This is a genomic window from Bacteroides ihuae (assembly GCF_900104585.1).
Lineage (GTDB): Bacteria > Bacteroidota > Bacteroidia > Bacteroidales > Bacteroidaceae > Bacteroides > Bacteroides ihuae.
Map to the genome: position 1 here is coordinate 1 of NZ_FNVX01000003.1, position 115343 is coordinate 115343.

The 115343-nt window shown below is 42.4% G+C and carries 89 protein-coding genes, 2 tRNA genes and 1 rRNA gene (1 of these 92 running past the window's edge); 60 read left to right on the top strand and 32 right to left on the bottom strand.

Annotation, left to right across the window (positions count from 1 at the left end):
• A 5S ribosomal RNA gene (gene rrf, locus BQ5338_RS17240) occupies nt 1-80 on the top strand; the annotation flags it as partial.
• A gap of 66 nt (nt 81-146) precedes the next feature.
• Here the strand turns inward: rrf and BQ5338_RS00400 are convergent.
• The 7 genes from BQ5338_RS00400 to BQ5338_RS00430 form a co-directional block, all read right to left on the bottom strand.
• Nucleotides 147-812 (bottom strand): hypothetical protein, encoded by a 666-nt coding sequence (locus BQ5338_RS00400; protein ID WP_139265138.1) that lies wholly within the window; start codon nt 810-812, stop codon nt 147-149.
• A 91-nt stretch (nt 813-903) separates the two neighbouring features.
• Entirely contained in the window at nt 904-1704 is an 801-nt protein-coding gene (locus tag BQ5338_RS00405; RefSeq protein WP_071144863.1) for an RloB family protein, read from the bottom strand.
• A complete protein-coding gene (locus BQ5338_RS00410; RefSeq protein ID WP_071144864.1) occupies nt 1704-3005 on the bottom strand; it encodes an AAA family ATPase in 1302 nt (433 codons plus the stop codon). The genes BQ5338_RS00405 and BQ5338_RS00410 overlap by 1 nt, the downstream gene beginning before the upstream one ends.
• Before the next feature lie 273 nt (nt 3006-3278).
• Nucleotides 3279-3575, bottom strand: coding sequence for a hypothetical protein (locus BQ5338_RS00415; protein ID WP_205409922.1), 297 nt, complete (start codon nt 3573-3575; stop codon nt 3279-3281).
• The gene (locus tag BQ5338_RS00420; protein ID WP_071144866.1) at nt 3554-4633 is read right to left on the bottom strand and encodes a DUF4917 family protein; all 1080 of its coding nucleotides are present in this window, start codon (nt 4631-4633) and stop codon (nt 3554-3556) included. The genes BQ5338_RS00415 and BQ5338_RS00420 overlap by 22 nt, the downstream gene beginning before the upstream one ends.
• A 45-nt stretch (nt 4634-4678) precedes the next feature.
• A complete protein-coding gene (locus tag BQ5338_RS00425) occupies nt 4679-5428 on the bottom strand; it encodes a DUF6946 family protein (protein WP_071144867.1) in 750 nt (249 codons plus the stop codon).
• Nucleotides 5429-5802: 374 nt separating this feature from the next.
• Entirely contained in the window at nt 5803-6201 is a 399-nt protein-coding gene (locus BQ5338_RS00430) for a hypothetical protein (RefSeq protein ID WP_071144868.1), read from the bottom strand.
• Nucleotides 6202-6465: 264 nt separating this feature from the next.
• Here BQ5338_RS00430 and BQ5338_RS00435 point away from each other — a divergent pair, with 264 nt between their 5' ends.
• From BQ5338_RS00435 to BQ5338_RS16770, 7 genes are all read left to right on the top strand, one after another.
• Nucleotides 6466-6801, top strand: a complete 336-nt coding sequence (locus BQ5338_RS00435) for an SH3 beta-barrel fold-containing protein (protein ID WP_071144869.1) — start codon at nt 6466-6468, stop codon at nt 6799-6801.
• A gap of 342 nt (nt 6802-7143) precedes the next feature.
• Complete coding sequence (locus BQ5338_RS00440; protein ID WP_071144870.1) at nt 7144-7638, top strand: NUMOD4 domain-containing protein; 495 nt, start codon at nt 7144-7146, stop codon at nt 7636-7638.
• A gap of 15 nt (nt 7639-7653) precedes the next feature.
• Nucleotides 7654-8112 carry an N-acetylmuramoyl-L-alanine amidase gene (locus BQ5338_RS00445; RefSeq protein WP_071144871.1) on the top strand — a complete coding sequence of 153 codons (459 nt, stop codon included), beginning with the start codon at nt 7654-7656 and terminating at the stop codon, nt 8110-8112.
• Nucleotides 8112-9029, top strand: coding sequence for a DUF4373 domain-containing protein (locus BQ5338_RS00450; protein WP_071144872.1), 918 nt, complete (start codon nt 8112-8114; stop codon nt 9027-9029). Before BQ5338_RS00445 ends, BQ5338_RS00450 begins: the two co-directional genes overlap by 1 nt.
• Before the next feature lie 46 nt (nt 9030-9075).
• Nucleotides 9076-9306, top strand: coding sequence for a DUF4248 domain-containing protein (locus tag BQ5338_RS00455; protein ID WP_071144873.1), 231 nt, complete (start codon nt 9076-9078; stop codon nt 9304-9306).
• Between the two features lie 604 nt (nt 9307-9910).
• Entirely contained in the window at nt 9911-10429 is a 519-nt protein-coding gene (locus BQ5338_RS00465) for an HU family DNA-binding protein (RefSeq protein ID WP_071144875.1), read from the top strand.
• Between the two features lie 250 nt (nt 10430-10679).
• Nucleotides 10680-10775, top strand: coding sequence for a smalltalk protein (locus BQ5338_RS16770; RefSeq protein WP_159431297.1), 96 nt, complete (start codon nt 10680-10682; stop codon nt 10773-10775).
• A gap of 110 nt (nt 10776-10885) precedes the next feature.
• Here BQ5338_RS16770 and BQ5338_RS00470 read toward each other — a convergent pair whose 3' ends face one another.
• The 4 genes from BQ5338_RS00470 to BQ5338_RS00485 all read right to left on the bottom strand — a co-directional run bounded on the left by BQ5338_RS00470 (nt 10886) and on the right by BQ5338_RS00485 (nt 13576).
• A complete protein-coding gene (locus tag BQ5338_RS00470; RefSeq protein WP_071144876.1) occupies nt 10886-11188 on the bottom strand; it encodes a DUF6506 family protein in 303 nt (100 codons plus the stop codon).
• Between the two features lie 59 nt (nt 11189-11247).
• Nucleotides 11248-11631, bottom strand: coding sequence for a VOC family protein (locus BQ5338_RS00475; protein ID WP_071144877.1), 384 nt, complete (start codon nt 11629-11631; stop codon nt 11248-11250).
• Between the two features lie 291 nt (nt 11632-11922).
• The gene (locus BQ5338_RS00480; RefSeq protein WP_071144956.1) at nt 11923-12405 is read right to left on the bottom strand and encodes a GNAT family N-acetyltransferase; all 483 of its coding nucleotides are present in this window, start codon (nt 12403-12405) and stop codon (nt 11923-11925) included.
• Nucleotides 12395-13576, bottom strand: coding sequence for a DUF3089 domain-containing protein (locus BQ5338_RS00485; RefSeq protein ID WP_071144878.1), 1182 nt, complete (start codon nt 13574-13576; stop codon nt 12395-12397). Before BQ5338_RS00485 ends, BQ5338_RS00480 begins: the two co-directional genes overlap by 11 nt.
• A 154-nt stretch (nt 13577-13730) precedes the next feature.
• On the opposite strand from BQ5338_RS00485, the gene lpdA reads away from it, so the two are divergent.
• From lpdA to BQ5338_RS00515, 6 genes are all read left to right on the top strand, one after another.
• Nucleotides 13731-15080: a dihydrolipoyl dehydrogenase gene (lpdA, locus tag BQ5338_RS00490; RefSeq protein ID WP_071144879.1), complete on the top strand. Its 1350-nt coding sequence runs from the start codon at nt 13731-13733 to the stop codon at nt 15078-15080.
• A 12-nt stretch (nt 15081-15092) separates the two neighbouring features.
• Entirely contained in the window at nt 15093-15866 is a 774-nt protein-coding gene (locus tag BQ5338_RS00495; RefSeq protein WP_071144880.1) for a lipoate--protein ligase family protein, read from the top strand.
• Nucleotides 15867-15872: 6 nt separating this feature from the next.
• Complete coding sequence (locus tag BQ5338_RS00500; protein ID WP_071144881.1) at nt 15873-17261, top strand: dihydrolipoamide acetyltransferase family protein; 1389 nt, start codon at nt 15873-15875, stop codon at nt 17259-17261.
• 20 nt (nt 17262-17281) lie between these two features.
• Nucleotides 17282-19315, top strand: a complete 2034-nt coding sequence (locus tag BQ5338_RS00505; protein WP_071144882.1) for an alpha-ketoacid dehydrogenase subunit alpha/beta — start codon at nt 17282-17284, stop codon at nt 19313-19315.
• 38 nt (nt 19316-19353) lie between these two features.
• A complete protein-coding gene (locus BQ5338_RS00510; RefSeq protein WP_071144883.1) occupies nt 19354-19869 on the top strand; it encodes a flavodoxin in 516 nt (171 codons plus the stop codon).
• Nucleotides 19870-19983: 114 nt separating this feature from the next.
• Nucleotides 19984-21048 carry a winged helix DNA-binding domain-containing protein gene (locus tag BQ5338_RS00515; protein ID WP_071144884.1) on the top strand — a complete coding sequence of 355 codons (1065 nt, stop codon included), beginning with the start codon at nt 19984-19986 and terminating at the stop codon, nt 21046-21048.
• 132 nt (nt 21049-21180) lie between these two features.
• On the opposite strand, the gene BQ5338_RS00520 is transcribed toward BQ5338_RS00515, so the two are convergent.
• From BQ5338_RS00520 to BQ5338_RS00535, 4 genes are all read right to left on the bottom strand, one after another.
• The gene (locus BQ5338_RS00520) at nt 21181-22305 is read right to left on the bottom strand and encodes a lipid II:glycine glycyltransferase FemX (protein ID WP_071144885.1); all 1125 of its coding nucleotides are present in this window, start codon (nt 22303-22305) and stop codon (nt 21181-21183) included.
• A gap of 261 nt (nt 22306-22566) precedes the next feature.
• Complete coding sequence (locus tag BQ5338_RS00525) at nt 22567-22983, bottom strand: protein-export chaperone SecB (RefSeq protein WP_071144886.1); 417 nt, start codon at nt 22981-22983, stop codon at nt 22567-22569.
• Between the two features lie 4 nt (nt 22984-22987).
• On the bottom strand, nt 22988-23374 hold the full coding sequence (locus BQ5338_RS00530; protein ID WP_071144887.1) for a hypothetical protein: 387 nt from the start codon (nt 23372-23374) through the stop codon (nt 22988-22990).
• 5 nt (nt 23375-23379) lie between these two features.
• On the bottom strand, nt 23380-23778 hold the full coding sequence (locus BQ5338_RS00535) for a HEPN domain-containing protein (RefSeq protein ID WP_071144888.1): 399 nt from the start codon (nt 23776-23778) through the stop codon (nt 23380-23382).
• A 340-nt stretch (nt 23779-24118) separates the two neighbouring features.
• On the opposite strand from BQ5338_RS00535, the gene BQ5338_RS00540 reads away from it, so the two are divergent.
• From BQ5338_RS00540 to BQ5338_RS00570, 7 genes are all read left to right on the top strand, one after another.
• Nucleotides 24119-25048, top strand: a complete 930-nt coding sequence (locus BQ5338_RS00540; RefSeq protein WP_071144889.1) for a DMT family transporter — start codon at nt 24119-24121, stop codon at nt 25046-25048.
• Nucleotides 25049-25224: 176 nt separating this feature from the next.
• Nucleotides 25225-25659, top strand: a complete 435-nt coding sequence (locus tag BQ5338_RS00545) for a MarR family winged helix-turn-helix transcriptional regulator (protein ID WP_071144890.1) — start codon at nt 25225-25227, stop codon at nt 25657-25659.
• Between the two features lie 4 nt (nt 25660-25663).
• Nucleotides 25664-28207 carry a cation-translocating P-type ATPase gene (locus BQ5338_RS00550; RefSeq protein ID WP_205409923.1) on the top strand — a complete coding sequence of 848 codons (2544 nt, stop codon included), beginning with the start codon at nt 25664-25666 and terminating at the stop codon, nt 28205-28207.
• 80 nt (nt 28208-28287) lie between these two features.
• Nucleotides 28288-28944 carry a fructose-6-phosphate aldolase gene (fsa, locus tag BQ5338_RS00555; protein ID WP_071144891.1) on the top strand — a complete coding sequence of 219 codons (657 nt, stop codon included), beginning with the start codon at nt 28288-28290 and terminating at the stop codon, nt 28942-28944.
• Nucleotides 28945-29083: 139 nt separating this feature from the next.
• Nucleotides 29084-30028, top strand: coding sequence for a metallophosphoesterase family protein (locus tag BQ5338_RS00560; RefSeq protein WP_071144892.1), 945 nt, complete (start codon nt 29084-29086; stop codon nt 30026-30028).
• Nucleotides 30029-30210: 182 nt separating this feature from the next.
• Entirely contained in the window at nt 30211-32508 is a 2298-nt protein-coding gene (locus BQ5338_RS00565) for a GH92 family glycosyl hydrolase (protein ID WP_071144893.1), read from the top strand.
• Nucleotides 32509-32519: 11 nt separating this feature from the next.
• Complete coding sequence (locus tag BQ5338_RS00570; RefSeq protein ID WP_078063340.1) at nt 32520-34094, top strand: glycoside hydrolase family 28 protein; 1575 nt, start codon at nt 32520-32522, stop codon at nt 34092-34094.
• A gap of 207 nt (nt 34095-34301) precedes the next feature.
• On the opposite strand, the gene BQ5338_RS00575 is transcribed toward BQ5338_RS00570, so the two are convergent.
• The gene (locus tag BQ5338_RS00575) at nt 34302-35327 is read right to left on the bottom strand and encodes an endonuclease/exonuclease/phosphatase family protein (RefSeq protein WP_139265142.1); all 1026 of its coding nucleotides are present in this window, start codon (nt 35325-35327) and stop codon (nt 34302-34304) included.
• A gap of 150 nt (nt 35328-35477) precedes the next feature.
• Nucleotides 35478-36938: an aminoacyl-histidine dipeptidase gene (locus BQ5338_RS00580; RefSeq protein WP_071144896.1), complete on the bottom strand. Its 1461-nt coding sequence runs from the start codon at nt 36936-36938 to the stop codon at nt 35478-35480.
• A 242-nt stretch (nt 36939-37180) separates the two neighbouring features.
• Here BQ5338_RS00580 and BQ5338_RS00585 point away from each other — a divergent pair, with 242 nt between their 5' ends.
• On the top strand, nt 37181-37414 hold the full coding sequence (locus tag BQ5338_RS00585) for a hypothetical protein (protein ID WP_071144897.1): 234 nt from the start codon (nt 37181-37183) through the stop codon (nt 37412-37414).
• Nucleotides 37415-37440: 26 nt separating this feature from the next.
• A complete protein-coding gene (locus tag BQ5338_RS00590; RefSeq protein ID WP_071144898.1) occupies nt 37441-38043 on the top strand; it encodes an OmpH family outer membrane protein in 603 nt (200 codons plus the stop codon).
• A gap of 139 nt (nt 38044-38182) precedes the next feature.
• Here the strand turns inward: BQ5338_RS00590 and BQ5338_RS00595 are convergent, their stop codons facing one another.
• Nucleotides 38183-38524 (bottom strand): hypothetical protein, encoded by a 342-nt coding sequence (locus tag BQ5338_RS00595; RefSeq protein WP_071144899.1) that lies wholly within the window; start codon nt 38522-38524, stop codon nt 38183-38185.
• Entirely contained in the window at nt 38521-38829 is a 309-nt protein-coding gene (locus BQ5338_RS00600; RefSeq protein ID WP_071144900.1) for an FtsB family cell division protein, read from the bottom strand. Before BQ5338_RS00600 ends, BQ5338_RS00595 begins: the two co-directional genes overlap by 4 nt.
• Before the next feature lie 132 nt (nt 38830-38961).
• Here BQ5338_RS00600 and BQ5338_RS00605 point away from each other — a divergent pair, with 132 nt between their 5' ends.
• The 4 genes from BQ5338_RS00605 to BQ5338_RS00620 all read left to right on the top strand — a co-directional run bounded on the left by BQ5338_RS00605 (nt 38962) and on the right by BQ5338_RS00620 (nt 45671).
• On the top strand, nt 38962-40827 hold the full coding sequence (locus BQ5338_RS00605) for a DNA polymerase III subunit gamma/tau (RefSeq protein WP_071144901.1): 1866 nt from the start codon (nt 38962-38964) through the stop codon (nt 40825-40827).
• A gap of 269 nt (nt 40828-41096) precedes the next feature.
• Nucleotides 41097-42353, top strand: a complete 1257-nt coding sequence (locus BQ5338_RS00610) for an MFS transporter (protein ID WP_071144902.1) — start codon at nt 41097-41099, stop codon at nt 42351-42353.
• A gap of 52 nt (nt 42354-42405) precedes the next feature.
• Entirely contained in the window at nt 42406-43404 is a 999-nt protein-coding gene (locus BQ5338_RS00615) for a glycoside hydrolase family 130 protein (protein ID WP_071144903.1), read from the top strand.
• A gap of 23 nt (nt 43405-43427) precedes the next feature.
• Nucleotides 43428-45671 carry a GH92 family glycosyl hydrolase gene (locus BQ5338_RS00620; RefSeq protein ID WP_071144904.1) on the top strand — a complete coding sequence of 748 codons (2244 nt, stop codon included), beginning with the start codon at nt 43428-43430 and terminating at the stop codon, nt 45669-45671.
• A gap of 147 nt (nt 45672-45818) precedes the next feature.
• Here the strand turns inward: BQ5338_RS00620 and BQ5338_RS00625 are convergent, their stop codons facing one another.
• Complete coding sequence (locus tag BQ5338_RS00625; protein ID WP_071144905.1) at nt 45819-46376, bottom strand: RNA polymerase sigma-70 factor; 558 nt, start codon at nt 46374-46376, stop codon at nt 45819-45821.
• A gap of 345 nt (nt 46377-46721) precedes the next feature.
• Between BQ5338_RS00625 and BQ5338_RS00630 the strand changes: the two genes are divergently transcribed.
• The 17 genes from BQ5338_RS00630 (at nt 46722) to BQ5338_RS00710 (ending at nt 74492) form a co-directional block, all read left to right on the top strand.
• A complete protein-coding gene (locus BQ5338_RS00630) occupies nt 46722-47582 on the top strand; it encodes a FecR family protein (protein WP_235816350.1) in 861 nt (286 codons plus the stop codon).
• Nucleotides 47583-47829: 247 nt separating this feature from the next.
• Nucleotides 47830-51129, top strand: a complete 3300-nt coding sequence (locus BQ5338_RS00635; protein ID WP_071144959.1) for a SusC/RagA family TonB-linked outer membrane protein — start codon at nt 47830-47832, stop codon at nt 51127-51129.
• A 22-nt stretch (nt 51130-51151) separates the two neighbouring features.
• Nucleotides 51152-52753 carry a RagB/SusD family nutrient uptake outer membrane protein gene (locus BQ5338_RS00640; protein WP_071144906.1) on the top strand — a complete coding sequence of 534 codons (1602 nt, stop codon included), beginning with the start codon at nt 51152-51154 and terminating at the stop codon, nt 52751-52753.
• A gap of 39 nt (nt 52754-52792) precedes the next feature.
• The gene (locus BQ5338_RS00645) at nt 52793-53734 is read left to right on the top strand and encodes an endo-beta-N-acetylglucosaminidase family protein (protein WP_071144960.1); all 942 of its coding nucleotides are present in this window, start codon (nt 52793-52795) and stop codon (nt 53732-53734) included.
• A gap of 12 nt (nt 53735-53746) precedes the next feature.
• The gene (locus BQ5338_RS00650) at nt 53747-54952 is read left to right on the top strand and encodes a DUF1735 and LamG domain-containing protein (RefSeq protein ID WP_071144907.1); all 1206 of its coding nucleotides are present in this window, start codon (nt 53747-53749) and stop codon (nt 54950-54952) included.
• Nucleotides 54953-54967: 15 nt separating this feature from the next.
• Complete coding sequence (locus BQ5338_RS00655) at nt 54968-56260, top strand: DUF1735 and LamG domain-containing protein (protein WP_071144908.1); 1293 nt, start codon at nt 54968-54970, stop codon at nt 56258-56260.
• Between the two features lie 90 nt (nt 56261-56350).
• Complete coding sequence (locus BQ5338_RS00660; protein WP_071144909.1) at nt 56351-57085, top strand: DUF1573 domain-containing protein; 735 nt, start codon at nt 56351-56353, stop codon at nt 57083-57085.
• A 324-nt stretch (nt 57086-57409) separates the two neighbouring features.
• A complete protein-coding gene (locus tag BQ5338_RS00665) occupies nt 57410-57946 on the top strand; it encodes an RNA polymerase sigma-70 factor (RefSeq protein ID WP_071144910.1) in 537 nt (178 codons plus the stop codon).
• Nucleotides 57947-57986: 40 nt separating this feature from the next.
• The gene (locus BQ5338_RS00670; RefSeq protein ID WP_071144911.1) at nt 57987-58970 is read left to right on the top strand and encodes a FecR family protein; all 984 of its coding nucleotides are present in this window, start codon (nt 57987-57989) and stop codon (nt 58968-58970) included.
• Between the two features lie 171 nt (nt 58971-59141).
• Nucleotides 59142-62435 (top strand): SusC/RagA family TonB-linked outer membrane protein, encoded by a 3294-nt coding sequence (locus tag BQ5338_RS00675; RefSeq protein WP_078063341.1) that lies wholly within the window; start codon nt 59142-59144, stop codon nt 62433-62435.
• Between the two features lie 12 nt (nt 62436-62447).
• Nucleotides 62448-64046 carry a SusD/RagB family nutrient-binding outer membrane lipoprotein gene (locus BQ5338_RS00680; protein ID WP_071144912.1) on the top strand — a complete coding sequence of 533 codons (1599 nt, stop codon included), beginning with the start codon at nt 62448-62450 and terminating at the stop codon, nt 64044-64046.
• Nucleotides 64047-64086: 40 nt separating this feature from the next.
• Entirely contained in the window at nt 64087-65082 is a 996-nt protein-coding gene (locus BQ5338_RS00685) for a glycoside hydrolase family 18 (protein WP_071144913.1), read from the top strand.
• Nucleotides 65083-65101: 19 nt separating this feature from the next.
• Nucleotides 65102-66091 (top strand): BT_3987 domain-containing protein, encoded by a 990-nt coding sequence (locus tag BQ5338_RS00690; RefSeq protein ID WP_071144914.1) that lies wholly within the window; start codon nt 65102-65104, stop codon nt 66089-66091.
• Between the two features lie 12 nt (nt 66092-66103).
• Complete coding sequence (locus tag BQ5338_RS00695; protein ID WP_071144915.1) at nt 66104-67291, top strand: DUF1735 and LamG domain-containing protein; 1188 nt, start codon at nt 66104-66106, stop codon at nt 67289-67291.
• Between the two features lie 201 nt (nt 67292-67492).
• Nucleotides 67493-69838 carry a glycoside hydrolase family 3 N-terminal domain-containing protein gene (locus BQ5338_RS00700; RefSeq protein WP_071144916.1) on the top strand — a complete coding sequence of 782 codons (2346 nt, stop codon included), beginning with the start codon at nt 67493-67495 and terminating at the stop codon, nt 69836-69838.
• Between the two features lie 47 nt (nt 69839-69885).
• Nucleotides 69886-72018: a GH92 family glycosyl hydrolase gene (locus BQ5338_RS00705; RefSeq protein ID WP_071144917.1), complete on the top strand. Its 2133-nt coding sequence runs from the start codon at nt 69886-69888 to the stop codon at nt 72016-72018.
• Nucleotides 72019-72179: 161 nt separating this feature from the next.
• A complete protein-coding gene (locus tag BQ5338_RS00710) occupies nt 72180-74492 on the top strand; it encodes a TonB-dependent receptor (protein WP_071144918.1) in 2313 nt (770 codons plus the stop codon).
• A 28-nt stretch (nt 74493-74520) separates the two neighbouring features.
• Here BQ5338_RS00710 and tsaA read toward each other — a convergent pair whose 3' ends face one another.
• From tsaA to tilS, 8 genes are all read right to left on the bottom strand, one after another.
• Entirely contained in the window at nt 74521-75006 is a 486-nt protein-coding gene (gene tsaA, locus BQ5338_RS00715; RefSeq protein WP_071144919.1) for a tRNA (N6-threonylcarbamoyladenosine(37)-N6)-methyltransferase TrmO, read from the bottom strand.
• A 190-nt stretch (nt 75007-75196) separates the two neighbouring features.
• A tRNA-His gene (locus tag BQ5338_RS00720) sits at nt 75197-75272 on the bottom strand.
• 75 nt (nt 75273-75347) lie between these two features.
• Nucleotides 75348-76466: a CapA family protein gene (locus BQ5338_RS00725; protein WP_071144920.1), complete on the bottom strand. Its 1119-nt coding sequence runs from the start codon at nt 76464-76466 to the stop codon at nt 75348-75350.
• Nucleotides 76467-76586: 120 nt separating this feature from the next.
• Nucleotides 76587-77477 carry a bifunctional methylenetetrahydrofolate dehydrogenase/methenyltetrahydrofolate cyclohydrolase FolD gene (folD, locus tag BQ5338_RS00730; RefSeq protein WP_071144921.1) on the bottom strand — a complete coding sequence of 297 codons (891 nt, stop codon included), beginning with the start codon at nt 77475-77477 and terminating at the stop codon, nt 76587-76589.
• Between the two features lie 20 nt (nt 77478-77497).
• Complete coding sequence (ffh, locus tag BQ5338_RS00735; protein ID WP_071144922.1) at nt 77498-78820, bottom strand: signal recognition particle protein; 1323 nt, start codon at nt 78818-78820, stop codon at nt 77498-77500.
• A 72-nt stretch (nt 78821-78892) separates the two neighbouring features.
• Entirely contained in the window at nt 78893-80215 is a 1323-nt protein-coding gene (locus BQ5338_RS00740) for an MATE family efflux transporter (protein WP_071144923.1), read from the bottom strand.
• A gap of 109 nt (nt 80216-80324) precedes the next feature.
• Nucleotides 80325-82508, bottom strand: a complete 2184-nt coding sequence (gene rho, locus BQ5338_RS00745; RefSeq protein WP_071144924.1) for a transcription termination factor Rho — start codon at nt 82506-82508, stop codon at nt 80325-80327.
• A 327-nt stretch (nt 82509-82835) separates the two neighbouring features.
• Nucleotides 82836-84113, bottom strand: a complete 1278-nt coding sequence (gene tilS / locus BQ5338_RS00750; protein WP_071144925.1) for a tRNA lysidine(34) synthetase TilS — start codon at nt 84111-84113, stop codon at nt 82836-82838.
• A gap of 466 nt (nt 84114-84579) precedes the next feature.
• Here tilS and feoB point away from each other — a divergent pair, with 466 nt between their 5' ends.
• From feoB to BQ5338_RS00775, 5 genes are all read left to right on the top strand, one after another.
• On the top strand, nt 84580-87246 hold the full coding sequence (gene feoB, locus BQ5338_RS00755; protein ID WP_078063342.1) for a ferrous iron transport protein B: 2667 nt from the start codon (nt 84580-84582) through the stop codon (nt 87244-87246).
• Complete coding sequence (locus BQ5338_RS00760) at nt 87243-87455, top strand: hypothetical protein (protein WP_071144926.1); 213 nt, start codon at nt 87243-87245, stop codon at nt 87453-87455. Before feoB ends, BQ5338_RS00760 begins: the two co-directional genes overlap by 4 nt.
• Nucleotides 87456-87504: 49 nt before the next feature.
• Nucleotides 87505-87575: transfer RNA gene (locus BQ5338_RS00765), tRNA-Cys, on the top strand.
• 355 nt (nt 87576-87930) lie between these two features.
• Nucleotides 87931-88422, top strand: a complete 492-nt coding sequence (locus BQ5338_RS00770) for a 3'-5' exonuclease (protein ID WP_071144927.1) — start codon at nt 87931-87933, stop codon at nt 88420-88422.
• A gap of 54 nt (nt 88423-88476) precedes the next feature.
• A complete protein-coding gene (locus BQ5338_RS00775) occupies nt 88477-89106 on the top strand; it encodes a metallophosphatase domain-containing protein (protein WP_071144928.1) in 630 nt (209 codons plus the stop codon).
• Nucleotides 89107-89380: 274 nt separating this feature from the next.
• Here the strand turns inward: BQ5338_RS00775 and BQ5338_RS00780 are convergent, their stop codons facing one another.
• Together BQ5338_RS00780 and BQ5338_RS00785 are read right to left on the bottom strand one after the other, a co-directional pair.
• On the bottom strand, nt 89381-90346 hold the full coding sequence (locus BQ5338_RS00780) for a glycoside hydrolase family 43 protein (protein ID WP_071144962.1): 966 nt from the start codon (nt 90344-90346) through the stop codon (nt 89381-89383).
• A gap of 175 nt (nt 90347-90521) precedes the next feature.
• Nucleotides 90522-94367 (bottom strand): hybrid sensor histidine kinase/response regulator transcription factor, encoded by a 3846-nt coding sequence (locus BQ5338_RS00785; protein WP_071144929.1) that lies wholly within the window; start codon nt 94365-94367, stop codon nt 90522-90524.
• A 533-nt stretch (nt 94368-94900) separates the two neighbouring features.
• Here BQ5338_RS00785 and BQ5338_RS00790 point away from each other — a divergent pair.
• The 11 genes from BQ5338_RS00790 to BQ5338_RS00840 all read left to right on the top strand — a co-directional run bounded on the left by BQ5338_RS00790 (nt 94901) and on the right by BQ5338_RS00840 (nt 112630).
• Nucleotides 94901-98050, top strand: a complete 3150-nt coding sequence (locus BQ5338_RS00790; RefSeq protein ID WP_071144930.1) for a SusC/RagA family TonB-linked outer membrane protein — start codon at nt 94901-94903, stop codon at nt 98048-98050.
• Between the two features lie 42 nt (nt 98051-98092).
• Entirely contained in the window at nt 98093-99769 is a 1677-nt protein-coding gene (locus BQ5338_RS00795; RefSeq protein WP_071144931.1) for a RagB/SusD family nutrient uptake outer membrane protein, read from the top strand.
• A gap of 128 nt (nt 99770-99897) precedes the next feature.
• Nucleotides 99898-101121: an alpha/beta hydrolase-fold protein gene (locus tag BQ5338_RS00800; RefSeq protein ID WP_071144932.1), complete on the top strand. Its 1224-nt coding sequence runs from the start codon at nt 99898-99900 to the stop codon at nt 101119-101121.
• Nucleotides 101122-101142: 21 nt separating this feature from the next.
• On the top strand, nt 101143-102303 hold the full coding sequence (locus tag BQ5338_RS00805) for an alpha/beta hydrolase-fold protein (RefSeq protein ID WP_071144963.1): 1161 nt from the start codon (nt 101143-101145) through the stop codon (nt 102301-102303).
• Nucleotides 102304-102430: 127 nt separating this feature from the next.
• A complete protein-coding gene (locus BQ5338_RS00810) occupies nt 102431-103201 on the top strand; it encodes an acetylxylan esterase (RefSeq protein ID WP_071144933.1) in 771 nt (256 codons plus the stop codon).
• A 2-nt stretch (nt 103202-103203) separates the two neighbouring features.
• Nucleotides 103204-104655 (top strand): family 43 glycosylhydrolase, encoded by a 1452-nt coding sequence (locus BQ5338_RS00815; protein WP_071144934.1) that lies wholly within the window; start codon nt 103204-103206, stop codon nt 104653-104655.
• Nucleotides 104656-104677: 22 nt separating this feature from the next.
• The gene (locus BQ5338_RS00820; protein WP_235816351.1) at nt 104678-105976 is read left to right on the top strand and encodes a family 43 glycosylhydrolase; all 1299 of its coding nucleotides are present in this window, start codon (nt 104678-104680) and stop codon (nt 105974-105976) included.
• Nucleotides 105977-106069: 93 nt separating this feature from the next.
• Complete coding sequence (locus BQ5338_RS00825; RefSeq protein ID WP_071144936.1) at nt 106070-106960, top strand: alpha/beta hydrolase; 891 nt, start codon at nt 106070-106072, stop codon at nt 106958-106960.
• A 25-nt stretch (nt 106961-106985) separates the two neighbouring features.
• Nucleotides 106986-109136 carry a bifunctional endo-1,4-beta-xylanase/feruloyl esterase gene (gene xyn10D/fae1, locus BQ5338_RS00830; protein WP_071144937.1) on the top strand — a complete coding sequence of 717 codons (2151 nt, stop codon included), beginning with the start codon at nt 106986-106988 and terminating at the stop codon, nt 109134-109136.
• Nucleotides 109137-109158: 22 nt separating this feature from the next.
• On the top strand, nt 109159-110040 hold the full coding sequence (locus BQ5338_RS00835) for a hypothetical protein (RefSeq protein ID WP_071144938.1): 882 nt from the start codon (nt 109159-109161) through the stop codon (nt 110038-110040).
• A 46-nt stretch (nt 110041-110086) separates the two neighbouring features.
• Nucleotides 110087-112630: a glycoside hydrolase family 9 protein gene (locus BQ5338_RS00840; protein ID WP_071144939.1), complete on the top strand. Its 2544-nt coding sequence runs from the start codon at nt 110087-110089 to the stop codon at nt 112628-112630.
• 119 nt (nt 112631-112749) lie between these two features.
• Here the strand turns inward: BQ5338_RS00840 and BQ5338_RS00845 are convergent, their stop codons facing one another.
• Together BQ5338_RS00845 and BQ5338_RS00850 are read right to left on the bottom strand one after the other, a co-directional pair.
• Nucleotides 112750-114042 (bottom strand): TolC family protein, encoded by a 1293-nt coding sequence (locus BQ5338_RS00845; protein ID WP_078063344.1) that lies wholly within the window; start codon nt 114040-114042, stop codon nt 112750-112752.
• A gap of 2 nt (nt 114043-114044) precedes the next feature.
• Nucleotides 114045-115343, bottom strand: partial view of an efflux RND transporter permease subunit gene (locus BQ5338_RS00850; protein ID WP_071144941.1) — the final stretch only. The gene runs 1746 nt beyond the window's last position; only the last 1299 of its 3045 coding nucleotides appear in the window; its start codon lies beyond the right edge, outside the window; the stop codon is at nt 114045-114047.

Consider the following 115343-nt stretch of genomic DNA (forward strand, 5'->3'; position numbering starts at 1 on the left):
TTCCCATTCCGAACAGAGAAGTTAAGCCTGATCACGCCGATGGTACTGCGTAACAGTGGGAGAGTAGGTAGTCGCCGTTTTGAAGAAGTCCCCCGTAGATAGAAATATTTACGGGGGATTTTGTGTTATAGCTATGGCCCGTTCCCTTATTCACCGTCTTTTAATGTTATTTCAGTCATTAGCCATTTCCCATTCTCTTTCTCAACTTTAACAATCGGATAAATGTAGTTCCAGCGAGTTCTCTTGTTCTCATAATCAGTGTAGAATTGCAAAGTAGTAAACCAGGCATTTCCTTTCTTTGTCATCTCAATGATCTCAACACCATCATAAGGTTCTTGACTCCTAATCCAATAATAGGATAAAAATTCGGAGCAGAAATCAATGTATCTAAAAGCGTTTGTTGTACTTTCATAATCTTCCCAATCAACATTCTCCATATGTATGATACAACATTTAGCGATTTCCACTTCCCTGTCCATGAATTTCCTTGAGATCGTTTTGAGTTTCCTTAATTGCTTGAAATAAGGTTCAAAGTTAGCTTTGCATTTTCCGTTTTCTCCCTTCACAAAAAAATATCTGTAGGCCGTCGTGTCGTCTGTTGCTGTTATGCGTTTTAGATACCAGTCGTAAAATGACGTGGAAACTTTTTTGATTATTTCTTTTTCTTCCTCTTTGTTCTTTTTCTGATTCAAGGAAGTTTTGTCACTTTTGAGCATGTTCCCAGCTGTCAGCTCTTGTGCTTTGGGCTTGCTGATGCCTAGAAAGAACAACATCCCGGCAATGAGTATTAGTAAGGGGAGCTTTTTCATCATTTGTTTTTTCCACATTGAAAAGCTTAGTGTTTTATTCTTTTTAGTCAAGAATCTGTCCAAATATAATGATCTTTTTTGAGATTATACAGGATTATTTCTGACTTTTTTCTCGAAAATCAGCTTCAATTCTGGCGTTTTCGTCTATCATGTTTGTCAGTTCAGGTTCAATCAGCGGCAGCAAGTCTTCCGCTAATAAATACATGTTAGTTGAAAACAAGATCGGTATTCTGTTCTCATCTTCCTTGTAGTTTTTCTTGGCATTCTCAATATTACGGTAAATGCTTAAAATGGCTTTTGCGGGTTTTATTCCACCAGGAATTGCACTGGGCAGCCAACTTTTAAATTTACTACTAATCTTTAGTGGATCTGGTGGCAATGGGAAATCCGGAATCGTATCACAATAAGCATAATATAGCCAAATCTCAAAGCACGGGTTGCTGATAATCAGTTGAAAACCTTCACTCTCACATTTAGGCTTAATTCGAAGGAGCTCATTCATAAAATGATCTACGTCCGATATCAGATATATTTTGTCTGCTTCAGCATCCTTATTCTGACTCGTGGCATAACGTGTCTTCTTATACTCGGCCAATTCAAGCATTCCGTCCGGAGATAGTTTTAATGGATCAGCAATAAATTCCAACTTAATGCGCCATCGCTTATCTTTCACAGATATGATCTTGAAATAATCTTTTTCACGTACCTCGCCACCAGATATGAGGATGAAAAAGGCCCTAGGTGGTTCTTCTATATCGGCTTTCTGATAAGTAGACATCTGAATGTCGCTAACAGTTGCGCCTTGAACTTCAACTTCAACGGTTTTCTTTTTAGGTTGATGTAAAGGTTCTTTTTCAGGATTCCCCTTGCTATATGTTCGTTTCACCTCTTCCATCACGACTCGAAATCACCTAGTTGCGGCACAGCGCCGTAACGCCCGTCTAAATATCCGTTTTCGAGATTAATGGTATTGTGTATCTTAAAGTTATTAATGGAATACATTTTTGAATTGCCATTTTCCTTCTCAGTCAGCCATATTTCGTCAGGACGAAGCAGCTCCTGCTGATTTATCAATCGTGTAGTATGAGTTGTAAAAATTAGTTGCCCCTTCGATTGTTTAGCCCCGTAAAACTGTAGTAATGAAAACATCAAATTAGGATGGATGCTGTTGTCTATTTCATCAATAAAGACGACCTTTTGCTTATTGATAGCTTCATATATTGCCGGTATTAATGTCAATAATCGAACAGTGCCATCTGACTGTGTCGTGATTTTCATCTCTTTCTTAAACCCCGACTGCCCCATCTGTTCAAACAAAAGTTCATGTACCGTTTTCACGCCTTTTTTCAATGACACCGAAAATATATTCCGATTATTTTCGATCCTAGAAATACCCGTGTTAGGTTTTAATGGATCATTCTCCATCATCTGTTGCAAGCCTTTGGCATTTTTATGACATGTAACCCATTGATCAAAAGGTGTATCAGCTATCTTCACAGTCTTAATACCCATCCCGATATTCTCAAAAATCTCATTCGTCAGATTCAATAATGCAGTCTGCTTAGACATCAAATCGATTAATGCCGGCACAGTGCTATTTATCGTGACTATCTCTAATTCCTTTTCAAACCATTCAAAAGCTAGCTTAACTTCTTCACTAGTAAGAACCGGGAACTTTTGGTTTAATGGAAGTAGCGATGAATGAGGGTTCATTGTCAATAACTGTTTAGCAGAACTCTCATTACCCAGATAGTCGGATGTAATCCCAGCTCCATTTCGCTTAAACAGCAATTTGTCGGGCGTTTTTCCTAATCCCGATAAATATAGCGATTCTTGAATATTTTTTTTGTCGATTTGCAGATTGTAGACAAAGTACTTTTCCTTGATGAAAAATTCCACATCAAAATTTATCTTCGATTGTTTTACAGTCGTTAGCTGGAAAATATATTCATCTAAATCCAGATCCTTTAAGAAATCCTCGTCAGTTACAAATGATTTAATAAAGCTGATTGCTTTGATGAAGTTCGATTTTCCCGAACCATTAGCCCCATAAATAGCAGCTTGCTTTAACAAAGGAACCGTCATCTCTCCATAGATGTGATTGGGGAAAGAAGCCCTTTTTGGATTAGGAAACATGTCGAATACCGTTTCTTCAAAAAATGACAGGAAGTTCCTGATTTTTAATCGTAGCAGCATGATCTTCAGATTTATAGTTATAGGGCAAAGGTATCACTTTTTTCTAATCCGTGAAATATTCACGGATGTATTTTGCGGATTTAAACTTTATTCGCAGTGGGGAGTATAGAGGGGGGGTGTTGATAGCTTCTTGGGAGTATTTGGGGAGCGCTATCTTCAATTTATTTAATGCAAGTGTGCAAATACTTATAAATGAGTGATTTATATTTGTTTTTTTTTTAATCAAGGAGATGTTTGCACTAGGCTTACGGGTTAAACCACTTGCATTTTTTCTCACACACAAAATAATTTCGAAGGTTTGAAACTTCCATCCTCTTGCTTTACTCCAAATTTCTCTAATGTATTGTTCTTGGGAGTAGCAGTAAAAGCCAGATAAGAAGCATTCCCTCTCATTTTGCGCGAACGCATTACTTCCAGTATCGTATCCTGTGGATCGGGGTATTCATCTTCTCCTCCGTTATTTCCCATTGCACGGTTCATATTATCCGCTGCCGATCCACTTTGGCTACTGTGAGCCTCGTCTATAATCACAGCAAAACGTTTGTCGCTCAAATCGGCGATTCCATCCAAATATTAGCTGTCCGAGAATTATACACGTTTACTTTGCATTTAAACTTACCTTCGATGCTCTTTATATATTCTAAATCAGTTTCAGAATAAACTCCGATGTAAATGCTAAAGAGTTTTTCTCCAGATTGTGCTCCATGCTTTGCTGCTTTGTTGATAGCATCAATAATGTGATGATCGTATTCTCCAAAATTAAATCCAAAACTGACTAGAGAGCCAGTTATCTTACTTAACTGTTCGTAACAGTATGTAAGATAACTATTGTGCATAATATGATTCAATTTTTCTTCGCCATTACCCGAGGTTACAAATATTGGATAATCCTGTTTTTGCATTCTATCTTTAATGTTGTCCAATAAATAGTTTCTGTTTTTATACACTTCTTTTTCGATGGTTGTGCCAGTATCGAAGAATGGTAGAGTCCCATGTAAATAGTGTATGTTTTGTTCTTCTTTATTTTTCCCCCAATATAGCTCAGACCATTCTTCTTCTTTCCCATATTTTACTTCATCCGGATTTAATAATTCTCGACCAAAGCCGTCGATAGCGATAGTTGAATCATTTCTCATTAAAATCCAATAGAGTAACAGATCATAGTTCGTTGAGAATATTTCACCATGTTTGTCTATATATCGTTTTATAAATGAAAAGCAACTCATACTTTTTTCTTCATTAACCTCAAATACATGTTCAGGGTGCAATTCGCTTACTGCCTGAATCAGGCTGCTTTGCAAACGCTCCTTGGCTGCACTTAAATCAGCTACTAATTGGCTATCAGTATTGAATATCTTTGCTATTTCAATGAAATTTTCGAGTTGACGCATGACCAGCTCGAAATTTTTATTATTAATCACTTTAAACAACTTGCTGAGTACTTCATCATCTAGCTGCTCTATAAAGTCATATAAAGCATTGTATGAAAATATGTTAGGATCATAAGCTATGCTAAACCCATTACCCATGATAAGATGCATCGGTGTTTTTCTCTTTGCTAACTTATCTATCACCGATTGATACGATAACAAATCCTGAAACTTTAAATCTGCTGGAATATTACTCATAATCTCGACGTTTTATTTATTATTTACTTTTTTCCTACAACCCCTTTACAGTATTCCTTTTTCGTCAATAGTCATGTAAATTGAATACATTTCTTTATCCTCAATTTTCAGTTTGTGAAATTCAATATCTGAATTGCTTTGAATTTTCTCTGATTCAGCGCAGTTGATGAACTTATGGTAATCTTCAAGGTTTTTTTTCCCTTTATTCTCGTTGTATCGATTTGTCTTAAAGACGATAATGAGTAGAATAGAAATATCCGCTTTTTCTTTATTTTTCGCTGCACTTAATACTCCAGCTGTAGTGTAGAGTAATTGATATCTTAAGTCAAAATGTTGAGGTGGTGATGCTTTGAAAATTCTTTGTAAGAGACCCTCGATTCGTTTGGGTACATTTGTGTTTTTTCCCTCAGATTCACGCTTTTTAGCTGCACGGTATGAGTCTGAGACCTTTCCACCGAATGGCTCATCTACTTTAGCTTCAACCCCGACAAAGATTGTTTTTTTTGAATCAGTGATTCCCCAAATACCCAAGTCATGGACTCGTCCACGGCCATAATCGTCAAATCTTGTTTCTAATTCAGCTGTAGCAGTCTCAAATGTTACATTCTCATTAATCAATTCTGATACAACCTTTTTAATCATTGTTTCGCCATTTAGCTCCATCATGAAATTTGCCAGTTCGCATGCGCTACGACCATCTTGCCACTGCTTTTGCTTATTGGGAGATTGAAGAAAAAGTGCTTCCCAGTCGCTGAGATTGTTAATCTGACCTCCTTTTGAATTTTTGTAATTCATATTTTTGTATTTAAAGTTACACTCTTCTATTAATGAATATGAGCATGTTATCATCCAATGCGAACCTCTAATTTTCTTCTCCCACCTAGAAGAAACCACTCATAAATTCCTCCTAGATTATTTTGTTGTAAAATCCGCCCAAATATAATACTATTTTTTAAATTGACAATATAAGTCATTTTTTAATTTAAAATATATTTAATACGTTTATTTCTAGGTTATATTTGTATTATGATGTTGCTGTTTTTGAAGTTTATATGTCCTGATAATCGCTAGTGCTGTTGTTAAATCCACCCACCTCACACACCAAAATAAAGAGAGGAGCTCCCCTTGTACGGAAAGCCCCTCTCTTCACTTCACACATCACGCAACTGTCACCTGTGCAGTGCGTGGAAATTGATTTTACATATCTCCAATGCCTCTTCGTATATCTCTCGATATTCTTCCTCAATCTCACTGCGGGCGCAATTTTCGTCCTTTAGCTGCCTGAGCACATCTTCGGGAATGTAATCCGTTTTGTACAACTTTCTGAATGCGTCGCCGTATTTCTCTTTGATGCCTTCGAAGCTGCAATAGTAGTAGAAGATGTTGTGCATGGGGTGCCATGTGATGCTTTCATTCCCTTCTATGCGGCTCACGGTGCGTTGATCGATGCTGCTGTGTTTGCTTACCTCTGATTGGGTGATGTTGTACTGTTCTAGGTCGTTGATGCGGATGCAACGAAGTAGATTTGCCGACTGTTCTTTGAACAGATTTAAGTCTTGTTTTTTCATTTGAATTTTAAATGTTGTTTGTTAAACGGCGGCAAAATTAACTAAAATATATTTATAATTCTACTTATCGGTGAATAAAATTATAATATTTATTCTAGGCAATGATGACTAAAATAAATATACAATGCGTTTTAGGAAAATAAGTCTTAATCGTTCGTAATAAAAGTTTTATATTTGCATTGTCATAAGTCATTTGTTGATAATTATACTGGATTTTACAAAGTAATAATAATTGATAATTAGATAACAATATTTTTTGAAGTTATGGAAGATAGAAGAATTGAACGCAGGAGGTTGATGTATCGGGCGGCGGCCATCCAACAGGAGAATGGGTTTTCGAAAAGTGCGGCGCTACTGATGGCGCATGGCATTGAACGCCTTATCGAGGGGATGCATCGGGGTGAGGTGGCTTTTAGTTATACCAAAGAGGATGGGTCGGTGCGCAGGGCGAGGGGCACGTTGGCCGATTATGAGTATTGCTTCAAGCGACCTTATGTGCCACGACCTGAAAATACTTTTGTTGTGTATTTTGATCTCGATAAGCAGGCATGGCGAACGTTCAGGGCGGCCAACTTCCTGAAGATTGAGGCGGATGAGTGAGGAGGCGTTTGCCCTGAACATCTGTCGCCGCTATCGGGTGGACACGCTGCGTGAGGCGATCGACTTTCTGAATGAGGAGGTGGATTTTCTTACTACGCTGGCCGATAAGTTGGAGCCTCTGCCTGCGGAGGGTTCGGCCTACGTGGATGAGGAGGAACGGGAGCGGGAAAGGGAGCAACATTGTCTCGCTTTAGGCATAAATCGATGGGGGTGAGGGGCGTGGGCGCTGTATGAACTGCGTGCTGAACGTGCACGGCGTCGATGGGTTTCGTGCACGAAAAGTACGGTAAACGTGTACGTTTATACTTATTAACAGAATGGAAAACTAGAAAGTGATAAAGGATGGAAAATTGGAGATTTGTGGAAGGAAACGAAGATTATATGGTGTCCGATCAGGGACGGGTGTTGAGCTTAAAGTGTAATGAAACGCGAACCATGAAGGTTAGGATAAAAAATAATGGATACGGGAGTATTATGCTCTGTACAAAAGGGTTGTTTCTCAATTACGCCGTGCATCGGTTGGTGGCGAAGAGTTTTCTGCCGAATCCGACGAACTTGCCGGAGGTGAATCATCTGGATGGCAATAAGTTGAACAATCGTGTGGAGAATTTGGAGTGGTGCGATCATTATGACAACATGCAACATGCCTTGCTGCATGGCCTGTTCAACTCCAAACGGAAGCCTTGCGGGGTGGTGGGCGAGCGGGGAGAGGTGATTCGCCGCTATCGGTCGATGGCGCAACTTTGCAAGGCCGAGGGGTTCGATCGCGGCAAGTTGGGCACACAGTTTCGCACACCTGAGGTGGTTAAAAATCAGTATAATGTAGTATTATTATAATAGTAATAAAAAAGTATGAAAGACAGTATTATCATTCACTGTTCGGCCACTCGCGAGGGGCAGAACGTCACAGCGGCCGACATTGATCGCTGGCATCGTCAACGGGGTTTTTGGAGTATCGGTTATCATTACGTTATCCGCTTGGATGGCACCATAGAAGCGGGACGGGAGGTGTCGGCCGACGGGGCGCACTGCATGGGCTGGAACGAGCGTTCGGTGGGTATTTGCTATGTTGGCGGACTCGATGCGCAGGGCAAACCGAAGGATACTCGTACGGTGGCGCAGCGGACTTCCTTGAAGCGCTTGGTGGAGGCTTTGCGGATGGTTTTGCCGAGCATCGAGCAGGTGCTGGGGCATCGCGATACCAGTCCCGACCTCGACGGCAACGGCATCATCACGCCCAACGAGTATCTGAAGGCCTGTCCCTGCTTCGATGTTTTGTCCGAATTTGGTACTAGAAAGGAGGCGAAATAATGGCACGACCTTTAAAGAGCGGTCTCGACTATTTTCCGCTGGATGTAGACTTCCTGCACGACCGTAAGGTGCGCCGCATCGTGCGCCAAAACGGTTCGGCGGGAATCTCCGCTATCATCGCCCTCTTCTGCGAAATCTATCGCGGCAAAGGCTACTATGTGGCGTGGGACGAGGATTTGTGCTTCGACATCTGCGATCAGACGGAGTGCGGGGCCGATGAGGTGAAAAACATCTTGCAGAGCTGTATCGAGGCTCACCTGTTCGACCCCGATTTGTACGCATTGCATACCATTCTCACCTCCTCCGCCTTGCAGCAGCGTTACCTCAAAATCAATCAAGATTGCAAGCGCAAACGCACCATCGACCCCATCTACTGCCTCATTGCCGGCGATGAACCGCAGGCGGGTGGCGCCGATCTGCCCAAACCTGAAGTCGGGGAGGTTTCTTCCGAAGTAACGGTGGTCAAGGCCGAGGTTTATTCGGATAAAATGCCACAAAACAAACAAGAGAAAACGAAAGTACAGCAGAGTAAAACAGATGAAAACAGACCACAGCAAAGCGCCCCTCGCCCCATCGGCAAAGGCGGGGAGGGAGCGGCTTCGCCTGTAGTTAAGAGTCCGTCTTTAGTTCAATCGATTGATAACCAAGAGAATATAGAGATTAAACCGATCTTGAAGTTAAACCTCGATGCGGTGAATGTGAAGAATGAAAAAACGGTAGAAGCCATCAGCGCCCTCAGTCAGCGACCCGAGTTAGGCGGTCCGGGCGGCGTGTTGTGGAAAGTGCTCGGCGCCCAATACCGTCCGCTGCTCGTTCGAAAAGACAATCCGGGCGACTACATCCTCTGGGTGCTCAACAACCCCAAGCTGTTTGAAGAAACCTATAACAATTATTTACATAAAAAGCTGCGTGGGTGATCGCTCGCTTGCCCGTGTCAATAAATATATTTAGAAATCAACAACGATGGAAAACAACGATTTGATGCTACTCTACACCACTCTCACCAAAACCGAATTGGCGCAAATGTATCTGCCCGAGGCGACGGCTGCCGTGGCTCGTCGCAAACTCAATGAATGGATCCTCCGCAACCAATCTCTTACGGCGGCATTGCTGCAAACGGGATACGGCCACAGCACCCGCATGCTTACTCCCGCACAGGTGCGACTCATCATTCTGCATCTCGGAGAGCCTTGAAAAAAGGAGAGCATTTGTTGCAAGATTTGATACTACAAACGGGAGTAAAATCATCGCATCTTTTTATGGAAAAGTTCGGTATTTGAATAAAAAAAAGTTTTATCTTTGTATGTGTTTAATTGAAAATAGTTTGATGAAATACATAAAGATTATATACATTCCGATTTTTATAATATCATTAGTCATTCTGATGCTATCTTATTATTTTGATAAGGCGAAATTAGCGAATAATGTGGTATTATTTATAGTCTTAATTAGCTCTTCCTTTTTAGGTAGTTTCTATAGCCAATTAAAAATGAAAGAAGAGAGAAAACTCTTTCTCATGAAGCAAATGTTGCCGTTATTGATTCTTTCCTTGGCAGCTATAATTATTAGATATTTTGCTGATTATTTGTTTGTTAGCTGTATTCTGGCGTTTATATTGGGACTTTATACTTTATTGAAACTAATTAAAGTTTAAATGATTCTTCCCTCTTTCTCCCCCAAACATGCAACTACTTACCGTTTCTAACCATTTCGCCATCCGCCGCCTGGTTACTGCCCTACATTTGCATTCGTAATCGATTACGAAGAACAAAAGTTAGTAACAAAAATCAAAACAACTATGCCTTTATTTTACAAACCATTGCAGAGCAATGTTGCCTCCAAGGATGGCAAAAAGAAGTGGCATCCACGTTTGGTGAAGGTGGGCAAGATGATCGACACGCAGAAGATTGCCGAACTCATTGCCGACAAAGCTTCCCTCACGGCTGGTGATGTGCACAATGTGATCCGAAATCTGATGAGCGTGATGCGCGAGCAGTTGCTCAACAGCCGTACCGTGAAGCTCGACGGCCTTGGATCGTTCACCATGATGGCCAATGCCAGCGGCAAAGGCGTGCTCAACGCCGATGATGTTTCGCCTACCCAGATTGTCAACCTACGTGTACAGTTTACGCCAACCGGCATACGTGGAATAGGTGCGGGCGGAACCACTAGGGCCATGTATACCGGCGTTGAGTACCAGCGTTGGACAGGCACTGCCGATGCTGAGACTGGAGGCGATAGCGGCGGAACGACAACTGATCCGGCCAAGCCTAGGGATCCAACCTCTCCTTCCAAGCCTAAGGATCCCCTGGCGTAAGCTTTCGGCAGCCGACTTTGTCACATCGTTTAATCATTCATAGAAGGGGCAGACTTAACCTCATTGGTGGCGCAGGATGCCACATAAGTCCCGAGTCTTTTACTCGTACAAGCCTGTTTTACCCCTTACAAGTTGAAAAACCTTCTGTGACAAGTCGGGTGCCCACCTTTACTTCAAAGGGCACTCACACAATCGGCGGTGAGAGCAAAAAGTCAAAAAAAGTAATCAGAATTTCTAAAACCCTACAACAATGAAAAAGTCAACTTGGGATCTGATCCTGAAAATTATTATCGCCGTGGTTGGTGCCATTGGCGGAGCGTTGGGCGCACAAGCCATGACGCTGTAAGCGCCCTTCCACAATGAACAATCCCCGATTACGATCTTTGGCAACCTGTTACCAAGAATCTGTAGTCGGGGATTTTTACTAATAAAAGAGTGGATCGGCTATCGCTTATCTCAAAACATGCTGTCCCCACTTTTGTGTCCAAACGCAGGATGCAGATCGAAGCGAACAACACCCACCAGCGCCTTATCACCCACGCACTTAGCGATGCGGGCAGTTCCCTCGTTACCAAATCCGGCACATAGTTCAAAGGCAGTAATACCTTCCGAAACTAATTCCAAAACAATTTTCTCAGCTTCGTCATAATCCACCACGCCCACTACAGTTAGCTGAATCACAGGAGAATCAATCACTGCACGATGAACTTTTGGATCGTTCTTTGGCGCAATGTAAATAAATGCGGCTTTTGTTACCATCGTTTTTCTTGTTTTAGTTGAATTTATAGAAGTAACAAAGGTAGCGTTTTTTGCAGAGATTAGTCCTCGCTAATGGTTAAGATATATCCATTATTATCAAAAAGGGCAAATTCCTCTGCGCCGTAAAAGGTTTGATGTATTTCCACTGCGAGATACTCCGTATCTTTTACCTTCTCATAGAGTTCTTTCATACCTTTCATCTTCACATAGAACGTGAGAGCAGCTACTGCGGCACGATCTGCCAGTTGAGAATATTCTTTCTTCAAACTGTGCATTTCTTGAAACATAATCGTCACATTGCCCTGAGCAACCATGGCCCATTCTAACTCTCCTGTTTCAGGATTACTCATGGCCAGCGTAAAACCGAGCACCTCGGTATAAAACTTTACGGTTTCATTTACATTTTCAACCCCAATATTGGGTGACAGCGTTTGATATTCCATCTTGTTTTAGTTTAATATTAATTCATCAACAATCCTCTCGATGATCCAATAAGTATCGATAAGGTATTGCAAGCGCAGGTTAGGGGGACATTCGTTGTACATAAATCAAAGGATGAATCTATCGTGGGATAGAATAGAGGGTCGCATACAGCGTACAGTTATCTATTTAGTGTTCATTATTTGGTCATGTTCACAAATAGTGAACGCACAAATATAATGAACGCTTTTCTTCCGGACAAACAATTTTGTATTTTTATGCTAAGCCCGAGTTCTAAATGAACAAGGATCGATCTATGATTGATTCGTCAGCACAATAGAAGTTTCCACTTGTCTTTCCGGAACATTCCAATATTTTTTCAGCAACACATTCTTCTCCTTCTCTGAAGTCAGCCGGAAGCCATTTTTTCGATAAAAGTCGATGGCCCACGTTGCAGCTTTCCACGTGCCGATGAGGATTGGCTTCTTCTGATTCTCAATAAGAAAGCGAAGTAGTTGTGTGCCAATGCCCCCTTTTCTACATTTTGTGCGGACGTAAGCGTGGCGAATAAGTTTAACATCCTGCACGTTCTGAATGCCCATAACGCCGAGTATCCGGTCATCTTCCTCATAGCAATAGAAGTCAACTCCCTGACCAATCTCATGCAACAGCTCACTCATGGGCATGTATGGCTCCTTCCAGCGGTCGGCCGGAATTTGATTCTTATAAGCGATGGATGCGTCGTTGATGATTTCACAAATCACATCAGTTTCCGATTCTAAACATTTACGTATCATTTTCATTTTTCTTGTTGAGTGGAGAATCTGTAAATTGTGGCATAAAGATACTGCTTTTTTTATTATACGCATCCACTCGTAAACGCACATTCTCACGAATATCCATCCAAAACAGATTATAATCGAAGGAATGCAGATTCCTCATCTGTTTGGTCACTTTGGACGAAAAGTCCGACAAAGAAACCCATAACACTTTTGAGGTCGGTTCAATTCTTGCGCTGACCTCCTGCGGCAATAGTTTGTTGAGACTCAGCAACATACCTGCATTTTGCTCCTTGGCAACCGCTTCGGTTGATGCAGTCCAGGTAAGCGGATTGACACAAAGTGAATCACCCTTTTCTACCTTCACCGATTGTGGCAACTCGCCTTCGAGGTAGCTACGCCAGCCAACAAAACAACCCAAGGCATCGGGGGCCTCGCCCAGCGGAAGGTACTTGAAGGTATCCACAGGCAGTTGATGACCTACCAGATAAGCACAAACCAATTGTTGCTGTAGCGGTTTGCCGTCAAAATAATCGTGCAGCAAACGAATGGCGTGCAAAGTGCCCTGACTGTGTGCGGCAATGAGTATTGGTCGTCCCTGATTATGGTGCGTGAGGTAATACTCGAAAGCCTCTTTTATATCACTATAAGCCAAGTCGAGGGCTCGCTGCGTGGCATCCGACGTTCGGGCAAAGAAACCTTTAATGTGAACCTGCCTATAGCGCGGGGCAAACACACGGCAAGCGGCGTTAAAAGCTGTGGCCTGATTGAGAACGGCTCGCATATCGGTCAAATGATTTAGCGCCGTGTCGTTCAGGTCGGCGTTCCACGGAATATTTTTCATCGATTCAATGAGCTCCCGCTTATCGCTTATGTCACTTAAGATGGTCAGCGGATTGAGTCCGCTCAAGAAAGTTGTGGGATGAAGATAGAACACGTCGGCCGTTTGGTTCTTTATTTCTCCTTTAAGAAAAGAAGGAATACTGTCCGCCGCATTTTGTTTGTCGGGAGAGGCCGCCCAATAAAACGGGTTGCTATAATCCGGTTCCGGCCCCGTGTTGGGAGCTGCTTCTTGATCGAGCATTCGCCCCACGTAATTTTGAATAAATCGTCCTTTCGGGCCATCTGCCGACTCATTTGCCGCACCGGCAAGCATTAATGTGGTGATTGTAGCTCCTCTATTGTTCATCGGTTTTTCCTTTTTTTTGGTTATTCTATGCAAAGATATAATTTAGAATAAAACAAAATAAGCTCTAACTTGTTGAATATTACAGTGCGTTCTTTATTTAATGTGTGCGAGCACGAAGTTTAATTCTTACTTTAAATAATATATAATAAGCGTTATGAAATATGATATTGGAATTATAGGAGGAGGCCCAGCGGGATATAATGCGGGTGAGAAAGCTGCAGCAAGCGGCCTGAAGACGGTTCTTTTCGAGAAGAGTGAAGTTGGAGGCGTTTGCTTGAACGAGGGTTGCATACCTTCTAAAACATTACTTTATTCAGCTAAATTATTAGATAATGCCAAAAGTTCTGCAAAATACGGAATTTTGGTAGAAGGTTCTCCTTCGTTTGATTTGGACAAGATCATTGCTCGCAAGAACAAGACGGTGAAGAAATTGACCATGGGGGTTAAGATGAAACTGACTTCCGCGGGCGCTACTGTTGTACAAGGCGAAGCGGCTATCGCGGGCGAAGAGGGCGGAGAGATTCTGCTGACTTGCAACGGCGAACAGTATGAGGTGAAATATCTGCTGCTTTGTGCCGGCTCGGAAACGGTTATCCCGCCTATCAAGGGGTTGTCAGACGTAGATTTCTGGACTTCGAAAGAGGCATTGGATAATAAAACGGTGCCTAAATCGCTTGCCATTATTGGTGGCGGAGTGATCGGGATGGAATTTGCTTCGTTCTTCAACAGCATTGGCGTAAAAGTGAGCGTTATAGAGATGATGCCGGAGATATTGGGTGTGATGGACAATGAGTCGTCGGCCATGCTTCGGGCGGAATATGCCAAAAAGGGAATCTCTTTTTATCTTGGAGCGAAAGTTATCGAGGTAAATTCGCATCAGGTGATCATTGAAAAAGGGGGCAAGACCCAAGAAATTGAGGCTGAAAAGATATTGGTTAGCGTAGGCCGTAAAGCGGTTCTCAACACGATCGGTGCGGATAAGCTGAACTTGGAGCTTCAGGGCCGCGGTGTGAAGGTGAACGAATATATGCAAACTTCGCACCCGAACGTGTATGCGGCGGGAGATATCACCGGATATTCTATGCTTGCTCACACAGCTATTCGTGAGGCAGATGTGGCGATTAACCACATTGTAGGCGTAGACGACCGAATGAGTTATGATGCCATTCCGGGTGTTGTTTATACGAATCCGGAAATGGCTGGAGTTGGAAAGACTGAAGAGGAGGTGAAAGCTTCCGGAATAAAATATAGTGTGCTGAAACTACCGATGGCTTACGCCGGGCGCTTCGTAGCCGAAAACGAGACGGGCAATGGATATTGCAAACTGATCGTTGATGAAGCGGAAAGCATCATTGGATGTCACATGGTAGGCAATCCTGCTTCGGAACTGATCGTTTCGGTGGGTATCGCTATTGAGCAAAAGTTCACAGTGGAAGATTTTAAGCGGATCATTTTCCCGCATCCAACTGTGGGCGAAATTATACATGAAAGTTTATCTATTTGATGAAGTCGCCTTATGATTTGTATTAATAGCCCGATTACTGATCCATACTTTAACTTGGCAGCGGAAGAATATCTGCTGAAAAACTTCACTGAGGATGTCTTCATGGTGTGGCAAAGTGAGCCCTCTGTGATTATCGGAAGACATCAGGATGTGCAAGCCGAGGTGAATCTTGCTTTGGCAAGGGAGCATGAGATCAAGATCGCCCGACGCAGTTCGGGAGGTGGGGCTGTGTATGATGATTTGGGCAATGTCAATCTTACTTTTATCGAAAATAGCAAGAATCCTGATTTCGGCAAATTCTCAACCCTGATGATCGACTTTTTAAAAACATTAGGATTGAACGCCGAGGTCGACGCACGTAGAGGATTGACTGTAAAGGGGTTAAAAATCTCAGGCAGCGCACAATCTATCTTTGGCGGCAGAATCTTGTTTCATGCTTCACTCTTGTTTTCAACGAATCTGTCGATGCTTACTTCCGTCCTTGAGGGTGACTTGAGTGCGTTGGAGCAACTGCCCGACACGAAGAGAAGAAGCTATGTGAAATCTGTCAAAAGTAAGGTGACTAATATTGTTCAACATCTGGATCAGCCGATGCAAATGAACGAATTCAAAGAACTGATAATAAAAGAGATGATGGCTCAAGAGGGGCCTATTACTATATACACTTTCAGTGAGCAGGACAAGATGAAGATTGCTTTGCTGAGGGATGAAAAATACAAAACTCCAAGTTGGAATTTAGGGCTAAATCGCTTGGGTAATTCTTATTCAGTCAATTTAAAAACTTAAAAACGTATGTCAAAGTTCGATATTAAAATGCCTAAGTTAGGCGAAAGCATCACCGAAGGAACCATTATCGCATGGTTGGTCAAAGCAGGCGATGTAATTGAGGAGGACCAAATTTTATTTGAGGTAACTACCGCAAAGGTAAATGCTGAGATTCCCTCTCCTGTTGAAGGAAAGATTCTCGAAATTCTATTTCAGGAAGGCGATACGGTTCCTGTAGGAGTTACAGTGGCAACTGTTGAGATAGAAGATGACGGAGCGGAAGAAGCTACCGAAAAAACGGAAACTGAAAAAGCAGTTCAACCGGAAACCCCACAAACAACTGCACCACAGCCCGAAGTTGTTACAACACAGCAAGAAGCACCGGCACCGGTTTCAAGCAAACCGGCAGCAGTGAAGGAAGAAGGCAGATGGTATTCGCCGGTTGTACTTCAATTGGCCAATCAGGCACAAATCTCCAGCGCTGAGTTGGATGCCTTGCAAGGAACCGGTTATCTTGGCAGACCAACCAAGAAAGATATTCAAAAATACATCGAACAGAAGAAGAGTGGCGTTGCTCCTGCAGCGGCTAGTGCGCAACCTGCGGCAGCCAAACCAGCAAGTGCTGTTGCTGTTCAACCAAATCCTGCCGAACCGACAAAAGCTCCTGCAGTTCCTGCAGCTCCTGCAGCTCCTGCAGCTCCTGTTGCTCAAAAAGCGGGCGAAGATCAAGTTATTGATATGGATCCGGTTAGACGCATCATTGCCGACCACATGGTGATGTCGAAGAATACTTCTCCACATGTTACAACCATCATCGAGGTAGACGTAACCAAGCTTGTAAACTGGCGCAAGCGTGTGAAAGATGAATTCCGTAAACAAGAGGGCATCAACATTACTTATATGCCTGCTATTGTTGAGGCTGTATCAAAGGCGTTGATCGAATTCCCTTATGTAAACGCTTCTGTGGATGGTTACAAGATGATCCTGAAAAAGCATATCAATATCGGTATGGCTGTTGCGCTGGACGACGGCAACTTGGTTGTTCCCGTAATTCACGATGCTGACAGATTGAACACTAAGGGATTGGCTCTGGCTATCGACTCACTGGCCAACACGGCTCGTGCCAACAGACTGAAAGTTAGTGATGTGCAGAATGGTACGTTTACTATCACCAACTTTGGTACCTTTAAGAATATAATTGGTACACCGATTATCAATCAACCTCAAGTAGCTATTCTGGGCGTGGGATTCATTGAGAAAAAACCTGCTGTTGTTTCAACTCCGGATGGCGACGTAATTGCAATCAGACACAAAATGTATCTGTCTCTGTCTTACGATCATCGCATTATCGATGGCACATTGGGTGGCAAATTCTTACTCAGCGTGGCCGAGTATCTGGAAAAGTGGGATAAATAATACTTATAAAATTATAAAGCATGAAAACATTTGATATTAATAATACCAATAAAGAGACACTGAAAAAATGGTACCACCTGCTAACTCTCGGACGAGCGATGGACGAGAAGGCACCGATGTATCAGCTTCAATCTCTTGGTTGGTCTTATCACGCTCCGTATGCGGGACACGACGGCATACAGTTGGCCATTGGGCAAGTTTTCACGGTCGGTGAAGATTTCCTGTTCCCTTATTATCGTGATATGTTGACGGTGCTGTCGGCAGGGATGACACCCGAGGAGTTGATTCTTAACGGTATCTCTAAAGCTACCGACCTTACCAGCGGAGGCCGCCACATGTCAAACCATTTCTCTAAACACGAATGGCACATCGAGAATATCTCTTCAGCTGTAGGTACGCAAGATTTGCATGCAGCCGGAGTGGCGCGAGCCATGAAATACTATAAGCATAAAGGAGTAGCTATCACCTGTCAGGGTGAGGCTACCACCTCAGAGGGCTATGTGTACGAGGCTATCAACGGCGCATGTACAGAGAAACTGCCGGTGATTTTTGTTATCCAGGACAATGGATATGGTATCTCTGTTCCTAAGAAAGATCAAACAGCCAACCGCAAGGTAGCTCAAAACTTTTCAGGATTCAAAAACCTGAAGATTATTTATTGCAACGGTAAAGATGTGTTCGATTCTATGAACGCTATGACCGCTGCTCGTGAGTATGCCATTGAAACAGGTTGCCCCGTCATCGTTCACGCTAACTGTGTGCGCATCGGTTCGCACTCTAACTCCGACAACCATTTCTTGTATCGTGATGAATATGAGTTGGCCTATGTGAAAGCGGCAGATCCTTTGAAGAAATTCCGCCGTATGTTGCTTCAATACAAACGCTTCACCGAGGAAGAGTTGACCCAGATTGAGGCCGCTGTGAAGAAAGAGCTGAGCGTGGCAAATAAGAAAGCCATCGCTGCGCCCGATCCTGATCCGAAGACGATCTTCGATTATGTTTTACCCGAACCGTACCAACCAAAAGTTTACGTGGATGGAACACACAATGAACAGGGTGAGAAGAAAAACCTTGTGACAGCGCTCAACGAAACGTTGAAGAGCGAGTTCCGCCATAATCCGGACACATTCCTTTGGGGCCAAGATGTGGCCAATAAAGATAAGGGTGGTGTGTTCAATGTAACGAAGGGAATGCAGCAAGAATTCGGTATCGAGCGAGTATTTAACGCTCCAATTGCCGAAGACTATATTGTGGGATCGGCCAACGGAATGAGCCGCTTCGATCCGAAGATTCATTTAGTGATTGAAGGTGCCGAGTTTGCCGACTACTTCTGGCCAGCGATTGAGCAATACGTGGAATGCACGCACGAATATTGGAGAAGTAATGGTAAATTTACTCCGAACATTACCTTGCGTCTCTCTTCCGGTGGATATATCGGTGGTGGATTATACCACTCACAAAACTTAGAAGGCGCATTGTCTACCTTGCCCGGAGCCCGAATTGTTTATCCTTCGTTTGCCGATGATGCCGCAGGTTTGCTGAGAACGGCTATTCGCTCCAAAGGATTTACGCTATTTTTGGAACCGAAAGCGATGTACAACGCTGTGGAAGCAGCAACTGTTATCCCTGATGATTTTGAAGTTCCATTCGGAAAGGCTCGAATTCGCAAAGCGGGTGATGATCTCACGATTGTGACTTACGGAAACACCACGCATCTCTGCTTGCAGGCTGCCAATCGCTTGGCCGACGAGAACGGAGGAAATGTGGAAGTGATCGATATTCGTTCAATTATTCCACTTGACAAGGAAACCATTTTTGCATCTGTGAAGAAGACCAGCAAAGTGCTGATTGTGCATGAAGATAAAGTCTTCTCGGGCTTTGGTGCCGAGATAGCTGCCATAATAGGTACAGAATTGTTCCAATACTTGGACGCTCCTGTGCAACGTGTAGGTTCTACCTTTACTCCTGTAGGTTTCCATCCTGTGCTCGAACAGGCGATTCTTCCTAACGAAGAACGCATCTATCAAGCAGCGAAGGAGCTTTTGGCATATTGATTCAAGTAGAATATTAACTTTACGAAAAAGATACATAAATGAAAAAGATCGGACTATTTTACGGAGCAAACACCGTGAAAACAGCAGCAATCGCAAAAAAAATACAAGAGGTGTTTGGCGATTCAAAAACGGACCTTGTCCCAGTGGAACATGCATGGGAAAAGGAATTTGAGCAATATGATCATCTGATCGTTGGTACGGCTACCTGGTTTGATGGTGAGTTACCGACTTATTGGGATGAGATGATTCCTGAATTGAAATCGCTCAACCTGAAAGGTAAAAAGGTTGCTATCTTTGGTCTGGGAGATCAAGTAAACTATCCGGATAATTTTGTAGATGGTATTGCTCTGTTGGCCGAAGCCTTTGAATTTGCAGGAGCCAGCATCGTTGGACTAACGTCTCCCGAAGGTTATACTTTCGCTCAATCTCGCGCATTGAAAGAAGGAACCTTGTTAGGACTGGCTATCGATGATGATACTCAACCCGACAAAACGGATGAAAGGATCAAAAACTGGGTGTCCCAGTTGAAGAAAGAAGGTTTTTCTGCCAAGTAAGACTCTCTATATGTGAAATACTCTAACTCAGAAGGCTATCCATACTTTGTGGATAGCCTTTTTTTTGTATTTTTGTATCTTGCGCATTCTTAACTAAAATCCCTCTAACCAGATATGCAAAAGATTAAAGATATTCGACTTTCAAGTCAGCAGCTTCATCACTCAGAATTTGTTAACCCGAAAGAGTTGGTTGCTTGGATGGGTGCCATGCAAGCGCAAGATTATAATATGGTTAAATGGGCGGTTGGCATCAGACTAAAGTCGGGAACAGAGCAACTTGTTGATGAGGCTCTCGATCGAGGCGACATTCTGCGCACACACGTGATGCGCCCCACCTGGCATTTGGTGGCTGCCGAAGATATTAGATGGATGCTGCGATTGTCGGCGCAACGGATCAAGTCATCTTCTGCTTCGAGAGATCGGGATTTGGAAATAAGCGAAAGTTTGTATTCCAAATGCAACGGTTTGCTGGAGAAAATGTTAGCAGGGAATCATTTTATGACGCGAGAGGAGGTAGGATTAGAACTGAACAAGGCAGGTATAGTTGTAAATACTTCTCGAATGATTCATTTTATGATGCGCGCGGAGATTGAAGGCATCGTTTGCAGCGGCCCCGTCAGAGGTAAGAAGCTGACTTACGCCCTGATTGAGGAACGAGTTTCTCCGGTAAAAGAGCTGAATAAAGAAGAATCGTTGGTCAAACTCGCATTGAATTATTTCAGAAGCCACTCTCCTGCAAGTCTGCAAGATTTTATCTGGTGGTCCGGGTTGTCTGTGGCAGACGCAAAGCAGGCAGTGGGTCTCATTGATTCAGAACTGATTTCCGATAAGTTTGCTTCTCACAACCTGTTTGTTCATCAATTATATGCCAACGAATTAAAGCCCGATAACGTGCTGCATTTTCTGCCTGCGTTTGACGAATATGTGATCAGCTATAAAGACAGAACCACAATCTTAGCATTAGAGCATCACCTCAAAGCTTTCACTAAAAATGGAACCTTCTATCCAAACATCATGTGTAATGGTGAGATAGTGGGTGTGTGGAAAAAGTTAGTCTCCAAAGCAGGAATCAGTTTTGAAACGACATTTTTTGAGCAAAACTTCAACATCGACAAGGAGGCATTGCTCAAAGCGGAGAATGCTTATCGGAGATTTTTGGGAGGAGCGGCACCCAAATAAGTCGCCCAGATCACTAAATATTGCCCGTGCATGGAAGCGTTATGTTTCGTGCACGATTACGAAATCTTTCGTGCACGGCCTCGAGCTTTTTCGTGCACGTTTATCAAATGACTGTAAAAGTCAAGATAGGGATTATCTGACTTGGTAATATCCCTGCGCATTGATTTCGCTTAGTTGTAGGTACCGGTAGTTCTCTTCATCCAGAAGATAATCCCAGCACCCCATATAATGCAATAACTCACCTCCGAAACCGGTCTTGAATTGGTATAATCCATACATTGGGTGTGAACGGTCTGGTCCCGGAGATACACCAAACATGTCGTATTCGGTACATCCATTCTTCTTAGCCAATTTTATGGCTTCCCATTGCAAAGCATAAGTAGGCATATAATTTCTTTTGTGCGAGGACGACGCCCCGTACAAGTATGTAGCTCTGTGTTCCGAAATAGCTAAGAATATTGCAGCGAGGGGCTCTCCTTCGGCTTCTGCAATTAATAGTTCTATTTGTGTGGAGGATGCTGTATCGCTTGCTTTGGCAGCCAATACCGATGAAAAGTATTCGATGTCGTTTACAAATAATCCGTTACGCATAGCAGTCTCCCTGTAAAGCGCATACCATACGCTTAACTGCTCCATTCCGGCCCTTCTCACTGTTACCCCTTTACGCATGGCTAATTTTATATTATAGCGGGTTTTAGGTTTCATCCGCATTAATATCTTTTCTTCGGAGGGAAGCAGATCGAGGAAGATTGTCGTTGAGGGTAATATGTCGGAATTGCATTTGCGCAAGTTCCATTCCGAAGTATTGTAATTCATTTGTAGTTCCTGGAACTTCTTCTCCGGTGGTCCTTTCCAAATGCCTTTATCATTAAAGAAATCTTCATCGCACCAGTGTGATTGCCAACTTAAATCGTAGCGGATAGCGATACAGTCCTTGGGGAGATACGGACGTATAGTCTCGGAAATCTCTTCGAGAAAGCATCCCTGATTTTCTTCCGACGGTTCTATCTCGGGACCATAAGGCACATAAGCTATGCTGTATTGTCTATTCAGCGGCTTGTGCAATATTAGAAAATCAGCGCAGGTGCAGGAATAGCCTCCTACGTCTGTGTAAATATCGCGGTTTCTTACTTTGAAATCGAAAGCTCTGGTCTCCACTCCCAGATGCGATTTTGCTTCTGACCAGAAGGCTGTCTGTTGTACTATCGGACTGTCATAAATCTCTTTTGTGTCCTTCTCACAAATATCAATATACATAATCGTTGCTTAAAAAAGTTGCAAAGATAGATATTTATGAGAAGAATATGAAATATTTATGGGAAGTTTTTGCTTGTCGTATGGCTCTTGTTCTTAAAATTGAGGCTATATGATAATATAGAGGAAACAAGAATTCCCTGTTTCTAAAATAGAGTTTTGATACATCCTTTTTTTTGTATAATAATTCAATCACAAAATAAATCCCTGAATTTATTAGTTGAAATTCAGGGATGCCGTTTATGTTTTGATTGAATAGATAATCTAATCTTTAACGATGATTTTTGTTGCAAGAGTTTCTCCAATATTTTGGAGATTCAATGTTGGCAAAAGAATTGGTGATACTCCAGAGAGCGAGCTCAACATTGAAATATAGGCACGTATGTACGGAAAAACAATGGCTGGCGCATTAAGAGTAAAGAATTTGCCCAATTGGTTTGGTTCAAGATCTTTTTCAAAACTAAATTGGCTATCAGTGATCATGTGAAGGCTGATAGAGTTTGATTCGTTCTTAATTTCAATATCTAGTGTTAATGTAAATAGCTCTTTTTCTTTTACCCCACTTGGAGTTATGTTTATATTCAAGCTTTCATTAGCACTGATAGAACCATTAAAATTGAAATCAGAATGTTTAACTATGTAGCCGTTAAAGCGGAATTTTGATGCTTCTGTATTATTCATTTTTTTATGCTGCTAAAGCGTAATTGTTTTCTCCTGCATAGATGTGTTCGGATGCCAAGCTGAAATTGAATTCGAACTTAGACATTTGTGCGGGTTGTATTATTTCATTAATTTCCTCATACCCAATGCTAAAAGCAGGAATTGAAACATGATTCAGTGAATCTTTTGTAACGAAAAGCAGATAATATCCCTGATGTTCATTTTCAAATTTGTCCCAAAAATCAGATTCAAGAGAAATATAATCGTTGTTTGCTGTAAACTCTTCTTGTGGGTGTACTTCGATAATATAAGTGTGATTTATTGAATCATACTCACACTTGAATTTCATCAAAGAAAACTTATTATGAATGCTTTGAAGAAAATCTTTAATGCTTTCTATTCTTTTATCCATTATATTTATACTGATTGTATGACTAATTGTAATTCTTTTGCCAGATTAATCGATTTGCGGCTTGTGTCTGACGAAATGCGGATATCTTTGTAGTCTGAATCTTCTCTGGTTAGCTTTAAATCTCTGATCTTGCGTCTAAAGTCATTGCCGTCATTGGTACCTCTCTTGTTGTTAACCATCAACTTCATTTTTTCGATTAAGTATTGATGTGTATTGCCTCTGTAGGAGCTACTGGCTTCTATAGCCTGTTGTTCTAAGCTGATGCCGTTTTTGCATAGTGTATGCTTTATTAGTTGTAAGCATGCATAGTATGCCGGATGGCAAACACTATCATAATGGTTTTCTTTATACAACAATTCCGCTGCGCTAATGTTTAAGTTTGATTTATCGGATAAAGCGGACATGTATGTTGTGCTATTGATTATTTTTTTAATCCACAAAAGTAGTTATTATTGTTGTATTTGCAATAACGATGCAAGTGTTTTCTTCCTTTTTTTCATTCATCGGCCTGCAACCAAATAAGTCGCCTTGATCACTAAATATTGCTCGTGTATGAAAGCGTTATGTTGCCTGAACGTTTATCAAATGACTTGTTTTTCACTGTTTTTCGACGATGTATTATCCCTTTTTAGGCATTGTCGATTGCTCCTTAGTGAGCGATTGCGCCAAAGGTTCGATAGATGACGTTTGGATAAAGATTGTTCGTCTGTTTTTTTTTGTAACTTTGCGCCAAAATAGAACAAAATGCAATATTTTGGCGAGGTACTCTCAATCGGTGTAGCTGTTTCGTGGACAGCAACTGCTCTTTTTTCCGAAGTAGCGAGCAAACGACTTGGCTCATTGCAACTAAATGTGATTCGCATGTCGCTCTCCATACTCATGCTGGGCGCCACTTTATGGTGGTTTACCGGAGTTCCTTACCCCACTTATGCCGATGGAGCAACTTGGTTCTGGCTCTCGCTTTCTGGCTTTGTTGGTTATGTTTTGGGCGATTATTGCCTTTTCAATTCCTATATTTTAATTGGTTCCCGTTTCGGCCAACTGTTTATGACGCTGGCCCCCATTTCTGCGGCTATCTCCGGCTGGGTAATATTGGGAGAGAAACTCTCCTTGCAAACAGTGGTAGGGATGCTTATCACGCTCGCAGGAATTGGCTTGTCCGTGTTGAGTAGAGGAACCACTCATCGAATCGGTCTCAAGCTGCCATTGAAAGGCGTGTTGTTTGGTGTTGGAGCCGGTGTTGGGCAAGGCATCGGACTGGTGTTGAGCAAGGTCGGGATGAACTATTATGAGATCTCTATTCCGGCAAACATGACGAATGTTTCCGATTTGTTGCCTTTTGCTTCCACCTTTATTCGTGCCATTACAGGCGGACTTGGCTTCTTGGCTGTGATGTGGCTTCGCAATCAATTTCACACAATGCCCGTGGCCGTTCGTGATGGAAAAGGGATGAAAGCTGCTTTGGGCGCTACCATCTTCGGTCCCTTTATTGGCGTTTCAGTTTCGTTGATGGCTGTGCAATACACTGAGGCTGGCATCGCTTCTACCTTGATGGCGCTTACTCCCATATTTATTCTATGGCCCTCTCACTTTATCTTTAAGCAGAAGATTACTGCAAGAGAGGTGATCGGAGCAATTATCAGTGTGATTGGCGTATCGCTGTTCTTTATCTAAATCAGTATCCATCGCCTTTTTTGAATCATAAAATCTGTGATCCTATGGTTCGCTGCTTTTTAGCGGAATTGTTATTTTCTACTGAATGTGGTGAAAGAAAATATTTTTCTTTCATTTGTTTTGTTAGTTAGGGCTAACTAACTATATTTGTGCCATATTTCTAATGAAGATGTTATATGAACAATAAAATTAAAGACGATATTGCTCGTTTCTCCAGACTCATTTCCGAAGCCGAAGAGGAGGCAAAGGATCATTGTGATATTAAGGATTTGACTTCAACCCAAATCAATTACCTGGAAACGATTCAGGAGTTAGATAATCCAAGTATTACTGAGCTATCTGCTGCTTTGGGACTGAAAAAGCCTTCTGTGACGATTGTTATCGACCGTCTCATCACGAAGGGGTGCGTTTACAAAGTACATTCGGATGCTGATAGACGAAGTTCACACTTGCATCTGACTGACGTGGGAAAACAAATCAATAAGCGACATGATTATGCACATGACTCTTTAGTGGAATTGGTTGCTCGAAAACTCAACAAGGACGAGCTGGATACTTTTGCTACGTTATTGAATAAAATTATAGCTTCTTCAAAAAGAATAAAAGACTGACCGTATGAAAAAAATGACAAATGACTCGGACTTTTCGGGTCTTACCTCTGAGGAGGTAGCGGATAGAATTGCCAAAAATGGATATAATGAATTACAAGGAAGTAGCTCACGGAACTTCTGGATGATTATATTCGGGGTGATAAAAGAACCGATGTTTTTGTTGCTGGTGGCTTGCGGCACGCTCTATATGATTCTTGGAGATATTGAAGAGGGAATTATGCTTTTGGGGTTTGTCTTCGTGGTGATGGGCATTGAGTTCAATCAGGAACGGAAAAGTGAAAAGGCTTTGGACGCTCTGAAAGACTTGGCTAGTCCGCGTGCTCTGGTCATTCGCGAAAAGATAGAGAAGCGTATTCCCGGTCGTGAGGTGGTTTGCGATGATCTCTTAGTTTTACAAGAAGGAGATAGAATACCGGCCGATGCAACTGTAATAAAAAGCGTTAGTCTGCTGGTCGACGAGTCTTTGCTGACAGGCGAATCTGTGCCGGTGCGCAAACACGATTGGGCGGGAGAGGATGAAGATATTCAACCCGGAGGTGATGATCAACCCTTCGTTTATTCCGGTTCGATGGTTGTGCAGGGTAATGGCATCGCCAGAGTGTCTCACACAGGGATGGACACGCAAATAGGGAAAATCGGCAAAGCTATCAAAGAGGTGAAAGAGTCTCCAACCAAACTAAAGGTAGAGATAGAAACGTTGGTCAAACGCCTTACGATAACAGGGGTTGGATTGTGTTTATTGGTCATAGCCATTTATACAATCACACGAGGAGAATTGTTAAAAGGTTTCTTGGCCGGTATTACGTTGGCCATGGCCATGTTGCCGGAAGAATTTCCTGTTGTGTTGACTATCTTTATGGCCGTTGGAGCGTGGCGAATTTCAAAGAAACACGTGCTAACCCGTAAACCTTCTGCTATTGAAACATTGGGCTCTGCAACGGTGCTTTGTACCGATAAAACGGGAACGTTGACCGAAAACAAAATGAAGGTTGCCAAGATATATAATAAGGAGAATTTTTGGGTTTCTAAAGACGCAAATGAGTTTCCCGAACAGTATCACAATATCATCGAATACGGGATACTTTCGAGTCAGACAAATCCGTTTGATCCAATGGAAAAGGCGATTGGCGGCATTGGCGAACTGTTCTTGAAAGGCACTGAGCACTTGCATCACGACTGGGAAATGGTGAAGGAATATTCGCTTTCCAGAGAGTTGCTTGCCATGTCGAGAGTGTTTCGCAACAAAGAAACCAACGAGCTGCTTATCGCTGCTAAAGGTGCGCCCGAAGCTATCTTTGATCTTTGTCACCTTGACACCGAAATGCAAGCAAAATATGCTACTGCCGTTCAGGCGATGGCATCGGAGGGCTTACGTGTATTGGGCGTTTCCAAATCGAGTATCTCTGAAGACCGATTGCCTGATGCGCAACATGACTTTGACTTTGAGTTTGTGGGACTTATCGGACTTTCTGACCCGATACGTAAAGAGGTGCCAACTGCCGTTAAAGAGTGTCATAAGGCGGGAATCAGAGTAATAATGATTACAGGTGACTATCCTGTTACGGCTCAAAACATCGCTCGTGAAATCGGTTTGCAGAACTATCAGCAATGCATTACAGGTAGCGAACTTGCTGCTATGGATGAAAAGGAACTGAGTGAGAAGATTAAAACGGTTAATGTGTTTGCCCGAGTGATTCCCGAACAGAAACTAAAGATCGTCAATGCGCTGAAGCATAATAATGAGGTGGTGGCTATGACGGGCGACGGAGTCAATGACGCTCCAGCCCTAAAAGCAGCCAACATAGGCATAGCAATGGGCGAAAAGGGAACAGATGTGGCGAGAGAATCTTCGGCACTTGTGTTGATGGATGATAATTTCGGCTCTATTGTTGGAGCCATTAAGATGGGGCGTCGGATATTCGACAATCTTCAAAAGGCGTTGGGTTATATCTTTGCAATCCATGTTCCGATTGCGGGACTCTCCCTGATCCCTGTTTTCTTTGCAGACCTGCCTTTGATTTTATGGCCGGTTCACGTGGTCTTTATGGAACTGATCATCGATCCCGCTTGTTCCATCATATTCGAGGCTGAGAGAGCCGAGAAGAATGTAATGTCTCGACCTCCACGAAAAGTGGATGAACCTTTTTTCGGTCCTAGTAAAATCTTGTTGAGTTGTTTTCAGGGCATATGGGTGTTGATCGCTACATTAGCAATGTATTTTGTTACCTTAGAGCTCGGTTACACTATTGGAGAAGTGAGAGCGATGACTTTTACAGCACTGATAGTGGCCAATATCTTAACGATACTGACAAATCGCTCTTGGAGCGAATCCATTTTCACGATTATTCGTACCCCCAATCCAACGGTCAAATGGGTCGCAGGATCAGCCGCTCTATTCATTTTATTGATTTTGAATATACCCTTTTTGCAACGGCTTTTTCAATTTTCACCACTTACCATTTGGGAGGTGCTAGTTGCCTTGCTTGTGGGCATCAGCACAATAACTTGGTTTGAGCTTTATAAGTTTTTCAAACTAAGAAAACTCTAACGCTGTTCATTATGAACAAGTTGGCCCATCAGTATGTTACATGATATAAATTTAGTATTTACTTAAAAAAATAATATATCATGAAGTTTTTTATTGATACTGCCAATTTAGACCAGATACGTGAAGCTCATGATCTGGGTGTTTTGGACGGGGTTACGACAAACCCTTCATTAATGGCCAAAGAAGGCATCAAAGGTACTGAAAACCAACGTGCTCATTACGTAGAAATATGTAACATTGTGCAGGCTGATGTGAGTGCCGAAGTGATTGCAACCGATTATGAGGGAATGATTCGTGAAGGAAGTGAGCTCGCAGCTCTGAATCCTCACATTGTAGTGAAAATACCTTGCATCGCTGAGGGTATTAAGGCGATTAAATACTTTTCGGACAAAGGAATCCGTACCAATTGTACATTAATCTTCTCTGTTGGTCAGGCACTGCTTGCTGCCAAAGCCGGAGCTACTTATGTGTCTCCTTTTGTGGGCCGACTGGATGATATTGGAGAAGATGGCGTTGTGCTTGTGGGACAAATTGTGGAAATGTTCCGCTATTATGGTTACCAGACACAAGTGCTTGCTGCCTCTATCCGAAATACGAAGCACATCCTAGCGTGTGTGGAAGTAGGTGCCGATGTGGCTACTTGTCCGCTGAGCGCCATTAAAGGTTTGTTGAATCACCCACTAACAACTTCAGGATTGAAAACCTTTTTAGAAGATTATCATAAAGTGAACGGTTAATTTTCAGCATTATTTCTTGCTAGAAAAACGTGTTTCTTTAAAGAAAATATAAGTTAAATAGGAAAACCGGCGTTATTTTTTTAACCGTCGGTTTTTTATAATTCTAGATCTTTTCCTCTTCTTTTAAGTAATGATAGTTATGAAAAAACTTTTTCTTGCTTTATTTGTAGCAATAGCTGTTTCGGCTACTGCCGGTAAACCGGTGTTGAAATTCACCAATGAAAGCTTTAAAATAGTGCAGTTTACTGATGTTCATTGGAACACAGCTGATAAAAATAAACTGAAGAACGACAGCACATTAGCGGTAATCCGTGCCGTGCTGGATGCTGAGAAACCTGATTTGGTCATCTTTACGGGAGATGTGGTCGTTTCCAAAGGCGTCCTTCAGGGCTGGGATGATCTGCTTGTTCCGATAGAAGAACGAAAGTTGCCGTTTGCTGTGACGTTTGGTAATCACGATACGGAGACTGATTTGCCGAAAGAACAAATCTTGCAGCATTTAATGAAGAACCCTTATAACCTAACCACGGATGCAGGAAAGGGTGTTGATGGAGTAGGAAATTGTGTGTTGCCCATACTCGATTCTACCGGCAAAGCGCCTGCATGGGATCTGTTTCTTTTAGACTCTCATGCTTATACTAATGACTCCACGGTGGGTTATTATGACTGGGTGAAGAGAAGTCAGATAGACTGGTATGTTGATCAAAGCAACAAAATAAAAGCGAAAGCGGGTAAGGTTGTTCCTGCATTGGCTTTTTTCCATATCCCTGTACCCGAGTATGAATATGTGCGTTTGCTGCCGACAACACCGGGCAACAAAACAGAGAAAGTATGTTCTCCATTGCTAAATAGTGGATTGTTCTTTGCTTTCGTTCAGCAGAAAGATGTGAAAGCTACTTTTGCGGGACATGATCATAATAATGATTTTGTTGCCACGCTAGCAGGAATCCGTCTGTGTTATGGTCGCAAAACGGGCTTTGCCTCTTATGGCTCATTGGAGCGTGGCGGGCGAGTGATTGTGATAAAGCAAGATGGAGAAATGGACACGTATGTTCGTACTGCTACAGGCGTATATTTGCCATAAGAGAAGTACGCTTCTACAAGAATCTCAGATTAAACGATAGGTAAAGGGGAAAGTTTCGACTTTCCCCTTTTTTGCGTGTACTGTTCAAAATTACACTAACTATTGTTGTTTTTCTACCACCAAATAGCCCCGTTTTCCTATCTTTGCCTTGTTTGAATCTAGTACTTTAAAATTAGAATGAAATGAAACGCAACAATACTCTCTACCTTGCCATTTGCTTCTTGTTGATATGCTCGGGTAGTCAGGCAAAAGGAGATCTGACCCATCGTGTTGATACTCGGGTAGGGACAGCGGCAAGTACCACGAAAACTGCCGGCAAATTCGGGAAGAGTTCCGAAGAATATGGTCAAACATTGCCTGCTGTATTAGCTCCAAATGGCATGAATTTCTGGACGCCGCAAACGCAAGATACGGAGAGAAAGTGTGTGGCACCCTACTATTACAAAGATACACTGATTCAAGGTTTTCGAAATTCACATTGGATTGTGGGTGGTTGCACGCAGGATTATGGCTCCATGACACTGATGACTACGACAGGAAACTTGAAATGCCTTCCTCAGGAAAGAGGAGATACTTTTTCTCACGATGAAGAAATAGCCACTCCTTCTTACTATGCTGTTCGCCTCAAAAACTATGCGGTGAAAGCTGAAATGACAGGGACGTCTCGCTCTGCTATCTTTCGTTTTACATATAGCAAAGGAGGCGATGCTTATCTCATTGTGAATCCGAATAGTGATGAAGGCGAAGGATACATTGAGATTGATGCGGAGAGAAAAGAGATCAGAGGGTATAATCCTGTTCATCGCATCTATCAGGGATGGGGCGAGCCTGCGGGATTTAGCGGTTATTTTGTTGTGCGGTTTACCAAAGAAATAGCTTCTTATGGGGTTTATCAAGGCAATGAAGTTTTTGAAGGACGAAAATCAATAGGTAAAAAGATAAACATAGGCGCTTATATTCACTTCAAGGTTGGTAAGGGTGAAGAGATAGTAGCGAAGTCTGCTTCTTCTTTTGCGAGCCTTGAGGGAGCCAAACAAAACTTGGAAGCGGAAATTCCTGATTGGAATTTTGACCGGGTGAAGAAAGAACTTACCGGTGTCTGGGAGAAAAGATTCTCGACTGTGGAAGTTGAGACGCCAGACGAAGCAAAGAAAGACCAATTTTATGGGGCGCTATATCGCTCTTCATTTTTGCCAAGAACGATGAATGATGTTGATGGTTCGTATCCTTCTTTTGCTAAAGGAACGCCCATACGCAAGACCTTGAAGGGAAATTATTACGATGATTTCAGCATGTGGGACACTTATCGGGCTTTGCATCCTTTACTGAATATACTCTATCCTCAGCAGGCCTCGCAGATGATGCAATCATTGGTCAATAAGTACGAGCAAGGAGGTTGGTTGCCCATTTTTCCTTGTTGGAATAGTTATACTGCTGCCATGATTGGCGACCATTGTATTTCTGTTTTGGGCGATGCTTATATAAAAGGTATTGGTGGCTTTGATATAGAAAAGGCTTACGAAGGGATGAGGAAAAATGCGTTTGAATCTCCAACCGATCCGGATGATTACAAAAATGGGATGGGCAGACGTGCGCTTGCCTCGTATCTGAAATATGGATACATTCCTTTGGAAGATTCTGTGCCTGATGCTTTTCATACCAAAGAGCAGGTTTCGCGAACGCTAGAATATGCTTATGATGATTATGTGTTGGCTCAGGTAGCTCAGAAACTTGGTAAGACAAGCGATTATGAAGTATTGATGCGTCGCGCACACAATTATGCGAATGTGATAGATCCGTCAACCGGATATGCGCAGGGACGATATGCCGACGGACGGTTTCTGAAAGCGAATAATGCTTTTCAGTTTGCTTCGTTTATCACCGAGGGCGCTCCTTGCCACTATACGTGGTACGCTCCTCAAGATATATCTGGATTGGCAAAGTGCATGGGTGGTAGAGATCCGTTTTCTTCTAAACTCGATTCAATGTTTACCGAGGGGCGTTATTGGCATGGAAACGAACCTTGTCACCAAGTGGCTTATCTCTTTAATTATGTGGGTCAGCCTTGGAAAACACAACAATATGTTCGCCACATCATGCTGAGTGAGTATCAAAACACTCCGGGTGGTTTATCGGGCAATGATGATGCCGGACAGATGTCAGCCTGGTACGTGTTTGCCGCAATGGGCTTTTATCCTGTTTGTCCCGGTACGTCGGATTATTTGTTGGCCAGTCCCATTTTTAAGCGCTTGACTTTGCACTTGGAAAATGGAAAGACTTTCACTTTAAAAGCGCAGAATGCCTCCGAAGAAAATATCTATATACAGTCGGTTACCAAAAATGGTCAGTCCTATGAGAAGAACTACATTTCTCATTCAGATATATTGTCGGGTTCTTCGTTTGAATTCATCATGGGCAAGGAACCTAACACGCAATGGGGGACGGCCTTGAATGCCTGTCCTTCTTCTATTACTAAGTAATAATAAGATCTATGAAGAAGTTTTTGATATGCTTGGCTTTATGCTCGGTTACTCTTTCTGTTTTAGCGAAAAGTTACAATGTAATGGATTACGGGGCAGTCGGCGACACGACTGTTTTGTCGTCGAAAGCCATGCAAATGGCCATTGATGAATGTTCGGCCAACGGGGGCGGAACTGTGTATGTGCCAGCAGGTAATTATTTGTGTGCCACAATAGCTCTCAAAAGTAATGTTGATTTTCACTTAGCGGGCGGAGCAACAATCTATGCAAGCAGAAAAAGTAGCGATTATAAAGATACTCGTATAAGAGTAGGAGCGACTGATGCTAGTTTGGTGGAAGTGCTACTTGCCGCTTTTGGCGTTGAAAATATATCTGTTTCCGGAACAGGAACGCTCAATGGGCAAGCGGTGAGAGAGCAGTTCAGGAGAGAACCTCAACAAGGCATCAATACTGACTTTGTGACAGGCAGAGAGATCGCTAATGCAGCTAAGTATGGAGTCGATTATCAGACGAAATATCGAAAAGTGCCACCTTGCCCGGGAGTGATTAACTTCACGAATTGCACAAATGTGCATATTGACAATATTCAGGTGATTGAGTCTTCTTTCTGGTCCGTGCACCTTCAGTGGTGCGACAGGGTGTTTGTGCGAGGTGTTTATATATACTCTAATCCGGGTAATGGGTTGAATGCCGATGGATTGGATATTGATGGATGTCGCAATGTCTTGATCTCCGATTGTGTCATTAACACGGGCGACGATGGGCTTTGCTTGAAAACAACTCGTCAGGGAGGCGAAAGCAGGCCTTGTGAATTTGTGACTGTGACCAATTGCGTATTGACTTCCTCGTCTGCTGCCCTAAAATTGGGGACGGAATCTTTCTCGGCTTTCAGAAACATCACTGTGAGCAATTGTGTGATTAATGATGCGAATAGAGGGATTAATATGATTATCCGTGATGGCGGAGAGGTGAGTGATATTCTCTTTTCTAATCTGATAATCAATACAGTACGCAAAGCTACTTTTTGGTGGGGCAATGGTGATGCAATCTGGATCACTGTGCAGGAAAGAGAAAAAGGGCATTCGGCAGGTGGAGTGAAGAATGTTTCCTTTCAAAATATCATTGCTCACTCTCAGAGTGGCATCCGTTTGGAAGGATTTGATAGTACGATAGAGAACGTTCGCTTTGCGAATGTGCAACTCTTTATGCAGCACGAAGATGCGGTTGATAAACGATCGAAGCATGGATTTGAATTTATGAATGTAGAGAAGTTACAGCTCACAGACTGCGAAGTGATCTGGGATAAGGAACATCCCGAACAAGTGTGGCGAAGTGCTTTCTATTTTGATAAAGTAAAAGATGTCCGATTGAATGGATTGAGGCTGAACCAATCTCCTGGACTACTCTATCCGGCCGTCGACATGAAGCATGTAACAGATGCGATGATTGAGAATTGCAGACTTTCGCCGGGAATGAAACAAGCTTTGTCGGTAGATAAAGCAACATGTAAAGGAATTGAACAAATTAATAATCGTTTCTCTCTTGTTTTGAAAGCTTCCAAAAGCTCTGCAAAGGCAAAAAAATAGGCTTTTGGTAATCGTGCACGTTTCATCTCTTGAACGTGCACGTTTACCGTGCGAAACGTGCACGTTCTATTTGCACGTTGTGCACGATCCATTTGGGCTTGAAAAATGGATATCAGAAGTCTTGTAGGGGCTATTCTAATATGCTCTTAAATATGGACAAATAGCCTTTTTATTCTTCGCTTTAGTATAGGACGGGTTGCGTTCATTCTATTTGGAAGCACCGACAGAGAAATCCACGTAGACGGGTAGATGATCGCTAAAACCACCTTGATACCTTATTCCATTATACGTTCTGAAAGGTTGTTCTCCGCCATATTTCTCATCCTCTATGAGTAGAAAAGGAAGTCGGGCCACATGCGCTTTTGTTTCGTTCGTATAAAAACGACTATCTGGAGACAGCAGCGTGCCCGAAACAATGAGCTGATCGAGTAAATTCCATTCTCCCTTATATTTATACGAACCAAAGTTACGATCTTTAGCTTTGCTGGCCAATAAGTTATATAAATGATGAGGCTCAGGATGATTAGGAGGAGCAACCGCTTCGAGCACTTCGGATATTGATTTGTTTTCCGGGTAATCATTGAAGTCTCCCATTATGATGATTTTAGGCTGAGTGCGAACAAGGAACAGACTGTCAACAGCAGCTTTTATTCTTTCAGCTACACAGACACGATTTGGTTCAGACGCTTTCTGTCCACCTAAGCGAGATGGGAGATGCACCACAAAAACGTCCAAAGTATCGCCGTTGATGATCCGTCCGGTGACATGAAGAATATCCCGCGTGGGATACGAATGTTTGCCGGGAAGAGAAATGTGAAGTGGCTCCCAATCTAATAATTTGAAACTCCCGCGTTGATAGAGAAGCGCTACATCAATGCCCCGCCTATCCGGTGAGTTTGTCATTACGTATTGGTAATTCTCTTTTTTTAGAGGAGAATATAAGGTGATGTCACGCAATACACTATCATTCTCAACCTCACACATACCAATAAGTAACGGATGAGCCCATTCGCCAATCGCAGTGATGGTACGCGCTACATTGGCCAATTTCTTTTTATATCGTCCGTAGTTCCAAGCACGCATAGAGGTTGGGAGAAATTCCTTGTCATTCTTTAATGTATCATGTTTGCAGTCGAAGAGATTCTCTACATTCCAGAACATCAGACGAAAAGACGTCCTTTCTTGCGCTTTCAGGTTCGTTGCAATGAGCAGAAGAAAGATGGAAAAGAGCAGAGTTTGTTTTTGTAAAAAAGTCATTTGATGAGTGTGGTAATTAGTTAGTCCGTGAGTCTAGAATGAAAACGGCAAAGAATAAGGGTTATCTAGAAAACCGCAGTTTCTTTGATAACCCTTATTTATTCATATAATCGTGTTGTCGATTAATTACTTTTTCTCAGGAATGTTAGCCAATACATCAACCAAATGTTTCCAGAATTTGTCGACGGAAGGAATATGCATTCTCTCATCGGGAGAATGAACACCGGTGAGCGTAGGTCCGAATGAGATCATATCCAATGCAGGATATTTGTCGAGGAACAAGCCGCATTCCAGGCCAGCATGTATTGCTTTCACTTTAGCTTCAACTCCAAACAAACGTTTATAAGAAGCAGCTGTAACTTCTAATATTTCAGAATGTGGGTTTGGTTTCCATCCCGGATACCCCTCACCAAATGAAACACTAGCTCCTCCAAGTTCAAAAGCAGCACGCACAGTGTTGGCCATGTCGTTACGGGCAGAAAGAATAGAGCTACGTTGACTTGTTGCTATCTTTATCACATTTCCTTCTTGCATCTTTACTGAAGCTAGGTTGGTTGAAGTCTCTACCAATCCGGGGATGTCCTGACTCATAGCGAATACTCCGTGGGGAGTGGCGTATAGTGTCTTCAACAAACGGGCAGTGGTGTCTTGATCAATCGCTGTTTTACGGGGAGTCTCTGATTGTAAAACTAACTTCAAGTTGGGCTCAGTGACAGATAATTCATTCTCTAAATCGGCAGAGAATATATTAAGATCTATTCTAACCAACTCCTTTGCATCATGAGGCACAGCGCAGATGGCGTATGCTTCACGAGGAATAGCATTGTGCAGATTGCCTCCATTTATTTCGCTGAGATATAAATCGTATTTTTGAGCCGTTTGGCTGAGGAATCTATTTAGGATTTTATTGGCATTACCTCTTCCGAGATGAATATCACCTCCTGAGTGTCCGCCCTTTAATCCTTTTACTTCTACTTTAAAGAAGAAATAGTTTTCGGGTACAGTTACTTCTTTGTAGTGAAATTCACCAATTGAACCTATGCCACCGGCGCAACCAATAAAAAGTTCCCCTTCATCTTCAGAGTCAAGATTAAGCAATATTTCTCCGCTTAGAAATCCTTCTTTCAGGGCAAATGCACCAGTCAGCCCTGTTTCTTCATCTACAGTAAACAAACATTCAATCGGACCGTGCTCGATATCGTTAGCAGCTAGAATAGCTAGTTCGGTAGCAACTCCGATTCCATTGTCAGCGCCAAGAGTTGTACCTTTCGCCTTCAACCATTCGCCGTCAATTTCCGTTTCAATAGGATCCGTAAGGAAGTCATGTGTTACATCGTTATTTTTCTCGCACACCATATCTACATGCGATTGCAGCACTACAGTCTTTAAATGTTCTTTACCTTTAGTTGCAGGTTTCTTTATTAATATGTTGCCACACTCATCTTTGAGTATTTCCAGTTTATGCTCTTTTGCGAATGCCTCTAGAAAAGCGATAATTTTTTCTTCTTTTTTAGAAGGACGAGGCACTTTACATATTTCATCGAAATAATGAAAAACAGCAGTTGGTTTTAATTCAGATAATTCCATGTTTCTTGTTTTAGGAGTTCATAATTGAGGTTAAAATATAGTTATTCTTTTTTTGCTTGCTTATTCTCATTACTTAAAGGGAATTTTGTGGCAAAAGTTCGGTTTCTTGTATATTTTAACCGTTTATTGCTAAATATGGTTAAATAGGCTCTTAGATGATAAATCATTTTCTTTTTTTTATCCAAAAAAAGAAGGCATAGTCCATACAAAACTCTATATTTGCATTCACAAAATTAGTAGAAATGCTCAATACAATACTGATAACTCTGTTAATAGTTGCTATTTCTCTCGGATTATTAGGCTTAAAAGTCTTTTTTGTGAGAGGAGGTAAGTTCCCTAACGGTCACGTAAGTGGAAATCCGATTTTTAAAGAAAGAGGAATTAGTTGCGCCCAATCTCAAGATAGGGAAGCACGAAATAAACCTCGGTTTTCTTTTCGTGACGTTGAGCAAACCTTAAATGATAGTATGAATTAATTATTAAAAACTATATTTTATAAGTTATGAAGAGAACAAACCACTTCGTCAGCGGAATTGCGGCTATTGCAGTCATCTTTTTATTTGCACAATGTTCAGGTAAGACAGAGAAAAAGGCACCAGAAGCTTCCGTTGGAACAATAGGCACATCGAACATGAAAATAGCTTATGTTGAAATCGATACTTTGCTTACTCAATATAATTTCTGGAATGATCTTAATGAAGCAATGATGAAGAAAGAGGAGAACATACGTGCTACTCTGAATCAGAAAGCTCGCGAACTCGATGCTGAGGCTCAGGACTTTCAACGTAAATTGCAGAATAATGCTTTCGTAAGCCGCGACAGAGCAGAGCAGGAACATGCTCGCATAAGCAAAAAACAACAAGATTTGCAAGAGTTGCAAACTCGATTGTCAAATGAGTTGGCTGCCGAAAATCAAAAGAATAGTTTGCAACTTCGTGATTCAATCAACTCTTTCTTGAAGATATATAATAAGACTAAAGGTTATAGCATGATCATCAGCAATACAGGTTTTGATAATCTTCTTTATGCTGATAGTGCTTACAATATTACAAAAGAAATTGTAGAAGGATTGAACGTAAGATATACTTCTGCTTCAAAGAAATAATGATTAGTGTTCTAATTAGAACAAAAAAGTAGCAGTAAGGTGGTTTCCTTGCTGCTACTTTTTTTATGGGGTAAGGCATTCTGTGTTGAATGCTTTCACTGATGAATAAGAGAGTCTTTGATCTAAATGACAGAAGCCTTTAATTCTTATCTCTTTCTTCCAGTTGTGGAATACGAAAAGCGGTATAAAGCTCCAGTACTGCTGCAATGCTAAGACAAGCGATCCATTCATTGCCGTGAGTGGTAAACATGAAAGCTCCTGTCATAACGAGTAGGAGAGCTCCCAGTATCTGTTGCCTTCTGAGGCGTTTGATGTTTTTGTTTGTTCCTTCATACGGAGTGTTTATTTGTGCCATGGCAACAAAGCCCGCACCGATGGTATAAATGTAAGGAGCCAGAGGCCATTTGGAAATAAATAAAACAGCTCCTGCTAGTAGTAGCAAGGCTCCTACAGCGAAAAGCACGGGGATTAGTTTCTTCATTTTTTGTCTTCTTCTTCAAATACGTAAATATCTTCGTTTGGTTTCTTCATCAAGTACTTTTCACGAGCTACCTGTTCAATAGCTTCCGGATTGGTGGTCAGTTCATTCAAGCGCTTGGTGTTTTCCTCATATTCCGAATGATATTTGTCGATATCTTCTTGTAAGCGGTTGATTTCTCGTGCATAACCTATTCGGCGTACCAGACTGTTCTCATCAAGAAAACCGATAATGACAGCAAATACGAGCGTGGTTATAACGTATTTATGCCTTCGTATGAAATTCCAGATTGATATTAATTTGTCCATGGTTGTTTATGACGAGTTACGGATAAAACACACAATTGATTATGCAAAGATAAAACTTCTAACTTAAAACTTATCTCATAAGACTTTTTTTTGTGTACATTTGCAGAAACAGAAAACAGAGAATTCCGGATTATGGAGAACTATATCGTATCGGCCCGTAAATATCGTCCGTCTACGTTCGAATCTGTAGTAGGGCAGGAAGCTCTTACTACTACTCTTAAAAATGCCATTACTACTCAGAAACTGGCTCATGCTTATTTGTTTTGTGGACCTCGTGGAGTGGGCAAAACGACTTGTGCACGTATCTTTGCCAAGACAATCAACTGTATGCATCTTTCTGCCGATGGAGAGGCTTGTAATGAATGTGAATCGTGTGTGGCGTTCAACGAACAACGATCTTATAATATACATGAGCTAGATGCTGCATCCAACAACTCTGTGGATGACATCCGTCAGTTGGTGGAACAAGTACGCATCCCGCCTCAGATAGGTCAGTATAAAGTTTATATTATAGACGAGGTACACATGTTGTCTACTTCGGCTTTCAATGCTTTTCTTAAAACATTGGAAGAACCTCCTCATCATGCTATTTTTATTTTGGCTACGACGGAAAAGCATAAAATACTGCCTACAATCTTATCGCGTTGTCAGATTTATGATTTCAGTCGCATTACGGTAGAAGATACCGTGAATCATCTGAATTATGTGGCCTCGAAAGAAGAAATAAAAGTTGAGCAGGAAGCATTAAATGTGATCGCTTTGAAATCTGATGGAGGAATGCGAGACGCTCTTTCCATCTTCGATCAGGTCGTTAGCTTCACAGGAGGGAATATTACGTATCAGAGTGTGATTGAAAACCTCAATGTGCTGGACTATGAATATTACTTTCGGTTAACAGACAGCTTTCTGGAGAATAAAGTGACGGATGCTCTGCTTTTGTTTAATGATATATTAAATAAAGGCTTTGACGGCAATCATTTTATCACCGGATTATCTTCGCATTTTCGTGATTTGTTGGTTAGCAAAGATGTTTCTACACTTTCGTTGCTCGAAGTTGGTTCCAGCATTCGCCAACGCTATCAGGTGCAATCGCAAAAATGCGAGTTGCCTTTCTTATATCGTGCAATGAAACTTTGCAATGATTGCGACATGAGCTATCGTGTAAGTAAGAACAAACGATTGCTAGTGGAACTGACACTGATTCAGGTGGCGCAACTCACCGAAGGTGATGATGATGAAGCTCATGGGCGTGGCCCTAAACAAATTTTAAAACCAGTCTTTCATTCGCCTTCGGGAGCTCAGCAACCTAAGGTGGTAAACAATACAACAACTGCAACTTCTCATGCTGTAATTCCTCATGCTGTAATTCCTCAAGCTGCAACTCAACAGGTTACAACTCAACAGGCTGTTACTCCTCAAGTTGTTCAGCCGTCTTCTTCTTTGGGAGCGACTTCACCTACTGCCATGCCACAGGCAATTCTCAGGGCACAATCAAAGCCGGAAAAGAAAGTTCCTTTGATGAAGAGTTCCAGCATCGGGCTTTCTATCAAGCAATTAAAAAATGGAGATCAGGAGAGAAAAACGGCATCAACTGCGCAAGCAATGCATTCGCAACAAACGGCAACTCAAGAAGATCAGCTTTTCAACGAAAATGATCTGAACTATTATTGGAGAGAATATGCCAGTCAGCTTCCGCTAGAACAAAGAGCTGTGGCTATGCGAATGCAGAATATCAAAGTGGTGAAATTGGATGATGTGGCTTGTGGAATAGTCGTTGACAATGAGTTAACGGCGAAAGATTTTACGACTGCTTTGCCTGAAATTCAATCTTATCTTCGCAATCGGCTTAAAAATAGTAAACTAACGATAACTGTTCGTATTAGCGAAGCGAACGAAATAATACGTCCTTTCGGCAAAGTAGAGAAGTTCCAAATGATGGCTCAAAAGAATCATGATTTGATGACTCTGAAAGAAGAATTTGGACTGGAATTTTATTGAGATCCTTACTCGAACGAGATACAAAAGTTTTCTCTTGGTTATGAAAGAGTGACGATGAATTGTCTTATCATATTTGGATATTTCTTGCTATATAACGTGAACGATCAGTTTTATTCTGATCATTCACGTTTTTTATGATATATATATGAGTAGTTACGGGCTTTCGGTTGTAGTATATAATAAATAAAAGCACAATCTTAGCGATCGTTCATCAAAAGTGTATCTAGCTAGATGGCTCGGAATTAACCAAACAATATTATGATCAAAAGATGAAAAAGACGAATCCTGTCTCTTGGGTACCTACTGTCTATTTTGCCATGGGGCTTCCTTATGTTGTGTTATCAATGGTATCGGTTTTAATGTTCTCGGATATGGAAGTATCTGATGCTCAAATAGCATTTTGGACTTCCTTAATTATGCTTCCGTGGACCTTGAAACCTCTTTGGAGCCCTTTTCTGGAGATGTTTAAGACGAAGAAGCACTTTGTGGTGATTACTCAGATAGTGACCGGCGTGGGATTTGCTTTGGTTGCACTTTCGTTGCCTTTACCCAGTTTCTTTTGCTATGCGATTGCGTTGATGGGAGTGATTGCATTTAGTGGAGCCACACATGACATTGCAGGAGATGGTGTCTATCTTTCTGAGTTGAATCCCGTTCAACAAGCAAAATACATCGGCTGGCAAGGGGCTTTCTATAATCTGGCTAAAATATTGGCCAATGGAGGATTGGTTTATTTAGCTGGTTCACTGAAAGAAACATTTGGAATCGTACATTCATGGATGATCATTATGGGTATTTGCGCCATTATCATGATATGTGTCAGCTTCTACCATATGAAAATGTTACCTTCGGGAGGTGCGGCAGCTAGTGAGATACGCACAGTAAATGATAGCTTGAATAAATTGTGGGAAGTTATTCGCTCCTTTTTTGCAAAAAAACATATTGTCTGGTATATTGTCTTTATTATACTTTATCGTTTTGCCGAAGGATATGCCATGAAGATTGTTCCTTTGTTCCTCAAAGCTCCCGTAGGAAATGGAGGATTGGGATTGGCTGTAAAGGATATTGGCTTGATTTATGGAACGTTTGGGGCTGCTGCCTTTATTTTGGGTTCCATTTTGGCTGGTTATTATATTTCTGCTAGAGGACTGAAAAAGGTTCTATTTTCTCTCTGCTGTGCCTTTAATATTCCTTTTTTAGTATATTTCCTCTTGGCTTTTTATCAACCTTCGGGGCTTGGGGTCGTTGCAACGGCTATCATCTTTGAATATCTGGGTTATGGCTTTGGCTTTGCAGGGCTCATCTTGTTCATGATGCAGCAAGTTGCTCCCGGTAAACATCAAATGGCTCACTATGCTTTTGCCACGGGTATTATGAATTTAGGTGTGATGATTCCGGGTATGATGAGTGGTTATCTGAGTGATTGGTTGGGTTATGAACACTTCTTTATTTGGGTGTTGATTGCTACTATTCCTGCTTTTATTGTAACTTGGCTAGTGCCGTTTACCTATAGTGATAGTAAATAAAATAATAATAATGAAGCGTCCGATGCTTCCTTTATAAACTTTAAGTAAGAGTATGAAAGAAATTAAGATTGCAGGTGTAGCCCTGCCGGATATGCCGTGGGAAGAACGTCCGGACGGCTGTAAAGATGTTGTATGGCGTTGTTCAGCCAACCCCATTATACCTCGTAATTTGCTTCCTACGTCAAACAGTATTTTCAATAGTGCCGTGGTAACCTTTAACGAAGGGTATGCCGGTGTATTTCGTTGTGATGATACGAATCGCAGAATGCGTCTGCATGTAGGTTTTAGTAAAGACGCCATTCATTGGCATATCAATGAAGAACCTTTGACTTTTGAGTGTGAGGACGAAGAGATCGGAGCATGGGTGTATGGATATGACCCTCGGGTTTGTTTCATCGATGACCGCTATTATGTTACTTGGTGCAACTGCTATCATGGCCCAACAATAGGGGTAGCTTACACCTTTGACTTTGAAACTTTCTACCAGTTGGAGAATGCATTTATTCCTTTTAATCGAAATGGAGTCATGTTCCCAAGGAAGATCAACGGAAACTTTGCTATGCTAAGTCGCCCGAGCGATAATGGACATACTCCCTTTGGAGATATTTTTTATAGTGAATCTCCCGATCTAGACTTCTGGGGACATCATAGACATGTTATGTCGCCGTCGAAATTTGAAGTTAGCGCTTGGCAATGTACCAAGATTGGTGCCGGCCCTATCCCGATAGAAACATCCGAAGGATGGTTGTTGATCTATCACGGCGTGTTGGCTTCTTGTAACGGATTTGTATATAGCTTTGGTTCGGCACTACTCGACTTAGACCAACCATGGAAGGTGAAATATCGCTCGGGTCCTTACCTGCTTTCTCCGCAAAAAGAGTACGAATGTATGGGTGATGTACCCAATGTGTGCTTCCCGTGTGCTGCACTTCATGATGCGGATACTGGACGCATTGCCATCTATTATGGGTGCGCCGATACGGTAACCGGATTGGCTTTCGGTTATATACCGGAAATCATTGAGTTTACCAAGCGTACAAGTATTATTTAATTCTCATTTTCGGCTGAATAATCATGAAACGATTTTTATTAACTAACACACTGACCATCTTCTTTCTCCTTTCTTATGGAAGGGGAGGAGATGGTCTCCCCCTTCTTAATTACGTTAACCCCTTTATTGGTACGACTAATTTCGGTACGACTAACCCCGGAGCCGTTTGTCCCGGTGGAATGATGTCGGTAGTACCATTTAATGTGATGGGTTCAGCTGATAATAAATATGATAAAGATGCTCGATGGTGGTCCACGGCTTACGAATATAGTAATTGCTACTTTACCGGATTTTCGCATGTAAATCTTAGTGGAGTAGGTTGTCCGGAGTTAGGATCGCTTTTGTTGATGGCCACTACCGGAGAACTGAATGTAGATTATAAAACGTATGGTAGTCGTTATCGTGACGAGCAGGCATCACCCGGATACTATACGAACTATCTGACAAAGTATAATGTAAAGTCAGAAGTCTCGGCTACTCCACGTACAGGAATTACTCGCTTTACCTTTCCCAAGGGACAAAGTCACATTTTGCTCAACTTAGGCGAAGGCCTTACCAACGAAAGTGGAGCATTTATGCGTCGGGTAGGAGAGAATGAAGTGGAAGGGATGAAACTTCTGGGTACATTCTGCTACAATCCGCAAGCTGTGTTTCCTATCTACTTTGTGATGAAGGTGAATAAGAAACCTCAGAGTAGTGGATACTGGAAGAAACAGCGAGCCATGACGGGTGTGGAAGCTGAGTGGGATAAAGATAGTGGAAAGAACAAACTCTATACGAACTATAAAAAAGAAATAGCCGGCGATGATATTGGGGTTTATTTTTCTTTCGACACCGAAGACGCGGAACAAGTGGAAGTGCAGATGGGTGTTTCGTTTGTTAGCATAGAGAATGCCCGACTGAATCTGGAAAAAGAACAACCGACTGCCGACTTTGAAGCTGTTCATAAGGCGGCTTGTCAACTATGGAACAATGACCTCTCGCGTATACGTGTGGAGGGAGGTACAGAAGAACAGAAAACAGTATTTTATACAGCTCTTTACCATTTACTGATCCATCCCAATGTTTTGCAAGATGTAAATGGAGAATATCCGGCTATGGAAAGTGAGAAGATACTGACCACAAAAGGCAATCGCTATACTGTTTTCTCTTTGTGGGATACGTATCGGAATGTACATCAACTACTTACTTTAGCTTATCCGGAGCGTCAGATGGATATGGTACGTAGCATGGTTGATATGTATCGTGAACACGGTTGGTTGCCTAAATGGGAACTTTATGGTCGGGAAACACTGACGATGGAAGGAGATCCCAGTATTCCCGTAATTGTAGATTCTTGGATGAAAGGCTTGAGAGATTTCGATGTAGAACTGGCTTATGAAGCGATGCGCAAATCAGCTACCTTGCCGGGAGACAAGAACCTGATGCGTCCCGATAATGATGACTATCTGGCTTTGGGCTTTGTACCACTCCGTGAACAATACGACAATTCTGTCTCTCACGCTTTAGAGTACTACATTGCCGACTATGCGCTCTCTCGCTTTGCCGCTGCTTTAGGCAAGAAAGAAGATGCAGAGCGTTTTTACAAACAGTCGATGAGGTATAAACAGTATTATAACAAGAAATATGGCACTCTTTGCCCATTGTTACCTAATGGTCAATTTTATGCCCCTTTTAATCCGCGACAAGGAGAGAACTTTGAGCCAAGTCCCGGTTTTCATGAAGGGAATGCATGGAACTATACCTTTTATGTGCCGCACGACGTGAAAGGCTTAGCCACATTAATGGGTGGAAAGAAAGCTTTCGTAGAGAAGCTTCAACGAGTTTTTGACGAAGGACTTTATGATCCGGCCAATGAGCCTGATATTGCTTACCCCTATCTTTTCAGTTACTTCAAAGGAGAAGAATGGCGTACGCAGAAAGAAGTGAAACGTTTATTGAATAAGTACTTTACAGCCAAACCCGACGGTATACCCGGTAATGACGATGCTGGAACAATGTCTGCTTGGGTGGTATTCAGCATGATGGGACTTTATCCCGATTGTCCGGGAGTGCCCGAATATACGCTCACTACACCTGTCTTTGATAAGGTAACAATAGCGCTTAATCCTAAATGGTATAAGCAATCGCAACTAGTCATTGAGGTGAAACGTAAGAATTCGAATGAGCTATACACTCATAAAGTACTTTTGGGAGGTAAACCAATTAATGGCTTTCGCATTTCACATGATGAGCTATTGCGTGGAGGCACACTTTCTTTTGAATAATGCACTTTATTTGTTTCTTAGTGATAAAACCAAAGTTTCCTCGTATCGAAAGTACTGGTTTAGCACGTTGAAACCAATCGTTTCAACGTGCTAAACTATTAGTTTTACACCATGGAAAACTAATGAAACTAGTACTTTGAAAGACAGTTATTTGTGAACCAAAAGAAGGATTAGAAGAGGTAGATAATCTTTTAATTCATTGCGGAGAAGTTCCACTGCTTTTTGCTTGTAGCGATCTATGGATTTAATACTCAAATTCATTTCTTCGGCTATCTCAGCGTGTGTTTTTCCTTCAAAGAAGCTTTTTACAAATACCGTTCTATAGCTATCCGGCAGTTTTTTTAGTGTCTCATTCAATAGTTCATATAATTCTTCCAGAGTGTAAACACTTTCAGGTGATGTTGCATAGAGTGGTGCGCGTGTGTTGCACATTACTGCATAATCGATTTCATAGTTTTGGTGCTTTAGGTAGTTGAGGCAACCATTGCGAACACACATCTTTAGAAATGCAATCGTCGTTTCTGATTTAAGTTCGAGTTCGTTGCGTTTGCTCCATAAAGAGGCAAATACGTCCGAGACAATATCTTCCCGGATGTATGAATCATCTATATACCTCTTTGCAAATAGGCAGAAAGGGGCGTAATAGTCTTCGTATAGCTTTTGAAAAAGCTGGTCCTTGGCATTTTCATGGAAGGGAATTTTCATAGAGTTTTCTGGTTCTAGGCAATGTTAGATAGTGCAAATATAGGTTATTAAATTAAATATAGGCAAGCTACTAATCTTTTTTAGTTAAACTGAAAAAAAACTGTTTTTCACTGTCCTTTTCTTATCTTATCAGTTGTATTATATTCGTAATTACAATTTAATAAGAATGTCTTGAAGAAAATTATAGACTATATGGACCCCGAAAAGCTACTCCGTTATTGCGAAGGGAAGTGCACGCCCGATGAACAAATAGAAATTGAACAAGCTGCAGAAAGCTCGGCGGAATTACGTGAAATTATACGTGATTTGCAGCTTTCTTTGGCTCTGCAGAAGGACATAAAGGAGATGGAAGCGATTGACACGCGAACCGCTTTTTTGCGAACAAAGCATAAGATAAAAAAAGAACAGACGATGCAAGTGCGTAGCCAACTGATGCGATATGCTGCTATGCTTACAATACCACTTCTTGTTACTTCTCTCTTATTTGGCTATTTGTATTTTAGCGACTCTTCTGCTGATGAAATGCAGTATGCTGAAGTGAACACGGCTTCGGGTGCTATTATTCGCTACGAGTTACCCGATAAATCTATTGTATGGTTAAACTCGGGTAGTAAACTGCGTTATCCTATCAAATTTAAAGGAGATAAACGTCAGGTGGAACTAGAAGGAGAAGGATACTTTGAAGTGAAGGCGGATAAAGAACATCCTTTCTATGTCAATACATCTACCGGACTGAATGTCTATGTATATGGTACTCATTTTAATGTCAGTGCATATAGCGATGATGATTATGTAGAAGCAGTACTTGCAGAAGGGAGGGTGAATGTCATCGTTCCCGGCAACCAAAGTGAAATCAAATTGGACCCGGGTCAGGGATTGTTATACAATGAATCCACACAGCAGACTAGCAAATCAGAAATTGATATATATGAGAAAACGGCTTGGAAAGATGGCAAACTTATCTTTAGGAATACTTCCTTGGAAGATGTTTTGAAAAAACTTTCCCGTCATTTCAATGTTGACATTCAATTGCATAATCTATCTGGAAAGAAATATAAATACCGTGCTACATTTACCCGAGAAAATCTAAACCAAATTCTTGATTACCTGAGTAAATCAGCCTCTTTGAAATGGAAGTCAGAAGAACCTGTTCAACAGAAAGACGAAACGTTTACACAAAAGAAGATAATAGTAACCTTATATTGATAATCTAAAAAAATGTGATGCCTATGAAATAGAATTAAGTAAAAAAATAAATGGAAGAAAGCTGCCTCACAGCCCTCTTCCACAGTATTGAGACCTCCGGCTAGAGTCTTGAAATTCGTCCGGACGTCATCGTTCAGTTTATTATTAATAATAACAAACTTCAGTTAACCGCAAAGTTATGAAAAAAAATCATTTAATTATTGCATTAAAGCCTAAATGCACTTTAAATCTAAAACTTCCTTTAGTTATGAAGATTAGTTTAGTTTTACTGTTTTTTGTGGTCCTACAACTCCATGCCACAACTGGTTTTGCCCAAAGAACAAGAGGACCCATTAGTAAATCTAATTCCTCTATAGAACAAGTTTTGAATTTAATTGAACAAACTTCTGATTATGTGTTTTTGTATAATGATAAAACAATAAATACAAATAGAATTGTTTCCGTTAATAACAAGAGTGGAAAAATTCCCGAAATACTCGATGAGATATTTCATGGAACGAATATTACCTACACCATTGTAGATAAACAAATTATTCTTTCAACAAACAAAGTGAATGCCGTTGCACAACAGAATGACTTCATTGTTAGAGGAGTAGTGAAAGATGCAAATGGCGAAGCCTTGATTGGTGTTAATATCAAAGTCAAAGGTTCTACTACCGGTACTATAACCGATATCGATGGGAACTTCTCGCTGCAAGCGAAAAAGGGAGCTGTCTTTATTGTCTCGTATACAGGATATACATCAAAGAACATCACTATAGCCGATGCCCGATTATTGAACATCGTTCTTGAAGAAGATCGCATTCAATTGGGTGAAATTGTAGTTACTGCTCTGGGTATTAAGAAAGAGGCAAAATCTCTATCTTACAATGTGCAACAGGTGAGTAGTGACGAAATTACGCGCATAGCAGATGCTAACTTTGTTAATAACTTGAATGGAAAGGTGGCGGGTGTTACCATTAATGCATCTTCATCCGGTGTGGGTGGTTCTTCTCGTGTAGTGATGCGCGGCACCAAGTCTATTAATGGCAATAATAATGCTCTTTATGTAGTAGACGGAATCCCCATGATCGAGATGAATAGAGCTTCGACTCAACCTACTGATTCTTATGAGGGAGCGGGCCAATCGGGTGATCCTATTTCCGGATTGAATCCGGATGATATAGAAAGCATTTCTGTTCTCAGCGGACCCTCTGCTGCTGCTTTGTATGGTAGTGCCGCTGCCAATGGAGTGGTGATGATTACTACTAAGAAAGGGAAGGAAGGACGTACCTTAGTTACTATTTCTAATAACACAACTTTTTCTGCTCCTCTTGTATTACCGAAATTCCAAAACACGTATGGTCCGACTGAGGTAGGTAGCTACTATAGTTGGGGTAGTAAGTTAAATACACCTAGTAATTATGATCCGAAAGATTTCTTTCAGACAGGTTTGAATGTTACTAATACAGCTAGTCTCTCAACGGGTACAGATAAAAATCAGACTTATGTGTCTTTAGGTACTACCAATGCCAACGGAATTATTCATAATAACAACTATGAACGATACAATGCAACAGTTCGCAATGTTGCGAAGATGCTAAAAGATAAACTGACTCTTGATCTTAGTTTTATGCTTAGTTCTGTTAAAGAACAGAATATGACATCACAGGGGTTGTACTTTAATCCGCTGGTTTCGCTTTATCTGTTTCCGGCCGGTGATGATTTTTCTAAAGTTCAGGCTTATCAACGATATGATGCCGGACGTAATTTAATGACTCAGTATTGGCCTTACAGCACAAGTTTGGCTATGCAAAATCCTTATTGGATAACAGAACATATTAATATGCCTAATCATAAAAACCGTTACATGGCTACGGCATCGGTGAAGTATGATTTTGCTAAATGGATTAATTTGAGTGCGCGTGCTAAGATGGACCGCAACAATGAGCGTCGTGAACGCATGTATGATGCCGGAACAAATACATTGTTTGCATCCAAGTATGGCTACTATTCAAAGAGCAATATTGAAAATCAGCAAGTATACGGTGAATTGTTGTTGAATATCAATAAGTACTTTGTTGACAATACCCTCAATGTGACAGCTAATGTGGGAGCAAACTTTGAAAATAATGATTATCAATCTGATTACTTTGGAGGGAAATTAAAGTCAGTAGCCAATCTCTTCACTTTTGGGAATGTAGATCCATCTGAGAAAAATCTGGCTAACCAGTATGCATATCACTTAAAGAAACGTGCGGTATTTGCCAGTGCACAGGTAGGCTATAAATCTAGGGTTTATTTAGATGTGACTGCCCGTAATGATTGGTCATCTACATTTAAAGGAACGAATACCAATTCATTCTTCTATCCTTCTATCGGCCTTTCGGGAATTATAACTGATCTTTTTCATTGTAGTACAGATGTAATGCCTTATATGAAAGTGCGTGTATCGTATTCAGAAGTAGGTAACTCTCCCGAAATGTTCCTCGCTGTTCCTACTTATGCACTGGTCGACGGTGTTCCGGTTACTCAATCTCGTCGTCCTAATCCAAACCTGAAGCCTGAACGTACTAAATCATGGGAAGTAGGTGCTAATTTTGTTTTCTTTAAAAATAGATTGAAGCTGGATGCATCACTATATAGTTCACGGACCTATAACCAATTTTTCGAACGTACGCTTTCTTCTACTACCGGATATAAATCTGAAGTTGTTAATGGAGGTCGTGTAGATAATAAGGGTCTTGAGTTGTCTTTGCGCTATGAGGATCACTGGGGAAACTTTGGTTGGAATTCTTATCTGACTTATTCTTTAAATAAAAATAAGGTGGTAGAACTGCTGCGAGATTATAAGGATCCTTATACACATGAGCTTACTACATTAGATAAAATAGACATGGGAGGAACAAGCATGTACAAGATGATGTTGTTTGAGGGAGGCTCTATTGGCGATATTTACGTCAATACTCTTCGTACCGATGAACACGGAGCTATTTACGTTCACCCTTCTGATCAGCAGGTTGTAACTCAGCCCGATGTTTTTGTAAAAGCCGGCAACAGTGCTCCTAAGTATAACCTTGGTTGGGGCAACACTTTTACTTATAAAAATATTTCATTGGGGTGCTTGTTTACGACCCGTGTAGGTGGTATAGTGGTATCTCAGACACAAGCTACAATGGATGCTTTCGGATCGTCAAAGGCTACTGCCGATGCTCGCGATAATGGAGGAGCTATTGTCAATGGTCGTCCCATCGGAGCAGAAGACTACTACAACAAGATTGGAAGTGTTGGTAGTCAAGGGGGAATTGGATCTATGTACACCTATAGTGCAACCAATGTCCGCTTGGCTGAGTTGTCGTTGGGCTATGAAGTACCGATCACTCAGTATGTGAATTGGATGAAAGGATTGAACGTATCATTTATAGGAAAGAATCTCTTCTTCCTTTATAGAAAGGCTCCGTTTGATCCGGAACTGACTGCAAGTACCGGCACTTACTTTCAAGGCATTGATATGTTTATGTCGCCAAGCTTGCGTAACCTGGGATTTTCTGTGAAAGTTAAATTCTAATCAACCTTAAAATTTAGAAGATATGATATTGAACAAAATATTATCATGGAACAAGCTTTCTGTTATTGGAATGTCTTTGATTCTATTAAATAACACTTCGTGCATTGACTATGCGGATAACGTAAATCCGAATGAAGTCACCGAGGAAATGATGGCGGCGGATAACCTGAAGACAGGGGCCTTTTTCTCACAGATGTTGCGCAGGGTTGTTATCATTAGTGATGGTGGCACACTGGATTCTGACTATCAGATTGCTCAGAATCTGTCGCATGATCTTTTTTCCGGTTATATTGCTGCTACACTGGGTTCTACCAATCACAATGGACAGTATAACTTTCAGGAGCAGTGGGTAAATGCTACTTTTGATTACGCTTATACCGGGATTATGGCTCCTTGGCAGAATATTCATAAAATAGCGACTGAACAGAAATTATCGGAAATTGATGCGTTGGCCACGGTAGTAAAGGTGGAAGGCATGCACCGTATTGCTGATAGCTTCGGTCCGATACCTTATGTGAATTTTGGCTCTTCCAGTCTATACGATCCGATGGATCAGGTTTATAGCAAATTCTTTGAAGAGCTGGATAATGCCATTGAAGTTTTAGGTAACTATGTGAATGGCAATAAAGAGGCGAAATTAATGAGCGATTATGATTACGTATATGGTGGTGATGTAAAAAAGTGGGTGAAATTTGCTAATACGCTACGTTTACGCCTTGCTATTCGCATTGCTTACGCCAATTCTTCGCTAGCTAAGCAAGAAGCTGAAAAATCAACACAAAATGTGTTTGGTTTTATTGAGAGCAAAGCTGATCGTGCTGAGCTTTCACATAATTCATTGAGCTATCATCATCCGTTACAAGAAATTGCTTATAATTTTAACTCAGGTGATTGTCGTCCTGGTGCTTCAATCGTTACTTATATGGGTGGTTTGAATGATCCGCGTATTAGTCGCTATTTTACTAAGGCTACGGCTGATGGTAAATATCATGGTGTACGTATTGGCATCACGACAAGCAATATGAGTAACTACCAAGGTGCTAAAATCTCGAATTTGAACATGGATCGTGCTTCTACTCCTGTAGTGTGGATGACGGCTGCAGAATCATTCTTCCTACGTGCTGAAGGTGCATTACGTGGTTGGAATATGGGAACAGGTACGGCCAAATCATTCTATGAGCAAGGTGTACGTGTGTCATTCGAAGAAAATACTGCTGGTAGTGCCGATACTTATTTGGCTGATGCTACCTCAACTCCAAGCTCTTTCACAGATAATGTTGGTAGTGATAATTATACTTTTAGTAGTAAAGTGACTCCAGCATGGAGCGATAATGCAAACTTTGAAGGACAGCTGGAGCGTATTATTACACAGAAATGGATTGCAATGTACCCTGACGGCCCCGAAGGATGGAGCGAATATCGTCGTACAGGATATCCCGAATTAATTCCTGTTGTGAAAAACAGCAGTAACGGTACCGTAGATGCTCAATTGCAAGTTCGTCGTTTGCCTTATACACGTGACGAAAAGATCAATAATGCTATTGGAGTTGCCAGTGGTATTGCTGCTCTAGGTGGTCAAGATAATGGTGGAACAAAACTATGGTGGGATAAGAAATCTCGATAATATTGGAATGAACATTGTTTAATGTTAAAGATAAATACAATGAAAATAGATATAACAAGCTTGCTGACTTTCTGTATCGGGACATTTCTTCTTTATAGCTGCGATACAGATGTTGAGCCGTTACAAATTCAGAAATTGAATACTTATGATGAGCAATACTTTCAGAATGTGCGTGACTATAAGAAGAGCAATCATGAGATAAGCTATGCTTATTATGAAGGTTGGTCACCGATAGAAGGTGTCACCGGGTATAAAAATCCGGCATCGTGGGGTGAACGTATGGTAGGATTGCCTGACAGTATTGATATCGTTAATCTTTGGATGGGCATACCTACGGCAGAGACTCATCCTATAGCATACAATGACATGAAGTATTGTCAAGAAAAACTAGGAACGCGTTTTGTCATGCATGCCGATGCTTCTAATTATAGACATAAGTTTACGGTTGACGGTGTTGATTACGATCTTAGCCAGAATAAGGATGATGCAGCGATGGCTGCTTATGCAAAGTGGATTGTAAACCAAGTATTGGAACCGGGACTTGATGGTGTGGATGTAGACTGGGAAGGCTGGAGTGGTTCTGACTTAGTAAGACTGGTTAAAGAACTGGCTAAGTATTTCGGTCCTGAAGGTGAACAACCTGACAAATTGCTGATAGTAGATTATTTTAGAGGGGCACCTCCAACAGATATTATACCCTATTGTGATTATATCGTTGAACAAGCTTATAGTAATCAGGTTGGCTTTTTAACCGAGCCTACTGGCTTTCCTTCAGAGAAAATGATCTATTGTGAAACATTCGGTGTCTTTTATGCCGATGGAGGTAGGCTGCTGGATTATGCAAGATGGGAACCCGCCAAAGGTGACAAAGGTGGTTGTGGAGTCTTCTTTTTAGGGAGAAACTATTATTCTGCATCTGGTATACCTTATAATGAATTCCGAAAGGCTATTCAAATAATGAATCCTGCAATAAATAATTAAATAAGAATCATAATGAAAACAGATATATTTAAATATTCTTTATTGGGAGTGGTGTTAGGACTATCGATTATGAGTTGTACTGAAGGTGATAAATTTGACTATGGGAAAACAGTCGTACTTATCACTGGGACAGAAACGACACCTGTAACAAAGTTTGTAGTGGAGGATACCCCCTCTACTTATGCTGTGACAGCTTCTGCAACTAATATAGTGGATAAAGATGTGAAAGTGACATTTGCCATTGATAATTCACAGGTGGAAGCTTATAATAAAGAACATGGGACGAATTATTTTGCGCTTCCTGATGGAGCAGTTACATTAGACGATGCTAATGCGACGATTCAAGCAGGTAAGTCATTTTCAACCCCGACTACCGTAAAAGTGGTTTCTACCGAGAATTTTGCAGAAGGCCGTGTTTATGTTGTTCCGGTTACTATTGCGCAAGTGGATGGTCTTGATGTACTACAATCCTCAAAGACTATCTTCTTGCAGATTTCACGAGTAATTCATTTTACTTCATTAAATATCAGCAATACGAATTTATATAGCAACTTCATTTTTGCTGATGATAAAAAGCAAGAATTATCCAACTTTACTTATGAGATTAAATTCTATTCTGATGATTGGCATATTATTGCCCGTTTGTGTAGTTTTACCTCTAAGGATGAACAACGTTCCAGTATGCTTCGGTTTGGTGAAAACGGGCAAGCTGTAAATGCTTTGCAGTGGGTGAGCCCAACTGGTAGTATTGTGTCGAGTACCCTCTTTAGTACGGGGCGTTGGTATACTGTTTCTTTAACTTATGATGGCAGTAAATTGACAATGTACGTTAATGGCGTAAAAGATGCAGAAGGCGCTGGAGATGGAAAACCTGTAGACTTTCAACGCTTTGAATTGGGCATGTCTTGGACCGGCTATCGTAGTTCTCAGTACTTCCATGGCCGAATTTCAGAAGTTCGAGTGTGGAGCCGCGCCTTGAATCCAGCTGAAATGCAAATGGGGCTTTGTGGGGTTGATCCGCAATCAGAAGGTTTGGTTGCTTACTGGAAAATGAATGAAGGTGAAGGGCATATATTCAAGGATGCAACGGGACATGGCTACGATATGGATTGGACAAACACTGCTCGCGAAATTAGTGAGGGGAAAGGGTTAGTCTATAAATTGGATTATAGCTCGGCAATAGGATGGGATAGTGATGACAAGAATAAATGCAATTAATAAGAGGACGTTATTATGAAAACATATCTATATAAATATTTCTGCGTAAGCTTTATGATGATTGCTACTTTATCACTACAATCTTGCAGTGACAAAGAGAGCTATGACGTTACAGGAAATTCTGCTAATAAAATATATGTTAATACGGGGAAATGGGTCGCAACGAATGCTCCTAAAAGTCTCTATTCTTTTAAAGTGATTCAGACTGAAACGGGTGCCGTTGGTGATGTCCATCTCCAATATCCTGTCCGCTCAACAAGGCCAATGAGTAGTTCCGTGACGGTTAAATCGGAGGTTGATAATTCTTTGATTGCAGCTTTTAATGAGAAATATAAAACGAATTATGTCGCATTTCCTGATGGTGTTTTTGACATGAGCAAAGCGCTAGCGAATATTGTTCAAGGGGATTATATATCAAAAGATTCTATCGAAGTTTCTATTGATCCTTCTAAGCTTTCTTTGCTTACTGAGAAGGCTTATTTAGCTCCTATCAGATTGACCTCTGTTTCCGGCAAAGGTGCAGAAGTAAGTTCCGATTATGCCAATACTACTGTTTATCTTGTGGTTAATATAAAATCTACAGCGGGTTTTTTTACTGCATTAAATATGAATAACCCTGATTTATATAGTAATTATATTGCTCCGGATAACTTAGCTGTTAATTTGGCAAATTACACATACGAAATTAAATGTTATATAAATGCTTGGCATAATACTCCTGAAAAAATCAGTCGTTTGTGCAGTTTTACTTCCAAAAATGAATCAAACTCAAATATGCTTCGTTTTGGTGAGGGGGATGCGGATATAAACTCCTTGCAATGGGCTAAACCTGGGGGCAATATTTTTTCTAATACTCGATTTGATACAGGCAAGTGGTACACCATCTCTTTGACATACGATGGAAGTAAGTTTGTGATGTATGTCAATGGAGATAAAGATGTTGAATCTAATGGAACAGCTAATTGTACTTTTCAACGTTTTGAGTTGGGCATGTCTTGGGAAAATTATCCCTCTAAGCAATACTTTAATGGACGTGTGGCAGAAGTACGTGTCTGGAATCGTGCTTTGACTACCAGTGAGTTAAAACTCGGACTTTGTAGTGTTGATCCTAAGTCTAACGGGTTAGTTGCTTACTGGAAATTGAATGACGGTCAAGGGCATGTATTTAAAGATGCTACTGGTCATGGCTATGATATGGATTGGTCAAAAACATGGAGAGATAATACAGGAGATGGTACACTTAATCAATTTGACAAGAGTACTGCTGTAAATTGGATTACTGATGACAAAAATAAATGTGAGGAGTAATATCATACTTGCTAATTGAATTAGATATTTTTGAGAGGTGATTTTCGTAATTGTAAGTCGCCTCTCTTTCCTGACAATAATTAATATAGCATGAAAAGTTTTACTGTACTATTTGTTTTAGTAGCCGTTTTGGGTAGTCAGCTCTATTCGCAAACTGTTTCTAAAGTTATTTCTTTTGAAGAAAGAGTCTTTGACTTTGGACAAATTAAGGAAAAGGATGGGAAAGTATCTCATACTTTTGTGTTTCGGAATGAAGGTAAGATGCCCATTGCTATAAATGGCGTAACTAGCGGTTGCGGTTGTACAACTTCTAGCTACTCTAAAGAACCTCTTAGAACAGGAAGTAAAGGGAAGGTGACGATTACATTCAATCCTCTTTATCGTCCCGGATTTTTCTCCAAAGAGATCGTCGTTTTGAGTAATGACGGTAAAAACTTTAATCGAATATGGGTGAAAGGTCGAGTTGTTCCGTATGCACATCCTGTGGAGGAAGATTACCCTTATGAATTTGGTGATGGATTGCACCTAAATCTGAAAGTATTAGTTTTTGGTACGCTTGTTTCCGGAAAGACTAATCAAATAGAGTTACGCTATGCCAATGACACTAATAAACCAATGTCGCTAAACTTTATTGTTGCTGGTAGTGACAAAAACTTAAAATTCTCGAATCCTAAAAAAATACTTCCTAAGCAGCGGGGCAAGATGATTTTTAGTTATACAATGCCCAAGAATATTCATGGCGAAAAGGCCATAAATATTTATCCTGTTGTAAATGGGAAGAAACTCTCCAACTGGCTTCAAGCAAAGATTATGGGCGTTTATTAGCTGTTTTCCAGATATTGGATAGGTATTAGAAAGATGTTTATACTTTATCTTTTTTCATATTCTGTCTCGCATGAGACTGGATGAGAAACTTTCTCAACTACTCTGTCTGTTATAGGCTATAAGATATTGCTAAACAGTTTGGCCGATATGTGAAACTTTATATGTTATAATGATATTTCGGCTTCTACTTTGAGGGTATTATTTGCTAATTTCATTCTTTTTACGTTTTTAGTTGCTTATCTCTCTAAAACAGTCTATTTTTGACTACAGATAAAAACGAAATGATTAGGCTGAATAATTTAAGCTTAATTGGAAAGATCTTAAATGACTAATACAGAGGAACGAAAACACCAGTTTGAACAATTCTTCATCATTACCTTCCCTAAAGTGAAGGCCTTTGCCTGGAAGATATTGAAATCAGAAGATGACGCTGAAGATATTGCCCAAGACATTTTTGTGAAGCTATGGGATAATCCTGAGCTTTGGGAAGATTGTGATACATGGAACAGTTATATCTATACCATGGTGCGTAATCATGTTTTCAATTTTCTGAAGCATAAATCAATTGAATGCGCTTATAGGGAGCAATTGGTGCAAGATGATATTCCTTTATATCAAACAGATATTCACGACGAACTCTATGCTAAGGAAATAGAACTTCTGATAAAGCTAACAATAGACAAGATGCCTATACAAAGAAAGACTTGTTTCCTTATGAGTCGTAAGCAGGGAATGAGCAATGCCGAGATTGCAGAAAGACAGAAACTCTCTATCCGTACAGTGGAGCGCCATATTTATCTGGCATTGATGGACTTAAAGAAAACTATTTTATTTTTTTTCTTATATCTATTGAGTAGTTGACTTTTTATAACTGTCTATACAGTATAAAGGCAATTATAAGATGAAAGATTACATCTCCAAGATTATACGTATTTTCACAGACTTCGACCAGAAGCCAGAGATAACCAAAGAGGTGCATCAATGGTTGTTAGATTCCGAACACGCTGATGAGAAAGAAACCGCATTGAAATCATTGTGGGAGAGAACTGAGCAAATGCCCGATGCAAGTACATGGGATTCTCTTGCTGCTGTCTATAAAAAGATGGAAATCGACAAGAAGACCTCTTTCCGCTATCTTCGCCTCTGGCGCTATGCTGCGGCAGCTGTGATCTTGTTGGCTGTTTCGGTTTCTGGTACTTTCTTCCTCACAAAGAACAGATACTCAGAAGTAGCTATGGTGCAACAATTTACACCAGATGGCAACATGAAAACGGTTGAACTGCCTGACGGTAGTTTTGTGCAGACTAACTCTGGTACATTGTTGCTTTATCCGAAAGCTTTCAAAGGAGATACTCGTACTGTTTATTTAATAGGCGAGGCCAATTTCAAAGTGAAGAAGAACCCTGATAAACCTTTTATTGTAAAATCGACAACAATGTCTGTTACTGCATTGGGTACGGAGTTTAATGTAGCTGCTTATCCCGAAAGTAATGAGATTGTGGCTACGTTAATCCATGGGAAAGTATTCGTGGATTGCGGAGAGGGTAAAAGGAATTATATATTATCTCCCGGTCAGGAAGTTACATTCTCGAGAAATACAGGAATGAGCTTTATGAAGAATGCAAACCTTGCTGATGTGACTGCTTGGCAAAAAGGGGAGTTTGTATTTAGAGGCGTTACAATCAAAGGAATTCTATCTACACTAGAACGCCGTTTTAATATGACAATTCAATGTAACGTTAGTTTCTTTAATAATGATAAATATAATTTCCGCTTCCGTAAGAATGCTGATATAACTGAAATATTGGAAGTGATGAAAGAAGTAGTAGGAGGATTTAAATATAAAATAGACGGAAACGTTTGCTATCTGAAGAGTGCTAAATAATTAACAATAAAGATATTAACCTTAAAAACATACGCCATTATGTAAAAAAGTATCCGGAAAAAGGAGGACGCCTGATTCCGGATATGAAATAATCTCTTAGCATTAAAGCATACTGCTTAATTTCTTTGAAGAATAATATTATGAGTTTAACACTAAAAGCGCTACTAAGATATGAATTTATATCGATTAAAAGCTAAATGTATAACATTTTTTTGTTGTTTGCTATTTGTGCAAACACTCCTCTTCGCACAGGAAAATATCAAAATTACGATTGTAAAATCGGATATTTCTTTACGTGAAGCATTGGTCGAGGTAGAAAGACAATCAAATATGTCTGTTGCCTACAACGAGTCTCAACTAAATACGACCAAACGTATCTCTTTGGATATTAAGAGTCAAACTATTGGACAAGCTTTAAATTTTATACTGAAAGGGACAGGTTTCAGTTATAAATTAAGTAATGGCTATATAATGATTTTTGCTGATAAAAAAGAACGCGTCATTCCTAAAAAGATAGAAGGAAAAGTCGTCGATATTAACGGAGAGCCATTGATTGGGGTGAACGTTAAGATAAAGAATGACCCTTCGGGTACTATTACCGATATTGACGGTAACTTTATACTTCAAGCCAGTAAAGGAGATGTTCTTGATTTTTCTTATGTGGGTTATGTCTCACAGAGCGTGAAAATTGTACTTGACTCCAGTTTGTCTGTTGTAATGAAAGAAGATACAAAAGTACTTAGCGAGGTTGTTGTAACTGCGTTAGGTATTAAGAAAGAGGCGAAGGCTTTATCTTATAATGTACAACAGGTTTCTGCTAAAGAAATAGTTGGTGTTAAAGATGCTAACTTTATGAATAGTCTGGCAGGAAAAGTAGCCGGTGTAAACATCAATGCCAGCTCGTCTGGCATCGGTGGTGGAGTCAAGGTTGTGATGCGTGGAGCAAAGTCTATCTCCGGAAATAACAACGCGTTGTATGTCATCGATGGTATTCCGATGCCTTCACTCGAAACGACTCAGCCTTCGGATTACTACACAGGTATGGGGCAAAGCGGTGACGGTGCTTCCATGATTAATCCCGAAGATATCGAGACAATGTCGGTGCTAAGTGGTGCTGCTGCTTCTGCACTCTATGGTAGCGAGGCTGCTAACGGTGTTGTTATGATTACCACAAAAAAAGGCTCAGTCAACAAATTGAACGTGAGCTACTCCAACAACACCTCTTTCTTTGAGCCTTTTGTTACACCGGAGTTCCAAAACACTTATGGTGCCAGTAGCGGCTCATTACAGAGTTGGGGACAGAAACTGGCTCAACCCAGTAGCTACGATCCTATGGACTTCTATCAAACAGGCTTGAATGAGACAAACTCACTGAGCATTAGCAATGGGACAGAGAAAAACCAAACCTTCCTATCTTTGGCAGCTACCAATGCAGAAGGCATTGTAGAAAACAATACGCTCGACAGATACAACTTTAGCATTCGCAACACGACTGATTTGTTGCAAGATAAGCTGCATTTGGATCTGAGCGCTAGTTATATGAATGTTCGCGAGCAAAATATGATTTCTCAAGGACAGTATTTTAACCCTATCGTTTCTACTTACCTGATGTCGCCCAGTTATAGCTTGGATACCTATAAATTGTTTGAAATGTACGACGAAAGCCGAGGTTTTAAGACTCAATATTGGCCTTGGGGAAATATGGGTATCGGTATGCAAAACCCCTATTGGATTACCAATCGCGATAATTTTATTAATCATAAGAACCGTTTCTTGATTAGTGGAGGTTTGAGTTATAATATAGCCAAAGGCATCACATTGGGCGGACGTGCTAAGATGGATTATACTTCTGCTATCTCCGAGAAAAAATATTCAGCTTCTACCGATGCTATCTTTGCACAAAAATATGGAGCATATTATAAAAACAATGAATCAACGCGTCAAATTTATGGCGATATGATGTTGAATATCGATAAGTATTTTGGTGATATCTCATTGGCTGCTAACGTTGGTACTAGCATTAAAGACATTAATTATAATTACTATAGTATAGGCGGCGATTTAAACTCAGTAGCCAATAGTTTTACGCTAAAAAATCTCAATCAAAAAAATGCAAAGTTCGACCAAAACGATTATCACGACCAAACCCAATCACTTTTTGCTACCGCACAGGTGGGATGGCAAAGTAAACTCTACCTTGATTTAACGGGACGAATTGATTGGGCATCGAGTTTAGCTTGGACAGAAAAGAATAATTTGCCTTATGGTTCGGTAGGTCTTTCGGCTATTTTAACCGATCTATTTCCTATCAAGAGTAATGTACTTTCATTCTTGAAGGTTCGTGGTTCTTATAGTGAGGTCGGTAACGCTCCAACGCACTACATTGCTTATCAGACTTATCCTTATGAATCTGGTACGCCTACCTCTACAACTACTTATCCCAATAATGACATTTTGCCCGAACGAACTCACTCATGGGAAGTTGGTTTGCAATCTAATTTCTGGGGTGAGAAGTTAGCGCTTAATGTTTCTTTATATAAAACTTCTACGTTTAACCAGTTGTTCAACCCTTCACTCTCTGCATCTTCGGGTTACACTTCTATTTATATTAATGGTGGTCAGATAGATAATAAAGGTATTGAAGTCAGTTTGTCATTAAATCAACCTCTTGGTAAAGTACAATGGAATTCTTCCTTTACTTATAGTTTGAACCGTAATAAGGTTAAGAAGTTGCTTAAGTCTACTGAACTTTCACCGGGTCTTACAGTTGAACAAGATATACTCGATTTGGGCGGTATCGGCAACGTTATTTCCCGCTTAACCGTAGATGGTTCAATTGGAGACCTCTATGTTACAGCACTGAAGACTGATGAACATGGATACATCGATGTGGACTATGTGAATAACACCGTATCGGTTGATAACAACGCAGGCGAACGTGGTGATGGTTGGGTATATGCCGGAAACTCTCAGGCAAAATACACCATGGGGTGGCGTAACTCTTTCAGCTGGAAAGGTTTTTCTCTTGGTTTTTTGATCAACGCCCGCGTGGGAGGTGTCGGAGTGTCAATGACACAAGCCTTGATGGATGCTTACGGCACATCTAAGGCATCAGCCGATGCTCGTGATGCTGGTGGTGTGATGATTAACGGTTATTTGGTTCCTGCTGCTCAAAAATATTACCAGGCGGTAGGTACGGGTGCAAGTTCTATGTATGTGTATAGCGCTACTAACATCCGTCTGGCAGAACTTACATTGGGTTATGATTTACCCGTGACTAAATGGGTTCCTTGGATTCAGGGCATGAACGTGGCCTTTACCGGACGCAATCTCTTTATGCTCTACTGTAAGGCTCCTTTCGATCCTGAATTGACGGCCAGCACTGGCACTCACTTCAGTGGAATGGACTACTTCATGTTGCCGAGCTTGCGTAACATTGGATTCTCTGTAAAACTTAACTTCTAAAGTACCATTAAGATGAAACAGATTTTGAAATATAGAAATATGATAAGCGGTGCGTTTCTGTTGGGAAGCTTAGTCTTCACCTCTTGCACTGATCAATTTAAAAAATGGAACGTCAATCCAAATGAAGTAACGCCCGAACAAATGGCTCAGGATAACCTAAACACGGGTGCCTTTTTTACTCAGATGGAAAAAGGTGTATTTATTGTAGGCGAAGATTTGGGAGGCGAATATCAGATCACAGAGATGCTAACGGGAGACATTTTTGCCAGTTATATTGCCAACATCAATACCTATAGTTATACCAGTGTTCACAACGATCAATATAGACTTTATCAAAATTGGTATAACGCTCCTTTCTCCGATGCTTATATGTATATTATGCAGCCGTGGAAATCTATTGCGGATGTTACCGACAAAGATTCTCCCGCCAGAGCTATGGCAACCATTATTAAGGTGTTGGGCATGAGTCGCATCACTGATATGTATGGACCTATTCCATATAGCAAGTTCGGTACATCTACCAAAGTTCCTTACGATAGCCAACAAGATGTATACTCTACATTTTTTGAAGAACTGGATCAAGCTATCAATGCGTTGACTACATATAGCAACAACAATACGGCGAAGTATATGGAAGATTACGACTATATCTACAGTGGTAATACCACCAAGTGGATTAAGTTTGCCAATACCCTTCGCTTACGTCTGGCTATGCGTATTTCTTTTGTTGATAAAACAAAAGCACAAACAGAAGCTGTTGCAGCCATCAATCATAGCTATGGTTTGATGACTTCTACTGATGACTCAGCTATTTTACATCAAACGTCATCGTTTACCTTCACCAATCCAATTTGGGAAGTGAGTGAAAGTTTCCAAGATATGCGGATGGGTGCCACGATGGATTGCTATCTGAATGGGTATAATGACCCACGTATCTCTCGCTACTTCCGTACGGCTACTGATGGTGCTTACCACGGTGTACGTAATGGTATGTCAGGTATAAACAAAGATAGTTATTCAGCAGCTGCTTCGGGTATCAATGTTGCTTCTGACGACGGAATGCAATGGATGACAGCTTCCGAAGCTTACTTCCTTTTGGCTGAAGCGTCGTTGCGAATGGGGCTTGGAAATGGATCTGCTCAAGATTACTATGAACAAGGCATTCGCACTTCTTTTGCTCAATGGGGTGCTTCGGGTTCTGATGCTTACATCGCTAATAGCCAAAGTTTGCCACTTCCCTCTTATCAAGATCCTACAACGTCTTATGGTGGAGGTTCAACTTCTGCCAGTGACCTTTCTCAGTTGTCTCCCGCTTGGGATAATACCGTTGGAGATGAAGTTAAACTAGAGCGTATCATGGTTCAGAAGTGGATCTCTCTTTTTCCTGATGGTCAAGAAGCGTGGAGCGAAATGCGTAGAACTGGTTATCCTGGATTTATTAAAATTTACACTTACAACGGCGTCACCGAAGTTGCCAACGGCAAACTGATTAGCCGGCTCAAGTTCCCCACAACAGAGTATTCAAACAACACGGAGAATGTAAATGCAGCCGTATCTCTCTTGAGAGGTAATGACATCGCCGGAACGAAACTTTGGTGGGACGTGAGATAAACAGTAAGCTTAGTAATAAATATAAGAAATTAATCTGATTATGAAAACAATCAAATATCTATTGGCACTTGTAGCAATGGGCTCACTGATGTATGCATGTGATACAGACATCAAAACGAATGAAATTCAGGAACCCTATACCTACAGTGACTTATATTATCAAAATTTGCGCGATTACAAAGCCAGCGACCACTCCATTTCTTTCGGATGGTTTGCTCAATATGGAGGACAAAACTCTTTGGGAGTGCGCTTCATGGGTTTGCCCGATAGTCTCGATATCTGTTCTATGTGGGGCGGTATTCCTGCCCAAGAAAACACAGACATTTGGGAAGAAATTCGATTTGTTCAGAAGGTGAAAGGCACTAAAATGTTTGCAGTAGCCATCACACGTATTGATGCAGAGACAGACGAAAAAGATTTCAAAATTGCTTATAATGAGGCTCTTCAAATGTCGGCAGGTGAAGAGAAGGATGCGGCGATTAATAAAGCCATTGAGATGTATGCCGAATACTTCTTGGACCAAGTTTTTGAGAATGATCTTGATGGTTTTGATGCCGACTACGAACCCGAAGGCGACTTCTTGTCTGGTGATCACTTTCTCCACTTTATGAATTATTTAGCTAAGTACATGGGGCCTAACCCTAATATTACAAAGGAAGAACGTTTGGCTCTCATTCAAGAACGATACGGTAAGGACGTGACTGATACCGACAAGATGCTTTGTGTGGATGCTACAGGCGATCCTACATCTTCGTTGATTGATATATGCAACTACTACATTGCGCAAGCTTATGGTGGTGGCACATCTACAGGTTGGCCTATCGAAAAGGTAGTTTTCTGTTGCAACATGGGTGATAACTGGCAAGGTAAAATGTCGGAGATGTATGCGCAAGCACGCTATCAACCTGCTACAGGAAGAAAAGGTGGCTTTGGTGCCTTTTTTATTCATCGCGACTATAATGTGCACGAGAATAATCCTCGTCCATACGGACGTTTTCGCGAGTGTATACAGATTCAAAATCCGGCAATTTATTAATAATGTAATATGACGTTTTATGAAGATACTATATAAAAAGAAATTGTACTGTGTAGGGCTGTTGGTTCTGTTGATGAATTTTGCGTCCTGTGAAAATAATGAGAAATATGATTTTGAAGGAGATTCGATGAACCGGATATTCTTGAGAAATACAGAAAATAGTTTTAAAGTGGTGCATACTGCTATTGGAAGTATCAGTAAGGTAAATTATAAAGCCCCTGTTTTTTCTGCACAAAAAGCGAATGCAGCTGTTAAAGCAACAGTAGCGGTTGATAATTCGTATATAGATAAATACAATGCAGTAAATGGGACAAATTATAGTGCTATTCCTGTAGATGCTATTGATTTGGGTAATGAGTTATTGACTATTCCGGAAAATGGGATGATATCTTCAGATTCTTTGAATGTTAAACTGAAGGATAGCTATCTGGATAAACTAACGGAGACTGCTTATGTTATTCCATTGAGGATCTCTGAGGTAGTTGGTGGAAATGCTGCTGCCAGTACTAATATGAATGTAGCTTATATTGTTGTTACTACAGAAACAAACAATATTAACGACTCGGCAACAGAAGGGGATATTCGTGGCTCATTGGTCAGTGAACGTTCTGCGTGGTCAGCGATTTCTACTCCAGCAAATTCAACTACAGCCCGATTGTTTGATGGAGTTAATACCACTAATTTTAGTCTCAGTTCTTATACAACGAGTAATGCGGATCTCTCTCTTGTGATAGACATGGCTCAGACGTATCAAGTAGCTGGACTGTATTTAAATTACCGTGGAAATGCCGCTTCATCGTATATGTCTGGTGTATCAGTTTATGTAAGTAAAGATAATGTGACGTGGAAGGAAGTAGGTAAACTAACGGCAACAAAGGTGTATACTGTATTCTATGGTTCTTATGAGGGACGTTATATTAAGCTTGTAAAAAAAGCACAACCTTATTATAGTTCATACTATTATACTACCATGTATTTAAGTGAGTTTAATATTTATGCAGAACAATAATTTTAAAACGTTATGAAAAAATATACATTATTATCTTTATTAGCTTTGTTGCTTTGCATGGCAGGCTGCAAAAAAGGAGCTGATTATGGCGATGCAATATATGTAACTGGTACATTATCGTCAAAAAATATTCGTTTCCTTGTTGACGGTCAGTCAAGCGTCGGCCTTACGGTGTCCTCCACTACTAAAGCCGAAACAGACATTACGGTTAAAATGAAACCAGCTCCTGAGTTGCTCGATGAATTTAATGCTTCTACCGGACGCAATTGTCAATTGCCTCCCAATGGAAGCTATTCGCTGGATGGATCGGAGGTTGTGATTAAGGCAGGCAAAGCCATATCGACGCAACTTGAAGTTCAGGCAGATTCCAAAGAATTGCAGGAAGGTATTTCCTACTGTGTGCCTGTGTCCATCACTTCTGTTGAAGGGGGGGGGCTCAATGTGCTTGAGACTTCACGTACCGCTTACCTGATGTTGACTAAAGTTATTAAAATTAAGGCTGCTAACTTGGCTCGCTCCGGCTGTTTCGACATACCTGGCTTTGGTGGCGACAATAGCCCCGTAAAGGCACTTGGTCAAATGACACTGGAGATGAAAGTACTCCCTGTCTCTTTTAGTGGTATCAGTTCATTGTGTGGCTGTGAGGAGAACTTCCTTTTCCGTTTTGGCGACGGTGCAGGTAATCCTGCCAACAAACTGCAATTATCGAAGGGCTCTATCGGTACAGCTGCTCATCCCGATCAAAAAGACCACTATGAGTCTTGGGTAGACAAGGAATTCGAAACCGGACATTGGTTGCACTTTGCTGCCGTATACGACGGTCGCTATCTGCACCTTTACCTCAATGGAGAGCAAATTCACTTTGTGGAAACGAATAACGGTGGTACTATTAATCTGAGTATGGCTTACGATGGTCACTCTTGGGACGATACCTTCGCTATCGGTCGTTCAGTCGGTCATCAACGCTTCTTCGATGGTTATATCAGCGAATGCCGTGTATGGAACGTTGCTCGTACCCCTGCTGAACTTCAAGATGGTGTCTGCTACGTAGACCCTACTAGCAAAGGCCTTGTGGCTTATTGGCGCTTCGACGGAGAAACGCAGGAAGATGGTAGTGTGCTTGATATGACCGGGCACGGATACAATGCTGTTCCTTATGGTACTATAAAGTGGGTAGACAACCAGAAATGTCCGTTTTAGACATTTAGATTTAGTTCCCATGTTTGTAGTGTGAATTAGCTTTTTAAACGCATAAGCCAAGAGCTTTATTATATTTGTGGCAGTAAAGCTCAAATATTTATCAAACTCGAAAGCTTATGCGTTTACAACGTAATGAATTAAATATTGAAGGTGAAAATATAGATGTTGACGTGCTTTTGTAATAAAATTTAGACAGGCTCTATGTATAACAGAAAAATTGTATTGAGCGAGCTTGCATTCTTTTTTTGCTCATTATATCTTTCGGCACAACAGGCTTTTCCTTATAGGAATCCTAATTTATCCGTAGAGATTCGCACAGAGGATCTGCTCAGTCGCATGACTTTGGAAGAGAAAGTGGGACAACTATTATGCCCCTTGGGATGGGAGATGTATGATTTAAAAGGAAACCAGGTAAAGGTCTCTGAACGATTTAAATCTTTAGTAAAGGAAAAACATGCGGGTATGCTTTGGGGCGTTTATAGAGCGGATCCGTGGACAAAGAAAACGTTAGAAAACGGACTGAGACCTGAATTTGCTGCTAAGGCTGGCAACGCTTTACAGAAGTATGTGATTGAAAATACACCTTTGGGTATTCCTCTGTTTTTAGCAGAAGAGGCGCCTCATGGTCATATGGCTATTGGCGCTACTGTTTTTCCAACCGGTGTAGGTATGGCTGCTACTTGGAGCCCTTCTTTATTAGAAGAAGAGGGGAGAGCTATTGGTCAGGAGATACGTTTGCAAGGAGGACATATCAGTTACGGGCCGGTAATCGATTTGGCTCGTGATCCACGATGGTCTCGGGTGGAGGAAACCTTCGGTGAAGACCCTGTTTTGTCAGGCTCTTTGGCTGCTGCTATGGTGAAGGGTCTTGGTGGCGGAAAGCTGAATCAAGCATATGCGACTGTCGCTACATTAAAACATTTTATTGCTTATGGGATACCAGAGGGTGGACAAAATGGCAATCCGTCTTTTGTTGGAAGAAGGGATTTGCTGACTGATTTTTTACCACCTTTTCGTAAAGCAATACAAGCAGGCGCATTGTCTGTGATGACGTCATACAATTCAATGGACGGGATTCCTACAACAGCTAACCATTATCTATTGACACAATTGCTACATAACGAATGGAACTTCCGTGGTTTCTCTATTTCTGATCTTTACAGTATTGAAGGTCTTCATGCTCAGCACTTTGTTGCTTCTTCAAATGCTGAAGCGGCTGCCATGGCACTTACCGCTGGTCTTGATGCGGATTTGGGAGGGGATGCTTTTGCTACTTTAACTCAGCAGGTGCGTGAAAAGAAGATCGATGAAGCCTTGATTGATACGGCTGTTTGTCGGGTTCTGCGTTTGAAATTTGAGATGGGATTGTTTGAACATCCGTATGTAGATCCTCAGAAAGCGAAGAAGGAAGTGCGTTCTGCTGAGCATATTCAGCTGGCACGTAATTGTGCCCGGCAGTTGATTACTTTATTGAAAAATGAAAGAGAGACTTTGCCACTTTCGAAACAAATTACTAAAGTGGCCGTCGTAGGACCTAATGCCGATAATCTATACAATATGCTTGGTGATTATACGGCCCCTCAAGAAGAGAGTAATGTGGTTACGGTTTTGGAAGGGATTAAAAAGAAAATTGGCGCTTCACATGTTGAATACGTTAAGGGGTGTGCTATTCGTGATACGGCTAATTGTGATTTGGAGAAAGCTGTTGATGCCGCTCGTCGTGCTGATGTGGTTATTGCTGTAGTCGGTGGTTCCAGTGCCCGTGATTTTAAAACAAGCTATAAAGAGACCGGAGCTGCAATTACAACTTCTAATGCGGTGAGTGACATGGAGTGCGGAGAGGGATTTGATAGAGGGTCTTTGGGACTTATGGGCAAGCAAATGGATTTGCTCAAAGCGCTCAAAGCCACGGGGAAACCGTTGATTGTGATTTATATTGAAGGACGTCCGCTGGATAAAAACTGGGCGGCCGATCACGCGGATGCTTTACTGACTGCCTGGTATCCCGGACAAGAAGGAGGCGATGCGATTGCAGATGTTTTGTTTGGCGATTATAACCCTGCCGGCCGCTTACCGGTTTCAGTGCCAAGAAACGTTGGACAACTTCCTGTTTATTACAATAAAAAAAATCCGGCTAGCCATGATTATGTTGAAATGTCTTCCGCGCCACTTTATCCTTTTGGATATGGGCTAAGCTTTTCTACTTTTGAGTACTCGAACTTGAAAATATCACAAAAGGCTTCTTCTTGTTTCGAAGTGTCTTTTGATATCAAGAATACAGGGAAATACGACGGTGATGAAGTTGCTCAACTCTATCTTCGGGATGAAGTTGCATCGGTAGTGCAACCGATGAAGCAACTCAAACACTATCGACGCCTCTTTATAAAAAAAGGAGAAGTAAAACGCGTTTGTTTTCTGCTTACGGAGGAAGATTTCTCCTTGATAAATATAGAAATGAAACGGGTAGTAGAATCTGGCGACTTTCAACTCCAGATAGGAACTTCCTCGAATGATATACGATTAACTGATAAAATAGAAATCAAGTGAATAAGTTTAAATTTGTACAACTAGCCGGGATATTGTTCTGGGGCTTTATGGGTTGTGGGCAACAGGCATTTGCGGCAAAAAGCAAGAATCCCGTTCAGTATGTTGATCCGAGAATCGGTTCCGGCGGACACGGACATGTGTTTGTGGGAGCGAATGTCCCCTTTGGCTTTGTTCAGTTGGGCCCAACAGAACCCGTCAGGGGCTGGGACTGGTGCTCCGGTTACCATTATAGTGATTCTGTTTTGGTTGGTTTCAGCCACTCGCATCTCAGTGGAACAGGTATAGGCGACTTGGGCGATATCACCTTCTTTCCTACCCAAGACCAAAGTCGTGTTTCCTATTTTAATCATGATCATGAAAAAGTATCGCCGGGATATTATTCGGTTCGTTTATCCCCATCTAATATAAATGTGGAACTCACTGCTACAGCACGAACAGGATTTCATCGATATACCTTTCCTTCAAAAGGAGAGGCGATGGTGGTAGTCGATTTGCAAAAAGGAATTGGTTGGGATCAATGGACCGATAGTCGTTTGGTGCAAGAAAACGATAGTTCGATTTCCGGATATCGTATCTCAACCGGGTGGGCAAAGAATCAACAGGTCTACTTTGCAGCCGTCTTTTCTAAACCGATTCGTCACTTTACAGCTATTAATGATTCTGTTGGTATCTTCTCTTTTATAACGAATGGAGAAAATGATCCACTTTATATTAAGGTTGGTCTTTCTGCTGTTAGTGTAGAGAATGCAAAATTGAACTTGAAAGCTGAGGTTGGCTCACGTCATTTTAATGCAGTGGCCGATAAAGCGAAATCTCTCTGGAACAAAGAGTTGGAGAAGATACAAGTTTCTATGGATAATGATGTTGATAAAAGAATCTTTTATACCGCTTTCTATCATACGATGATTGCTCCATCTGTTTTTTGTGATGTGAATGGAGACTATCGGGGTAGTGATGGAAAGATCTACAGAAAAGCTGATTTTGTGAATTATACCACTTTCTCATTATGGGATACTTATCGGGCTGCACATCCTCTGGCCACGCTGGTCCACCCGGAACGTATGAGAGATTATGCTCAAACGTTACTGGCTATTTTTAGGCAGCAAGGAAAGTTGCCCGTGTGGCATTTGATGGGCAATGAGACGGATTGCATGGTGGGTAATCCCGGCATTCCCGTATTGGCTGATTTGTTATTGAAAGGATTTGTAGCAGATAAAGAAGTGGCCTTTGAGGCTATGAAAACCTCAGCTATGCTTGATGAACGTTCGATGAATTTGCTGAAAGCATATGGTTATATTCCTTATGATAAAGAGCCGACAAACGAAACGACTGCCAAAGGGCTTGAATATGCTTTGGCGGATGGTTGCATAGCACAGGTTGCTCAACAACTGGGTAAGAAGGATGACTATACATATTTTCATCGTAGGAGTCAGTCTTATCAATTTTATTGGGATAAGAGCACACACTTTATGCGTGGCTTTTCATCCACCGGAAGTTTTAGCGAACCGTTCGATCCATTTCTGACCACTCCTGGTAAAGGTGATTATACAGAAGGCAATGCTTGGCAGTATGTATGGCTTGTACCGCATGATGTACATGGATTAATCAATTTGTTTGGAAGTGATGAGGTTTTTACCTCGAAATTAGACTCATTGTTTGAAGTGAAAGGCGATTTAGGAAAAGATGCTGCACCTGACATCTCGGGTTTAATAGGGCAGTATGCGCATGGCAACGAGCCAAGTCACCACATTCTTTATTTATACAACTATGTAGGGAAGCCATACAAGTCAGCTCCGAGATTGCGCGAGGTGATGCACACTTTATATCATGATGCTCCGGATGGTTTGTGCGGTAATGAAGATGTTGGCCAAATGTCTGCATGGTATGTTCTGTCTGCACTCGGTATATATCAGGTGAACCCTGCCGGAGGCGTTTATATCTTTGGTACTCCGATCGTTAATGAAGCTGAATTAGCTGTGGGAGCGAATAAGATTTTTAAGATTATCGCCCATAATAACAGCAAAGAAAACAGGTATATTCAGTCTGTAAGGCTCAATCATAAACCTTACACTAAATCTTATATTCATTATAAAGATATTGTAGCGGGTGGTGTGCTTGAGTTTGAAATGGGAAGTCAACCCTCTTCAAGCTTTGGAGTGGATCCAAGGGATAGGCCGTAAGGTTTTTACTATAATTTTTTCGATTACCCGATGACATTTTCATATTTGATGTTACAAATCTTTAATTTTTATGCAACCTTTTTCATTCCTATCTCGTCTAAATAAATGTAGCGCGCACAAATAGGAATAAAACGTAGTATTAATAAGAATAGTCTTATTACATGAAAAAGGTATTTAGCATAGTGATTGCATTAATAGTTTGCCAAACATTGTTTGCTCAATCGTTGCAATTAAAAGGATTAGTGATGTCATCGGGCAAGAGACCGGTGGAATTTGCGAATGTGATTCTTAGTAAAAGTGATTCTGTTTTTGTGACTGGTGGCACAACAGACGCGAGAGGTAAATTTAGTATGAATAATCTTCAGAAGGGAGGTTACCATTTACAAATCTCCTGTTTAGGGTATCAAACAAAAACGCTTAATATCAATGACTTCACAAAGAGTGTGGATCTTGGGAGTATAGAGATGGATACTGCGGCAGTGGCTTTGGGTGAAGTCGTTGTTACGGCTGCCAACGTTATAAATAAGGTCGATCGTAAAGTAATACTTCCAAATGCTTCTCAAATGAGGTCATCTACAAACGGCTTTGACCTTTTGCAGCGATTGAACTTAAGCCGCATAAATATCGATCTCTTGAAGAATACGGTCTCTGCTGCCGGTGGTGGAGAAGTACAGCTAAGAATTAACGGTATAAGATCAAGTGTCCAGGAGATAAAGTCTATTCGTCCTGAAGATATTATTCGCATAGAGCATCATGAAGAGCCGGGAGCTCGCTATGAAAATGCGGAAGCGGTTATAGACTATATTACTCGAAGGCGAACTACGGGTGGGTTTATCTCTATGAACTTAAGTAATTCTTTGCAAATGCCGTTTGGGGATAATAGTTTTAATGCCAAAGTAAATTATAATAAATCGGAATTTGGAATTTTCTATAATGGTAGCTATAGAAAGGTTAGTGAGATGTGGAGGAATAATTCAGAGACTTATAGTTTTTCGGACGGGAGGATTTTGACGCGTGCTGAAGAAGGAAAACCTGACAAATGGTGGATGAACTGGCATTACATGCACCTGAATTATAGTTATCAGGAACCGGATAAATGGTTTTTCAATGCCACTGTGCGAACAACTATCAATGATGTGCCGAAAACGAATTATAGTAGCTTGCTTTACTCGTTGGATAATCCACAACAGCGCCTTGATATGAGTGATTATTCATCTTCAAAAATGCATATTCCTTCTGTAGATCTTTATTTCCAAAGCAATCTGAAAAACCAACAGTTCCTGATGTTTAATGTGGTTGGAACGTATATTGATACCGAAACCAAGAGGTTATATAAAGAGGTTCGTGGAGAGGAAAATCTCACTGAGTTATTAAATAATGTGGATGGCAGTAAATACTCCTTGATTGGTGAAGGTATTTATGAGAAAGGATTTACGGCCGGACGTTTGAGTGTGGGATTGAAACACACTCAAAGTTTCACTGATAATACTTACACCGGTACTAGCATTGCAGAAACGAGTATGAAGCAGGCAGAGACTTACTTATATGCTGAGTTTCAGGGTAAAGTGAAGAAGTTTAGTTATTCAGTAGGAATGGGCGGAAGTCGTTCGTGGCTCAAAGAGGAAGAGGAAGGATATCAAAACTATACTTTTCGTCCAACGATTAGTTTGAAATATAAAATCACAGAGAGCTCTTCTCTTCGCTATCACGCTGATATGTATAGTTCTGCCCCGTCTTTATCCGACTTAGGGGATGTAGAGCAAATGATTGATTCGCTGCAAGTAAGAAGAGGGAATAAAGCTCTTAAACCAGAAATGAGATATACTCACTCTCTGAATTACGATATTAAGAAAGGCATTTTTAGCGGTAGTATGTATATTGGCCATAAGTATTATAGTAAACCGATCATGGAAAGAACGTTGATTGAGAACGATCTGTTTGTTCGCACCATGGAGAATCAGAAGAGTTGGCAGAAACTAACCACGGAGGCCGAATTATCTGTTCGTCCATTTAAAGACTATCTGACACTGAAGTTTGTGACTGGAATAAATTACTTCGAAAGTAAAGGTCTTGATTATCACCACACCTACACCGATTGGTATTATCGCGGTAGCCTGAATGCCACGTATAAGCAATGGTCCCTTTTCTTTGATATTAAAAAAGGTAGCAATGATTTTGATGGAGAGACCTTAAGCTACAATGAGAACTTTCATGCTGTGGGAATAATGTATAAACATAAAAACCTGAGCTTGGGTGCTAATACTCTAAATCCATTTACAAGGGTTTGGAAAGGTGGAAGCAATAATCTTAATGCTTTGGCTTCTTCTCAAAAACGGATCTATATTGGAGGACTCTCAAACACGGTAGTATTCAAAGTTTCTTATAACTTTAATTTTGGTCGTAAATTGCAATCTGTAGAGAAGAGATTGAATAACGAAGATAAAGATTCGGGGGTTTTGAACGGTGGTAAATAGGGGTTAGTAATACGTACGTTCCAACGACTTAGATAAAGCGGTCGTCGGAACGTAGTTGTGTAATATCTACAGGATCAACATCAGCTAACCAGCCAATTTTTACATCAGTTTTATTATCGTATTTGGGATAGAAAGGTTTAATATCTATCACTGGGGTGCCATCTAGCATATCAGCTTGCTCAAAATAGAGAATGTTCTTCTCTATTTTTTTTAGCGGAACAATGGAAAAGCCTATTTTGTTGGGACGTTTGGGTGCCCGGGTCGCAAATACTCCGTGGGGTTTTGTGTCCATAAATGGAACGAGTTGGAGCACATACCCTTGTACTTTGTGAAACTGATAGATTAAGATGATGTGCGAAAAGCCTTCCAGATCTTTAAGTCCTTCTACATATTTCTCATCAACCACTACTGTCCCTTCAAAGCCGATAGCGCCTGTAGGTTGCACAGGCATTCCTTCTATATTGATATGTGGAGAGTGTATTACTCCGATAGGTTCTAATATTATTGGTTCCATGTTTCTTCTATTTTTAGAAATCTAGAAAGCAAAAACCAGACCACGCTTTTATGTGGTTGATAATCAGATAATTATGAACTTATGGTAGGCTGTTTTCTTCAATTATGTAGATGCGGGCAGGAGGAATATACAAAAATGTAGGGTAAATAAAAAAAGCCTCAGATTTTATCTGAAGCTTTTTCAATATGGGGGGTGGAAGACGGGGCTCGAACCCGCGACCTTCGGAACCACAATCCAACACTCTAACCAGCTGAGCTACGTCCACCATATTGCATTTCTCTAATGCGGTGCAAAGATAGATAATATCTTTGATTCTGCAAGTATAATCTTTTGTTTTTTAACTAAAAAGTATACTCATTTATCTCATGGTTATACTTTTTGAAGAGGGCTCGAGATGCTTCCTTGAAGATTTTCAGGCGATTACGTGCTGCAGGGGGAAGTGAATCGTTTGAAATGTTTACAGGCACAAGCATGTGATTTTTCTTTCCTGTCAAAGCAGGGCGGGCAACCCACACCAAACTATAACCGCAATGGCTCACATAAGTAGTACTATCTTTGGTCAATTCTAGTTTGAAAAGTAAGCCGCCATCAGTGTTGGGGGCAGACATGTGTGAAATAAAGTTTCCCAGAGAATAGACTATGGCATGTTTATTACCGCTCACGCTGTCTGTTCGCAATTCCATCGGTTGCACCACGTGAGGATGAGAGCCGATGATGTGGGTCACACCTTGCGATAGCAACCAGTTGGTCAAAGAGATTTGTTCTTTGTTGGGAAGTCGCTTATATTCTTCCCCCCAATGCATACATGCGATGATGGCATCGGGGTTGAGTGCCTGAGCTGCTTTTATATCATTGCTCATGATGTTTTTATCGATGTAGTTCACTACGTTGGGTGAGCTTACAGTGATGCCATTTGTTCCGTATGTATAGTTTAGTATAACGATGCGGAACCCTTTTACTTCTATTAGTAAGGGATAGCGTAATTCTCTGGTTTCCTGATTTATATAAGTTCCGGCATGAGGAATATGCAAAGAATTGAGCATAGAGATCGTACGCTCTAATCCAACTTTTCTGCGGTCGAGACAATGATTGTTGGCAGTAAGCAGAATGTCAAATCCTGCATTTTTAATGGCTGACAGGTATTCGTCGGGTGCACTAAATTGTGGATAACCTTTGTATGGTTTACCACCCAGTGTAACTTCCAGATTGCCTATCGCCACATCTGCTTTACTAATTTCTTCTTTTACGAATTTGAAGCACGTAGTATAATCGTATCCGGAAGCAGTGCGGGCAGCATCTATCTGGCCTTGATGCTGCATCAGGTCGCCGGCAAACAGTAGTGTTATTTTTTGGGGAACGATACTATCGGACTCTGTGGAAATACTTGCTTTTTCCTGAGACGCCGAACTACAGGAGAATGAAAGCAGCAGAATAAGAAGAGGGAAGGAGAAAACTCTCATTATAGTGTTGGGTATTGGTGATAGTTTTAAAGCAAGTATAGCCAAGAGAGTTAGAAAATATGAGCGATACTTTATTCGGGCACCATTAGCACCGAGATAACATATCGCTCATTTTGTGTTTTATTTATAGATTGCCTTTTTTCCGGCAAGCAAGGTATTCTTCATTAGCGAGACAATGGTCATTGGTCCCACGCCACCCGGTACAGGAGTGATGAATGAACATTTGGGTGCTACTTCGTCAAACTTCACGTCACCCGTTAGTTTGAAGCCAGATTTAGTTTTATCTGATGGTACCCGAGTTGTCCCCACGTCAATTACCACAGCACCTTCTTTCACCATATCGGCAGTAAGGAAATTGGGTTGTCCTAAAGCGGCAATAATGATATCGGCTTCCTTACATTCTTTTATTAAATCGTTTGAACGGCTGTGGCAAACGGTTACAGTGGCATCACCCGGATAGGCTTTTTGCATCATTAAGGCGGCCATAGGCTTGCCTACAATATTGCTGCGGCCCAGTACCACACATTTTTTGCCGGATGTTTTTATCTCATAACGTTTTAATAATTCCAGTATCCCGTTGGGTGTTGCTGAAACATAGCAAGGCAAACCAATCGACATTCTTCCCACATTGATGGGATGAAATCCATCTACATCTTTGCGGTAATCGATTGTTTCAATTACTTTTTGTTCAGAGATATGCTTAGGAAGTGGTAGTTGAACAATGAAGCCATCCACATCGTCGTCGGCGTTCAACTCGCACACTTTCGCCAGCAATTCTTCTTCAGTAAGATCACTCTCATAGCGGAAGAGCGAAGATTTAAACCCACATGCTTCGCAAGCTTTTACTTTTGCTGCTACATAAGTTTCGCTTCCACCGTCATGTCCGATAAGTATTGCTGCCAGATGAGGCTGTTTTCCTCCTTTGGCCACAATTTCGGCTACTTCGGCAGCTATCTCTAGCTTTACTTGCTCGGAGATTGCTTTCCCATCAATTAATTTATAATCTGCCATATCTTGAGTTATTCTATTCGTTACCGTTTCATTTTCGGCATTACTTTGCCCATTTTGCTACCGGTCACCATCTTCATCATTTTGCGTGTTTCCTCAAATTGCTTCAGCAGACGGTTTACCTCTTGAATCGTAGTGCCACTTCCTTTCGCTACTCGCGTGCGGCGTGAGCCATTGAGCAGAGCAGGGTTTGAGCGTTCTTTCGGCGTCATAGAATGAATAATGGCCTCTATACTTTTGAAAGCATTGTCATCAATATCAATATCTTTAATCGCTTTACCTACGCCCGGAATCATTGATGCTAAATCTTTCAGATTACCCATCTTCTTTATTTGTGCAATTTGGCTCAGGAAGTCGTTAAAGTCAAATTGGTTTTTAGCAATTTTCTTCTCTATCCTTTTAGCTTCTTCTTCGTCAAATTGTTCTTGAGCACGTTCTACAAGTGAAACGATATCACCCATACCAAGAATACGGTCGGCCATACGAGCGGGGTGAAATTGATCAACTGCATCCAGTTTTTCCCCGGTTCCTACAAATTTGATAGGCTTGTTAACTATCGAGCGTATAGATAGCGCAGCACCACCACGGGTATCACCATCAAGCTTGGTTAGTACAACTCCATCAAAATCCAGACGATCGTTGAATTCTTTAGCTGTGTTTACAGCATCTTGTCCCGTCATTGAGTCGACAACAAACAGAATTTCGTTTGGATTGATCGCAGCTTTGATGGCTGTAATCTCGTTCATCATCTGTTCGTCTACAGCCAAGCGACCAGCTGTATCGACAATAACCAAATCATAACCTTTTGCTTTTGCCTCTTTTATTGCATTTTGAGCAATTGATACAGGATCTTTGCTATCTATTTCCGAATAAATAGGCACACCTATTTGTTCGGCAAGAACACGTAACTGTTCGATGGCTGCAGGACGATATACATCACAAGCAACAAGCAAAGGATTCTTTCCCTTTTTGCTTTTGAGCATTCGCGCCAACTTGCCCGAGAATGTAGTTTTACCCGAACCTTGCAATCCCGCCATCAAGATTACGGCTGGCTGTCCTTTCGTGTCTATCTCGACTGTTTCTCCTCCCATTAATTGAGCAAGCTCGTCGTGCACGATTTTCACCATCAACTGACTGGGCTTTACGGCAGTAAGCACGTTTTGCCCTAATGCTTTTTCCTTAACCGTATCGGTGAACGTTTTGGCAACTTTATAGTTAACATCGGCATCAAGCAGCGCTTTGCGCACATCTTTCAATGTCTCGGCAACATTGATCTCAGTGATTTTGCCTTCACCTTTCAGAATCTTAAACGACCTCTCGAGTCTTTCGCTTAAATTATCGAACATATATTAATCACAAATTACAAATTATCTATTCTTCGTTTCTTAAGGATGCAAATGTACGAAAATTCCATTTATTTATATCCTTTTATTCTGCCATTTTGCCTTTTTAAAGTAGATATAGCTTGCCACAAGCAGCAGGGAATAATATAGAATCTCTGTAGTAAAGCAAATATCTACCGGAGCGCGTAGCCATACACCGACAATAAAAACATACATCATGTAGAAGCAAAGGGTCATCGTTTCGATCATAAGTGCAGAGCGGGTGTTGCCCGTACCGGATATTCCGCTGAATAGGATATTTGCTACAGAAGCGATGAGCATGGCGATCCCGACAACATAAACAGCCGTTACCGATTCGGCGATCAAAGCTGCCTCATTTGTATAGATTGAAAGTATTGTTTTTGGAAAAATCGAGATAATAACGACGAGTGCCAGCATGATGAAAAAAGAGAGACGGGCGATCTTCTTTATTAGTGGTATAACGTGTTGGATGTCGTTTGAACCAATGGCGTTACTTACAAGGCTATTGGCTGCTGTCGATAATGAACTAACCGAAATCATCATGACAATATAAATGCTTCGCACAATGTTGGCTATGGCGAGTTCACGCTGTCCTAATCGTTCTACGGCAGCAAAAAAAGCAAACCATGTAGCCATAGATAAAAAGTACTGGAGCATCGTGAAGCACGAAATGTTCAGAATTCGCATCAGTAATTTGGGCTTGAATGAGCGGAAGCGATTCAAACCGTATTTCTTGAAATCAACTGTAATATAGGTATAGATGAAAAAAAAGATAATAGAAGATGCTTCTGCAATGACAGAGGCAATCGCTGCACCTTTTATTCCCATTTCGGGAAATCCGAATTTTCCGAATATGAGAATATAGTCGAGTACCACATTCGTTAGCGCCATTACTATCGCATTAATCGTTAACACTTTTGTACGGGTAGTACCGATATAAAAGGCACGAAACATCACATTCAGAAATGCAAAAAAGAATCCGAAAACTCTCCAATGAATAAACTCCATTGTGGCATCGTATATCGTTTCGGATGATACCAACAGTCTCATGATGTTTCCTCCGAAAAGCCGGGTGAAAGTAAAAAGAAGTACTGCCATAACCATCAGGAACATGACGCCCTGAATCATGACCGGCCCTACTTCCGCATATTGTTTTTCTCCGTTGCGACGGGCAATCATAATTTGAGAACCAGTACTAAAACCGAAAGCGACGGTGAAGATGCAGATATAAAATAAGCCTCCCATAGCAGAGGCTCCTAAAGCTACCTCGCTGACACGTCCCAGAAAGGCTGTATCAGTAACGTTGATTATATTTTGTGCAAGAAGACTTAGCAAGATCGGGAAACTAACGCTCCAGATCTGTTTGTTGGTGTACATAAATACTTAAGTTTGCTGTTTCAAAGATACTGTTTTTATTCAAAAAATAAAGGAGCGAAAATGATCTATCATCTCCGCTCCTTTATTTGCTTTTGTGTTATTTCTGCTGTTAGCTGTTCATGCTCATCAGAAATTCATCGTTGTCTTTCGTTTTTTCTAAGCGGTCTTTAACGAAATCCATTGCTTCAATCGGGTTCATATCCGATAGATATTTGCGTAGAATCCACATGCGGTCAAGTGTTTGCTTGTCTAGAAGCAGATCGTCGCGACGAGTGCTCGAAGCAACAATATTCACAGCCGGGAAGATTCGTTTGTTAGACAAGTTACGATCGAGCTGAAGCTCCATGTTTCCTGTTCCCTTGAATTCTTCGAAAATAACCTCATCCATTTTAGAACCGGTATCGATAAGTGCGGTAGCCAAAATAGTTAGTGAACCTCCGTTTTCAATATTACGGGCAGCTCCGAAGAAGCGTTTAGGTTTGTGCAATGCATTTGCATCTACACCACCCGAGAGTACTTTGCCTGAAGCAGGAGAAACAGTATTATATGCTCGAGCCAAGCGAGTGATAGAGTCGAGGAAGATCACTACATCGTGTCCACATTCTACCATTCTTTTTGCTTTTTCCAACACAATGCCTGCTATTTTTACGTGGCGTTCTGCTGGTTCGTCAAAGGTCGATGCAATAACTTCGGCATTTACGCTACGAGCCATATCGGTAACTTCCTCAGGACGCTCATCTATCAGCAACATAATCATGTATACTTCCGGGTGGTTAGCAGCTATAGCGTTTGCAATTTCTTTTAGCAAAATAGTTTTACCAGTTTTGGGTTGAGCTACGATCAATCCACGTTGTCCCTTACCGATCGGGGAAAATAAATCGACTACACGGGCAGACATAGAATCTGAGTATCCTCCTCGGCAGAGTTTGAATTTCTCGTCGGGGAAAAGAGGCGTGAGGTGTTCGAATGGAACGCGGTCGCGTACAAAAGTAGCGTCACGGCCATTGATCTTTGAGACTTTAACCAGAGGGAAATATTTTTCTCCTTCTTTCGGAGGACGAATAGCTCCTTCAACCACATCACCGGTTTTTAATCCAAATAGTTTGATTTGTGATTGAGAAACGTAGATATCATCAGGAGATGAAAGGTAATTATAATCTGATGAACGTAAGAATCCGTATCCATCTTGCATAATCTCCAAGACGCCTGTGCCAATCAGAATATCTTCAAATTCGTAAGCTTTTTCACGTTCAATAACTTTGCGTTCGGGACGTTCAGGAGCCGTTGTTGCTTCTGTCTGTGTCGGCTTTTGAATAACTGGACGTTGTTGGTTATTGTTTTGCTGATTGTTATTGTTGTCGCGCGGACGGATGATACGCTTGGCTTGTGCTTGTTGCTCTTGAGCTGCTGCAGCTTCAACTTTGGTTGCTTCAAATTTGCCAAGTAGCTCAGTAGGTAACTCCATCTTTTCAGAAGGTAGTTCTTCGATTGGAACAAAGTCGTCGTCAGCATCTGATGATAGTATCGGACTTTCTTCTTCTTTCTCCGGTTGAACAACAGGTCTTACCACCTTAATAGGCTTGCTTAGTGCTTGTTCCACTTGTGGCGCTTGTTCTTCTTGCGATGCTGCTTGTTGCACCTTTGCTACAACTTGTGGTGCTTCTTGTTGTACTTTAGCAGTTGCTTGTGGCGACGCTTGCTGCGCCTTTACCACGGGTGCTACTTGTTGTACTTTTACTGGTACTTGCGGTGCTTGTGGCTCTTTTGCTGCTACAGGAGCTTCAATAGCTGCTTCTGCTTTCACCGTCTCTTTATTTTCACTTTTAGCTTTCTTTGGGCGACCTTTGCGTTGCTTCGGGTCAGCTTGTTCGCTTTTAGCTTTAGCGGTATCTTCAGTAGGTTTTGCGGAGGGAGCAATAACAGGTTTGGGTCTGTCTGTAGTTTCATCTTTTGCTGCAATGGCAGCAGGCTTTGGAGCAGCAGGTTGTTGCTTAGTCACCGGAGTGTTTTTTTCTGTTCGGCTTATTTCGCCATTCTTAGACGCAGAGAAAACTTTATCGGCTCCTTCTTTCTTTACATTAACGCGAGAGCGTTTCTTATTGTCGTCTTTGCGATCCTCTTTTATTTTGTCGGCGGCTACTTTCTTGGTAGCACCCACAATGGCTTGTTCATCGAGGATCTTGTAGACTAATTCTTCTTTTTTAAGTGAGTCTGTTTTTTTGATGCCCAATTCTTGGGCAATAGTTTGTAGTTCCGACAAATTTTTGTCGTTCAATTGAATGATGTTATACATACGTATAGGTAAATTATTATAATGTTTCTCTTTTCGCTGACATGCAGATAGCATAGCTACGACTATCAATCAGTCCAGAGCGATGCGGGCATAAGCGTTATTGTGAATTTGGGATAATTACTTGTTGAATCAGAATCTTAAGTCTTTATTTCCTTTGTGAGGGGTTCACTGAGGATTTGGACGAGGCAAAGGTAATAAATTATTTTATATAAATAAATAAATTTGCGTTTTTTGTTTGTAAAACCTCTTTTTTGACGAAATAAAGCATTTTTTAGACCATTTTCTTAATTTTAATGAGGTGTGTATGACAGAATATAATCGCTCTAATTAGTTGAAGGTGACTATAATAATCCGCTTTGTAGCATCGTCTATTCTAAATCGATTATCCGTTCGCTCTCCGATGAGCCATGCTATTTTTTCATCACTGCAAAGCACCCATTGTTGCTCTTTTACAGCGATAGACAATTTTCTGTCAGTCAGGTAGTTACTAACTAGTTTCTTTCCCTCCATGCCGAAAGGTACAAAAGTATCGCCTTGTCTCCATTTCCTTATGCTCAAAGGTCGTTTTAATTTATCAGCGTCGAAGCATGCAATTCCTCTTTCGTGAGGTATGACAAAGTCGGGCGTATATTCTTTTTCCTCAAAGGTGAGGGTAGGGGGAGTTGCTTTATCTTGATTCGCTGTTGACTCAATCAATAATAGTTCTCTATCCTTTATTACCCGCCATTCATTACTAATAAAAAGCTTGCCTGCTTGTCCGCTTAGCGATTGAAACACATCCTCCACTTGGGCTGAGTTGAACCCCAATGGAGTTAGGATTTCATATAATAAAGTCTGAGGAGATGCCTCATTCAGTAGGCTATTTATTAAGATGCCTTCTTCAGTTAACACTCTCTTTTTTCCTTCATCAATGCCTTTGGCGTAAATCTTGGCAACTTCGTTTAGGTAATTACTTGTTCGAGCGAGGCTTTCCTTTATCGAAGGATTAATGCCTTGCATCAACGGTATCAGGTTCAAACGTATTTTGTTGCGAGTATATTCATCTTGCAGATTGGTACTGTCTGTTACATAAGCCTGTTCGATCTGCTTCAGATAAGTAATGATCTCACTGCGGTTGACACACAGCAATGGACGTACGATGTTGCCGTTTTTAGGGCGAATACCCAGTAATCCGTTGATTCCGGTACCCCTAATTAGATTTAGTAGCATGGTTTCCACGCTGTCGTCTTGATGATGGGCAACAGCGATCACGCTGCAATTGCTTTGTTCTCTCACTTCACTAAACCAATTGTATCGAAGCTCACGTGCAGCCATTTCTATAGAGATATGCTTTTCTACTGCATAAGCTTGCGTGTTGAAGTGAGTGATATGTAGTTTCACCGCTAGTGACTGGCAGAGATTCCGAACAAATGTTTCGTCTCGATTGGATTCCTCGCCACGAAGTCTGAAGTTGCAATGAGCCGCTTCGCAAGTATAACCAAGTGATAGTAGGATGCGTAGAAGTGCCACAGAATCGGCTCCACCACTCAGCGCTACCAAAACTTTCTCTTCTTGCGAGAAAAGTTTTTCTTTATTTATATACTGTGCTACTTGCTGCTGCATCATGTTGCAAAGATAACTTTTTTAGCTCTAATCATGTAGTCTGTCAGGTGAAAAACCGTTTCTTCATTTTCTAGGGCTTATTAAAAGATATTTGTCTGCGCCTATCTCTATCCTTTGAAGTAGGTAGTATACTTAATTATTCTTCCTAATTAGTTAATCATAACATCCCCATGTTCTATACTATAACATCCCCATGTTTTTGTTTTGTACATGGGGATGTTTCATACAACAACATGGGGATGTTGCGATGCATAATATCATAATATCAGCACAGAGAACTAACCTTTCAGAGAGAATGAAAACGAGAGGAAGCCATTCTTTTCTTTTGAAAAGATGATTTGGACATCCCCATAAGTAGGTATAATAACTTCTGACAGTTGCATTCTATTTAAAAACAATCTAAATAGCTTGTTTGGCGTCAAGTTATCATTTATCTTTGTAGCAACAAAAAGTTTCAAAGGAAGTAGATATGCGTTTATCCGAACTCAATACAGGAGAAAAGGGAGTTATCGTAAAGGTACTGGGACACGGTGGATTCCGCAGACGTATCGTGGAGATGGGCTTTATCAAAGGAAAAACAGTGGAGGTTATGCTCAATGCTCCGCTTAACGATCCAATAAAATACAAGATATTAGGTTATGAAGTTTCCCTTCGCAGGCAGGAAGCCGGTATGGTGCAGGTCATTAGTGAAGAAGAGGCGAAAGAATATTGCCATCATCCCAGGCACAGGCATCTTCAACATCGACATCGGATATTAGAAACATTTACTAATAAAGAGACGTGGGAGCATCGGGCTAGAATTGTTGCATTGCTCAGTGAGGAAGATGCTGAAGAAATGAATTCCCGACGTGGACGTTTTCGTGGGGGAAGGATGAGAGAACTCATTGCTCATGATTCTTCAGAATGCTTAGATGCTGATTCAGACAAAAGCTATTGCCGAAAAGAAGAGAAACTGAAGAAGATCGCTCTTGGTAAGCGAAGAACCATCAATGTGGCGCTGGTAGGCAATCCTAATTGCGGAAAGACTTCATTGTTCAATCTTGCTTCCGGGGCTCACGAACATGTGGGTAACTATAGTGGAGTAACGGTCGATGCTAAAGAAGGATACTTTGACTTTGAAGGATATCATTTTAAAATTGTTGATCTGCCGGGGACTTACTCTCTTTCAGCTTATACCCCCGAAGAACTATATGTGAGGCGCCATATCGTAGATGAGACGCCCGATGTTATTATTAATGTGGTAGATTCATCCAACTTGGAACGTAATCTTTACCTCACCACTCAACTGATCGATATGAATGTGCGTATGGTTATTGCGCTCAACATGTACGATGAACTTGAAGCGAGTGGAAATACACTCAACCATCATTTACTCAGCAAGCTGTTTGGCGTACCAATGGTGCCTACTGTGTGCAAAAAGCAGAAAGGTATTGATCGACTGTTTCATATCATTATTAATATATATGAGGGAGCTGATTTTCTGGACAAAAAGGGGTACATCGATCCTGAAATTGCGAAAGAATTGCAAGACTGGCACCGGACGCATGTGGATGAGCAACATCACGAAGAACATCTGGAAGATTTTGCTCGTCAACAAAAGCCGGCCCAAAGTGTTTTCAGACATATACACATCAATCATGGACCCGATTTGGAGAAAGCCATCGATTATGTAAAAGAAGAAATCTCAACGAATGAATCCATTCGCCATAAATATTCCACTCGTTTCCTTTCTATCAAATTATTGGAGAACGATCCTGAAATAGAAGAACTGGTTCGGGCATTACCCAATGGAGAAGAGATTATTCGCAAGCGCGATAAAGCAACCCGACGTATATCCGAAGTGATGAACGAAGATTGCGAGGCAGCTATCACCGATGCTAAATATGGCTTTATCAGTGGAGCGTTGAAAGAAACCTTTATTGATAATCATCAAGAACAACAGCAAGTGACGAAAGCACTTGATTCCATCGTGACGCATCGCTTCTGGGGCTTTCCTCTCTTCTTCCTTTTTATGTATCTAATGTTCGAAGGGACATTCGTTCTTGGAGATTATCCGATGCAAGGCATTGAATGGCTTGTAGAGTCTTTGGGCAATCTGATACGAAACAATATGGGCGCAGGTCCTTTCAAAGATATGCTTGTGGATGGCGTTATTGGTGGGGTAGGCGGCGTTATCGTTTTCTTGCCTAACATACTTATCTTGTACTTTTTCATTTCTCTTATGGAAGATTCGGGTTACATGGCCCGAGCAGCCTTTATTATGGATAAGATAATGCACAAGATGGGGTTACACGGAAAATCGTTCATACCTCTTATTATGGGTTTCGGTTGCAACGTTCCCGCCATTATGGCCTCCCGCACCATCGAGAATCATAAAAGTAGGTTGATCACCATGCTGGTCAATCCGTTGATGTCGTGCAGTGCCCGCTTACCCATCTATCTGCTACTTGTTGGTGCTTTCTTTCCTCATAATGCAGGGTTGGTACTCTTCACCATTTATGGCGTGGGCATTTTTCTGGCAGTCATCCTAGCCCGCCTGTTCAGCAGGTTTTTGGTAAAAGGCAACGATACCCCCTTTGTGATGGAATTGCCACCCTACCGCATGCCTACCATGAAATCCATCTTTCGCCATACTTGGGAGAAAGGTGCTCAATACCTTAAAAAGATGGGAGGTGTCATCATGATTGCCTCTATCTTTATCTGGTTTTTAGGCTATTATCCTGATCATGACGCCTATAATACAGTGGCCGAGCAGCAAGAAAACTCCTACATCGGTCAGATAGGAAAAGTAGTAGAACCCGCATTAGCTCCATTAGGATTCGATTGGAAATTGAGCATTGGAATTTTCTCCGGCATGGGAGCAAAAGAACTGGTTGTTAGTACGCTTGGCGTGCTCTATACGAATGATGCCAATGTAGATAATGTTAGTTTGGCTCAACGCATTCCCATCACCCCATTGGTAGCATTCTGCTATATGCTCTTTGTACTTCTTTATTTCCCTTGCATAGCCACACTTGTAGCTATTAAGCAAGAATCGGGAAGTTGGAAATGGGCTGCATTTGCCGCTCTATATACCACTTCATTAGCATGGGTGGTATCATTTACTGTTTATCAAATAGGAAGTTTACTGTTATGAATTGGCAAGATTGGGTCGTTATCATATTAGTGGTTCTTTGTTTTGGAGAGATTTCTCGTCGCATTTATCTTTTTTTTCGTCGTTCTCAGAGCAATGACAACCCCTGTGCAAATTGCACAAGTGGCTGTGACTTAAAAGATTTGGCGGAAAAGAATAAGAAAAGTGGCAAGGGAAACGCCACCAAACCTAAGAAAAATTGCTGCGGATAGTTTGGTAGTTTCGAAAAATGTACTACCTTTGCAACCGCATTCGAGAAATGGTTCCTTGACCGAGTGGCTAGGTAGCGGTCTGCAAAACCGTGTACGGCGGTTCGAATCCGCCAGGAACCTCAAAAGACAGTAAAAGCTTCGTTCAGAAATGGACGGAGCTTTTGTTATTTATTGATACTCAATTACTTACACACTTTGACTATTCCGATAAATTCTGTGCAATGTATACCGATGTGTATCCCTTGTATTCAAAATAGTTTGTATCTTTTAATGAAGATAACTTCATCTTTCTCATTTTTTAATTAGATTTGTACGGTGTAAGGATGTTGGAAGAAGATAGACAAGCCATCGACATGATAAACGCAGTCGGAGATGCCGAAAACTGTAACAGAGTAAATCTTGTTTGAAATTTAATCTACTAAAGGAAAGCTACTCCAGCATTGTAGCTTTAGTTGAGGCTAATAGAATATTATATATGAATAATTTTGCTGCAATAGACTTTGAGACTGCAAATGCTAAAAGAAGTAGCATTTGCAGTCTTGGACTTGTTATAGTAGAAAATAACATGATTGTAGATCGTATCTATAGTTTAATAAAGCCAACGCCCAATTATTACAACTATTGGACTACTAATATTCATGGCATAACTTATTACGATACAATAAAAGCTCCTATGTTTTTCGATGTATGGCATGATGTATTGGCAAAAACCAAAGATCTACCTTTTGTAGCGCACAACAGTCCTTTTGATTCAGGTTGCTTAAAAGCAATATATGAATCATTTAATATTGATTATCCTAACTTTGAATTTTATTGCACATTACGTGCATCCAGACAAAAGTTGCCTAATCTTGAAAACCACCAGCTACACACTGTGGCTGAGTATTTTGGTTATAATTTAGACAATCATCACCATGCATTAGCGGATGCCGAAGCGTGCGCAGTTATCGCAACCCATTTATTGTAGATTATGGTAAAAGAAGAACCAACTATTTTGCAAATTTAAATCTATTATCTAGCAATGAAAATACTATTTATTTCTGATACTCACGGTCAACATCGAAAATTAAGAAATCTACCTGAAGCAGATATGTTGATTCATGGCGGAGATGTGTCGAAAAGAGGTGAAGATCACGAAATAGAAGATTTTATCAGGTGGTTTTCGCAACTAGACTTCCAGTATAAAATATTCATAGCTGGCAACCATGACTTTTATTTTGAAGATGAAACAGTAAATAGGATACAGAAGATGCTACCTCAAAACACTTATTACCTTTGTGATACAGGGGTGATAATAGAAGGGCTTAACTTTTGGGGATCTCCTATTAGTCCTACATTCTTTAATTGGGCCTTTAATCGAGATAGAGGTAAAGAAATTGCTAAGTATTGGAATAAGATTCCTGAGAATACCGACATTCTTATTACGCATGGTCCACCTTTTGGTGTTCTCGATCTAACACAGTCAGGCTTACATGTAGGCTGTGAAGATTTACTCAAAAAAGTAAAGTCAATTAAGCTTCAATATCATCTATTTGGTCATATTCATGAAGCTTATGGGGTATATGAAAGTGCTCAAACTACTTTTATTAATGGAAGTATACTGGATGAAAACTATGTAATAACTAATCAGCCAATAGTTTTTAATTTGTAAGTCTTCCTTTCTTCGCAGAAGTATTTGACTATCATGGTTTAAAACCTACTAGGAATCTCAAAGAAAGCTCCGAAATAACTTATAACAAGTTGTTTCGGAGCTTTCTTATTTTAAGAGTCGTAATGACCCGCACAATTCAAGGTGGCTTTGCAGCCGTCCGTGCCTTTAAATTACATGATTATTCCATTACCTATAACAACTTTCCCCGGTTTGTATGGAAACGAGGCGAATTTTGACTGGAACGGGGATAAAGACGGATTATTGTTGTCTATGGTTATCGGGATGTTGATACACCTTGTTGTGTTTGTTCTACACGTTGCATGGTTCCATCAGAGTTGTAGTGAAGTTCATCCACGCAGACACTGCGGCGACCGATAGCTCCTTTGTGACCATCAAGGGTCAGCGTGGCGTTGTGATAGAACAAATACCATTTCCCCTTAAATTCGACGATGCCCGGATGAATAGTGAAACTGTTCTCGGCCGTGCCCGTCAGTTCGCCCTTCGGTGTCCAAGGACCTTCCATGGAGGGGGCTGTGGCGTAAGCAATGTTCTCTTTGCCTTTTCCGAACGAGGCATAAGTCAGATAATAGGTACCGTCACGTTTGGACAACCACGGACCTTCCACGTAGCGGGGCATATCGATCACCTGTATTTCGCCATCCAACTCTATCATGTTGGGTTTCAACTTGGCGAGGAAACATGTCCCGTTTCCCCAGCACAGCCATGCTTGACCGTTGTCGTCAATTAAGGCGGTGGGGTCGATATCGTTCCACCATCCACGTGGACCGTTGTCGGTCATGTCGTCCGATACCAGCGGCTTACCAAGCGGGTCTGTAAATGGTCCGGTGGGGCTGTCACTAACTGCTACGCCCACTACTCGGCTGTTGTAAGGTTCGCCTGCCAGAGCCGTGACATAGTAGTAAAATTTGCCATCTTTTTCCACTACTTGGGCGGCCCATGACTCACCCACGCCCCATTTGAAGTCCGTCGGTTTCAATACCGATCCGTGATCTGTCCATGTTTGCATATCTTTGGTGGAATAACACAACCATTCTGTGATGTTGAACTCTTTCCCTCCTCCGGCGGTGTCTTGTCCCTCATAGTATTCGTCACGTCCTACGTAGAGATAGAGCGTACCGTCGTATACCAAAGGGGCGGGGTCGGCGGTGAACTTGTCTTTAACGAGTGGGTTGCCGGTGTTTCTGAATGTCGGAAGTTTCGATTTCTGGGCGCAAATCATCAGTGTTGCGGTCAACAGTATCGTGAGGAATGCAATCTTTTTCATATTTGTTTCTATTTAATAATGACAGCGAAGATACACCATAGCACTACCATTCATTTCCACGAATAGATAATTGATTTACGCTTTTAGATAAAGCGCGCGTTTTTTCCGTCAATAAACTATTATTTGATAGTCAGGACATGAAACTAGTGGGTGATTTACCAAAATGTTTTTTAAAGCTGGTACTGAAATAACCGATAGTGGAGAATCCGCACTGACAGGCTATCTCGCCGATGCTGTATCGGTTTTCCTTAATGAGTTTCATGGCGTGTTCCATGCGTATGTCGCGTATAAAGTCTACAACTGACATGCCGGTCAGCGCTTTCATCTTCTTGAACAGCAGTGATGTGCTGACACCCATTTCTTTAGCAAAGTTGTCCTTGCCAAAATCCGCATCGTCCAAATGTCGTACAACCACTTCCAATGCTTGCTTCACAAAAGTGTCGTTCAGTATATTGACCGGTTTTTCGGTTTCGTTTTTTACATCGATTACAGAGCCGGATGCGATGAATTTCGCGCTAATAACGCGGCGGTTGCGTATGATGGAAGTGATACGTTGTGTCAGCATTTTCATATTGAACGGTTTGATCACATAATCGTCTGCTCCCAGTCCTAGAGCGCGTAATTCGGCCGTCTTCTCGGAAAGGGCAGTAAGCAGGATGACAGGGATATGTGATGTTTCAAAAGTCGACTTCACTAGGCGACACAGCTCGAAGCCGTCCATGCGAGGCATCATGATGTCGGACACAATCAGGTCGGGGATTTCCTGCTGGATATATTCCCATGCTTCAACTCCGTCGGCGGCGGTGGCTACCTGGAAGCGTTTGCCCAACGGACGGATCATGAAATGACGCAAGTCGTCATTGTCTTCCACAATCAGAATACGCATATCCCTGGTTGCGTCGTTGCCGGATGAATCGTCCTGTGACGGGTCATTTATAGGTTTTGCGGTATCTTTCCGTATCTCGCTTTTGCGGAGGGGTACGACGATTTCGAATGTTGAGCCTCTCTCTTCTTCACTTTCCACGCCGATTTTACCACCGTGCAGTTCTACCAGTGTTTTTGCCATGGATAGTCCGATACCGGAGCCTGCAATTTTCGCGTTGACGGCATTTTCGCTACGGTAGAACTCGTGGAACAGATTGCCTTGCGCCTTAGGGCTGATGCCAATGCCGTAATCTGTAACACTTAGTCGCCACTCGTTTTCATTTCCCTCAAAACGTACTTCTACGGTAGAGTGTTCGTGCGAATACTTGACAGCATTGGAGAGCAGATTGTCTATCACCCGTTCCATCATATCGATATCCATAGCCGTGAGGCAGGTGTCCATATTATAATGATAATTGATCTGTATGTGTTTTGTTGCCGCTATCGACTCGAACATGCTAACGCGACAGCCCGCAAGAGCCACGGCATCAGTCATGACCGGATGAAACGGTTCTTTGCCCATATCCACTTTCTGGAAGTCGAGCAGTTGAGTGGCTACTGATGTTAGTCGTCGAGTCTGCTCTGCCGCCAGATGGAGATACTCTCTGTCGTGTTTGGAGAGGCTGTTAACCTGGTTTAATTCTTCAATGGGTGCCTTGATGAGCGTGAGCGCCGTACGCAAATCGTGTGCGATATTGGTAAAGAAGCGCAGCTTGTCTTCGGCATGCCGCTGGTTGAGGCGGTTGATATAGAACTGGAACAGGAAGTAAGCTAAGCAGCCGACGAACAGGACGCAAGCCAGCCTGAACCACCATGTATCCCAAAAGGACGGAGTGATGTGGATGGTCAGCGAGCGTTCGGCAATGAGTTCGTGATTGTATAGCCGGATAACTAGCCGGTAGGTGCCCGGATTAAGGTTAGTATAATTAATGAACCTCTGGTCGGTCAGAGTGTTCCAGTCATCGTCGACTCCCTCCATCTTCCAAGAGAAGCGTGCCGTGCGCGAATCGTCTCCCAGGGGCAAGATGTTGAGCGTCACATTGTTCTGCTGATGGTGAAGCGTGATGTCGCTGACGCTGTCCAACGGAATTTCGGGCAAGAGGTCGGGATACTGGCGAATGGAGCGCCCCGACAGGAGTATATCCTGTATATAAATGTGGCTTGTCGATTTATGTCGGTATAGGTACTTTGGGTCTTGCATAATTACGCCGTCGGACGTCCCCCACGCGAACATACCGTTGTGCAGGCGGAAGCAGGCGTCCGAACTATAAGAAACGGTGGATATGTTCATCGGAGAAGGGTAGGTAGTAATTGTCTTGTCAATGGTGTTGAAGCGACAAAGCCCACTCTCCGTTCCTAACCAGAGATATCCGTCGGCATAGAGGAGGCTGTTCACATAGTTGGATATGAGACCGTGGCGCGTATCGTATTTCTTTATGGTATGTGTGCGGATGTTGTAGCTGAAGAGGCCTCCACCGCTGCTGCCCGCCCATATCTTGTCCTGCACCACGGCAATGTCCTGTATCATGTTGTCGGTCAGTAGCGTGGTCAGCTGCTTTGTTACTTTGTCGAGCGTGAGCAATCCGTACTTGCAGGCCAGTACTATCATGCGGTCGCCCCATTCGGCCATGGCATATACCGATTCCTTCGGGTAGATTTCGAACTTCTGGGTACGGTGGTTATACTTCATGATTTCTCCGCTTATCCCCGCAAGCCACATGTCGCCCTCACTGTCTTTCAGAATGTCGAAAACGAAGCCTGCCTTGGCAAGGATGCCCGTCGGTCGCGTGTGGTGGGCGATGATTCGTAAGCGTTTGCTGTCGATGACATATACGCCGTGCGCATAAGTACCCGCCCAGATGTTTCCGTCAGCATCTTCGCAGAGTGACAGGACGATGTAGGTTTCCTCATCCCTTTCCTCGAAATAATTGACCCACTTGTCGGTGCGTGGATTCCAACAACTCAGGCCACTGTTGGTTCCTGCCCAAAGTTGCCCATGGCTGTCTTCAATCAGGGCGTGGATGTGGTTGTTGAGTAGGGAATTGGGGTTGTTGACGCTGTGGCGCAGCTGAACTACCGTGGGTGATGAGAGGTCTGCCACCGACGTGCCGCCGGTGACGGAGCATACCCAGATTCGTCCGGGGGGCTCATAATAAATGTCGTAAACGCCATTTCCGCATATAGAGAACTGATTGTCCACATCCTCTTGGTATGTTGAAATTTTTCGGCTTCCGTCATGCGAGAGTACCCACACGCCGCGCCCGTCGATGCCGCACCAAAGGGTGGAATCTCGCACTAGCTCGATGTCCTTGATGCATTGCTGCGGGAAGTCCGGCACAGTGGCTGCATGAAGCTCCCGTGTGGTGCAGTCAAGGTAGTAAAGCCCGCTGGAAGATGTGCCTATCCACAGTCGGTTCATTATCCTGTCTAGTAGGAGTGATGACGGTTGTATGTCCATTTTTCCACTCCAGCACTCCACATGATGCTGTTTTGTATCAACTAAAAAAATTCCTCCGGGACCGGCGGCAATCAGGTGGTGAGCGTCGTAGCGGGTCGTATGGTAGGCACCACCAGCGGTTTGAGCTATGAGGGTGCAACGATTATCTTTATAATAATACAGTCCCAGAGAGGAGGCTATCCATAAGCCTCCGTCGGGATCCACCTCCAAGTCGAAGAGCCAAAGGTTGGCGGTGTTCATCTGCCGGGAGAAGTTGAAGAAGCGTTCGAAGCTGTCCTGTCGGGGATTGTACCAGAATATCTCGCCCTGGTTGGTGAAAGCCAGCAAACGCTTTTCCTGCCAGGTCACTTCGACGGAGACCACGGCCATCGATTCGTAAGGCAGCTGATACACTCGGCAGTCACTGTCTGTCAACCTCATGATGCCCGTCTTGGAGGCAATCCAGATGAACCCGTCAGCATCCTTGCATATTGAGGTCGTCTCGCGGTTGGCGATTCCATAGGTATCATTGATGTTATAGAAGTTTAAGTAGCCGACGCAATAGCCCGCGCACGGCAGAAGCAGAAAGGCGAAGAAGAGAAAAAATGACTTCATATACGGTGTTTTTTCAATGAATAGATTTAGAAAGCTTCCAAAAATAATAATAAAAAATCGACTTTACTGCCAATTCGGGATGCTATTTTTTTCGTCGGGTCTGATTGTTAGCATCGTTTTTCCTTAGATGTTTTCTTTTACCAACTCCCGACGAACTACGCTCATCAGAGTTTTCTAATTTTAGACATTTTTTTTCTACTATTAGATATGGAGAGAAATATATCTAATAGTAGAAAAAAAATATTCATTTTTAAACTCTACCATTCTCCTTTGCCGTTACATTTACTACCAGTGAAATTGTTAACTTTTAAATTAATCACAAGAATGAAAAAAGTAATTTGTATCCTGACGATGCTCTTCGTGTGCATTTGGGTGTCGGTCCAACAGTGTATCATCTCTGGTGCGGTAACAGATACAAATATGGTGTGCTCACTAACCTCCACGGGAAGTTCACACTGACGGTTGATCGAAATCTACTATTCAAGTATCTTATTTAGAGAGAAAATGCGATTATTAATTCTTAAACTAATTGTATGAAAAATGTAATTGAGAAATTTCAAAAGATTCCTTGCTTATTTATGCTTATGCTTTTTACATGTATCTCAGCATCGGCACAATTTCAAGTCAAAGGTACAATCGTCTCAGCTAAAGATTCTGAGCCGATGATTGGTGTGGCTATTCTAGAGAATGGAACAAACAATGGTACTATCACCGATCTCACTGGTAATTATTCGATTCAAGTACGGAACAGTAATTCAACTATTACTCTGTCTTTTGTGGGTTTCAAGCCTCAGACTATTCAAATCAATGGTCGTAACGTTATCAACATCCAGATGGAAGAAGATTCAAAACTTCTCGACGAAGTGGTGGTAGTAGGTTATGGCGTTCAGAAGAAGAGTGACCTTACAGGTGCTATTGCCTCGGTCAATGGAGACGACATCAAGAACCTTTCAACAGTAGATGCCGGTGCTGCCCTTCAGGGTAAGGCTGCCGGTATTCAGGTCTTGAACACATCTGGTGCTCCCGGTTCAGGTGCTTCAATTCGTATTCGTGGTTATTCATCAAATTCAGACAAACTTGGTCCTCTATTAATTGTCGATGGTCTAAAAGTGGACAATATCCAGTATCTTGACCCTTCAATGATTGAGTCTATGGAGGTTCTTAAGGATGCGGCTTCGGCTGCAATTTATGGCGCTCAGGCCGGTAATGGTGTTGTTCTCATTACAACAAAGACCGGTAATAGTTCGAATGGCCGTCCGAAAATAACGTATTCTTTCAAGGCGATCAACCAGAAACTTGGCAAGACACCTGAGCTTTTTGGTGCAAAAGACTGGATCAAATATAAGGAATTGTCCGGTTACGACATGAAGACTCTTTGCGAGAGCAATGGCGTTGATTACGACAACCCTAAAGAGACAGACTGGGTAAAGGAGGTATTTGGCGATAGCTGGGCAACTCAGCATTCTGTTACATTCCAGGATGGTAATGACAAAGGCCATTTCTTCACTTCTGTAAACTACATTGACAACGATGGTATCGTGCGTGGCAAGAAAGATACTTATACCCGTCTTACCGGTCAACTCAACGCAGACTATCAACTTTATAAATGGATTAAGGTTGGTACGAACACCTCTATCGAGAAGTGGGCTACTCGCAACATCACCCATCAGAGCGCTTATGGTTCTATGATGGCACCTACTCTTTTGCTTGACCCTCTGACTCCTGTATATTGGGATAGCGTTGATGACTTCACTACAGACATGAAGGAACAATATGCAAAGAATCCTGAAACCATCCTCGTCGCTCCAAATGGTAAGTACTATGCTACTTCAAAGTTCCAGATGGATGACAATGGTAATCCTATCCTCCAACGTGACCGCCGCAATGCAAAGAGTTCCGGTTTCACAATTCGTGGAACAGCTTTCGCAGACTTAACTCCTATCGATGGTCTTGTGATGACATCCCGTTTTTCTTACCGTATTGCACAGACCAATGAGCATGATTATTCAGAGCCTTACTACATGAATGGTCAGGCTAAAGCTACTGATTATTCTATTTCAGCTTCAGCCAAAAATAATCACTATTATCAGTGGGAAAACTTTGTAAACTTCAATAAGACATTATTCGAAAAGCACAATGTCGGTGCCATGATCGGTATGTCATATACTGAATATCGCTCGGACGATGTCTCTGCTTCGGCTACCGGTACAGGAGGCAACAAGATTCTTTCCGGTGACGCTGATAACTTTAAGTATCTCGACTATGTAAACTCAGCTGAGACTACTACAAAGAGTATCGGTAACCTTCCGGGAGTTTCTACAAGCCTCTCTTACTTCGGTCGTTTCCTCTATACTTATGACAATCGTTATAGTTTGCAGTTTAACTATCGTGCGGACGCATTTGATACTTCCAAACTTCCTTCTGACAAACGTTGGGGTAAGTTTCCTTCAGTTGCTGTAGGTTGGAATATCGGCAATGAGAAGTTTATTGTGGACAACATCAGCAGCGATCTTCTCTCATTCTTGAAATTCCGTGCCTCTTGGGGACGTAACGGTAACGTCAATGTGCTCAGTAATTACCCATATATTTCGCCAATCAGTTACAATGCTTCTTGGTATCAGTATGGCGATAACTCTGCTCAGCACTATGGTTCTTATCCTTCCGGACTTGCTAATCCAAACCTCAAGTGGGAGACATCCGAACAGTTGGATTTCGGTCTTGACATGCGTTTCTTGAACGACCGCTTGACACTTAGTCTTGACTATTATAATAAGGACACGAAGGACCTTCTCATATCCACCAATCCGGTTCCTGAGGTTTATGTAAATTCGACTATAGTCAATGCGGGTAAAATCAACAACAAGGGATTTGAGCTTGAAGCCTCTTGGAAGGATCATATTGGCGACTTGAAGTATAGTATCTCCGGAAACTTCTCTACCTTGAAGAACAAGGTTACTTATCTGTATGACGACATCACTCGTATCACTACCAATTCAGGTGGCGTAGATGGCACTAATAATATGGTCTGTAGCGCATTTGAAGAAGGCCACTCTATATGGTATTTCCGCGCATACGACTATGCAGGTGTAAACAAGGAAACTGGTGTAGCTCAGTTCCGCAATCATGAGGGTGAAATCGTTTCCTCTTCAGAGTTGAGCGACCAGGATATGACTGATATAGGTAGCGCTATTCCAAAGTTTACCTACGGTCTGACTATTAACTTGGAATATAAAGGTTTGGACTTGTCAATATTTGGTACAGGTGTAGAAGGCAACAAGATTTTCAATATCCTTTATCGTGCAGATACTCCAATGCGTAACTCACTGAAGTATTACATGGACCATGCTTGGAGCGAAACCAACAGAAATGCTTCTATGCCAGCTGTTGCTGACGTAGCTCACGATCGTTACTTTTGGAGTTCAAGTGCTTCGATGTTTAATGGTTCTTATTTCAAGATTAAGCAGATCCAGTTAGGCTATACATTGCCCAAAATACTCACTAAGAAAGCCGCTATTAAGGAACTTCGCTTCTTCGTTTCTTTGGATGACTTCTTTACTTTCTCTAACTATCCCGGCATGGATCCGGAGACTGCAACGACTTCCAAAAATGGTGGTGGAGGATTTGATATTGGTACATACCCAACGATGAAGAAGTGTACATTCGGTGCAAGCTTTGCATTCTAATAGAGAGAGTAATCCTTGAAAAATTAAAAAAAGTAACTCATTATGAAAAAAATAATATATTCCCTTTTAGCTGTTGCATTCCTCTTCAGTGCTTGCGAGGATCGTCTCGACATTGAACAGAAAGGTGTCATCTCGTTTGATAGCTTTTATAAGAGTGATGATGATGCACAGAATGCACTCAACAATCTCTATCAGTCATTTTGTTTGAATATAGCTGGTAATGAAGGTGTTTATGTAGCACTCCCTTTGCTTTTCGACGAGGCTGGCGATGATATGTTGGCAGCAGGTAACATGTATGGTGACAACGACTTTGGTGCACAGATTAACGAATTCCGTTATGACTCACAAAATGAGGCAATCAAGAATACATACTGGGGGCTCTATGGTGTGATTTACGATTGCAACCTTATCTTGGATAATATGGAACCCGCTACACCTGTTAAGAAACGGGTTTGTGCCGAAGCTCGTGCACTGCGTGCTTGGTCACATCTTATGCTTGCTATTGGTTGGAACTGTCCACCATTGGTTGATCATATTCTTAACCCAAGTGATAAACCGGCTAACAATGCGGTCGAAGGTGGACACGACGGACTGTTGGAATGGTGTGCCAAAGAAGCAGAGGCTGTAGTTGCCGACCTTGATGAACGTGAAAATCCATCAGATAAGGTTGGTGCCTCAAAGGTAACGAAAGGTTTCGCTCTTACTGTAGCCGGTAAGGCTCGCCTGTTCAAAGGCGACTATGCCGGAGCGAAGGCTGACTTGAAGCAGGTTATTGCTTCACAAAAATATGAGCTCGTTCCTGCTGAACGTTGGCCAAATTTGTTCCATGAATCAGGAGACCTTTGTGAGGAGATGATTTTCCAAGCCAACGTACTTGAGAATGCAGCTGTCGGTGACTGGAGTAACAAAATCCAGCGTACGTCCTGGATGTGGATTCAGTTCTGGAACTGGCGTACTGACAAGTTGGCTACCAAGCCTTCATTTATCGGTCCTGATGGTTGGGGTGGTCACTCTATCCGTGCTGACTTTGCAGAACGCATGTTGGCAAACGATGGTAATTCACCACGTCGTAAAGCAACATTCCTCACTGGTGACGAATTTCTCTATGAAATGGAATGGAACGGCACCAAGGGTGAGAACTTGACTCGCGAAGAGCTTGAGAAATCCCCTAAGATTGGTATCAAAGATCCATCAGGTCTCTATGGCTTTGCAGGTTACTTCGCTAACAAGTTCGTTGCGTGGCCTGAAGATAACGAGAAGGGTTGGTATGGATTCAAGAATCTCACTATCTTCCGTTATGCTGAAGTTCTCTTGATGTATGCCGAGGCTTGTGCACAGACTGACGATTCAGATGGTCTTGGTTTGAAATGTCTTCAGGATATCCAGAAACGTGCAGGTTCTGCTCATATATCAACCGGACTTACACTGCAGGAAGTAAAGAACGAGAAGAGTTATGAAATGTGGCTTGAGGCAGTTCGCTTTCCCGATATGGTACGTTGGGGTGATACGGATGGCGTCGTAAACAATGGTAAGGATATTCCATCTACCATGGATGCTTTCTTCACAAAGAATGAGTCAATTCATCGTCTTTATGTAGAGAAGGCAAATCCCAACAAAGGTAAGACAGGTTTTGTGAAGGGTAAACATGAGTATTTTGCATACCCATTTGCCGCAACTTCAATCAATCCTAACCTAAAACAGAACCCGAGTGGTGAATAAACATAAGTTTCAAGAAATTGCATTGTGACCAGTCGAATGCAGGCAACGTAATGCAGGATGTCCGCGCTGCAAACATATCCGTGGCGCGGACATTTCCAGATAATATCCATTAAACAAATAATAGAATCATGAAAATGTTATTAAAGCTTGTTTTATCTTCCCTGCTGGCGTTGCCATTGACAGCGAATGCCCAGCAAGAGTTTTTCCCCGAAGGGACAGTTCCCAATGAGCATAACCTCGAAGGAGTACAATGGCCCCGTGTGGATGCCAAAGGAAAGACTTATTTTAAAATACATGCTCCGTATGCAAAGAAAGTACAAATCAGTTTTCGTGGTCCGATGACCCGCGAAGCCGATGGATACTGGACATACGTATCGCCCAAGCCTGAAACGGTAGGATTCCACTACTACCAAATTATCATTGACAGCATCTCTGCCGCCGATCCCGGTACCAAGTCGTACTACGGTATGAGCAAATGGGTAAGCGCTATCGAAATCCCGGAAGGTTTACCCTACGACAAGACGCAAAATGTGCCTCACGGTGATATAAGCATGAAAAAGTACTGGTCTGAGATGACGCAGGCGTGGAGAATGTGCTATGTTTATACGCCTCCTCAATATAATGAAAACGCCAATGAGAGTTATCCCGTTCTTTACTTACAACATGGCGGCGGAGAAAACGAAACTGGCTGGGTGTTTCAGGGGCGCATGGGAGATATTATGGACAATCTGATTGCTGTGAGAAAGGCTGTTCCGATGATTGTTGTGATGGATCGCGGCTATGCCTTGCCTCCTGGAGCAGCTACAGACAGATTTGACAATCCTCAAGCGAATGCTTTCCTTGCCGGCGCGGGAGTTCCTCCTTCTGCTCCGACACAAACTCCCCGCCCTGCTATGAATATGCAACGCATGTTGGGTATGTTTCCCGAATTACTCGTAAAAGAGATCGTTCCGATGATTGACGCTTCGTTCCGCACCAAACCGACACGTGAAAGCCGTGCTATGGCAGGGCTTTCGATGGGCGCTATGCATACTTATATGGTTGTCATGAACAATCAGGATAAATTCGCCAGTTTGGGCGCTTTCAGCGGTGGCGGGGCAGGTTCTGTTGAACAAATAGATACTTTGTACGATGGCATCTTTGCGAATCCTCAGAAGTTCAACAAGCAGTTCAAACTGTTTTTCATGAGTGCCGGGTCGGAAGAAAACCCTGAAAGGGTAAAGGCTTTTGCCGACGCCATGAAAGCAAAAGGTCTCAAGAACGTGGCTTATTACGAGTCGCTGGGATCTGCTCATGAATGGCTCACTTGGCGTCGTTCGCTCCGTGAATTTGTACCGCTTCTTTTCAAATAGTTAACCTCTAAAAAAAGTATGATGAAAAATAAATTAGCAAACGTTATTCTTATAGCTTTGATAGGCTTTCCAGTGATTGCCGCAGCGCAAGAATCTTTCCCCGAAGGAAGCGTACCTAACGAACACAACATTGCCGGTGCGAACTATCCGCGTATCGGCGTCGACAACAGAGTGCACTTTCGTATTCATGCACCCAACGCCACTAGAATGGAAATCAGTTTCCGTGGTGAGATGACCAAAGAAGCCGACGGCTGGTGGTCGCTCGTATCCAAAAAAGCCGAAGAGGTGGGTTTTCACTACTATCAGATCATTATGGATGGTGTAAGTTCTGCGGATCCCAATGGCAAACCGTTCTTTGGAATGGGCAAATGGGTGAGTGGCATCGAGATCCCTGAAAAGGGTGTAGATTATTATTCTATCAAGAATGTGCCCCACGGTTTGGTAAGTGATAGCTGGTACTACTCCGATATTCGTAAGGAGTGGCGCAAGTGCGTGGTCTATATCCCGGCCGAATACGACAAAAATCCCACAAGGAAATATCCTGTGCTCTATCTGCAACATGGTATGGGTGAGAACGAAACCAGTTGGGCTATGCAGGGCAAGATGAACTTTATCATGGACAACCTTATCGCTGAGGGCAAAGCGCATCCGATGATTGTGGTGATGGACAACGGCAATATCGAGTCGTTGAACCTCAAACCGGGTGAATCACGTCAAGATGCCATGAAGCGTTTTGGCGGTCAGTTCCCCGATATCCTAATGAAAGAGATCATTCCCCATATTGAAAGTACTTTCCGTACACTAACCGACCGGGAAAACCGTGCCATGGCAGGTCTTTCGTGGGGAGGATTACTTACGTTCAACACTACGCTCAATAACCTCGACAAGTTCGCCTATATCGGCGGATTCAGTGGGGCAGGCAGCATCGATCTTCAGAATCTTGATACCGTCTATGGCGGTGTGTTTAAAGATCGCAAGGCATTCAATGACAAGGTGCATGCCTTTTTCCTCGGTATTGGTTCCGAAGAACATCCTGAAAGAACAAAAGGGCTGAGCGACGGACTGAAAGCTGCGGACATCAATAACATCTACTACGAATCGCCGGGTACCGCCCACGAGTTCCTCACTTGGCGTCGCTGCCTGAAGGAGTTCGTCCCCTTGTTATTTGTTAAAAAGAAATAAAACACATAAACTTATTTCAAGTTTCCTTAGGAGGAAGTTGTCTAAGTCGTACTTTGGCAAAACTCCTGTATGAAGTACCTGTATTCACGATACGGACCGTTCGCTTACATATCTAAAAGTAATAAATATGAATATTTTCCATCGCAAAACATGGCTGGTTCTCGGCCTCACCCTGCTTACAGGGTTGTATGCCGAAGCACAGCAAACTGATGTGGTCACACATCCCGCTCCGAATCCCATGTCGGGAGGATTCCCTAGCCCGCGGCAACCGCAGGCGATACAAACGCCCACTTACTTGGCCGATTACTTCGCACCGTCCACAAAGGATGCCGTCGTGCCGGACGACAAGGGCTTCATCCGCCGCTGGATGCTGCTGGAACCCATCAACAAGCCCAATCGTACGAATGCTGTCTTTACCGACAGCTATCTGCGCCAGGCTTTCGATACGCTCTATTTCAAGGAACAGTTCACCATCTTACCTAAGAATGGCGACAAGGTGAAAGTCGGTAAACAAAAACTAGCCTGGCACGCACTGGACAGCAAGCTGTATAACGTGAAGCTATACCGCTTCGCCGCCGCGCTGAAGAAGCCGGTGTACGGCATCGTGTTCTGGGCGGTTACAGTCATCGACTCTTCTGAAGACTTAACGGATATCCGTCTTTCGGCAGGTTCCAACTCTGCATCGGACTGGTGGCTCAACGGTGAAGAAGTCTTGCTGCTCACAGGTGACCGCCGCATGGTGGTGGACGACTGTCTGTCACGCCGCATTACCTTGAAGAAAGGCCGTAACATCCTGCGCGGAGCCGTCATCAACGGCCCCGGAATGAGCGATTTCTGCGTCCGCTTCCTCCACGAGGACGGCACGCCGGTTAAGAACATTACAATCACGCAACCATGACCATGAAGACAAAAAATATATTATTGCTGGGAGCGGCCCTGATGTCCGCACCTATATTCCAGAAAGCATCTGCACAAGTTGGCGCTCCATTTATCCACGACCCCTCCACAATCGTAGAGTGTGATGGCAAATACTATACCTTTGGCACAGGCGAAGGCGGACTGATCTCCACCGACGGTTGGACATGGGAAGATGGTGCGGTACGTCCCGGTCGAGGTGCCGCTCCGGACGCCCTGAAAATAGGCGACCGCTATCTGATTGCTTATAGTGCCACCGGTGGCGGACTGGGTGGTGGACATGCGGGGCGGGTGCTGACCATGTGGAACAAGACGTTAGACCCCAATTCTCCCGATTTCGCCTATACCGAACCCATCGAAGTAGCTCACTCACTGGACGACGAAGACTGCGATGCCATTGACGCCGGGTTGCTGCTCGACCCCACGGACGGTCGTCTGTGGCTCTCATACGGCACTTATTTCGGATTCATCCGGATTGTGGAACTCGACCCCAAGACCGGCAAACGCATAGAAGGCAACAAAGAAATCAACGTTGCCATCGACTGTGAAGCTACCACCTTGATGTATCGCGACGGATGGTATTACCTTCTGGGCACGCATGGCACTTGCTGTGACGGTCCGAATTCTACCTATAACATCGTGGTAGGTCGTTCGCGCAAAGTTACTGGTCCCTACACCGACAACGTAGGTCGGGATATGATAGAAGGCGGCGGCAAGATGCTGATTGCCGCGGGTGATCGCAAAACCGGTGCCGGACACTTCGGACGTTTCATCATGGAGAACGGCGTGGAAAAGATGTCGTATCACTATGAAGCCGATTTCGACCAGGGCGGCCGTAGCGTGCTGGCCATACGTCCGCTCCTGTGGAAAAACGGATGGCCTGTAGCCGGAGAAGCCTTCAAGGAAGGAACGTATGAGATAGAATCTGAACGGAGAGGCTACGCCCTCGAACTGGCTGTGGACTTCGTGCGCATGCAGCACAAGATGTCTCGCTTCTGGGAGAAAAACGACAAACCCCTTGAACCTTTGAAGAATCAGACGCTGGCAGACGTGAAAGATACTTGGCCGACGGGAAACATCGACCTGCGGATAGGCGATTATATGTTCCGCCCCCATCAGAGGTGGACTATTGCCGCAGTGCCCGAAGCCGGCGGATATCTGGGCGGACCTTGTTATAAGATTGTGATTGAAGGAACCAATCGTGCGCTAGCCGCTACGGCGAATGCCGAAGTGATGACTGTCCCTGAGTTTACGGGTGCGCCCGAACAACTGTGGCGCTTGGACCAACTGACGGATGGCACCTACCGCATCATGCCCAAGAAAGTGCCCAATACCGACCGGAAACTGGCACTGGTATCAGTGGGTGACAGTACGCCTGCACTTGGTGAATTCGATATGAACAGTGACAACTCTAAATGGAACTTTCATGACCGCTAAATATCTATTATTGACCTTTACAATGCTGCTTGCCGGCGTTGTAAAGGCACAGAATCCCTTCATTAAGGGACAGTTTACCGCCGATCCCACGGCGAGAGTGTTCAACGGAAAGATGTACGTCTATCCTTCGCACGACATACCTGTGCCGGCAGACAAGCCCAATCTTCGCAAGGACTGGTTCTGCATGGAAGACTATCACGTGTTTTCGTCCGAGAACCTGATCAACTGGACTGACCACGGCGTTATTCTGACGCAGGAACAGGTGAACTGGGTGAATGCCGATACCTACTCCATGTGGGCGCCCGACTGTACGTACAAAGATGGCATGTACTACTTTTACTTTCCCGCGATTGTTAAGCCCGATTCGATAACCAAACGATTCGGGATGATGGTAGGCGTGGCCGTATCCGACCGTCCGGACGGAGGATTCGTACCCATGACCGAACCCATCAAGGGCATTTACGGTATAGACCCCTGCACGCTGATTGACGACGACGGGCAAGCCTATATCTACTGGTCGGGACGGGGCATGCATGGCGCACGCCTCAAGCCCAACATGCTTCAGTTGGATTCCGAACCGGTTGCTATAGAGAAGTTGCCTGACGGGATGAAAGAAGGTCCTTTTGTTTTCAAACGTAATGGCAAGTATTATTTCACTTTCCCGTGGGTGCCCAAGGAGGGCGAGACCGAAAACCTCTCGTATGCCATAGGAGACAGTCCACTTGGCCCGTTCGAGTATAAAGGCCTGATAATGGACCAGTCGCTCACTCATTGTTGGACAAATCACCATTCCATTGTTGAATATAAAGGCGAATGGTACCTGTTCTATCACCACAACGATTACTCACCGAAGTTTGATAAGAATCGCTCCATCTGTATAGATAAGATTCACTTCAATGAAGACGGCACTATCCGGAAAGTTACGCCGACTTGGCGCGGGGTAGGCATTACGAATGCTACCGACGAAATCCAGCTTGACCGTTACTCGGAATTAAGCAAGGTGGGCGCAGCTATAGCATACGTGGATACGACCGATTGTTTTGCAGGCTGGAAGACCGTATTGAATGCGAGGAACGCCTACGTGCAATATAACGATGTTGACTTTGGAATCACTGGACCAACATCGGTTACGGCACGAATCCTTGATGGAAAAGGCCGGTTGCTGGTGAAAGTCGACGGCAAGACCGTTGCGGAGATTACCATCGGAAAAGACGAATTGATCACGGTTCCTGTCCGAAATATTCCGAAGGGTGTACACAACCTGACTGTCGTTATGGACAGCAAGGGGACTGTAGGATTGGATTGGCTTAAGTTTGAATAAGAAATACCTGTAAAATAAATTTCATTCATGATAATTTTAGAATGTAATATACTTAAAACTAATATATATTTCGATTTAAACTAATATCCTATTATGAGAAAATTATTATTGATTTTGATGCTGATTCCTGCCGTTTGCTCGTTCGGACAGGAAGCTGAATGGTTGGATATCGACTATGTGGGCGATGGTATTGAAGGGCATAAACTGGATATTCATCTGCCGCCTACGGGACAGAGCAGTTACAAGGCAGTGGTGCTGATTTATGGAAGCGCCTGGTTTGCTAACAATATGAAACAGATAGCTTTTCAAGCAATGGGAAAAACGCTGATCGACGGTGGGTTTGCCGTCATCTCCATCAATCACCGCGCAAGTATGGAAGCACGTTATCCCGCGCAGATTAATGACGTGAAAGCGGCTATACGCTTTGTCAGAGCCAATGCAGACAAGTATCACATCGATGCTTCTTTTGTCGGTATCACAGGTTTTTCTTCTGGTGGGCATCTCTCTTCACTGGCCGGAACGACCAATAATGTCAAGGAGTTCACAGTAGGGAATGTTACCCTTGACATTGAGGGTAACTTGGGTGCCTATACCAATTACAGTAGCCGGGTGGATGCTGTAGTAGATTGGTTCGGTCCTATCGACATGACGACCATGAAGGAATGTAAGGGCGTGAATGACGAGAAATCACCGGAAGCCGTACTGATTGGCGGTGCGCCGGCCGACAACCTTGACATGTTGGCATTGCTTAATCCGATGACTTATATAGACAAGACAGATCCAAAATTTCTGGTGATTCACGGTGACTCTGACAATGTGGTACCTCATTGCCAGAGTGAATTCTTTTCGGCCGCGCTGAAAAAGTACGGTTTGCTCGATGATTTTATAACAGTGGCCGGTGGTCAGCACGGCCCGGTGACATTCAATGAAGAAACCTTTAGCAAAATGACGGAATTCTTTCTCAAACAGGCGGGTATGCAATGAAAAAAAACTTTAAAATAATTACAAAATGAAACATTTATTCAAGTTCTCTCTTTGCGCATTGGCACTTGCCATGAACGTGAATACCGGATTTGCACAAAACAGCGAAATGGGATTGAAGGATACTTATAAGGATTACTTCTCTATCGGCGTGGCTGTTAATATGCGTAACATCGCGAATCCTGAACAGATTGCCATCATCAAAAAAGACTTTAACAGTATTACGGCGGAAAATGACATGAAGCCGCAACCGACCGAACCTGCTTACGGGCAGTTCAACTGGGAGAATGCCGATAAAATTGCGAATTTCTGCCGTAGCAACGGACTCAAGCTTCGCGGTCATTGTCTTATGTGGCATGCTCAGATAGGGCAATGGATGTATCAGGACGAAAAAGGAAATCTCGTGTCGAAAGAGAAATTGTTCGCGAACATGAAGCATCATATCACAGCCATCATGGAACGCTACAAAGATGTGGTATATGCGTGGGATGTGGTGAACGAGGCTATCTCCGACGGTGGCCGACAAGGTGGTTGGCCGGGTATGGGACAGCAATCCGGCCCATATCGTAATTCGCCTCTTTATCAGATAGCTGGTGAGGAGTTCATTAAGAAAGCCTTTATCTATGCTCGTGAGGCTGATCCCAACGTGCTACTTTTCTACAACGATTATAATGCAACCGATCCGGGTAAGTGCGACCGCATCTACAACATGGTGAAAGCCATGAAGGAAGAGGATGTGCCCATTGATGGTATCGGTATGCAAGGACACTACAATATCTATGGTCCGAGCATGGAAGATGTGGATGCCGCCTTGACGAAATATTCCACGATAGTGAAGCATATCCATATTACCGAGTTGGACATTCGCGCTAGCGAAGAGATGGGAGGCCAGCTCAACTTCAGCCGCGAGGCCGGTAATATCAGTCCGGTGTTGAAAACGCTTCAGGAAGACCAATACACGCGTCTATTCCGTATCCTCCGCAAACATAAAGATGTGGTGGATAATGTTACTTTCTGGAATCTCTCTGATCGTGATTCATGGCTCGGCGCGCGCAACTATCCTCTCCCTTATGACGAGAACTACAAGCAGAAGCCCGTTTATAGCCTTATCAAGGATTTTGATCCGGCACTCGACAATGCCGAAGTGAAAGAGGATTTCTGTCCTTCCACGCTCAACCAGCCCGGGCAACAGTATCCTATGGTCAATTCGCAGGGATATGTCCGTTTCCGTGTAACTGCTCCTGATGCCAAATCGGTCATCGTTAGCCTTGGACTGGGCGGTCGTGGTGGCACGGTTCTCCGTAAGGACAAAAAAAATATATGGGTGGGGACCACAGATGTTCCCATGGACGAAGGATTCCATTATTACCACCTCACTATTGACGGCGGCGTGTTTAACGACCCGGGCACCAATAATTATTACGGTTCCTGCAGATGGGAAAGCGGCATTGAGATTCCGGCTCATGACGCGGATTTCTATGCCATGAAGCAGGTGCCTCATGGAAATGTTCAGCAGGTTTATTTTTATTCCAAAAGCACGGGCACCCATCGCCGCGCATTCGTCTATACACCGCCCGCTTACGACAAGAATAAGAAGAAATATCCGGTTCTCTACCTGCAGCACGGATGGGGAGAGGATGAGACGGCATGGCACAATCAGGGACATGCGAATCTAATTATGGACAACCTGATTGCCGAAGGCAAGATTGCGCCGTTCATCATCGTGATGACGTATGGCATGACGAATGATATACAATTCGGACGTCTAAATGAATTCACGGCTAAGGAGTTTGAAACGGTGCTGGTGGATGAACTCATACCCTATATTGATAGTAATTTCCGTACGCAGGCCGACAAAAAGCACCGTGCGATGGCGGGGCTTTCCATGGGGGGAATTGAGACAAAGCTGATCACCTTGCGACGTCCAGAAGCATTCAACTACTACGGATTGCTGAGCGGCGGTACATATATGCCGGGCGACATCAAAGACAAAAATCAGGTTGAATCTATCTTTATCAGTTGTGGAAGCAAGGAAAATCCGGATGGCGTGACTAAGGCTGTGGATGAACTTAAGGCTGCCGGTTTCAAGGCAACGGCTTTCGTCTCTCCCGGTACGGCGCATGAATTCCTGACTTGGCGCAGAAGCCTGTATCACATGGCACAGCAGATTTTCAAGTAGGTTAACAAGAAATTAGTTACGTATGAAAAGACAATTGATATCATTATTGCTGGTCTCTGTACTTGGGAGCATCGCCATACAAGCGACGGAGCCTGTAGTAAAGAATATGGGAGAATCAAAATACCGTATAAAGACCGGAAACCTGTCGATGATCATCGACGCTGGCGGAGGAGCTAAAATTTGTTCTTTCAAGTACAAGGACGCTGAAGTCATTTCACAGTCGCTCATGTGGGAATCATTCGGAAGTACCTTCTGGACAAGTCCCCAAAAGGAATGGAACTGGCCGCCGGTAGCCGAATATGACAAGTTGCCTTATACTGTAGAACAGACCTCCACATCGCTCGTCATGACCGGTCAAGTGTCTCCGAAATACAAATACCGCATTCGCAAGGAATTTAAGGCCGATGCGAAAGACAATGCCATTGTGATAACCTATTTCATCATCAACGAATCTGACGAAACCCGTAGCGTGGCTCCATGGGAAATTACCCGCGTCCCCAATGAAGGTTTGATTTTCTTTGATGCCCCTGCCATCACTCCTGCCGATCTTATCTCGTTCACACAGGAATACGATGCCTCATGGTATCGGACAGATGCCCGGGACGCAAACCGTAAAATAAACGCCGATGGTGAGGGATGGCTTGCATATACCGGCAACGGTCTGTTGTTAGTCAAGAAGTTCCCGGATCTGGATGCCTCACAGCCGGCACCAGCCGAAGCTGAGATACAGGTTTATGTGAATAGAGGTAAAACCTACATAGAGCTGGAAAGTCAGGGTGCCTATACGGAACTGAATCCAGGGGAATCACTCTCTTATACCGTCCGCTGGTATCTTATGCCCGCAGACAGTGAACCTGTTCCTTCCCAACAACTGGTTTTCAAAGTCAGGAGCCTTATTGATTGAAGCAGGATGCGGATAGTTACTAATTAAATAAACGGAAAGTATATATATGACGAAAGATTATAGGTTAGGTGTTGTTGCGAGTCTGGCGGGAGTGGCGATTTGTCTGCTCTTGTCGGCTTGTTCAAGTAAAACCTCAAGATTAGGCTCGGCGCAACTGGTGTTGAATGACTCCAGTTACTTCGAGGCACCCGGACTGAATGTTATGGTCTTCAGCAATTCGTACGACGGGATGTTCGACGATTCCAAAATGGCTGGTGTCGAAATTGTACATCACGGTCTGCGCACGGTCACGAACGGTGATGTGCGTCTGAATCCGACACCCGGACAATGGGATTTGCATCCCACACTGCTCGAAAGAAAAGTGGACAGGAAGAATAATGTCATTATCGCGCAACTGAAATACGATGATCCGCACTTCACTTATCAGATACATGGACAACTGGGTGATGGTGGCATCTATATCAGCGTATGGGTAGATCAGCCGATTCCCGAGTATCTGGAGGGGATAGCAGGTTTGAATATTGAATTTACCCCTATGCCTTACTTTGGTCACACCTACATCATGGACGGCAAGGCGGGAGAGATACCACACTATCCGGACGGCAGGATGATTACCCAGAAGACGGGCGAGACGGAACCAGCCCCTATCGCCACAGGAAAGAAATTTAATATTGCTCCCGATGACGCCGAAAGACACATTACGGTGAGCAGTGCCGAACAGGAGTTGATGTTCTACGATGGCCGGAACAAGGCCCAGAACGGGTGGTTCGTGCTACGCAGCCTGCTTCCTGCAGGAAAGTCGGGTAAGATACTGGAGTGGCACATCAGCGCGGAAACCATACCGGGCTGGATTCGCAAACCCAACATCGGACATTCGCAGGTGGGCTACTGTCCCGCGCAGCCAAAGATAGCCGTCATTGAGCTGGACAAGAACGACAAGGCGCGATACGATGTATCGCTACTGAAAGTGAACGAGAATGGTTCAACCGATGTCCTGTTGAAAGGCAAACCCATGGAATGGGGCCGTTGGCAACGGTACAACTACGTGACGTTCGATTTCTCGTCCGTCACCGAACCGGGAATTTACCAACTGTCTTATGGCGACCAGACCACCATGGCGTTCCCTATTGCGAATGATGTCTATCAACGTGCGTGGCACAATACGCTCGACGTCTTCTTGCCGGTACAAATGGACCACATGTTTGTCCGCGAAGCTTACCGAGTTTGGCACGGAGCATCCCATCTGGACGACGCGCTGCAAGCCCCTGTCAACTACTCGCATTGGGACGGGTGGCGGCAAGGCCCCATTACCGGAAACAAGTATCGGCCTATGGAGCATATCCCGGGACTGAACGTCGGCGGATGGTTCGATGCAGGTGACTTCGACATCCAAACGCCTTCGCAGTATTCGGTGGTCAACGCGCTGGTGCAAGTATGGGAACAGTTCGGCGAAACGCGTGACGCGACACTCATTGACCAAGCAAACCGTTACGTGGAAATCCATTTGCCCGACAACAAGCCTGACGTGTTGCAGCAGATTGAACATGGAGCGCTGCAATTGGTGGCGCAGGTGAAAGCCGTGGGCTATGCCCTGCAAGGCATCAACGAATCGCACCTTTGGCAATACCGGCATTTGGGCGATGCGGTGAACAAGACCAACAATCAGGTCTATAAGGGAAAACCCGAAACGAATATGTATCATGCACGTGCCAAAGAACGTCCGTACAACGACAACAGCGAAGCATTCGACGACCGTTTTGCCTTTACCACGCGCGCCTCATATCTTGATTATGGTTCCGCCACGGCGCTTGCCGGAGCCGCGCGTGCCCTGAAAGGCTATAACGACGCCTTAGCGAAAGAATGCCTGAATGCGGCGAAGAAGCTTTTCGGCGATCAGCAACAAAACCCTACTCCGCCGGAAGATGAGCGTGGAAGCGGATTTGCTCGGTTTGGAGGGACAGGGGAAGCGTATGCCGCCTTTGAACTATGGCGTGCTACGCATGACCCGGCCTACAAGGCCATATTGGACGAGAAGCTGCCTGAAATGCTGAATAAATTCGCTTTCAATATCCCGATATTGACGGCTATGCTACCGTACATGGGGGATGACTTCAAGAAGAATCTTGAGCCTAAGGTGGCGGATTATGTGGAGACTGTGCTGGAGAAGAGCTACCAATCCACGCCTTTTGGCGTCAACGTCAGCAAATACCCCTGGGCGGGGAACAATCAGGTTATCGGGCAGGCCACTGTTGCCTATCTTTTGCACAAATTCTATCCCAAACTGGTGGACACGAAATACATCTTTGCCGGATTGAGTTATCTGTACGGCACTCATCCTGACACGAATATTTCGTTCGTTTCGGGTGTGGGAGCGTATAACAAGAAGGTGGCTTACGGAAATAACCGTGCGGACTTCGCTTTCATCCCGGGTGGAGTTGTCCCAGGCATCCGGTTGCTCAATCCCGATCTGCCCGAGAACCGTAGCGACTATCCGTTTATCTGGAGTGAGAATGAATATGTCATAGACATTGCAGCCAATTATATTTTCTATGTCATCGCTGTCAATCATTTAATAAGTAATAAACAATGAATAGCTTGCCGAGCATTTCGGCACTTATATTTACGGAGGACTTTGGGCGAAACCCGAGTCCTCCATTCCCAACATTGACAGCCGAAGAAATAGTCAAAGTTGCAGCTAACTTGCTTTACTTACAAAGAAGAAATCAACTGCTTTAGTTTTGTTTCGGCTATTTTTAAATTGTACTCAAAGTTGACAAGGCGGGTAGAAGATTGCACAAAATTATCTTGGGCCTGATGAACTTCAAGTGAAGTCGTTTGACCTAGCCGTAAACGTTGCAAGCTGATCTCCATATTTTCCTTGGCCAGCAGATTATTATCTTTCTCTATCTGAAGCAAATGTTGTTGATTCTCAAAGTCTGTGAGGGCATTTTGTAGTTCTACGTTCACTTGTAATTTAATATTTTCTAAATCATACTGCGCCGATTGCAGCTCCTTCTTTGCTACAGAGATTTTGCGTTTGGTCTCTCCGCCATTATAAAGAGGAATGGAAAGAGTTCCTCCTACTTGCGGACCATAAGAGCGATTTCTCAGTGTAGAGCCTTCAGAGTTTGAGGTTTTCGACAAATAATATCCTCCTTTAAAACTGAGTATGGGGGAGTAGCCTTTTTGAGTTTCTCTCAATGTTAGCCGGGCAACATCTATTTGTTTTTGAAAAGACAAGATACTGGCATTGGATGAATTCAACTTTAGGAGTAACTCTTCTTTATCAGGAATAGATAAAAGTGGTATGGAATCGGAGACTTCAAAGGTTGCAGTTGCTTCTTGTCCTAAGATGCTGTTTAACGTTTTCTGCGCCTCACTAATCGTATATTGTTGGTTGATGGCATTCTCCATAGCCACATTCAAATCTATTTTTGCCTGAAGTAATTCTGTCTTTGCCAACGAACCGGCAGTGAAACCTGTTTGTGCTATGATGACACGTTCTTTATTGTAGCTAATGGCTTCATTCATTGATTTCAATTGCTGCTTTTGTTTTACAATGTCATAGTAAGCAGCAATAACATTGTACATCGTCTCCAAAACCTGAGATTGAAACTTAAGTTCGCCGAGAGACTCCATCTCTGCCAGTTTGCTTTTGGTAACGAACATTTTTCCTCCATCAAACAATGTCCAGGAAAGCTCTGCGTTGGCAGTGACTAAGGTGCTTTTTTGTGGGCTATATTTGTTTTCGGTTCCGCCGGAAAGCTTTTGTTTTACGTTATCAATGCTGTAGTCTCCGGAACCGTTTACGTTGATGGTAGGCAACATGCCTGCATTACCTTTTGTGTTATTTATTTTAGCTATATCGGCATCGTTGCGGGCAACTAATATATCAAAGTTATTCTTTAGTGCAATGTTTACCGCATTCTCCGGAGTCAGCAAATTCTGCGCCTGAACACCGGAAGACAACATTAATAAAAGGAATATATGGATCTTTTTCATACTTATTTCTTGTTTTTACTTGATATGGCGATATAAGTTACAGGAATTATGAATAGGGTAAGTATAAGTGAGAACAATAGTCCCCCTACAACGACTGTACCCAGAGGAGAACGGCTTTGAGCTCCGGATCCCAGAGCCAAGGCAATGGGCAAGACTCCGAAAAGGGTAGCCAATGAGGTCATGACGATGGGACGAAAACGAGCTGAGGCTGCTTCAAATGCAGCAACTCTTTTGTTCATGCCCAACTTACGCTTTTGATTGGCAAACTCCACAATAAGAATACCATTTTTTGTCACAATTCCAATAAGCATAATCACCCCGATTTCAGAAAAAATGTTTAGCGTTTGTCCGCATATCCATAGCGAAAGCATTGCACCGGCAATAGCCATGGGCACGGTGAGCATGATGATGAACGGGTCAATAAAGCTTTCAAACTGAGCAGCGAGAATTAAATAGATCAACAATAAAGCTAATATTAAAGCAAAAGAAATGTTTGAACTGCTCTCGGAAAAGTCTCTGGACGATCCTGATAAAGCTGTGTTAAATGATTTATCTAACAACTTATCTGATATCCTTTGCATTTCAGCAATTCCTTCTCCCAATGTCTTTCCATTAGCGAGGTTTGCTGAAACAGTAGCGGACTTGTAGCGATTGTAATGATACAATACGGGTGGATTGCTGCTTTCCTCTACTTTTACAAGGTTGTCGAGCTGTATCATATCTCCGGTATTTGATCTTACATATAAAGAGGATATATCGGCAGGTACATTTCGATCTTCTCTGTCTACTTGTCCAATGACATAATATTGCTTGTTATTTCTTAGAAAATAGCCATAACGGCTTCCACTGTATGCTAAATTCAATGTATTTGAAACCTCCTTTTCGCTGACCCCCAAACTATTTGCCTTTAATCTGTCGACGGTGATATTTAGCTCTGGTTTATTAAATTTCAAATTCACATCTACATTGCTAAACACCGGACTGTTTTGTGCTTCTTCCAGGAACTTTGGCAATACTGTATGTAACTTTTCAAAGTTAAGGTTCTGCAATACAAACTGAACAGGCAATCCTCTGGAGTTTGATGTGGAGATAGTTGGTTCCTGACTCGGAATGATCTTTGCATCCGGAATACTAGCGTAGATTTTCGACAACTTATCATAGATTTTTTGTTGAGAGACTTTTCTTTCGGAAGGCTCTGAAAGGAAAGCAATAACAAATCCTGAATTGACACTTGCGTCACGACCTCCTCCATATCTGGCAAGCACATACTTTGCATCCGGAATTGAATCCATGGTCACTTT

Bases quoted from the DNA above. Each gene is read 5' to 3' on its own strand.
- BQ5338_RS00400 (WP_139265138.1), bottom strand. From the start codon at position 812: ATGATGAAAAAGCTCCCCTTACTAATACTCATTGCCGGGATGTTGTTC.
- BQ5338_RS00405 (WP_071144863.1), bottom strand. From the start codon at position 1,704: ATGGAAGAGGTGAAACGAACATATAGCAAGGGGAATCCTGAAAAAGAA.
- BQ5338_RS00410 (WP_071144864.1), bottom strand. From the start codon at position 3,005: ATGCTGCTACGATTAAAAATCAGGAACTTCCTGTCATTTTTTGAAGAA.
- BQ5338_RS00420 (WP_071144866.1), bottom strand. From the start codon at position 4,633: ATGAGTAATATTCCAGCAGATTTAAAGTTTCAGGATTTGTTATCGTAT.
- BQ5338_RS00425 (WP_071144867.1), bottom strand. From the start codon at position 5,428: ATGAATTACAAAAATTCAAAAGGAGGTCAGATTAACAATCTCAGCGAC.
- BQ5338_RS00430 (WP_071144868.1), bottom strand. From the start codon at position 6,201: ATGAAAAAACAAGACTTAAATCTGTTCAAAGAACAGTCGGCAAATCTA.
- BQ5338_RS00435 (WP_071144869.1), top strand. From the start codon at position 6,466: ATGGAAGATAGAAGAATTGAACGCAGGAGGTTGATGTATCGGGCGGCG.
- BQ5338_RS00440 (WP_071144870.1), top strand. From the start codon at position 7,144: ATGGAAAATTGGAGATTTGTGGAAGGAAACGAAGATTATATGGTGTCC.
- BQ5338_RS00445 (WP_071144871.1), top strand. From the start codon at position 7,654: ATGAAAGACAGTATTATCATTCACTGTTCGGCCACTCGCGAGGGGCAG.
- BQ5338_RS00450 (WP_071144872.1), top strand. From the start codon at position 8,112: ATGGCACGACCTTTAAAGAGCGGTCTCGACTATTTTCCGCTGGATGTA.
- BQ5338_RS00455 (WP_071144873.1), top strand. From the start codon at position 9,076: ATGGAAAACAACGATTTGATGCTACTCTACACCACTCTCACCAAAACC.
- BQ5338_RS00465 (WP_071144875.1), top strand. From the start codon at position 9,911: ATGCCTTTATTTTACAAACCATTGCAGAGCAATGTTGCCTCCAAGGAT.
- BQ5338_RS16770 (WP_159431297.1), top strand. From the start codon at position 10,680: ATGAAAAAGTCAACTTGGGATCTGATCCTGAAAATTATTATCGCCGTG.
- BQ5338_RS00470 (WP_071144876.1), bottom strand. From the start codon at position 11,188: ATGGTAACAAAAGCCGCATTTATTTACATTGCGCCAAAGAACGATCCA.
- BQ5338_RS00475 (WP_071144877.1), bottom strand. From the start codon at position 11,631: ATGGAATATCAAACGCTGTCACCCAATATTGGGGTTGAAAATGTAAAT.
- BQ5338_RS00480 (WP_071144956.1), bottom strand. From the start codon at position 12,405: ATGATACGTAAATGTTTAGAATCGGAAACTGATGTGATTTGTGAAATC.
- BQ5338_RS00485 (WP_071144878.1), bottom strand. From the start codon at position 13,576: ATGAACAATAGAGGAGCTACAATCACCACATTAATGCTTGCCGGTGCG.
- lpdA (WP_071144879.1), top strand. From the start codon at position 13,731: ATGAAATATGATATTGGAATTATAGGAGGAGGCCCAGCGGGATATAAT.
- BQ5338_RS00495 (WP_071144880.1), top strand. From the start codon at position 15,093: ATGATTTGTATTAATAGCCCGATTACTGATCCATACTTTAACTTGGCA.
- BQ5338_RS00500 (WP_071144881.1), top strand. From the start codon at position 15,873: ATGTCAAAGTTCGATATTAAAATGCCTAAGTTAGGCGAAAGCATCACC.
- BQ5338_RS00505 (WP_071144882.1), top strand. From the start codon at position 17,282: ATGAAAACATTTGATATTAATAATACCAATAAAGAGACACTGAAAAAA.
- BQ5338_RS00510 (WP_071144883.1), top strand. From the start codon at position 19,354: ATGAAAAAGATCGGACTATTTTACGGAGCAAACACCGTGAAAACAGCA.
- BQ5338_RS00515 (WP_071144884.1), top strand. From the start codon at position 19,984: ATGCAAAAGATTAAAGATATTCGACTTTCAAGTCAGCAGCTTCATCAC.
- BQ5338_RS00520 (WP_071144885.1), bottom strand. From the start codon at position 22,305: ATGTATATTGATATTTGTGAGAAGGACACAAAAGAGATTTATGACAGT.
- BQ5338_RS00525 (WP_071144886.1), bottom strand. From the start codon at position 22,983: ATGAATAATACAGAAGCATCAAAATTCCGCTTTAACGGCTACATAGTT.
- BQ5338_RS00530 (WP_071144887.1), bottom strand. From the start codon at position 23,374: ATGGATAAAAGAATAGAAAGCATTAAAGATTTTCTTCAAAGCATTCAT.
- BQ5338_RS00535 (WP_071144888.1), bottom strand. From the start codon at position 23,778: ATGTCCGCTTTATCCGATAAATCAAACTTAAACATTAGCGCAGCGGAA.
- BQ5338_RS00540 (WP_071144889.1), top strand. From the start codon at position 24,119: ATGCAATATTTTGGCGAGGTACTCTCAATCGGTGTAGCTGTTTCGTGG.
- BQ5338_RS00545 (WP_071144890.1), top strand. From the start codon at position 25,225: ATGAACAATAAAATTAAAGACGATATTGCTCGTTTCTCCAGACTCATT.
- BQ5338_RS00550 (WP_205409923.1), top strand. From the start codon at position 25,664: ATGAAAAAAATGACAAATGACTCGGACTTTTCGGGTCTTACCTCTGAG.
- fsa (WP_071144891.1), top strand. From the start codon at position 28,288: ATGAAGTTTTTTATTGATACTGCCAATTTAGACCAGATACGTGAAGCT.
- BQ5338_RS00560 (WP_071144892.1), top strand. From the start codon at position 29,084: ATGAAAAAACTTTTTCTTGCTTTATTTGTAGCAATAGCTGTTTCGGCT.
- BQ5338_RS00565 (WP_071144893.1), top strand. From the start codon at position 30,211: ATGAAACGCAACAATACTCTCTACCTTGCCATTTGCTTCTTGTTGATA.
- BQ5338_RS00570 (WP_078063340.1), top strand. From the start codon at position 32,520: ATGAAGAAGTTTTTGATATGCTTGGCTTTATGCTCGGTTACTCTTTCT.
- BQ5338_RS00580 (WP_071144896.1), bottom strand. From the start codon at position 36,938: ATGGAATTATCTGAATTAAAACCAACTGCTGTTTTTCATTATTTCGAT.
- BQ5338_RS00585 (WP_071144897.1), top strand. From the start codon at position 37,181: ATGCTCAATACAATACTGATAACTCTGTTAATAGTTGCTATTTCTCTC.
- BQ5338_RS00590 (WP_071144898.1), top strand. From the start codon at position 37,441: ATGAAGAGAACAAACCACTTCGTCAGCGGAATTGCGGCTATTGCAGTC.
- BQ5338_RS00595 (WP_071144899.1), bottom strand. From the start codon at position 38,524: ATGAAGAAACTAATCCCCGTGCTTTTCGCTGTAGGAGCCTTGCTACTA.
- BQ5338_RS00600 (WP_071144900.1), bottom strand. From the start codon at position 38,829: ATGGACAAATTAATATCAATCTGGAATTTCATACGAAGGCATAAATAC.
- BQ5338_RS00605 (WP_071144901.1), top strand. From the start codon at position 38,962: ATGGAGAACTATATCGTATCGGCCCGTAAATATCGTCCGTCTACGTTC.
- BQ5338_RS00610 (WP_071144902.1), top strand. From the start codon at position 41,097: ATGAAAAAGACGAATCCTGTCTCTTGGGTACCTACTGTCTATTTTGCC.
- BQ5338_RS00615 (WP_071144903.1), top strand. From the start codon at position 42,406: ATGAAAGAAATTAAGATTGCAGGTGTAGCCCTGCCGGATATGCCGTGG.
- BQ5338_RS00620 (WP_071144904.1), top strand. From the start codon at position 43,428: ATGAAACGATTTTTATTAACTAACACACTGACCATCTTCTTTCTCCTT.
- BQ5338_RS00625 (WP_071144905.1), bottom strand. From the start codon at position 46,376: ATGAAAATTCCCTTCCATGAAAATGCCAAGGACCAGCTTTTTCAAAAG.
- BQ5338_RS00630 (WP_235816350.1), top strand. From the start codon at position 46,722: ATGGAAGCGATTGACACGCGAACCGCTTTTTTGCGAACAAAGCATAAG.
- BQ5338_RS00635 (WP_071144959.1), top strand. From the start codon at position 47,830: ATGAAGATTAGTTTAGTTTTACTGTTTTTTGTGGTCCTACAACTCCAT.
- BQ5338_RS00640 (WP_071144906.1), top strand. From the start codon at position 51,152: ATGATATTGAACAAAATATTATCATGGAACAAGCTTTCTGTTATTGGA.
- BQ5338_RS00645 (WP_071144960.1), top strand. From the start codon at position 52,793: ATGAAAATAGATATAACAAGCTTGCTGACTTTCTGTATCGGGACATTT.
- BQ5338_RS00650 (WP_071144907.1), top strand. From the start codon at position 53,747: ATGAAAACAGATATATTTAAATATTCTTTATTGGGAGTGGTGTTAGGA.
- BQ5338_RS00655 (WP_071144908.1), top strand. From the start codon at position 54,968: ATGAAAACATATCTATATAAATATTTCTGCGTAAGCTTTATGATGATT.
- BQ5338_RS00660 (WP_071144909.1), top strand. From the start codon at position 56,351: ATGAAAAGTTTTACTGTACTATTTGTTTTAGTAGCCGTTTTGGGTAGT.
- BQ5338_RS00665 (WP_071144910.1), top strand. From the start codon at position 57,410: ATGACTAATACAGAGGAACGAAAACACCAGTTTGAACAATTCTTCATC.
- BQ5338_RS00670 (WP_071144911.1), top strand. From the start codon at position 57,987: ATGAAAGATTACATCTCCAAGATTATACGTATTTTCACAGACTTCGAC.
- BQ5338_RS00675 (WP_078063341.1), top strand. From the start codon at position 59,142: ATGAATTTATATCGATTAAAAGCTAAATGTATAACATTTTTTTGTTGT.
- BQ5338_RS00680 (WP_071144912.1), top strand. From the start codon at position 62,448: ATGAAACAGATTTTGAAATATAGAAATATGATAAGCGGTGCGTTTCTG.
- BQ5338_RS00685 (WP_071144913.1), top strand. From the start codon at position 64,087: ATGAAAACAATCAAATATCTATTGGCACTTGTAGCAATGGGCTCACTG.
- BQ5338_RS00690 (WP_071144914.1), top strand. From the start codon at position 65,102: ATGAAGATACTATATAAAAAGAAATTGTACTGTGTAGGGCTGTTGGTT.
- BQ5338_RS00695 (WP_071144915.1), top strand. From the start codon at position 66,104: ATGAAAAAATATACATTATTATCTTTATTAGCTTTGTTGCTTTGCATG.
- BQ5338_RS00700 (WP_071144916.1), top strand. From the start codon at position 67,493: ATGTATAACAGAAAAATTGTATTGAGCGAGCTTGCATTCTTTTTTTGC.
- BQ5338_RS00705 (WP_071144917.1), top strand. From the start codon at position 69,886: ATGGGTTGTGGGCAACAGGCATTTGCGGCAAAAAGCAAGAATCCCGTT.
- BQ5338_RS00710 (WP_071144918.1), top strand. From the start codon at position 72,180: ATGAAAAAGGTATTTAGCATAGTGATTGCATTAATAGTTTGCCAAACA.
- tsaA (WP_071144919.1), bottom strand. From the start codon at position 75,006: ATGGAACCAATAATATTAGAACCTATCGGAGTAATACACTCTCCACAT.
- BQ5338_RS00725 (WP_071144920.1), bottom strand. From the start codon at position 76,466: ATGAGAGTTTTCTCCTTCCCTCTTCTTATTCTGCTGCTTTCATTCTCC.
- folD (WP_071144921.1), bottom strand. From the start codon at position 77,477: ATGGCAGATTATAAATTAATTGATGGGAAAGCAATCTCCGAGCAAGTA.
- ffh (WP_071144922.1), bottom strand. From the start codon at position 78,820: ATGTTCGATAATTTAAGCGAAAGACTCGAGAGGTCGTTTAAGATTCTG.
- BQ5338_RS00740 (WP_071144923.1), bottom strand. From the start codon at position 80,215: ATGTACACCAACAAACAGATCTGGAGCGTTAGTTTCCCGATCTTGCTA.
- rho (WP_071144924.1), bottom strand. From the start codon at position 82,508: ATGTATAACATCATTCAATTGAACGACAAAAATTTGTCGGAACTACAA.
- tilS (WP_071144925.1), bottom strand. From the start codon at position 84,113: ATGATGCAGCAGCAAGTAGCACAGTATATAAATAAAGAAAAACTTTTC.
- feoB (WP_078063342.1), top strand. From the start codon at position 84,580: ATGCGTTTATCCGAACTCAATACAGGAGAAAAGGGAGTTATCGTAAAG.
- BQ5338_RS00760 (WP_071144926.1), top strand. From the start codon at position 87,243: ATGAATTGGCAAGATTGGGTCGTTATCATATTAGTGGTTCTTTGTTTT.
- BQ5338_RS00770 (WP_071144927.1), top strand. From the start codon at position 87,931: ATGAATAATTTTGCTGCAATAGACTTTGAGACTGCAAATGCTAAAAGA.
- BQ5338_RS00775 (WP_071144928.1), top strand. From the start codon at position 88,477: ATGAAAATACTATTTATTTCTGATACTCACGGTCAACATCGAAAATTA.
- BQ5338_RS00780 (WP_071144962.1), bottom strand. From the start codon at position 90,346: ATGATTTGCGCCCAGAAATCGAAACTTCCGACATTCAGAAACACCGGC.
- BQ5338_RS00785 (WP_071144929.1), bottom strand. From the start codon at position 94,367: ATGAAGTCATTTTTTCTCTTCTTCGCCTTTCTGCTTCTGCCGTGCGCG.
- BQ5338_RS00790 (WP_071144930.1), top strand. From the start codon at position 94,901: ATGAAAAATGTAATTGAGAAATTTCAAAAGATTCCTTGCTTATTTATG.
- BQ5338_RS00795 (WP_071144931.1), top strand. From the start codon at position 98,093: ATGAAAAAAATAATATATTCCCTTTTAGCTGTTGCATTCCTCTTCAGT.
- BQ5338_RS00800 (WP_071144932.1), top strand. From the start codon at position 99,898: ATGAAAATGTTATTAAAGCTTGTTTTATCTTCCCTGCTGGCGTTGCCA.
- BQ5338_RS00805 (WP_071144963.1), top strand. From the start codon at position 101,143: ATGAAAAATAAATTAGCAAACGTTATTCTTATAGCTTTGATAGGCTTT.
- BQ5338_RS00810 (WP_071144933.1), top strand. From the start codon at position 102,431: ATGAATATTTTCCATCGCAAAACATGGCTGGTTCTCGGCCTCACCCTG.
- BQ5338_RS00815 (WP_071144934.1), top strand. From the start codon at position 103,204: ATGAAGACAAAAAATATATTATTGCTGGGAGCGGCCCTGATGTCCGCA.
- BQ5338_RS00820 (WP_235816351.1), top strand. From the start codon at position 104,678: ATGCTGCTTGCCGGCGTTGTAAAGGCACAGAATCCCTTCATTAAGGGA.
- BQ5338_RS00825 (WP_071144936.1), top strand. From the start codon at position 106,070: ATGAGAAAATTATTATTGATTTTGATGCTGATTCCTGCCGTTTGCTCG.
- xyn10D/fae1 (WP_071144937.1), top strand. From the start codon at position 106,986: ATGAAACATTTATTCAAGTTCTCTCTTTGCGCATTGGCACTTGCCATG.
- BQ5338_RS00835 (WP_071144938.1), top strand. From the start codon at position 109,159: ATGAAAAGACAATTGATATCATTATTGCTGGTCTCTGTACTTGGGAGC.
- BQ5338_RS00840 (WP_071144939.1), top strand. From the start codon at position 110,087: ATGACGAAAGATTATAGGTTAGGTGTTGTTGCGAGTCTGGCGGGAGTG.
- BQ5338_RS00845 (WP_078063344.1), bottom strand. From the start codon at position 114,042: ATGAAAAAGATCCATATATTCCTTTTATTAATGTTGTCTTCCGGTGTT.